Source organism: Gordonia sp. CPCC 205515 (genome assembly GCF_048537925.1).
Classification (GTDB): domain Bacteria; phylum Actinomycetota; class Actinomycetes; order Mycobacteriales; family Mycobacteriaceae; genus Gordonia.
In genome coordinates this window covers 173,015-285,467 of record NZ_JBCLVJ010000002.1, presented here as the reverse complement: position 1 = coordinate 285,467, position 112,453 = coordinate 173,015, and the positions used below count along the sequence as shown (strand labels likewise).

114 protein-coding genes, 1 tRNA gene, 1 other RNA gene and 1 riboswitch (2 of these 117 cut by a window edge) are annotated in these 112,453 nt (G+C 67.0%); of the genes, 39 read left to right on the top strand and 77 right to left on the bottom strand.

The window, feature by feature from the left end; genetic code table 11:
* Positions 1-441: the final stretch of a DUF6542 domain-containing protein gene (locus tag AAFP30_RS01590; RefSeq protein WP_419228073.1), read on the top strand. The gene continues 501 nt to the left of window position 1, outside the view; the window shows 441 of its 942 coding nt (coding positions 502-942); its start codon lies off the left edge, out of view; its stop codon occupies positions 439-441.
* Between the two features lie 24 nt (positions 442-465).
* Here AAFP30_RS01590 and AAFP30_RS01585 read toward each other — a convergent pair whose 3' ends face one another.
* From AAFP30_RS01585 to AAFP30_RS01560, 6 genes are all read right to left on the bottom strand, one after another.
* The gene (locus AAFP30_RS01585) at positions 466-1,026 is read right to left on the bottom strand and encodes a nucleosidase (RefSeq protein WP_419228072.1); all 561 of its coding nucleotides are present in this window, start codon (positions 1,024-1,026) and stop codon (positions 466-468) included.
* An 11-nt stretch (positions 1,027-1,037) separates the two neighbouring features.
* Positions 1,038-1,799, bottom strand: coding sequence for a fructosamine kinase family protein (locus tag AAFP30_RS01580; protein WP_419228071.1), 762 nt, complete (start codon positions 1,797-1,799; stop codon positions 1,038-1,040).
* A 9-nt stretch (positions 1,800-1,808) separates the two neighbouring features.
* Entirely contained in the window at positions 1,809-2,741 is a 933-nt protein-coding gene (locus AAFP30_RS01575; protein WP_419228070.1) for an SDR family oxidoreductase, read from the bottom strand.
* Between the two features lie 89 nt (positions 2,742-2,830).
* Entirely contained in the window at positions 2,831-3,955 is a 1,125-nt protein-coding gene (locus tag AAFP30_RS01570) for an N-acetylmuramoyl-L-alanine amidase (protein WP_419228069.1), read from the bottom strand.
* Between the two features lie 161 nt (positions 3,956-4,116).
* Positions 4,117-5,172 (bottom strand): CobW family GTP-binding protein, encoded by a 1,056-nt coding sequence (locus tag AAFP30_RS01565; RefSeq protein ID WP_419228068.1) that lies wholly within the window; start codon positions 5,170-5,172, stop codon positions 4,117-4,119.
* Positions 5,169-6,029, bottom strand: a complete 861-nt coding sequence (locus tag AAFP30_RS01560) for a rhodanese-related sulfurtransferase (protein ID WP_419228067.1) — start codon at positions 6,027-6,029, stop codon at positions 5,169-5,171. Before AAFP30_RS01560 ends, AAFP30_RS01565 begins: the two co-directional genes overlap by 4 nt.
* Positions 6,030-6,084: 55 nt before the next feature.
* On the opposite strand from AAFP30_RS01560, the gene AAFP30_RS01555 reads away from it, so the two are divergent.
* Entirely contained in the window at positions 6,085-6,831 is a 747-nt protein-coding gene (locus tag AAFP30_RS01555; protein WP_419228066.1) for a hypothetical protein, read from the top strand.
* A 188-nt stretch (positions 6,832-7,019) separates the two neighbouring features.
* Entirely contained in the window at positions 7,020-7,358 is a 339-nt protein-coding gene (locus tag AAFP30_RS01550) for a histone-like nucleoid-structuring protein Lsr2 (RefSeq protein ID WP_419228065.1), read from the top strand.
* A gap of 49 nt (positions 7,359-7,407) precedes the next feature.
* On the opposite strand, the gene AAFP30_RS01545 is transcribed toward AAFP30_RS01550, so the two are convergent.
* On the bottom strand, positions 7,408-8,778 hold the full coding sequence (locus AAFP30_RS01545) for an LLM class flavin-dependent oxidoreductase (protein ID WP_419228064.1): 1,371 nt from the start codon (positions 8,776-8,778) through the stop codon (positions 7,408-7,410).
* A 218-nt stretch (positions 8,779-8,996) separates the two neighbouring features.
* Between AAFP30_RS01545 and AAFP30_RS01540 the strand changes: the two genes are divergently transcribed.
* A complete protein-coding gene (locus AAFP30_RS01540; RefSeq protein WP_419228063.1) occupies positions 8,997-9,689 on the top strand; it encodes an alpha/beta fold hydrolase in 693 nt (230 codons plus the stop codon).
* Between the two features lie 46 nt (positions 9,690-9,735).
* Positions 9,736-10,605, top strand: coding sequence for an FAD:protein FMN transferase (locus AAFP30_RS01535; protein WP_419228062.1), 870 nt, complete (start codon positions 9,736-9,738; stop codon positions 10,603-10,605).
* Positions 10,606-10,673: 68 nt separating this feature from the next.
* Here the strand turns inward: AAFP30_RS01535 and ykgO are convergent, their stop codons facing one another.
* Genes ykgO through mrf form a run of 3 tightly spaced genes read right to left on the bottom strand, consistent with a single transcriptional unit; the run spans position 10,674 to position 12,387 of the window.
* The gene (gene ykgO, locus AAFP30_RS01530; protein ID WP_419228061.1) at positions 10,674-10,796 is read right to left on the bottom strand and encodes a type B 50S ribosomal protein L36; all 123 of its coding nucleotides are present in this window, start codon (positions 10,794-10,796) and stop codon (positions 10,674-10,676) included.
* An 18-nt stretch (positions 10,797-10,814) separates the two neighbouring features.
* On the bottom strand, positions 10,815-11,060 hold the full coding sequence (locus AAFP30_RS01525; RefSeq protein WP_419228060.1) for a type B 50S ribosomal protein L31: 246 nt from the start codon (positions 11,058-11,060) through the stop codon (positions 10,815-10,817).
* Between the two features lies 1 nt (position 11,061).
* Positions 11,062-12,387, bottom strand: coding sequence for a ribosome hibernation factor-recruiting GTPase MRF (gene mrf, locus AAFP30_RS01520; protein WP_419228059.1), 1,326 nt, complete (start codon positions 12,385-12,387; stop codon positions 11,062-11,064).
* 90 nt (positions 12,388-12,477) lie between these two features.
* Between mrf and rpmB the strand changes: the two genes are divergently transcribed.
* The 4 genes from rpmB to rpsR are packed head-to-tail and all read left to right on the top strand — an operon-like array spanning position 12,478 to position 13,441.
* On the top strand, positions 12,478-12,714 hold the full coding sequence (gene rpmB / locus AAFP30_RS01515; RefSeq protein ID WP_419228058.1) for a 50S ribosomal protein L28: 237 nt from the start codon (positions 12,478-12,480) through the stop codon (positions 12,712-12,714).
* On the top strand, positions 12,714-12,878 hold the full coding sequence (rpmG, locus tag AAFP30_RS01510) for a 50S ribosomal protein L33 (RefSeq protein WP_419228057.1): 165 nt from the start codon (positions 12,714-12,716) through the stop codon (positions 12,876-12,878). The genes rpmB and rpmG overlap by 1 nt, the downstream gene beginning before the upstream one ends.
* The gene (gene rpsN, locus AAFP30_RS01505; RefSeq protein WP_419228056.1) at positions 12,878-13,180 is read left to right on the top strand and encodes a 30S ribosomal protein S14; all 303 of its coding nucleotides are present in this window, start codon (positions 12,878-12,880) and stop codon (positions 13,178-13,180) included. Before rpmG ends, rpsN begins: the two co-directional genes overlap by 1 nt.
* Positions 13,181-13,189: 9 nt before the next feature.
* Positions 13,190-13,441, top strand: coding sequence for a 30S ribosomal protein S18 (gene rpsR, locus AAFP30_RS01500; protein WP_419228055.1), 252 nt, complete (start codon positions 13,190-13,192; stop codon positions 13,439-13,441).
* A 220-nt stretch (positions 13,442-13,661) separates the two neighbouring features.
* Here rpsR and AAFP30_RS01495 read toward each other — a convergent pair whose 3' ends face one another.
* The 4 genes from AAFP30_RS01495 to AAFP30_RS01480 all read right to left on the bottom strand — a co-directional run bounded on the left by AAFP30_RS01495 (position 13,662) and on the right by AAFP30_RS01480 (position 17,619).
* Entirely contained in the window at positions 13,662-14,408 is a 747-nt protein-coding gene (locus tag AAFP30_RS01495) for an SAM-dependent methyltransferase (RefSeq protein WP_419228054.1), read from the bottom strand.
* Positions 14,409-14,425: 17 nt separating this feature from the next.
* Positions 14,426-15,541 (bottom strand): ribosome small subunit-dependent GTPase A, encoded by a 1,116-nt coding sequence (gene rsgA / locus AAFP30_RS01490; protein ID WP_419228053.1) that lies wholly within the window; start codon positions 15,539-15,541, stop codon positions 14,426-14,428.
* Between the two features lie 258 nt (positions 15,542-15,799).
* Entirely contained in the window at positions 15,800-16,459 is a 660-nt protein-coding gene (locus tag AAFP30_RS01485; protein ID WP_419228052.1) for a response regulator, read from the bottom strand.
* Positions 16,456-17,619: a sensor histidine kinase gene (locus tag AAFP30_RS01480; RefSeq protein ID WP_419228051.1), complete on the bottom strand. Its 1,164-nt coding sequence runs from the start codon at positions 17,617-17,619 to the stop codon at positions 16,456-16,458. The genes AAFP30_RS01485 and AAFP30_RS01480 overlap by 4 nt, the downstream gene beginning before the upstream one ends.
* Positions 17,620-17,751: 132 nt before the next feature.
* On the opposite strand from AAFP30_RS01480, the gene AAFP30_RS01475 reads away from it, so the two are divergent.
* Entirely contained in the window at positions 17,752-18,687 is a 936-nt protein-coding gene (locus AAFP30_RS01475; RefSeq protein ID WP_419228050.1) for an ABC transporter ATP-binding protein, read from the top strand.
* Positions 18,684-19,481, top strand: a complete 798-nt coding sequence (locus tag AAFP30_RS01470; RefSeq protein WP_419228049.1) for an ABC transporter permease — start codon at positions 18,684-18,686, stop codon at positions 19,479-19,481. Before AAFP30_RS01475 ends, AAFP30_RS01470 begins: the two co-directional genes overlap by 4 nt.
* A gap of 174 nt (positions 19,482-19,655) precedes the next feature.
* On the opposite strand, the gene AAFP30_RS01465 is transcribed toward AAFP30_RS01470, so the two are convergent.
* The 3 genes from AAFP30_RS01465 to pgm are packed head-to-tail and all read right to left on the bottom strand — an operon-like array spanning position 19,656 to position 23,399.
* Positions 19,656-21,011, bottom strand: a complete 1,356-nt coding sequence (locus tag AAFP30_RS01465; RefSeq protein ID WP_419228048.1) for a PQQ-dependent sugar dehydrogenase — start codon at positions 21,009-21,011, stop codon at positions 19,656-19,658.
* 4 nt (positions 21,012-21,015) lie between these two features.
* Positions 21,016-21,738 carry a DsbA family protein gene (locus AAFP30_RS01460; protein ID WP_419228047.1) on the bottom strand — a complete coding sequence of 241 codons (723 nt, stop codon included), beginning with the start codon at positions 21,736-21,738 and terminating at the stop codon, positions 21,016-21,018.
* Between the two features lie 20 nt (positions 21,739-21,758).
* Entirely contained in the window at positions 21,759-23,399 is a 1,641-nt protein-coding gene (gene pgm / locus AAFP30_RS01455; protein ID WP_419228046.1) for a phosphoglucomutase (alpha-D-glucose-1,6-bisphosphate-dependent), read from the bottom strand.
* Between the two features lie 68 nt (positions 23,400-23,467).
* Between pgm and AAFP30_RS01450 the strand changes: the two genes are divergently transcribed.
* A complete protein-coding gene (locus AAFP30_RS01450; RefSeq protein ID WP_419228045.1) occupies positions 23,468-24,079 on the top strand; it encodes an alpha/beta fold hydrolase in 612 nt (203 codons plus the stop codon).
* Here AAFP30_RS01450 and AAFP30_RS01445 read toward each other — a convergent pair.
* The 7 genes from AAFP30_RS01445 to AAFP30_RS01415 all read right to left on the bottom strand — a co-directional run bounded on the left by AAFP30_RS01445 (position 24,066) and on the right by AAFP30_RS01415 (position 33,084).
* A complete protein-coding gene (locus AAFP30_RS01445) occupies positions 24,066-24,902 on the bottom strand; it encodes a sugar phosphate isomerase/epimerase family protein (RefSeq protein ID WP_419228044.1) in 837 nt (278 codons plus the stop codon). The two genes, AAFP30_RS01450 and AAFP30_RS01445, sit on opposite strands and share 14 nt — an antisense overlap.
* The gene (locus AAFP30_RS01440) at positions 24,899-26,614 is read right to left on the bottom strand and encodes an FAD-dependent oxidoreductase (protein ID WP_419228043.1); all 1,716 of its coding nucleotides are present in this window, start codon (positions 26,612-26,614) and stop codon (positions 24,899-24,901) included. The genes AAFP30_RS01445 and AAFP30_RS01440 overlap by 4 nt, the downstream gene beginning before the upstream one ends.
* Positions 26,611-27,717, bottom strand: coding sequence for a Gfo/Idh/MocA family protein (locus AAFP30_RS01435; RefSeq protein ID WP_419228042.1), 1,107 nt, complete (start codon positions 27,715-27,717; stop codon positions 26,611-26,613). The genes AAFP30_RS01440 and AAFP30_RS01435 overlap by 4 nt, the downstream gene beginning before the upstream one ends.
* Positions 27,718-27,751: 34 nt before the next feature.
* Positions 27,752-29,704, bottom strand: a complete 1,953-nt coding sequence (locus AAFP30_RS01430) for an FAD-dependent oxidoreductase (protein ID WP_419228041.1) — start codon at positions 29,702-29,704, stop codon at positions 27,752-27,754.
* Positions 29,705-29,751: 47 nt separating this feature from the next.
* Positions 29,752-30,621, bottom strand: a complete 870-nt coding sequence (locus AAFP30_RS01425; protein ID WP_419228040.1) for a shikimate dehydrogenase — start codon at positions 30,619-30,621, stop codon at positions 29,752-29,754.
* Positions 30,622-30,667: 46 nt separating this feature from the next.
* Positions 30,668-32,029, bottom strand: coding sequence for an MFS transporter (locus AAFP30_RS01420; protein ID WP_419228039.1), 1,362 nt, complete (start codon positions 32,027-32,029; stop codon positions 30,668-30,670).
* A gap of 161 nt (positions 32,030-32,190) precedes the next feature.
* A complete protein-coding gene (locus AAFP30_RS01415) occupies positions 32,191-33,084 on the bottom strand; it encodes a LysR family transcriptional regulator (RefSeq protein ID WP_419228038.1) in 894 nt (297 codons plus the stop codon).
* A gap of 129 nt (positions 33,085-33,213) precedes the next feature.
* Here AAFP30_RS01415 and AAFP30_RS01410 point away from each other — a divergent pair, with 129 nt between their 5' ends.
* Positions 33,214-33,906: an SDR family NAD(P)-dependent oxidoreductase gene (locus tag AAFP30_RS01410; RefSeq protein WP_419228037.1), complete on the top strand. Its 693-nt coding sequence runs from the start codon at positions 33,214-33,216 to the stop codon at positions 33,904-33,906.
* Positions 33,907-34,099: 193 nt separating this feature from the next.
* Here the strand turns inward: AAFP30_RS01410 and AAFP30_RS01405 are convergent, their stop codons facing one another.
* The 11 genes from AAFP30_RS01405 to AAFP30_RS01355 form a co-directional block, all read right to left on the bottom strand.
* A complete protein-coding gene (locus AAFP30_RS01405; protein WP_419228036.1) occupies positions 34,100-34,378 on the bottom strand; it encodes a ribbon-helix-helix domain-containing protein in 279 nt (92 codons plus the stop codon).
* A complete protein-coding gene (locus AAFP30_RS01400) occupies positions 34,350-34,697 on the bottom strand; it encodes a hypothetical protein (protein WP_419228035.1) in 348 nt (115 codons plus the stop codon). The genes AAFP30_RS01405 and AAFP30_RS01400 overlap by 29 nt, the downstream gene beginning before the upstream one ends.
* Positions 34,698-34,772: 75 nt before the next feature.
* Positions 34,773-35,146, bottom strand: a transfer-messenger RNA (tmRNA) gene (ssrA, locus tag AAFP30_RS01395).
* A 105-nt stretch (positions 35,147-35,251) separates the two neighbouring features.
* Positions 35,252-36,484 (bottom strand): glycoside hydrolase family 27 protein, encoded by a 1,233-nt coding sequence (locus AAFP30_RS01390; protein ID WP_419228633.1) that lies wholly within the window; start codon positions 36,482-36,484, stop codon positions 35,252-35,254.
* Between the two features lie 14 nt (positions 36,485-36,498).
* Positions 36,499-36,972 (bottom strand): SsrA-binding protein SmpB, encoded by a 474-nt coding sequence (gene smpB, locus AAFP30_RS01385; protein ID WP_419228034.1) that lies wholly within the window; start codon positions 36,970-36,972, stop codon positions 36,499-36,501.
* 27 nt (positions 36,973-36,999) lie between these two features.
* Entirely contained in the window at positions 37,000-37,908 is a 909-nt protein-coding gene (gene ftsX / locus AAFP30_RS01380) for a permease-like cell division protein FtsX (RefSeq protein ID WP_419228033.1), read from the bottom strand.
* A 56-nt stretch (positions 37,909-37,964) separates the two neighbouring features.
* Positions 37,965-38,651, bottom strand: coding sequence for a cell division ATP-binding protein FtsE (gene ftsE / locus AAFP30_RS01375; protein ID WP_419228032.1), 687 nt, complete (start codon positions 38,649-38,651; stop codon positions 37,965-37,967).
* A 37-nt stretch (positions 38,652-38,688) separates the two neighbouring features.
* Positions 38,689-39,213, bottom strand: a complete 525-nt coding sequence (locus AAFP30_RS01370) for a hypothetical protein (protein WP_419228031.1) — start codon at positions 39,211-39,213, stop codon at positions 38,689-38,691.
* On the bottom strand, positions 39,206-40,171 hold the full coding sequence (locus AAFP30_RS01365) for a mechanosensitive ion channel family protein (protein WP_419228030.1): 966 nt from the start codon (positions 40,169-40,171) through the stop codon (positions 39,206-39,208). Before AAFP30_RS01365 ends, AAFP30_RS01370 begins: the two co-directional genes overlap by 8 nt.
* Positions 40,164-41,279 carry a peptide chain release factor 2 gene (gene prfB, locus AAFP30_RS01360; RefSeq protein WP_419228029.1) on the bottom strand — a complete coding sequence of 372 codons (1,116 nt, stop codon included), beginning with the start codon at positions 41,277-41,279 and terminating at the stop codon, positions 40,164-40,166. Before prfB ends, AAFP30_RS01365 begins: the two co-directional genes overlap by 8 nt.
* A gap of 21 nt (positions 41,280-41,300) precedes the next feature.
* Complete coding sequence (locus AAFP30_RS01355; RefSeq protein ID WP_419228632.1) at positions 41,301-41,699, bottom strand: hypothetical protein; 399 nt, start codon at positions 41,697-41,699, stop codon at positions 41,301-41,303.
* 19 nt (positions 41,700-41,718) lie between these two features.
* On the opposite strand from AAFP30_RS01355, the gene hisN reads away from it, so the two are divergent.
* Together hisN and AAFP30_RS01345 are read left to right on the top strand one after the other, a co-directional pair.
* A complete protein-coding gene (gene hisN / locus AAFP30_RS01350; protein ID WP_419228028.1) occupies positions 41,719-42,522 on the top strand; it encodes a histidinol-phosphatase in 804 nt (267 codons plus the stop codon).
* A gap of 65 nt (positions 42,523-42,587) precedes the next feature.
* On the top strand, positions 42,588-42,983 hold the full coding sequence (locus AAFP30_RS01345; protein WP_419228027.1) for a VOC family protein: 396 nt from the start codon (positions 42,588-42,590) through the stop codon (positions 42,981-42,983).
* Positions 42,984-42,998: 15 nt separating this feature from the next.
* Here AAFP30_RS01345 and AAFP30_RS01340 read toward each other — a convergent pair whose 3' ends face one another.
* Both AAFP30_RS01340 and AAFP30_RS01335 read right to left on the bottom strand, forming a co-directional pair.
* Entirely contained in the window at positions 42,999-43,658 is a 660-nt protein-coding gene (locus AAFP30_RS01340) for an MBL fold metallo-hydrolase (RefSeq protein ID WP_419228026.1), read from the bottom strand.
* Positions 43,659-43,690: 32 nt separating this feature from the next.
* The gene (locus AAFP30_RS01335) at positions 43,691-44,116 is read right to left on the bottom strand and encodes a DUF2752 domain-containing protein (protein ID WP_419228025.1); all 426 of its coding nucleotides are present in this window, start codon (positions 44,114-44,116) and stop codon (positions 43,691-43,693) included.
* Between the two features lie 161 nt (positions 44,117-44,277).
* Here AAFP30_RS01335 and AAFP30_RS01330 point away from each other — a divergent pair, with 161 nt between their 5' ends.
* Together AAFP30_RS01330 and AAFP30_RS01325 are read left to right on the top strand one after the other, a co-directional pair.
* Positions 44,278-45,663, top strand: coding sequence for an acyl-CoA dehydrogenase family protein (locus tag AAFP30_RS01330; RefSeq protein WP_419228024.1), 1,386 nt, complete (start codon positions 44,278-44,280; stop codon positions 45,661-45,663).
* Between the two features lie 33 nt (positions 45,664-45,696).
* A complete protein-coding gene (locus AAFP30_RS01325; protein ID WP_419228023.1) occupies positions 45,697-46,920 on the top strand; it encodes an acyl-CoA dehydrogenase family protein in 1,224 nt (407 codons plus the stop codon).
* On the opposite strand, the gene AAFP30_RS01320 is transcribed toward AAFP30_RS01325, so the two are convergent.
* From AAFP30_RS01320 to AAFP30_RS01275, 10 genes are all read right to left on the bottom strand, one after another.
* Positions 46,913-47,437 carry a universal stress protein gene (locus AAFP30_RS01320; RefSeq protein WP_419228022.1) on the bottom strand — a complete coding sequence of 175 codons (525 nt, stop codon included), beginning with the start codon at positions 47,435-47,437 and terminating at the stop codon, positions 46,913-46,915. The genes AAFP30_RS01325 and AAFP30_RS01320 overlap by 8 nt on opposite strands.
* Before the next feature lie 21 nt (positions 47,438-47,458).
* The gene (crcB, locus tag AAFP30_RS01315; RefSeq protein ID WP_419228021.1) at positions 47,459-47,827 is read right to left on the bottom strand and encodes a fluoride efflux transporter CrcB; all 369 of its coding nucleotides are present in this window, start codon (positions 47,825-47,827) and stop codon (positions 47,459-47,461) included.
* On the bottom strand, positions 47,824-48,327 hold the full coding sequence (crcB, locus tag AAFP30_RS01310) for a fluoride efflux transporter CrcB (protein WP_419228020.1): 504 nt from the start codon (positions 48,325-48,327) through the stop codon (positions 47,824-47,826). The genes crcB (AAFP30_RS01315) and crcB (AAFP30_RS01310) overlap by 4 nt, the downstream gene beginning before the upstream one ends.
* A 22-nt stretch (positions 48,328-48,349) precedes the next feature.
* Positions 48,350-48,439: riboswitch (Fluoride riboswitch) on the bottom strand.
* A 22-nt stretch (positions 48,440-48,461) separates the two neighbouring features.
* Entirely contained in the window at positions 48,462-49,526 is a 1,065-nt protein-coding gene (locus AAFP30_RS01305) for an ABC transporter ATP-binding protein (protein ID WP_419228019.1), read from the bottom strand.
* Between the two features lie 23 nt (positions 49,527-49,549).
* Positions 49,550-50,575 carry a LacI family DNA-binding transcriptional regulator gene (locus tag AAFP30_RS01300; RefSeq protein ID WP_419228018.1) on the bottom strand — a complete coding sequence of 342 codons (1,026 nt, stop codon included), beginning with the start codon at positions 50,573-50,575 and terminating at the stop codon, positions 49,550-49,552.
* A complete protein-coding gene (locus tag AAFP30_RS01295; protein WP_419228017.1) occupies positions 50,572-52,023 on the bottom strand; it encodes a GH1 family beta-glucosidase in 1,452 nt (483 codons plus the stop codon). Before AAFP30_RS01295 ends, AAFP30_RS01300 begins: the two co-directional genes overlap by 4 nt.
* Positions 52,020-52,850, bottom strand: a complete 831-nt coding sequence (locus AAFP30_RS01290) for a carbohydrate ABC transporter permease (protein ID WP_419228016.1) — start codon at positions 52,848-52,850, stop codon at positions 52,020-52,022. The genes AAFP30_RS01295 and AAFP30_RS01290 overlap by 4 nt, the downstream gene beginning before the upstream one ends.
* Positions 52,847-53,869, bottom strand: coding sequence for a carbohydrate ABC transporter permease (locus tag AAFP30_RS01285; protein ID WP_419228015.1), 1,023 nt, complete (start codon positions 53,867-53,869; stop codon positions 52,847-52,849). Before AAFP30_RS01285 ends, AAFP30_RS01290 begins: the two co-directional genes overlap by 4 nt.
* 4 nt (positions 53,870-53,873) lie before the next feature.
* Positions 53,874-55,163 (bottom strand): extracellular solute-binding protein, encoded by a 1,290-nt coding sequence (locus AAFP30_RS01280; protein ID WP_419228014.1) that lies wholly within the window; start codon positions 55,161-55,163, stop codon positions 53,874-53,876.
* A 206-nt stretch (positions 55,164-55,369) separates the two neighbouring features.
* Positions 55,370-57,250 (bottom strand): propionyl-CoA synthetase, encoded by a 1,881-nt coding sequence (locus AAFP30_RS01275; RefSeq protein ID WP_419228013.1) that lies wholly within the window; start codon positions 57,248-57,250, stop codon positions 55,370-55,372.
* A gap of 221 nt (positions 57,251-57,471) precedes the next feature.
* Here AAFP30_RS01275 and AAFP30_RS01270 point away from each other — a divergent pair, with 221 nt between their 5' ends.
* The 3 genes from AAFP30_RS01270 to AAFP30_RS01260 are packed head-to-tail and all read left to right on the top strand — an operon-like array spanning position 57,472 to position 60,031.
* Entirely contained in the window at positions 57,472-57,849 is a 378-nt protein-coding gene (locus AAFP30_RS01270; RefSeq protein WP_419228012.1) for a cupin domain-containing protein, read from the top strand.
* Complete coding sequence (locus tag AAFP30_RS01265) at positions 57,846-58,271, top strand: hypothetical protein (RefSeq protein ID WP_419228011.1); 426 nt, start codon at positions 57,846-57,848, stop codon at positions 58,269-58,271. Before AAFP30_RS01270 ends, AAFP30_RS01265 begins: the two co-directional genes overlap by 4 nt.
* Positions 58,232-60,031 carry a hypothetical protein gene (locus tag AAFP30_RS01260; protein WP_419228010.1) on the top strand — a complete coding sequence of 600 codons (1,800 nt, stop codon included), beginning with the start codon at positions 58,232-58,234 and terminating at the stop codon, positions 60,029-60,031. The genes AAFP30_RS01265 and AAFP30_RS01260 overlap by 40 nt, the downstream gene beginning before the upstream one ends.
* Positions 60,032-60,056: 25 nt before the next feature.
* Here AAFP30_RS01260 and AAFP30_RS01255 read toward each other — a convergent pair whose 3' ends face one another.
* The 4 genes from AAFP30_RS01255 to AAFP30_RS01240 form a co-directional block, all read right to left on the bottom strand.
* The gene (locus AAFP30_RS01255; protein ID WP_419228009.1) at positions 60,057-60,305 is read right to left on the bottom strand and encodes a DUF2630 family protein; all 249 of its coding nucleotides are present in this window, start codon (positions 60,303-60,305) and stop codon (positions 60,057-60,059) included.
* 39 nt (positions 60,306-60,344) lie between these two features.
* A complete protein-coding gene (locus tag AAFP30_RS01250) occupies positions 60,345-60,956 on the bottom strand; it encodes an MSMEG_1061 family FMN-dependent PPOX-type flavoprotein (protein WP_419228008.1) in 612 nt (203 codons plus the stop codon).
* A 470-nt stretch (positions 60,957-61,426) separates the two neighbouring features.
* Positions 61,427-63,022 (bottom strand): DUF222 domain-containing protein, encoded by a 1,596-nt coding sequence (locus AAFP30_RS01245; protein ID WP_419228007.1) that lies wholly within the window; start codon positions 63,020-63,022, stop codon positions 61,427-61,429.
* Positions 63,023-63,327: 305 nt separating this feature from the next.
* Positions 63,328-63,401, bottom strand: a tRNA-Met gene (locus AAFP30_RS01240).
* A 173-nt stretch (positions 63,402-63,574) separates the two neighbouring features.
* Here AAFP30_RS01240 and AAFP30_RS01235 point away from each other — a divergent pair.
* On the top strand, positions 63,575-63,865 hold the full coding sequence (locus tag AAFP30_RS01235) for a hypothetical protein (RefSeq protein ID WP_419228006.1): 291 nt from the start codon (positions 63,575-63,577) through the stop codon (positions 63,863-63,865).
* 84 nt (positions 63,866-63,949) lie between these two features.
* Positions 63,950-64,237 (top strand): hypothetical protein, encoded by a 288-nt coding sequence (locus AAFP30_RS01230; RefSeq protein WP_419228005.1) that lies wholly within the window; start codon positions 63,950-63,952, stop codon positions 64,235-64,237.
* A gap of 100 nt (positions 64,238-64,337) precedes the next feature.
* Here the strand turns inward: AAFP30_RS01230 and AAFP30_RS01225 are convergent, their stop codons facing one another.
* Positions 64,338-67,298, bottom strand: a complete 2,961-nt coding sequence (locus AAFP30_RS01225; RefSeq protein WP_419228631.1) for a UPF0182 family protein — start codon at positions 67,296-67,298, stop codon at positions 64,338-64,340.
* A gap of 213 nt (positions 67,299-67,511) precedes the next feature.
* Here AAFP30_RS01225 and AAFP30_RS01220 point away from each other — a divergent pair, with 213 nt between their 5' ends.
* Positions 67,512-68,063 (top strand): PPA1309 family protein, encoded by a 552-nt coding sequence (locus AAFP30_RS01220; protein WP_419228004.1) that lies wholly within the window; start codon positions 67,512-67,514, stop codon positions 68,061-68,063.
* Between the two features lie 8 nt (positions 68,064-68,071).
* Here AAFP30_RS01220 and AAFP30_RS01215 read toward each other — a convergent pair whose 3' ends face one another.
* Complete coding sequence (locus AAFP30_RS01215; RefSeq protein ID WP_419228003.1) at positions 68,072-69,136, bottom strand: PDZ domain-containing protein; 1,065 nt, start codon at positions 69,134-69,136, stop codon at positions 68,072-68,074.
* A 158-nt stretch (positions 69,137-69,294) separates the two neighbouring features.
* Between AAFP30_RS01215 and AAFP30_RS01210 the strand changes: the two genes are divergently transcribed.
* The 3 genes from AAFP30_RS01210 (at position 69,295) to AAFP30_RS01200 (ending at position 73,167) form a co-directional block, all read left to right on the top strand.
* A complete protein-coding gene (locus tag AAFP30_RS01210; RefSeq protein WP_419228002.1) occupies positions 69,295-70,776 on the top strand; it encodes a zinc-dependent metalloprotease in 1,482 nt (493 codons plus the stop codon).
* A gap of 106 nt (positions 70,777-70,882) precedes the next feature.
* Positions 70,883-71,788 carry a hypothetical protein gene (locus AAFP30_RS01205; protein ID WP_419228001.1) on the top strand — a complete coding sequence of 302 codons (906 nt, stop codon included), beginning with the start codon at positions 70,883-70,885 and terminating at the stop codon, positions 71,786-71,788.
* Positions 71,789-71,853: 65 nt separating this feature from the next.
* Entirely contained in the window at positions 71,854-73,167 is a 1,314-nt protein-coding gene (locus tag AAFP30_RS01200) for an ABC1 kinase family protein (protein WP_419228000.1), read from the top strand.
* Positions 73,168-73,189: 22 nt separating this feature from the next.
* Here AAFP30_RS01200 and AAFP30_RS01195 read toward each other — a convergent pair whose 3' ends face one another.
* From AAFP30_RS01195 to AAFP30_RS01160, 8 genes are all read right to left on the bottom strand, one after another.
* Positions 73,190-73,480 carry a WhiB family transcriptional regulator gene (locus AAFP30_RS01195; protein WP_419227999.1) on the bottom strand — a complete coding sequence of 97 codons (291 nt, stop codon included), beginning with the start codon at positions 73,478-73,480 and terminating at the stop codon, positions 73,190-73,192.
* Between the two features lie 167 nt (positions 73,481-73,647).
* Positions 73,648-73,896, bottom strand: coding sequence for a hypothetical protein (locus AAFP30_RS01190; RefSeq protein WP_419227998.1), 249 nt, complete (start codon positions 73,894-73,896; stop codon positions 73,648-73,650).
* Positions 73,897-74,015: 119 nt separating this feature from the next.
* Complete coding sequence (locus AAFP30_RS01185; protein ID WP_419227997.1) at positions 74,016-76,064, bottom strand: ATP-dependent DNA helicase UvrD2; 2,049 nt, start codon at positions 76,062-76,064, stop codon at positions 74,016-74,018.
* A gap of 90 nt (positions 76,065-76,154) precedes the next feature.
* Positions 76,155-76,442 carry a mycoredoxin gene (locus AAFP30_RS01180; protein ID WP_419227996.1) on the bottom strand — a complete coding sequence of 96 codons (288 nt, stop codon included), beginning with the start codon at positions 76,440-76,442 and terminating at the stop codon, positions 76,155-76,157.
* A gap of 128 nt (positions 76,443-76,570) precedes the next feature.
* Positions 76,571-77,515: an NAD(+) diphosphatase gene (gene nudC, locus AAFP30_RS01175; protein WP_419227995.1), complete on the bottom strand. Its 945-nt coding sequence runs from the start codon at positions 77,513-77,515 to the stop codon at positions 76,571-76,573.
* Positions 77,512-78,582 (bottom strand): potassium channel family protein, encoded by a 1,071-nt coding sequence (locus AAFP30_RS01170; RefSeq protein WP_419227994.1) that lies wholly within the window; start codon positions 78,580-78,582, stop codon positions 77,512-77,514. The genes nudC and AAFP30_RS01170 overlap by 4 nt, the downstream gene beginning before the upstream one ends.
* A gap of 73 nt (positions 78,583-78,655) precedes the next feature.
* Positions 78,656-82,033, bottom strand: a complete 3,378-nt coding sequence (locus AAFP30_RS01165) for an ATP-dependent helicase (protein ID WP_419227993.1) — start codon at positions 82,031-82,033, stop codon at positions 78,656-78,658.
* Positions 82,026-85,511 (bottom strand): ATP-dependent helicase, encoded by a 3,486-nt coding sequence (locus tag AAFP30_RS01160; protein WP_419227992.1) that lies wholly within the window; start codon positions 85,509-85,511, stop codon positions 82,026-82,028. Before AAFP30_RS01160 ends, AAFP30_RS01165 begins: the two co-directional genes overlap by 8 nt.
* 162 nt (positions 85,512-85,673) lie before the next feature.
* Between AAFP30_RS01160 and AAFP30_RS01155 the strand changes: the two genes are divergently transcribed.
* Genes AAFP30_RS01155 through AAFP30_RS01145 form a run of 3 tightly spaced genes read left to right on the top strand, consistent with a single transcriptional unit; the run spans position 85,674 to position 88,122 of the window.
* Positions 85,674-87,011 carry an MFS transporter gene (locus tag AAFP30_RS01155; protein ID WP_419227991.1) on the top strand — a complete coding sequence of 446 codons (1,338 nt, stop codon included), beginning with the start codon at positions 85,674-85,676 and terminating at the stop codon, positions 87,009-87,011.
* 24 nt (positions 87,012-87,035) lie between these two features.
* Positions 87,036-87,824 carry an alpha/beta fold hydrolase gene (locus tag AAFP30_RS01150; protein ID WP_419227990.1) on the top strand — a complete coding sequence of 263 codons (789 nt, stop codon included), beginning with the start codon at positions 87,036-87,038 and terminating at the stop codon, positions 87,822-87,824.
* A gap of 1 nt (position 87,825) precedes the next feature.
* The gene (locus tag AAFP30_RS01145) at positions 87,826-88,122 is read left to right on the top strand and encodes an MGMT family protein (protein ID WP_419227989.1); all 297 of its coding nucleotides are present in this window, start codon (positions 87,826-87,828) and stop codon (positions 88,120-88,122) included.
* 1 nt (position 88,123) lies between these two features.
* Here the strand turns inward: AAFP30_RS01145 and AAFP30_RS01140 are convergent, their stop codons facing one another.
* From AAFP30_RS01140 to AAFP30_RS01130, 3 genes are all read right to left on the bottom strand, one after another.
* Positions 88,124-88,978: a TIGR02569 family protein gene (locus AAFP30_RS01140; protein WP_419227988.1), complete on the bottom strand. Its 855-nt coding sequence runs from the start codon at positions 88,976-88,978 to the stop codon at positions 88,124-88,126.
* A gap of 75 nt (positions 88,979-89,053) precedes the next feature.
* The gene (gene moeZ, locus AAFP30_RS01135; RefSeq protein ID WP_419227987.1) at positions 89,054-90,229 is read right to left on the bottom strand and encodes an adenylyltransferase/sulfurtransferase MoeZ; all 1,176 of its coding nucleotides are present in this window, start codon (positions 90,227-90,229) and stop codon (positions 89,054-89,056) included.
* 92 nt (positions 90,230-90,321) lie between these two features.
* Positions 90,322-91,395, bottom strand: coding sequence for a DUF3152 domain-containing protein (locus AAFP30_RS01130; protein ID WP_419227986.1), 1,074 nt, complete (start codon positions 91,393-91,395; stop codon positions 90,322-90,324).
* Positions 91,396-91,497: 102 nt separating this feature from the next.
* Here AAFP30_RS01130 and AAFP30_RS01125 point away from each other — a divergent pair, with 102 nt between their 5' ends.
* On the top strand, positions 91,498-92,154 hold the full coding sequence (locus AAFP30_RS01125) for a TetR/AcrR family transcriptional regulator (RefSeq protein WP_419227985.1): 657 nt from the start codon (positions 91,498-91,500) through the stop codon (positions 92,152-92,154).
* Positions 92,155-92,270: 116 nt separating this feature from the next.
* Here the strand turns inward: AAFP30_RS01125 and AAFP30_RS01120 are convergent, their stop codons facing one another.
* Together AAFP30_RS01120 and AAFP30_RS01115 are read right to left on the bottom strand one after the other, a co-directional pair.
* Positions 92,271-92,504 carry a DUF3107 domain-containing protein gene (locus AAFP30_RS01120; RefSeq protein ID WP_419227984.1) on the bottom strand — a complete coding sequence of 78 codons (234 nt, stop codon included), beginning with the start codon at positions 92,502-92,504 and terminating at the stop codon, positions 92,271-92,273.
* A 134-nt stretch (positions 92,505-92,638) separates the two neighbouring features.
* Positions 92,639-93,316 carry a ferritin-like fold-containing protein gene (locus AAFP30_RS01115; protein WP_419227983.1) on the bottom strand — a complete coding sequence of 226 codons (678 nt, stop codon included), beginning with the start codon at positions 93,314-93,316 and terminating at the stop codon, positions 92,639-92,641.
* Positions 93,317-93,628: 312 nt separating this feature from the next.
* Between AAFP30_RS01115 and AAFP30_RS01110 the strand changes: the two genes are divergently transcribed.
* Together AAFP30_RS01110 and AAFP30_RS01105 are read left to right on the top strand one after the other, a co-directional pair.
* Positions 93,629-95,224 (top strand): DEAD/DEAH box helicase, encoded by a 1,596-nt coding sequence (locus AAFP30_RS01110; protein WP_419227982.1) that lies wholly within the window; start codon positions 93,629-93,631, stop codon positions 95,222-95,224.
* 15 nt (positions 95,225-95,239) lie between these two features.
* Positions 95,240-96,514 (top strand): hypothetical protein, encoded by a 1,275-nt coding sequence (locus AAFP30_RS01105; RefSeq protein WP_419227981.1) that lies wholly within the window; start codon positions 95,240-95,242, stop codon positions 96,512-96,514.
* A gap of 4 nt (positions 96,515-96,518) precedes the next feature.
* Here AAFP30_RS01105 and AAFP30_RS01100 read toward each other — a convergent pair whose 3' ends face one another.
* Together AAFP30_RS01100 and AAFP30_RS01095 are read right to left on the bottom strand one after the other, a co-directional pair.
* Entirely contained in the window at positions 96,519-97,310 is a 792-nt protein-coding gene (locus AAFP30_RS01100) for a ParA family protein (protein WP_419227980.1), read from the bottom strand.
* 69 nt (positions 97,311-97,379) lie between these two features.
* On the bottom strand, positions 97,380-97,775 hold the full coding sequence (locus tag AAFP30_RS01095; protein WP_419228630.1) for a hypothetical protein: 396 nt from the start codon (positions 97,773-97,775) through the stop codon (positions 97,380-97,382).
* A 170-nt stretch (positions 97,776-97,945) separates the two neighbouring features.
* On the opposite strand from AAFP30_RS01095, the gene AAFP30_RS01090 reads away from it, so the two are divergent.
* Positions 97,946-98,917 carry a diacylglycerol/lipid kinase family protein gene (locus AAFP30_RS01090; RefSeq protein ID WP_419227979.1) on the top strand — a complete coding sequence of 324 codons (972 nt, stop codon included), beginning with the start codon at positions 97,946-97,948 and terminating at the stop codon, positions 98,915-98,917.
* Here AAFP30_RS01090 and AAFP30_RS01085 read toward each other — a convergent pair.
* The gene (locus tag AAFP30_RS01085) at positions 98,854-99,990 is read right to left on the bottom strand and encodes an MFS transporter (RefSeq protein WP_419228629.1); all 1,137 of its coding nucleotides are present in this window, start codon (positions 99,988-99,990) and stop codon (positions 98,854-98,856) included. The genes AAFP30_RS01090 and AAFP30_RS01085 overlap by 64 nt on opposite strands.
* Before the next feature lie 457 nt (positions 99,991-100,447).
* Here AAFP30_RS01085 and AAFP30_RS01080 point away from each other — a divergent pair, with 457 nt between their 5' ends.
* Positions 100,448-100,702: a WhiB family transcriptional regulator gene (locus AAFP30_RS01080; RefSeq protein WP_419227978.1), complete on the top strand. Its 255-nt coding sequence runs from the start codon at positions 100,448-100,450 to the stop codon at positions 100,700-100,702.
* A gap of 81 nt (positions 100,703-100,783) precedes the next feature.
* On the opposite strand, the gene AAFP30_RS01075 is transcribed toward AAFP30_RS01080, so the two are convergent.
* From AAFP30_RS01075 to AAFP30_RS01055, 5 genes are all read right to left on the bottom strand, one after another.
* On the bottom strand, positions 100,784-102,283 hold the full coding sequence (locus tag AAFP30_RS01075) for a sensor histidine kinase (RefSeq protein WP_419228627.1): 1,500 nt from the start codon (positions 102,281-102,283) through the stop codon (positions 100,784-100,786).
* A 48-nt stretch (positions 102,284-102,331) separates the two neighbouring features.
* Positions 102,332-102,547: a biotin/lipoyl-binding carrier protein gene (locus tag AAFP30_RS01070; RefSeq protein ID WP_419227977.1), complete on the bottom strand. Its 216-nt coding sequence runs from the start codon at positions 102,545-102,547 to the stop codon at positions 102,332-102,334.
* 122 nt (positions 102,548-102,669) lie between these two features.
* Positions 102,670-102,744 (bottom strand): 50S ribosomal protein bL37, encoded by a 75-nt coding sequence (locus AAFP30_RS01065; protein WP_373279550.1) that lies wholly within the window; start codon positions 102,742-102,744, stop codon positions 102,670-102,672.
* A 75-nt stretch (positions 102,745-102,819) separates the two neighbouring features.
* Positions 102,820-103,116 (bottom strand): mycothiol system anti-sigma-R factor, encoded by a 297-nt coding sequence (rsrA, locus tag AAFP30_RS01060; RefSeq protein WP_419227976.1) that lies wholly within the window; start codon positions 103,114-103,116, stop codon positions 102,820-102,822.
* A complete protein-coding gene (locus AAFP30_RS01055) occupies positions 103,113-104,024 on the bottom strand; it encodes a sigma-70 family RNA polymerase sigma factor (RefSeq protein ID WP_419227975.1) in 912 nt (303 codons plus the stop codon). The genes rsrA and AAFP30_RS01055 overlap by 4 nt, the downstream gene beginning before the upstream one ends.
* 121 nt (positions 104,025-104,145) lie before the next feature.
* On the opposite strand from AAFP30_RS01055, the gene AAFP30_RS01050 reads away from it, so the two are divergent.
* A complete protein-coding gene (locus tag AAFP30_RS01050) occupies positions 104,146-104,643 on the top strand; it encodes an aminoacyl-tRNA deacylase (protein WP_419227974.1) in 498 nt (165 codons plus the stop codon).
* Between the two features lie 73 nt (positions 104,644-104,716).
* The gene (locus AAFP30_RS01045; RefSeq protein ID WP_419227973.1) at positions 104,717-105,523 is read left to right on the top strand and encodes an SOS response-associated peptidase; all 807 of its coding nucleotides are present in this window, start codon (positions 104,717-104,719) and stop codon (positions 105,521-105,523) included.
* Here AAFP30_RS01045 and AAFP30_RS01040 read toward each other — a convergent pair whose 3' ends face one another.
* Both AAFP30_RS01040 and AAFP30_RS01035 read right to left on the bottom strand, forming a co-directional pair.
* Positions 105,524-106,549 (bottom strand): zinc-binding alcohol dehydrogenase family protein, encoded by a 1,026-nt coding sequence (locus tag AAFP30_RS01040; RefSeq protein WP_419227972.1) that lies wholly within the window; start codon positions 106,547-106,549, stop codon positions 105,524-105,526.
* Between the two features lie 40 nt (positions 106,550-106,589).
* Positions 106,590-108,071 carry a flavin-containing monooxygenase gene (locus AAFP30_RS01035; RefSeq protein WP_419227971.1) on the bottom strand — a complete coding sequence of 494 codons (1,482 nt, stop codon included), beginning with the start codon at positions 108,069-108,071 and terminating at the stop codon, positions 106,590-106,592.
* An 82-nt stretch (positions 108,072-108,153) separates the two neighbouring features.
* On the opposite strand from AAFP30_RS01035, the gene AAFP30_RS01030 reads away from it, so the two are divergent.
* Both AAFP30_RS01030 and AAFP30_RS01025 read left to right on the top strand, forming a co-directional pair.
* Positions 108,154-108,618 (top strand): hypothetical protein, encoded by a 465-nt coding sequence (locus AAFP30_RS01030; protein WP_419228626.1) that lies wholly within the window; start codon positions 108,154-108,156, stop codon positions 108,616-108,618.
* On the top strand, positions 108,615-109,817 hold the full coding sequence (locus AAFP30_RS01025; RefSeq protein WP_419227970.1) for an MFS transporter: 1,203 nt from the start codon (positions 108,615-108,617) through the stop codon (positions 109,815-109,817). Before AAFP30_RS01030 ends, AAFP30_RS01025 begins: the two co-directional genes overlap by 4 nt.
* A gap of 20 nt (positions 109,818-109,837) precedes the next feature.
* Here AAFP30_RS01025 and malQ read toward each other — a convergent pair whose 3' ends face one another.
* Positions 109,838-111,985: a 4-alpha-glucanotransferase gene (gene malQ / locus AAFP30_RS01020; protein ID WP_419227969.1), complete on the bottom strand. Its 2,148-nt coding sequence runs from the start codon at positions 111,983-111,985 to the stop codon at positions 109,838-109,840.
* 110 nt (positions 111,986-112,095) lie between these two features.
* On the opposite strand from malQ, the gene AAFP30_RS01015 reads away from it, so the two are divergent.
* Positions 112,096-112,453: the 5' portion of a cysteine hydrolase family protein gene (locus AAFP30_RS01015; protein WP_419227968.1), read on the top strand. The gene runs 257 nt beyond the window's last position; the window shows 358 of its 615 coding nt (coding positions 1-358); the start codon lies at positions 112,096-112,098; the stop codon falls past the right edge of the window.

The following is a 112,453-nucleotide window of genomic DNA, read 5'->3' as shown; positions in this document are numbered from 1 at the left end:
AAGAAGCCCGCACAAGCGCGGGGTACCCGACCGCAGGGCACCCCGCAGGCCACGAAGACAGCTGCCCGAACCGGTGACGCCCCGCCGGTGGGCGCCGACCGGCCGCGTAAGCGCAAGCCGACAGCGCAACGGCCCACCGAACGCCCGGCCCGGCCGGAGGGCACATCCACGGCCAAGCAGGCGACACCCACCAAGCAATCGGCACCCACCAAGCAGTCCGCACCGAAGAAGCAGGCCGCACCGAGCAGGCAGTCCGGAGCCGTCGAGGGTGCGGTCGTCGTCGATGCCCCACCGGCCCGTCCGGCCAAGAAACGCGCCACCGCCGGCGCGGTCCTGCGCGCCGAGGCCGGCGAGCAGATCGAGGCCATCGACGTCGCCGATACGCCGGCACCCGCGGTGCGACGCCGGCCGAACCCGGGCCGCCCGGAGACCTCGGCCTGACCTTCGACCTCTGGGTTCGGTGGGTCAGCGCTGATCCGCGACGAGCCACTCACCCAGATCGCGCGCGGCCGCATCGACCAGTGACGGCCATTCCATCGCACCCTCGTCGGCGCTGTCGCTGACCACCTTCACGAACCGGCACCCGATGCCGAACTCGGCGGCCACGTGGGCGACCGCGCAGCTCTCCATGTCGACGAGATCGGCGTGCTGGGCGAGTTCCGCGCGCCGCACCGGGTCGGCGACGAAGGTGTCGCCGGACGCGATGACGGTGCCGTCGCCGCCGGCAAACTCCCATCGGTCGATCAGCGGATACCCCATCGCGCGCAGTTCGGCGGCACTGATGTCGTGTTCGAGGACGACCGACGGCAGGAACAGCCCAGCGTGATGGTCGTGCAACGCTCCGGCGGTGCCGATGTTGATGATCTCGGTGATCGGCGGCTCGGTCGTGTCAGCCAGCGCGCGGGTGAGGGCGATTGACGCGCGGACCTTACCGATCCCGGTGATGAGGAGTCGGGCATCGGCCGGCACATATTTGGCCTCGGCTCGGGTGGCGGCGACGATCAGCGCGGAGCGGTCCGGAGTCACGGTGCGCAACTCTATGCGAGTGCGAGGGTGGCGGCCGCCGCACGGCCCAGCGCGGTGCCGTACGACGGTCCGTGGCCGGCGGCGTGCACGGCGAGTGGGTGCAGTTGATGCAGTGGCACCCGTTCCCGCCACCCGGCCCGCAGCGGATGCACGGTCTGATAGCCGTCGATGACCGCGTCGAGGCATGGGCAGCCGAACAGCGCGAGCATCCCCAAATCGGTCTCCCGGTGACCGCCGTGGGCGGCCGGATCGATCAGCACCACCCCGGTCGGTGTCCACACGACGTTGCCGGTCCACAGGTCGCCGTGGATGCGGGCCGGTGGTTCGTCGTCGTCGAAGACTCCGTCGGCGATCGCCACGCACGCTTCGCGGGTGATCGCGGCGTCGGCGGCGCCCAGGAATCCGGCCGCGATCGCCGGCGCCAGATACGGTTCGATCCGCTCCGCGGCATAGAACTCACCCCACCGCTGATGGGTTGTCGAGCTCAGCGGCCGCTCACCGATGAACTGCCGGCCGAGGTAGCCCGCGGGCGGGCTACCGAACAGCGGTGCGCCCGCGTCGTGCATCCGCGCGAGTGCCGCCCCGAAGTCGCGGCCCGCGGTCGGGTCGGGACGGTGCGTGGCCAGACGTGCCAGATCGATATGGTCGTCGCCGACGTCGAGGACCTCCACGACAGGGCCTCCCCCGTCACCGAGCCACCGCAGTCCGGCGGCCTCCGCGCGGAAGAAATCCGGGTCGTCGCCCCGTCGCTCCTTGCGAAAAACGTTGTTCACCAACGATTCTCAGCCGTCAATCCGGGTTCGGTCAGCCTTCTGCTCGAGGGTGCGGCCACTGATGCGGGCCAAGTGGGTGAATTGGTTGTTGGCCAGCCGCATGACGATCTCGTAGGGCAGGGCGAACTTACGAGCCCACCAGTAGCCGAAGCGGATGTCGAACGAGGTGTAGACGAGGTAGTGGTTCTTGCGGATGCCCTTGAGGATGGCGGCGGCCGCTTCGTCAGGAGTGACGGCGTGGTTGTGGAATCGGGCGACCTGCGTGGCGATCCGCGGGTCGGTGCGGTCGACACCGACGATGTCGACGGTGTTGACCAGCGGTGTGTCCACCGCTCCGGGACACACCAGCGACACCCCGATGTTGTGTTGCCGCAGATCGAAGCGGAGCACGTCGGACACGCCGCGCAGCCCATACTTGCTGGCGCTGTAGGCCGCATGCCAGGGGAAAGCCAGCAGCGCCGCCGACGACGACACATTCACCAGATGACCACCCCGACCGCGGCGGATCATCGGCGGCACGAAGCACTCGATGATGTGGATCGGCCCCATCAGATTGACGTCGACCATCGAGCGCCAATGCCGGTGTTCCAGGTTCTCCACGGTTCCCCAGACCGAGATGCCGGCGATGTTCATCACCACATCCATCACGCCGACCTCGGCGTCGACCTGGTTGGCAAACGAACGCACCCAGTCGTAGTCGGAGATGTCGCCGGCCTGGTGATAGAGGACGCGTCCCCCGGAGGCCGTGATCTCCTCGACGACGGCGTCGAGTGATTCCGGGTGGAGATCGGTGAGGACCAGTTCCGCGCCCTGCGCGGCTGCCGCAATCGCGACTGCGCGACCGATACCGCTGGCAGCTCCCGTGATCAGGACAGCACGAGCCCGCAGCGACGGCACCGGCGCATCCATCACGACGAGATCCTTGAGCCCCTTGATACGCATGCCACCACCCTAGACATCCATCGCACGACTTCCGCACCGAAGCTTCGGTGTCGGCTACCGAGTGTCGGTCAGTCAGACCACAGCGCGTCTCAGATCGGCAACTTCCCGCCGAACAACCCGTAAATGATCGACAGCATCGCCTTGAGCACCTGTGCCGACACATCCTGTCCCTCGCCGAGCATCAGCTGCGCGATGGCCGCCGGGTCCTCGCTGTTGAGCAGCTTCTGGACGAACGGGATCACCGCGGACAGCCCGCTATCGGGATCATCGGTGGTGCCCGCGGGTGGGGTCGTGGGCGCCGGGGCGTTCGGGGGTGCGGGCGTGTTCGGTGCCGCCGCGTTGGGTGCGGGCTTGGCCGCGTTGGGTGCCGGGTTGGGCGCGGGCGCCGGAGCTGCCGCGCCACCGCGGACGAAATTCAAGATGCCGTCGGTGATCGCCATCGCGTACTTGAGCTGCCCGTCCTTGGCAGACAACGACTTCGCCTCGACCGGGTTCGACAGGTTGCCCATCTCGATGAACACCGCCGGAACCGTGGTCAGGTTCACCGCGGCGATGTCCGGACGGGTCTGGATGCCGTTGTTCACGCCGGCGTAGTTGGCCGGCGGGAAGCCCGCCTTGACGAAGGCATCCCGCATCAACGACGACGCCTTACGCCCGTCGCCGCCCTGCACCCGGTTCACCGTGGCGTTGGGGATCGGCAGCGTCGGCACGATCATGTGGAATCCCTTTTTGCCGGCGTCGGAGCCGGCGGCGGTCGAGTCGGCGTGAATGCTCACCGACACCGCGGCCCCCGACTTGCTCGCTGCGGCGGCACGCTGGTCGACGCAGCCACCCCAGCCGGTGTCGTCGGGCCGGCTCAGCTGCACGCGGGCGCCCTGACTCTCCAGCCCGGCCTTGACCAGCTGCACGACCTCCCAGTTGATCGTGTGTTCGGGCACGCCGGTGACCGCGGTCGCGCCGGTGGTCTGGCAGTCCTTCTTGCCGCCGCGACCGTCGGGCACCTGCGCGTTGAGTGCGTGTCCGGCCGCGCTGCCCTGATGCCCCGGGTCCAGGAAGATCGTCTTGCCGAGCAGCGCCGTGCCTGCCGGCGCGGGGGCCGCGGCGGCGGTGGGCGCGGTCAAGGTGGCAACCGTCGCCGATCCGGTCGCGACGGTGAGCGCGGAGAGCACGGCGACGGTCATCCGTAGCCGACGTTTCACTGCAATCTGGGTCATGGTCGTCTTCGGCACCGGCCGGTCGGCGATATCTGCATCGCCGCGGCATGGCGCCGCTCCCCTTTCCGTGATGCAACACTGGTCACATTAGTCACACTTGTAACAAGTGAAACAGGCTTGCGCGGCTTTGGAAAATTCGCGACCTGGACCGACCGAAACCGTTAGGGAGCTGTGATCAGGTAGCGCGTGATGCTCAGGATGCCGTGTTCGTCGTCGACGCCCTGGTCAACGGCCGCGTCGAGCCGGTCGCGGACCTCGACGTCGTCGAGACCGACCCCGATCGCCACGATGCTGGTACTCGGCGACTGATCGCCCCACGGACCACGCTGGACCCGGATGAAACCGCCGACTGCGTGCACCATGAACTTCTGCCGGTGCCCGGGTACGTCGAAGGCGACGACACCCTTGATGCGGTAGCAGCCGGCGGGTGGTCGCTCCAGGAATCCGGCCAGGCGCCGCGGATCCATCGGACGCTCGGTGGCGTACGCGATGGTGCGGTATTGGTCGTGCAGGTGGTGGTGATCGTGCTCATGCCGATCGGCGTCCGTCGAGGTCCCGCACTCGGCGAAGAGTTCGTCGAGAGTCAGCTGACCACTGCGTGGTGCAGCGGAGCCCGGCCGTTCCGGATGATCGAACAACATCTCGGAGTCGACGACAGAGTCCGTGGTCGCCACCATCGGAGCGGTGTCGTTGCGTTCGACGATCCGCGCGCGAATGCGCTCGAGGTGCGCGGTGTCGACGAGGTCCACCTTGTTCAGCACCACCAGGTCGGCGATCTCCAAATGACGGTCGATTTCCGGATGCCGCTCGCGCGTCTGCTCGAAGCCTGCCGCGTCGACGACGTAGACGAGTCCGCCGTAGCGCAACCGGGCGTCGGCGATCCCGGTGATCATCCGGACCAGCGCACGCGGTTCGGCGATACCGCTGGCCTCGATCACGATCGCGTCGATCGCCGCCGCCGGGCGCACCAGTTGGTCGAGGGCGGCCTGTACGCCGTCGGCATCGACCGAACAGCACATGCATCCGTTGGACAGACTGACCGTGCCGTCGGCCTGTCCCGCGATCAGCATGGCATCGATGTTGATCGCACCGAAGTCGTTGACCAACACCCCTATTCGCGTGCCCGACGCGTTGCGTAGCAGGTGGTTGAGCAGGGTCGTCTTGCCGGAACCGAGAAACCCGGCGACCAGCACCACCGGGATGGGCGCCCGGCTCACGAGGATGTCACCGCGGCCTGACAATCCACGCAGAGCACCGCGAGGTCGCGGCCGAGCTCATCGGGATAGTTCGCCACCGCATTGGTGGACGCACCGCAGCGGGTGCAGGTGCCGATCACCGCAGCGTGGTCGGAGAAGTCGACCGTCATGCGGTCGTCGAAGACGTAGAGCGACCCCTCCCACAGGCCGTCGTCGCCGAACTCCTCGCCGTACCGCACGATGCCGCCGTCGAGCTGATAGACATCGCGAAAACCTCGCGCCCGCATCAGACTGCTGAGCACCTCGCAGCGCACGCCGCCCGTGCAGTAGGTGATCACCGGGCGGTCCTTGAGGTGGTCGAGGGCACCGCTGTCGAGGATCGGGACGAAGTCGCGGGTGGTTTGCGCCTCGGTGACCACCGCACCGGAGAACCGACCCAACTCGGCCTCGATGCCGTTGCGGCCGTCGAGGAATACGACCTCGTCGCCGCGTTGCTCGACGAGGTCGTGGACCTGTTGCGGGGTCAGATGCGTACCACCGCCGACCACTCCGTCGGCGTCGACGCGCACCTCGTCGGGCACCCCGAAGGTGACGATCTCCGGGCGCACCCGAACGGTCAGACGGGGAAAGTCGTGGCCGGTGCCGTCTGACCATTTGATGTCGGCATTCTTGAATGCCGGGTATGCGCGGGTGGCCTTCACGTAGCGTTTCACCCGTCCGATGTCGCCACCGACCGTCGCATTGATGCCGTGGGGTGACACGATGATTCTGCCGAGCAGTCCGTGTTGTTCACAGACGGCCTGCTGCCACAGCCGAATGGCGTCGGGATCCGGCAGGGGTGTGAACACGTAGAACAACACGATCTTGGGGGTCGACACAGTGCAAGGGTACGGACCTGCCCGGCGCCGGTCGGTAGGCGTCGTCATCGCAGCCGTGCTGGTGACCGTGCTGGGCGGCGGCATCACGGCGTGCTCATTGTCGGCCGACACCCGACCGTCGGAAATCGTCTTGCCGCCGACCGATGTGTTATCGACAGAATCGGCAACCGAAACGACGACATCGGTATCGCGGGCGCCGATATCCGCCACCGCACAGAATCTTCCGGATTGGACAATCGGGCGCGTGATCGCTTTGGCGCCGCGCGTGGACAATTCACGCTATCGACAGGGGTCGGTGACCCCGCAATCCCGGCTCCGCAAGACGTCGGGGTTTCACTTCTCCACACCCGATCGCGCGGTGAACTGTTCCACGGGTGCCAATGACCCCGGCACACTGTCGTGTCGAATCAACAGTGAATCGTCACGCGGCCCGCGACCGCGCGACACGCCGACTTCATGTTCGTGGGCACCCAATCTTGTGACACTGAACACCGATGGCCCGCAGCACGGCGCATGCGCAAATCAGCACCCTGTCCTCTTCCGGAGTTCTATCCTCGCCTACCGCTACACCATTTCCGTGTCGCGGTTTTCCTGTCTCTCCGACACCACCGGATTGTTCTGTCTGGAATCGGAATCGAATACCGGATTCGCAATCACGCCAACGGGATACCGCAAGATCTTCGCGGCGGATCGAGCGCCGGCATCACTGGTCGGAATACCGGACGCCGAAACCACCGATCCAATAACCGCAACACCCACCACCGCGGCGGAAACAACGGCACCCGCGCCGCCCACTTCCTGAGTTGTGATTATCGGCGACCCCATTCTTGACATACCCCGCAGAATGGTTCCGTTCTCAGCTATTCCTTAATCCTTCCCGCTATCATGAGTCCGATCTACTTTGTGCAACAAACGCCGCGACAAGTTCAGCCCGCGCTACGCCCAAACCGATCGCGAACTAATTCTGAATACACGTGACAGGAGTTCACCATGGCGAAGAAGGAAATCGTTCAAGTCATTGATGACATCGACGGCAAGGTTCTCGATGATTACGAAACCGTCCGGTGGTCGCTGGACGGCAAGACCTACGAATTCGACACCTCGTCCAAGCACGCTGCACAGTTCCGCGATTCTCTGACCAAATACATCGACGTCTCCCGTGTCACCTCGTCGCGAGGCATCAAGCGTGCTGCTCCTGCGTCGGGCGGTGCCCGCAGCAAAGAGCAGACCAAGGCCATTCGCGAGTGGGCGATCACCAGTGGCTACGAGGTCAGCGAACGCGGACGTATCCCGTTGAGCGTGATCGAGGCGTTCGAAGCCGCTCACTGACCTGAATCGAGCGGCCTCGACTGCTCCCGACGCTCACCCGAACCCGGACTCAGACCGCCACGAGTCCGGGTTCGTCGCGTATGTCGGCCGGCAGGTCGTCGGCCGGCGCACCGAGGCCGAGGTGCTCGCGGAGTGTCCGCCCCTCGTATTCGCGCCGGAACAGGCCGCGGCGCTGCAGTTCCGGGACGACGTAATCGACGAAGTCGTTGAACGTGCCGGGAGTCTGCGCGCTCGACACGATGAATCCGTCAGCCTCCCCACTCGTGAACGATTCCTCGATCTGGTCGGCCACATCGGTGGCCGTTCCGACGAACTGCGGCAGCAACACACCCTGGGCATACAGTTTCCCGATGTCGCGCAGCGTCAACCGGTCGCGTTGACTGAGGCGTCGCGCCACGTCGAACAACCCCTGCGTGCCACTGACCACCACGTCCTCGACCGGTGCGTCGAGGTCGTATTGGGAGAAATCATGGTCGGTGTGCACCGACAGGGTGATGAGCCCCGAGATCGGGTCGGCGAGCTCATTGTGGAATGCCTGCTTTTCCCGTGCGATCGATTCGGTCTCCCCGATGAACGGGATGAACGACGGAAAGATGTTGACGTGATCGGGATTTCGACCGAAGTTCACCGCACGGGACTTCACGTCGTCGTAGTAGGCACGGCGGCCCTCCGGTGTCGGGTCGATCTCGAAGATGGCCTCCGCCCAGCGCGCGGCGAAGTCCTTCCCGGTGTTCGACGCCCCGGCCTGGATCAGCACGGGTCGGTGCTGCGGTGATCGCGGCTGGTTGAGCGGGCCTCGGGTGCGGTAGTAGCGTCCGTCGTGATCGACGGTGCGGATCTTGTCCGGGTCTGCCCACACGCCCGATTCTTTGTCGGCGGCGACCGCATCGGCATCCCAGCTCGACCACAGTTTGACCGCGGTCTGTACGAATTCCTCTGCGCGCAGATACCTTTCCTCGTGCTCGACGTGCGCATCGAACCCGAAGTTGCGGGCCTCGGCCTCCGAGAGCGAGGTGACAATGTTCCACGCTATCCGCCCGCGGGTGAGGTGGTCGAGCGAGCCGAACACCCGCGCGACCTCATAGGGATGAAAGTAGGTGGTGGACTTGGTCACCGCGATCCCGAGCCGGGTGGTGACCGCGGCGATGCTGGCGGCCACCAGCGACGGATCGATGGTTGCGGCCGCCTGCGTGCCCCGCCGGAACGGCTCGGACTGATCGCCGCCGAAGCGCACCGGCGCGGCGAGGAGATCGGCGAAGAAGGCGAAGTCGAACTTGCCGCGCTCGAGGATCCGGCCGACCCGGTGATAGTGCTCGGGGCCGAAGTAGTCGGTCTCCGATCCCGGATGCCGCCACGCGGCATGCGAATGGGTGACCGGTGAGGCGATCAGAAAACCGCCGAGGTGGAGCTGTCGGGTCATCGAGAATCCTCGTATCGTCGGGAAGCTTTGCGCCACAGAGTCAATCGCGCACTGCCCGCGGCCGCCACGGTTGAAGTCAGTGTGGGCGCAAACTCCGGTGACCGGCATATTCGGGTCCGCCCAGACGATGCGCGCGGTCCGCCGAAGACGCACGCTGTGCACATTTCAGCGTGAGTAGGTGACTGACTTCTCGTTACCGGCGCCACTACGCTGACCTCATGACGAACTTCGCGCTCGTGCCGGGCGCCGGCGGCAGTGGGTGGTACTGGCACCGGGTGGTGCCCGAACTCGTCGCCCGCGGCCATCGCGCCGTCGGGCTCTCGCTGCCGTCCGGCGACGACACGGCCGACTTCCCGGCCTACGTCGATGCGTGCGTGGAGCAGTTGACGGTGGCCGGTATCGGCGACGACACCCTCGTCGTCGTGGGTCAATCGCTGGGCGGATTCACCGCGCCGGTGCTCGCCGAGCGCCTCGACGCCGACCGAATCGTGCTGCTCAATGCCATGATCCCGCTCCCCCGCGAAACGCCGGGCCACTGGTTTACCACCAGCGGAGCGGGCGCGGCACGCGCGGAACTGGCTGCCGCACAGGGACGCACGCTGGGCGACGACATCGACGTGATCGCGGATTTCTTCCACGACGTACCCGAAGATGTTGTGTCCGAGGCCCTCTCACAAGGTGAGCCGGAGCAGTCAGAGTTCATCATGGGTTGCCAAACCCCATTCGACGCGTGGCCGGCGCCGGTCCGGGTGGTGTCCGGCCGCGACGACCGATTCTTCCCGTTCGACTTCCAGCGGCGCATCGCCGCCGAACGCCTCGGCGTCGACGTCCACCCGGTTCCCGGCGGACACCTCGCCGCCCTGGCGTGCCCGGTCGAGGTCGCCGAAGCCCTGATCGTCGATAACCGATGATCCGACCGGGTACTGACCTGACACCGTGTGGTGTGCGGACGAGAAGATGAACGACTGGGTGTTCACCGCCCTCGGCACACAGTGGACGATCACCACACCGGAGCCGTTGCGCGACAAGGTAACCGAGGCCATCAGGACGGAACTCGAGCGGATCGACGTCACCTGGTCACGGTTTCGCGACGACTCAATGGTGGCCGAGATGGCTCGGCGGCCAGGGAGGTATCCGATATCGGCGGCCGATCAGCCGCTGATCGATTGGTACCGGCGACTCTATGAGGTGACCGAGGGTGCGGTGTCCCCCTTCGTCGGTCAGACCCTGGCCGACGCGGGGTACGACGCGGCGTATTCGCTGCGGCCGGCGGCGACGATCAGCGTCGTCCCATCCTGGGAGTCGGTCCTCGCGGGACACGCCAGCGCGCTGGATGTCCGGTCGCCGGTACTGATCGACGTCGGGGCCGCGGGCAAGGGCTTCGCGGTAGACCGGGTGGCCGGCATCGTCGCCGACCATGCCTCGGAGTTCATTGTCGACGGCAGCGGCGACATGGTGTTTTCCGGGTGCTCCGATCCGGTTCGGGTGGCGCTCGAACATCCGCAGGATCCGACGATGGCGATCGGCGTCGTGGAGATGCGTGAGGGTGCTATCTGCGCGTCGGCGAGCAATCGGCGGGCATGGGCGGACTGGCACCACATCGTCGATCCGCGGTCGTCGTCGCCGACGTGGAATGTGTTGGCGACCTGGGTGCTCGCGCCGACCACCATGGTCGCCGACGGCCTGGCCACAGCGTTGTTCTTTACCTCGGATTCGGTACTGCGGGAGCGTCTCGGTCCCCCCACCGATCGCTTCGGGCATCTCACCGTCACCCGCGACGGTCACATCGAGCAGACCGAGATTCCGGGATTGGAGGCCTTCTGGTGACCCGGCGGCGACCATGGCTCGTGCACACCGACGCCTTCACCGGGTACTGAGTCGGCTCATTCTGGGCATCACCCCTGTCGAGCCTTGAACCGCGGGTCCTTCTTGTTGATGACGAACACGCGGCCGCGTCGTCGGACGACCTGGGCGCCAGGCTTCTGTTTCAGCGACCGGACGGAGTTGCGTACCTTCATGTTTCCTCCTGGGAATTGTCAGCGCATGCCGTAGCGACGGCGGAACTTCTCGACTCGACCCTCGGTATCGAAAGTCCTTGCGGTGCCCGTCCAGAACGGGTGCGACCGATTGCTGACCTCGACGATGATCAACGGATAGGTGTTGCCGTCGGTCCAGACGGTCGTCTCGGATGTCGTCACGGTCGACCGGGTGAGCAACTCGTCGCCGGTGGACGCGTCGCGGAAGACAACGGGGTGGTAGTCGGGGTGAATGCCGGATTTCATATCAGTCCTCCAGGTTGGACGATGGGGAGTCGGCCGGCGACAACGCCACAGCCGACTCGGTTGGTTCACACGGATCGGCATGGAAATCACCGAATGGGTCCGGGTACGCCGCCCACAACTCAGGTCCGGCCGCGAGCTCGTCATCGGTCAGACATGCTGCACGCAAGGCGGATTGGATGTCCTCCGGGTCGGCACGGTGGCTGAGGACCACGATCGAGGTGTGCCGGTCACCGAAGTCGTCATTCCACCGCAGCGCCGCCATCGCCCGCCGATCAGCCGACTCCTGTGCCAGTTCGTCTTCCGACATCGCGGCGAGCCACGGTCCGCCGAGAGCCACCCGGAGTCCGCCGCCGGCAGATTCGATCCAGAACGCTTCGTCGTGCTGCGAAGCCAGCCAGAGGCGACCCCGTGCGGTGACCACACCGTCGAGGAGGATGTCGACGGCCTCGTGGAGGCGCTCCGGATGAAACGGACGATCTGCATGGAACTCGACGATCGCCACGCCGCAGTCCTCGGCCAGTGGAGGCTCGCCGAAGAGCAGCGGATCATGAGGATCGTCGACGCGTCCGCGTCGCGCAAGGGGGCCGATCGCGGCGAGCAGCTGCGACGCGAGCGGCGAGGTGATCGGCCGCTGCGGGAGCTCCATCATGATCGGTGCCGAGGGCGCGAGCCGTCGTAGCACCGCCATCAATCGGGCAGATTGCCAGGCGTCGCGGTGGGCCGGGTCGCATCCCGCGATCACCAGCGCATCGGCAAACCGCACCTGCCCAACTGCCAGCTGCGCGATCGTCCGCTCGTCGTCGACCGGCCCGGAATCCTCCGCCACGTTCACATCTCCGATGGCAGCATCGAGCCATTCCGACTCGTCGACGCAGGTCACCGTGGCCTGCAAGCGCACATCGTCGCCTGCGGGCGCGTCCAGGAAGCCTGGCATGTCGGCGACGATGACCTCGTTGATCGCGAACGCCACCGCTTCGGGTTCCATACAGCGATCGAGTGCCACGACGATGGTCTCGACCTGCGATCGCCGATGAAGACGACGCAGCATCGGGAGTAGGTCTTCGCGCAGCGTGCAGTTCGCGCACCCATGCGCGAGCCGAAGTTCGGTTGTCGAGTATCGCTGGCCACCGTCAAGATCGACCGAGCACACCGTCCGGGTGATGATCCCGTCCCCGACACATGACAGATCGTGGTGCACCAACGCGGTGCCCGCGACCACCAGCGCCTGTGCGGTGCGTCCGATCGCATGATTGTCGAGGCCCGACACCAGGATCACCGGGGTTCGAGTGTCTTTCACCAGACTCCTCCAATTGGCAATGATTTTCATTTAGCTGACGAGGACGATACAGTCGATAACGCGTTATTGCGAATCGTTGTCATTAAGCTCGCCGATCGGCGAGACAGAAAGGGAGAGGACATGTCGGCACACTGCCAAGTCACCGGACGCACACCCGGTTTCGGCAAGCAGGTATCGCACTCACACAAACGCACCTCACGTCGCTGGAACCCCAACATCCAGCGTCGGCGTTACTTCCTGCCCAGCGAGGGTCGCTACGTGACGCTGCGTGTCAGCGCTAAGGGGATCAAGACGATCGACCGCCGCGGCATCGAGGCGGTCGTCACCGAGATCCGTTGTCGTGGGGAGAAAATCTGATGGCCCGCAACGAAATTCGACCCATCGTCAAGCTCCGGTCGACGGCCGGTACCGCCTACACCTACGTGACCCGCAAGAATCGCCGCAACGACCCCGACCGCCTGGTGTTGCGCAAGTACGACCCGGTTGTCCGCCGGCACGTCGATTTCCGAGAGGACCGCTGATGGCCAAGAAGTCGAAGATCATCCGCAACGAACATCGCCGCGCGATGGTCGCCAAGTACGCGGCCCGCCGCGCCGAGCTCAAGCGAACCGCGCTCACCGCGGCCACCGAAATCGAACGAGCAGAGGCGCGTCGCGCTCTGCAGGCGCTGCCTCGAGACGCGAGCCCCACCCGTCTCCGCAATCGCGACGCCGTCGACGGCCGACCCCGCGGCTACATCGGGAAAGCCGGACTCTCCCGCGTCCGCTTCCGGGAACTCGCCCACCGAGGCGAACTACCCGGTATCTCCAAATCGAGCTGGTGAGAGGACCCGATGTCACCGAAACCCACCCGGCGCCGCTTCCCCGAGGCTCCGAAAGCACGCCCACGGAACAAACTGCACACGATGGGCGTGAGGGGTCCCATCGACTACAAAGACGTCGCCCTGCTCCGGCAGTTCCTATCCGACAAGGGTCGGATCCGATCCCGCCGGGTGACCGGACTGACCCCTCAGCAACAGCGACAGGTGGCGACGGCCATCCGCAATGCCCGCGAGATGGCACTGCTCCCGGTGTCGTCGCACTGAACGGCTGGTTACATCCACCGGATTTGGTTGCCCATGTGGCCATGGTGTAGTTTTCCCTTTGCGCTCGTAACGAGCGCAAACCGAATACGGGGCTATGCCCCAGCTGGTAGCCCCCCACACTGGCAGTGTGGGGGCCGGGGGTTCGACTCCCCTTAGCTCCACCGAAAAGGCCAGGTCAGACTTTGTCTGACCTTGCCTTTTTCAATATTTGGTATCGGTGTCAGCGCTTCACAAGCGTGAACACTCCCCAGCCGAGATACTCGCGTGTGTATCGCGTGTACTGCACGGGCTCGGCGGCGAGTTCGGCCCGCACCTCGCTCGCCATCTCGTCATCCGGCGCCGAGTCCAACCAACGCCGCATGTTGAGCCACTGGGCTGCGACGTACCGATCCCAGCTGTCTTGGTCGGCCAGCAGCATCTCCACGACGTCGTACCCGAGGTTCTGCACTTGTGTGATCAGATCCGGCAGGAGCAGGAAGTCGTCGACCGACGTTGCATGACACCCCTGGGCGGTGGCGTCGTCGGGTGGGGTGTGACGCCAGTATGGTTCACCGATCAACATCATCCCGCCGGGGGGGATGCTCTGGCTAAGCAGTTCGGCCGTGCCTGCGACACCGTCCCCGATCCAGGTGGCGCCGACGCACGCGGCCACATCGACCGGCGCGTCGGCGATGTGGCCGGCGGCGTCCCCGTGGACGAAGTCGACCCGATCGGCCACCCCGAGTTCGACTGCGCGGGCACGGGCTTGTTCGGTGAACGCCGTGCTGATGTCGACACCCGTGCCCGTGAATCCGAGATCCCGCGCCCAGGTGCAGAGCATTTCCCCGGAGCCGCTGGCAAGGTCGAGAACCCGACTCCCTGGGGGAAGCCGAAGCGATTCCCCCAGAGCGGAGAGTTTCTCGGCGGTCAAGGGATTGTGAATCCGGTGGCTGCTTTCGCGGATGGTGAAGATACGAGGGAGATCCATGAATGGGGTCCTTTCAGTCATGATTTGAAGTTCGGGGAACGCTTGAGGGCGCGGATGTGGCGGGAAATCTCTTTCCTCGACCGTTCGAGCTCGGCACGCAGCCGCGCATCGGTGCGCGCCTGCGCATGTGCGTTCTCCCGTTGCAGACGGTGGAAGTTGTCCACGCGCCGCCGGGTGATGTCCCCGGCTTCGACGGCGGCCAGGACGGCACAGCCTGGCTCTGCGACATGAGCGCAATCGGCGAATCGGCAGGCCTGCGCCAGCTCGGTGAACTCGGCGAAGGTCCGATCCAGGCCGTCGTCGGCGCCGGGTATGCCGATGCCGCGCAGACCTGGCGTGTCGAGGAGAACCCCACCGTGAGGCAGTGGCAGCAACTCCCGCCACGCGGTGGTGTGGCGGCCTTTGCCGTCGCTGTCGCGAACCGCGCCGGTGGCCAGTAGATCCTCACCCAGCAGGCGGTTGCCGAGGGTGGACTTCCCGACGCCGGAGGGACCGAGCAGGACGATTGTGCCCGTCAGGGCTTCGACGAGTTCGTCCAGTCCATTCCCGTGGCTGGCGCTGGTGAGGATCACCTGCACACCGGGAGTCACCTCGGTGACCTCGGCAAGCGCAAGCGCGGTGTCCGCGCACAGATCGCCCTTGGTGAGCACCACGACCGGGGTCGCGCCGCTCTCCCAGGCGAGTGTGAGCAGTCGCTCGATCCGTCCGGGTCTGACCCGGTCGGAGAGGGAAACGACCACCGCCACGGTGTCGACGTTCGCGGCCAAGACCTGGCCGTGGGAGGTGCGCGATGCGGTCGCGCGAACCACGACCGTACGACGATCGAGTACCTCCTCGACGACGGCGGGAGCGTCCGCGGTCGCCGGCGACAACGCCACCCAGTCGCCGGTGGACGACGTGCGGCCGTCGTCGGCGTTCGACGGTGGACGAACGGAGGCTCGGACCGGCCCGGCATCGGTGACGATGTCGCATCGGCCGCGGTCCGTGCGAACGACACGTCCGGGAATGAGGCCGTCCGCACGGAGTCCGACAAATGACCGTTCTCGTTCGTCGTCCCAGCCGTAGTCGGCGGTGCTCAGCGTTCGGTCAGGCGAGATGGATTGAGTACGTGAAGAATTCGGATGATGAAACATGGATTGACACCCTTGAGAGGGGGTCTCGCCGGCGAGCAGACACGCCAGAGCCGCTCCAGTGACGGAGTGGTGAGCAGTAAGAAGCTAGGACGAGACCCGGAGATTGCGAATGAGCCGGACACCGCACAGGGCGGTTGTCACCATGACAGTCATCTTGCATCTACTCCGAGTTCCATGTGGGCATGAGTGCCCTATATCGGCAACCTAGCACATCTGTCGCGTGCACGCAGACCGATCACCGATCACCGCTCACTCACGTCAGGCGAGCCCCGCATCGTGCATGAGAATCGCGACCTGCACGCGGTTGGTGGCATCGAGTTTGGTGAAGATGTGCGAGATGTGCGCCTTCACCGTTGCGACACTCATATACAACTCGGCGGCGATCTCCGCGTTCGACGACCCGCGCGCCAGACTCTGCGCCACATCGCGTTCGCGTTCGGTGAGCACCGCAACCCGGTACGACGCAGGCGTGGGGTGCAAGTCGCCGGCACCGGACCCGTCGACGACACGCTTGATCAGCGTGGCGGTGACCGATGGGCTCAGCGCAGGCTGACCCGACGCGACGTTGCCGATGGCGGTCACGATCTCCGCGGGCGGGGTGTCCTTGAGGAGGAAGCCGTCGGCACCGACCGACAGCGCCCGCACGACGTAGTCGTCGGCGTCGAAGGTGGTCAGCACGATGACCGCAGGCGCCGGCGACATGGTCTTCAGTTCGCGGGTGGCCTCGATCCCGTCGAGCACCGGCATCCGCAGGTCCATCAGGATCAGGTCGACGGGGTCTTGACGATGACGGTCGATCGCGGCGCGGCCGTCGGGCGCGTCGGCGACGATCTCGAGGTTCGGTTCGCCGCCGAGCAGCAGTCGTAGTCCCGACCGCACGAGTGGGTCGTCGTCGACGATCATGATGCGGACAGTCACGACTGCCAGGGTAACCAGACATGCAGGACGAAACAGCGCTCGTCGGTGCGCGCGGCGGATTGCCGCCCCCCGCTCAGCTCCACCCGCTCCGCGAGTCCGACGAGTCCGAACCCGGACTTGGGCGGACCAATGCCGTTGGTCTGCAACGAGAGCGGGTTCTCCACCCGAAGGTCCACACCCGCGACCGGACCGCCTGTCACGCTCACCGTCACTGCGGTGTCGGGCGCGTGCTTGCGCGCGTTGGTCAGCGCCTCCTGCAGGCAGCGGTACAACGTTCGGGTCCGGGCCGGCGCGAGTTCCGTCAGATCGACGTCGCGCCGGTAGGTGATGCGGGTGCCCGCGTCCTGGAACTCGCGCACGAGCTGATCGAGGTCGGTGGGCGCGGCCTGCGGCTGTTCGGGTTGCGCGTCGCCGGGGCCTTCGCGGAGCACACCGAGCACTTCACGGAGTTCGGTGAGCGCCAGCCGCGAGGTCTCCTCGATGATGCGAGCGGTCTGCTTCACCTCGTCCGGCGAGAGATCGTCGCGGTAAGCGAGCGCTCCGGAGTACATGCTGACCGTCGAGATCCGATGCGCCAGAACATCATGCATCTCCCGCGCGATCCGGGCGCGTTCGACCGATCGGGCACGTTCCACCTCGGCGGCCCTCTCGGCCTCGGCGAGGATCGCGCGGGATCGCCAGCTGGCGAACAACTCCCGGCGGGAGCCGATGTACATGCCCCAGGCAATGACCGCAGCGGTGAGTGCCACCGAGAAGCCGTAGCGCACCAGCATCGGCTCGTTCTCTCCCGGCGGACGAAAGAACACGTCACCCAGGACGAAGCTCACGATGCTCACCACCGCGACCGGGATGATCTCGCGCCAGCGTCGTCGGGTAGACAGTGACGCCAATGCCAGGGCCGCCGGTCCGCCCGCGCCACTGGAGATGATGCTGGCGAGACTCGTACCCACCGCAACCGCCACGGGATGACGCCGACGCCACCAGATCACCACGAACGACGCGACACCCACGATGAGGTCGGTCCAGAACCACCACTGGGCGTGCTGCCATTGGTATCCCAGTCGAGTACCCCACGCCGCTCCCGAGATCGTCAGCATCAGGATCAGCCGCCAGGTGTGACCCCACCAGGTCAGCGGCGGTTGATAGTCCTCGGGGCGCACCCCCCTACCGTACTGGGGGCGAACCCTGAGTTCCGTCATCCCTTCGGCCACTGCGTCTCCGACTTAAGTCGGGGTCAGAATCAGTCCGACGCCGGATGTGGCCGACGGGGTCGGACGACGAGGATCGTAGACATGATCACTGTGGAGAACCTCAGCAAGAGATACGGCGACTATGTCGCCGTCGACGACGTCTCGTTCGCGTGCAAGCCCGGCCTGGTGACGGGCTTCCTCGGGCCGAACGGTGCGGGTAAGTCAACCACCATGCGCATCATCGCCGGATTGACGCCTGCAACCTCGGGGACCGCACACATCGGCGGCCTGAGCTACCGCGAGATCCCCAATCCGGCAACACAAGTCGGCATTCTCCTGGACGCCTCGGCGCAGCACGCCGGCCGTACCGGCGACGAGATCCTGCGACTGTCGGCGATGACCCTGGGGATCGGCGGCAAGCGAGTGGACGAGATGCTCGAACTCGTCGGCCTCACCCCAGAAGAGGCCGGCCGCCGGGTCCGCAATTACTCGCTGGGTATGCGGCAACGGCTGGGTCTCGCCAACGCACTGCTCGGCGACCCGCAGATCCTCATCCTCGACGAGCCGGCCAACGGCCTCGACCCGGCCGGAATCCATTGGATGCGAACACTGTTACGCGACTACGCCGATCGCGGCGGCACGGTGCTGCTCTCGTCGCATCTCCTGCACGAGATCGAGATCATCGCCGACGAGATCCTCGTGATCGGACATGGACGCATCGTGGCGCAGGGCACCAAGGCGGAACTGCTCGCCGGAACCGGGACACGCGTCCGCTCCCTCGACGACGTCGCGCTCGCCCAAGCCATGCAGCGCGCAGGTATACAGCCGAACCCGCTGCCCGACGGCGGTTTCACCACCGACGCCGCACCCGAGGACATCGGCCGCATCGCCGCGGCCACCGCCATCCCACTCGTCGAGTTGCGCGCCGGCGATGGGGCGCAACTCGAAGAAATGTTCCTCGAGTTGACCCAGAACACCCAGCGCGAGGTCCCTCCGGTTCGCAACTCCACCAACACACTTCAGGGAGCACACTCATGACCACGCTGGCGCAGCCACCCGTCACCATCGACCGCGGTGCCGCACCCATCCCGCTCGGCCGTCTGATCAAGGTCGAACTGCGCAAGCTCGTCGACACCCGTGCCGGATTCTGGCTGATCGCGTCGATCGCCGTGATCTCCGTGGCGGTCGTGGCCGTCATGCTGATCGTCAACCGGAACAATCCTGACTCGCTGAACTTCGGTCAGTTCTTCGGGATGATGAACATCCCGTCGTCGATCATTCTCCCGGTACTCGCAATCCTGCTCGTGACCAGCGAGTGGAGTCAGCGCAATGCGTTGACCACCTTCACGATGGAACCACGTCGCGAGCGCATCGTGATCGCGAAGCTCACCGCCGCCCTGATCGCGGCCGCCGGCGCGGTGGTGTTCTCGCTGATCCTCGGCGCAGTGGCCAATGTGATTGCGGGACTGGTGTACAGCTCACCCGCAGGCTCGTGGGACCTCACCGCGGCGGGACTGGTCAACTCGGTCACCATGCAATTGTTCGGACTGTTGCTCGGATTCGGCTTTGCCGCACTGCTGCTCAGTACGCCAGGGGCGATCGTCGCCTACTTCGCGCTGCCCACCGCGATGTCGCTGCTGACCCAGCTCGTGCCGTGGTTCAAGGACAACCTGGGACAGTGGATCGACATGGCGTCGACCCAGACCCCGTTCCAGAGCGGCGAGTGGGCCACCGGTGGCGAATGGGCCCGCCTGATCGTCACGGCTCTCATCTGGATTGCCATCCCGTTGACGTTGGGCGTGATCCGGGTGCTGCGGACAGAGGTCAAATAGCCGACGCACGTCCTCCGACGACGACCGCGACCGAGCCGCTCCGACGGCACGGATCGCGGTGTCGTCGTCAGTGGAGCAGGTCACCGTCTCGTCCGAGATCATTATTTCGCGACGTCGTTTTGGAACCGCGACATCAGCTGACGTCGCCGTTTCGAGACGAGTCCGCATGCGACCTCAGTTCGGCGGCGTGATCCGGTAGACCAGCCCGGCCGCGTCGTCGGTGACGTAAATGGACCCATCCGGCCCGGGGATCGCGGTGACCGCACGCCCCCAGCGGGTGCCGTCGTCGCGCTGGAATCCGGTGACCAGTTCGGTGGCGGGGCCGAGGGTCGCGGTGGTCGGGCCCCACCGGCTGAAGGCGACGTACGGCGGTCGCGGTGGCTGACGGTTCCACGAGCCGTGGGCGGTGATCAGTGCACCGCTACCGAGGGCCGATTGCACCGGGGTGTCCGTGGTGAAGGCGAGGCCGAGCGGAGCGCTGTGGGCGGGCAGGCCGAGCATCGTGTTCGGTAGTGCGCCGCAATCCAACTCGCGCCCGTCGGGGTTGTTGACCGGATCGGGCACGGACGGCAGATCACGGTTGTCCCGACTGCTGCGGGTGTGGGGAACGCAGTAGGGCCAGCCCAGGTCGGTGCCGTCGGTGAGGCGCGTGACCTGCTCCACCGGATTCTCGTTGATGTACTCGCGCACGGTCTGTCCGTACTGATCGGTGTCGTCGCGGTACGGGTAGGGCTGGTTGTCGGCGTGATTCACGGCGACGAACAGGGTTCCGTCGGGCGCGGTGGCGAGTCCGAAGCCGTTGCGGACTCCGCGCGCGAACACCGCGTTGCCGGCACCGTCGAGTCCGACGCGGGCGACGACGGCCCGCTGCGGATTCGCAGTGCGGTCCCCGGGATCGCGGTTGCTGCTCGAACCCAGGCTGTAGTAGACGACACCGTCTCGCACGGCGACCGCTTTGGCACCGTGCCCCGACGATGGCAATCCGTCCACGAGCACCTGACGATTCGTCACCGCGCCGTCGGCGTAATCCCAGACGACGATCCGGGTGTCCTCGCCGACGACGAGTACGTCCCGTCCGCCGCGTCGGGCGAACGCGATGCCTTGCGGATCGGAGAGGTCGTCGACAAGCGACGTGATCGTCGGCGCTCGCCCATCGGACGTCGGGGTCAGAGCGGCCAGCACTCCCCGATTGCCGGTCGAGACGATCAGTCGTCCGTCGGGTGCCCATGCCGCGAGGCGGGCTTTCGGGATCTCGGCCCACACCTCGGCACGCCAATCCGCCGGCACGGTGAGTGAACGTCCCTGCGCCAGAGCGGGATCGACCCCGCCGGCCACCCCCAGTTCGGTCGGCGCCAACGATCCGGCAGCCCCGGACGGCAGCGTCGACGCACCGACCGAGGCGGACGGACGAGCCGCGCTGGACAGCCCTGCCCCGCCGCTGCCGGAGTCCTCGGCGCAGCCACTGGCACCGAGGGTGATCACACCCGCGAAAACCAGCGGGCCGATCTGCCATGGTCTCCGCGTCCGCATGAGGTCAGCTCTTGTCCGACAGCAACTTATCCAGCCAGGCGGTGCCATTCATGATGTCGGGCACCGGTTCCCCGGCCGACAGCACGGTCGGTGTCGCCGCCTGACCGCCGAGCGCCTTGCTCAACTGATTCAGCGACTGGGCCGCGGCGACGTTGGCCTGCTCCACCATCGACCCGTCGGACACGCACTTCTGGGTCTCCGGCGACGCGCCCTGCTCCGCTGCGATCTTCGCCAGATCCGCGTTGCTCAGGTCGGTGTCGCCGTTCTCCGCCGGCTGCTTCGCGAACAGTGCCGAGTGGAACTTGAGGAAGACGTCCTTGCTCTCACCCTCCCCCACGCACTGTGCCGCGCCGGCGGACCGCGACGAGTAGTCCCCGGACGCCGACACCTTGTTGAGGAACGTCAGCATGTGATAGCGCACCCGCAGCTTGCCGTCGTCGACGGCCTTGGCGATCGCCGCGCCCGACTGCTGCTCGAACTCCTTGCAGTATGGGCACATGAAGTCCTCGAACACGTCGATCGTCTGCGGCGCCGAGGCGGCGCCGACGATCAGCGCGGCGTTGGAATTCAACACCGACTCGTCGGGACCGTCCTTGTCGCGCTGACTGTTCCAGACCAGGCCACCGATGACCAACACCGCAATGACCAGGATGGCGACACCCCCGAGGATGTAGGTGGCGCGGCTCGAGGTCTTGCGAGGCTGGTACTTCGACGTGTTGTTCGGCACGACACCAGCCTAGCGAGACCTCAGACCAGCACCGAGTCGACCAACTCCTGCGCCGCCGACTGCACCTGCGCCAGGTGCTCGGCACCCTTGAACGACTCCGCGTAGATCTTGTAGACGTCCTCGGTGCCCGACGGCCGCGCTGCGAACCATGCGTTCTCGGTGGTGACCTTGAGCCCGCCGATCGGTGCGCCGTTGCCGGGTGCCTCGGTGAGGATCGCGGTGATCGGTTCGCCGGCGAGTTCGGTCGCCTTGACCTGGTCAGCGGACAGCTTGCCCAGCAACGCTTTCTGGGCTCTGCTGGCCGGTGCGTCGACGCGGGCATAGGCACTCTCGCCGTACCTGTCGGCCAGCTTCCGGTAGCGCTGCGAGGGCGATTCGCCGGTCTTGGCGAGGATCTCCGACGCCAGCAGGGCCAGGATGATGCCATCCTTGTCGGTGGTCCACGGCTTGGCGTCGAAGGTGAGGAACGACGCGCCGGCGCTCTCCTCACCGCCGAACGCGATGCTGCCGTCGAGCAGTCCGTCGACGAACCACTTGAACCCGACGGGCACCTCGTACAACCGTCGCCCGATGCCGGCGACGACCCGGTCGATGAGCGACGACGACACGAGAGTCTTGCCGACCGCGGCGTTCGGACTCCACCCGTCGCGGTGGGTGAAGAGGTATTCGATGGCGGTGGCCAGGTAGTGGTTCGGATTCATCAGGCCGCCGTCGGGAGTGACGATGCCGTGGCGGTCGGAGTCGGCGTCGTTGCCGGTGGCGATGTCGTACTTGTCGCGCGCGGAGATCAGCGACGCCATCGCGTTCGGTGACGAGCAGTCCATGCGGATCTTGCCGTCGGTGTCCAGCGTCATGAACCGAAAGGTGGGGTCGACGGTCGGGTTGACGACGGTCAGGTTCGGCAGGTTGTACCGGTCACCGATCTCGGCCCAATAGCCGACCGATGCGCCGCCGAGTGGGTCGGCTCCGATGTGCACCCCGGCCTCGCGGATGGCGGTCATGTCGACGACGTCCTTGAGGTGGTCGACATAGATTGCCGTGTACGGGTAGTCGTGGATGAGGTCGCTGCGTCGTGCCTTCTCGAACGGCACACGTTTGACGCCGTCGAGCTTGTTGGCGAGCAGTTCGTTGGCGCGGCGCTGGATCGATCCGGTGATCGAGGTGTCGGCGGGTCCGCCGTTGGGCGGGTTGTATTTGAAGCCGCCGTCACGCGGTGGGTTGTGCGACGGGGTGACCACGATGCCGTCAGCGAGCACCCCGGGATTGTCCCGGTTGAACTTCAGGATGGCATGGCTGACTGCCGGTGTGGGCGTGAACTTCTCGTTCTCCGCGATGTAGGTCGTCACGTCGTTGGCGACGAGCACCTCGAGCGCGCTGCGCCACGCGGGGATGGACAGCAGGTGGGTATCGAACCCGATGAACAGCGGTCCGGAGATGCCGACACTCATCCGGTACTCGGCGATCGCCTGGGTGGTCGCCAGGATGTGTGCCTCGTTGAAGGCGGCGTCCAGGCTGGACCCACGATGTCCCGAGGTGCCGAACAGCACCTGCTGCATGGGGTCCTCGGGGTCGGGCACCTTGTCGTAGTAGGCCTGCTCCACGGCAGCGACGTCGATCAGATCCTCAGGAAGCGCGGGTGTGCCGGCGCGTGGGTGTGCCATGGGCGCAATTCTGCCACCGCTGGACAGATCCGATGGGGTACTACGAACGAACAGTTACCGTGAACATCGTGCTGAAACGTGCGCCGGGCAATCCGCAGCTCCTCGTCCTGGTGTTGCCGGGCGGAACCGACCACAGCTATCAGCCGTTCAGCCCGCGGCAACCCGCGGCACTGCGGATGTACCCGTTCACCTGGTCGATCGCGGCACGATTCGGTCGGCGGGTGCGGGTTCGGCAGGCGCGGTATCGGGTGTACGGCTGGAACGGTGGGCAGGCGTCGCCGATGCCGTACGCGCGCGCCGCGCTCGATGCCCTGGAGCAGGACCATCCGGGCGTGCCGGTGGTGCTCGTCGGGCATTCGATGGGCGGTCGGATCGCGGCGCACCTCGCCGACGATCCCCGCGTCGTCGGTCTGCTCGCGTTGGCGCCGTGGTGGCAGTTCGCCGATTGGCGGTTCATCCGCGACGGGGTGCGGGTCGTCGCGATCCACGGGACCGCCGACGAACGCACCCTGCCGCGTCGTACCGAGAAGGGTGTCGCCGAACTCGCCGAGCGCGGCGTCGACGCGACATTCGTTCCGGTGCCGAACGGCAACCACGCGATGCTCGATCACCTCGGGTTCTGGCAGCGGTCCGCGCTCGACTTCGTGGCGCGGTCGCTGGCCGACGTCAGTGCGCGCTGAGCTGTTCGGCTCCGACTGAGTCGACGGTGTCACGCGCGGTGGAGACGAGATGCTCGAGCCAGGCATCGGTTCCGACGGCACGACGACGCGGCTCGTTGGGCAGTTCGATGCTCACCGGCAGATCGGCCGGCAGCGTGGCCCAGATCCCCGCGAGATCGATCCCGCCCTCCCTCGCCGGTAGCCGCTCCTCCCGGGCCTGGCGGATCAGCTCCGCGTCGTCGGTCGGACGGGGCATCCGGCCATCGCACAGCTGGGCGTAGTGCAACCAATCCCGGGGGATCGCGGCGAGGTCGTCGAGGGTGGTCGCCGACCGATCGACATGTAGCGCGTCGATCAGCACGCTGCGGGCGGGACCGTCGGCGTGGCTGACGATGTCGATCGCAGCACGCGCATCCGGCACCGCCGTCCACGGCATGAACTCCAGGCTCGCGACCAGTCCGTGCGCAGCGCACGCCTGCGCCAGCCGTGCGTAGGAGTCGGTGAGTCGGGCACGGTCGGGATCGTCGCCGCCGACGAGGACCGCTTTCGCGCCGAGTTCGGCGCCTGCCGCGAGCATCGGCTCGAACGCATTCACGTCGAAATCGGCTGCGAGACGGATGATCTCGATGTCGAACAGCGTGACCGACGAGTCGTCGAGGCGACGACGGAGGTCGGCGAGCGCGCGCCGGTCCTGATGCACCGGGTAGGCGGTGGTGCCGGGGGCGGCGGGCAGCAGCCGGATGCCGATGGTGTCGAAGCCGTGTCGTTCGGCGAGGTCGATCTGCGGGATCGGCGCAGTGTCCAGGACGGTGAGTGCGGCCAGTCCCAATCGCGGTGTGGTCATGCTGTTTTCGCCTCCTGCGCGAGTCGTCGGCCGGCGCGGTATCCGAAGGTCATCGCAGGGCCGAGGTTGATGCCGCCGGACGGGTAGTGACCGCCCATGACGCTGGACTGGTCGACGCCGACGGCGCTCAGGCCGGCGATCGGTTGGTCGTGCGCGTCGAGCACCCGGGATTCGGCGTCGGTGACGAGGCCGGCGAAGGTGCCGAAGCTGCCGGGGACCACCTTGACCGCGTAGAACGGTCCGTGTTCGATCGGCGCGAGCGACGGGTTGGGCCATGGGTTGTCGGGGTCGCCCGAGCCCTTGGCGAACGGGGTTGTGCCGCGACCGTATTCGGTATCGATGCCGTCACGAGCGCCCTCGTTGAACGCGGTCACGGTCTTCTCCAGGCCGTCGGGGTCGACGCCGAGTTTCGTTGCCAGTTCCCGCACCGTGGCCCCCTTGGTGAGGTAGCCGGAACGCAGATATGGCAATGTCGGGATCGGGAACGGTTTGCTCATGCCGAGTGGCAGGTAGCGCAGGTAGCGGGCGTCGGCGATCAACCACGAGCACACCTCGTGACCGTCGGGCACCTTCTCCACCATGGCGAGGGTGTAGTCGTGATAACCCAACGCCTCGTTGACAAATCGTCGGCCGTCGGCGAGTACACCGATGACGCCGGGCTTGCCGCGGTCGAGGATGTGCGGGAACACCCCGGTCTTGCCGTTGCGGTAGTGCACCAGCGACACCGGGCAGTACGCCACCGGTGAGGCCACGGTGGTGTCGAGTCGCCCACCCACCGATTCGCCGAGGGTGATGCCGTCGCCGGTGGTGGTCGACGGGGTCAGCGTCCAGTGCTCATTCTCACCGGGGTTGCGGGGGAACAGTTCTCGACGCCGGTCTAGGTCATGGGTGAAGCCGCCGGTGGCGAGGACGACCCCGGCCCGGGCGTGCACCGTGTAGGCGTTGCGGGGTCCTTGGAGCCGGACGCCGGTCACCCGCCCAGCATCGTCGGTGACGAGTGCCGTTGCGGACGTGCCTGTTTGGATCTTGACACCCTCGTCGAGTGCGGACCGCAGGAGTCGACCGACCAGCGCGGTGCCGTTGACCAGTTGTTGGCCGCGACGCTTGGTGGCGAGGTCGACCATGTGCTTGGACACGCGAACCGCGCAGTGGCCGAATGCCTTCACCGACCGGGTGCTGTGCAGGAAGGCCTGCAGGTCGGGTCCGGCCATGATGCCCATGCCGAGGAACGAGGTTTCGTAGAGTTGGCGGCGCAGCAGGCGGGCGACGTCGGGTCCGAGGGTGCGCAGGCTCACCGGCTTCGGGCCGACCGACCGGTGACCGGTCCCGGCACCCGGTGTGTCACCGTGGATGTCGGCGATCTTGGTGCCGGGCACGAACTGCAGGGCCGTCTGCTTCTCGAAGAACTCGACCATCTCGGGTGCGGTGTCGAGCAGTGCGTCGACCTTGGCGGCGTCGAAGTTGTCGCCGAGCCGGTTCTCCAGGTAGCGGCGCGGTTCGCTGCGATCCTCGTAAACGCCGTCGGCGTGGGCGAACAGGTTGCGAGGCGTCCACATCCAGCCGCCGGACCACGCGGTCGCGCCGCCGCACACGTCGGCCTTCTCGACGACGAGCACTGACGCGCCGCCGCGGGCGGCGGTGATGGCGGTGGAGAGCCCACCGGCACCGGAACCGATGACGACGATGTCATAGGTGACAGATTGGTCGCTCATGCCGGGACTCCTTTCGACACGCTCGAAAGCTCGCTGCTCAAGGGGCAGGAAGCGTCGAGCTCCACCGGCCGACCGGTGGCCGACGATTCGTAGATGGCGGTGACGATGGCCAGCGAGGTGCGGGCGTCGCGTCCGGTGACGGCGGGTTCGCGGCCGGTGACGATGGCGTCGGCGAAATCCTGCACCGCCTCGGTGTGGAAGTCGACGAGCCCAGCGTTGATGTCGGCGATGTCGGGCCGCGCCGGGATGTCGAGTGAGTACGGGGTGCCGAGCGTCACCTGGCCGGGGACCGTCCAGAGTTCGTTGACTCCCTCTGCGCCCTCGGGGAATTCGAGGACGCTGGCGATCGCGCCGGTCTCACCGATGACAGTCACCCGGTTGCCGAGGTTGTGGTTGGCGCCGGTGGTCGCGGTGATGGTGGCGGTGGCACCGGACTCGAACGCGATGACTGCAGAGGCAGAGTCCTCGGTTTCGATGTGGTCGCCGTGGAAGTGGGTGCGGATGTGGCCGGTCACCGAGACCGGTCGCCCGAGATACCACTGCAGCAGGTCGATCTGGTGGATCGCCTGAGTCATCAACACGCCGCCGCCGTCGGTGTCCCAACTGCCACGCCACGCATCCTGGGCGTAGTAGCTCGACGGCCGATGTAGCAGGACGGAGACCTCACCGAGCACGGGCCGGCCGAGGGTGCCGTCGTCGATGGCCGCGCGGACCCGTTGGGCGGCCGGCCAGAAGCGTCGCTGGAACATGACACCGAAGGTGACCCCGGCTCGTTCGGTGGCCTCGATCATCCGGTCCGCCGAGATCGGGTCGACGGCGATCGGCTTCTCGCACAATACGTGCAGCCCGTGCTCGGCGGCCTCGACGACCACCGCCTCGTGGGTGGGGTGCGGGGTGCAGACGGTCACCGCGTCGAGTCCGAGAGCGAACATCTCGGTGGTCGAGGCGCAGGCCTGCGCAATACCGTTGGCGTCGGCAAATTCTCGGGACCGCGAGCGGTCGGTGTCACAGCAGGCGACCACCTCGACGTCGTCGAGGGCGCCAAGTGCCTGGACGTGATTGCGGGCGATCTTGCCGCAGCCGACAATGCCGATGCGCAGCATAGGGAGTGCTCTCCTTCGAGTGGTTGATTGTCGGTCAGGCGCTGACCGCGACGGCATTCGCCGCGGCGGCCTCGGTGATCGTGCGCGCGACGTGCGTGGCGGTCAGCGCGGCGGCCTGGATGGAGCCGCCGTCGCCGCTGGCGTCACCGACGGTGTGCACGCCGAGTCGCGGTGCGAGGGTCCGGAGTTCGGTGAGGAGCCGGGTGTCGGGTTCGATGCCGTGGGAGATCAACAGTTCCCCGGGTGCGTCGATCCAGCGGGTGCCGGTGGTGTCGCGGATCTCCACGCGGTGGGCATCGACGCGGGTGACCGTGGCTGACAGATGCGCGGTGAGGTGTGCACTGGCGGCGAGTCGGGGCAGCAGCACGATCTTGGCGCGTCGTCCGACGTCCTGGGCGATCTGTGCCTGCGGGGCGATCAGCACCACGCGGGTGCCCTGGGTCAATAGCTCGTCGGCCACGGCCGCGGCCTCTCGGTCGGCGCCGAAGATGGTGATTGCTTCCGGCGCAGAGTCTTTGTCGCGCAGGAACTCCCGGATATCGCGCACGCTCCGGGTCTCGGCATCGACCAGATCGATGGCCGGCCCCTGACCACCGGTGGCGAGTACCACGGCGTCGACGCCACGGCCGTGCAAGGTCTCTGCGGTCACCGGGGTGCCCAGGTGGATCGCGACGTTCAGGTCGTCGAGTTCGGCGATGTACCAGTCGAGGATGCGTCGGTATTCCGGGTATTCGTGGAGGTCGGCGGCCAGGGCGAAGTCGCCGCCGAGGTAGTCACGTTGATCGTAGAGGTCGACGACGTGGCCCTCGATGGCGAGTTCGCGAGAGGCGGCGAGACCGCCGGGTCCTGCGCCCACCACAGCCACGCGAATCGTGGTGTCGGCGAGACCTGTTGGCTGCTCCGCCTCGCGACCCACCCACGGGTTGACCGAGCACGGCACGGGTCCGGCGGCGAGGCTGTCGATGCAGTAGTTGCAGGCGATGCACGGACGGTACCGTTCGCCGGCGATGGCGCGCCGAGGGAAGTCGGGGTCGGCGTGCAGGGTGCGGGCCAGGCTGACGAAATCGGCTTGGCCCGAGGCGATGATCTGCTCGGCGATCTCCGGGGTGGAGATGCGGCCGGCGACACCGATCGGCAGATCGAGGTCGCGACTGTACTGTTCGGCGTACGGCGCGAGCAGTCCGCGGTCCCACTCCCCCGGCTGGATGATCCATTGTCCCGCTTCGTAGTTGCCGGCGGAGACGTCGAGGAAGTCGAGGCGGTCGGTGTCGATGGCGTCGATGCGAGCCCGGGTGGCTGCTGCGTCGAGTCCGTCGTCAACGCCTTCGAAGGCCGAGAACCGGAGGCCGAGAACGATCTCGGGAGCCTTGGTGCGGACGTCGTCGATGACCGTGTTGACGAAGCGAACCGGGTCGGCCCACTGGTCGGTGCGCTTGTTGTAGGCGGGTGAGAGGAATTGGTGGATCAGGTAGCCGTGGCCGCCGTGCAGGGAGAGGACGTCGACCCCGGCCTGGGCGCACCGGGCGGCGGCGTCGCCGAAGCAGGAGATGATGTGCTCGATGTCGTCGTCGTCGAGTTCGGTGGGCATCTCGCCGCCGACCACCTCGCACGGGATGGGACTCGGCGCGACGGGAGTAAATCCGCTGACGACGCCCTGCGCGGTCCGGCCGCCGTGGTTGAGTTCGACCCCGAGCAGCGCGCCGTGTCGGTGAATCACGCCGGCCAGCTTGGCAAGTTGCGGGATCTGGGTGTCGTCGTCGACGCCCATCTGCCGGATGCGACCCTTGCCGTCGGCGCGTACGTAGCTGGCCTCGGTGAAGACGAGGGCGGCCCCGCCGGCGGCGCGGCGTTCGAGGTAGTCGATGTAGTGGTCGGTGAGGACTCCGTCGGCGTCGCAGTAGTTGCGTTCCATGGGTGCCGAGACGAATCGGTTACGCAACTGCACGTTTCCCAGTGTCAGGGGTTGGGCGAACGCGGGCGTGGACATGAGAACCTTTCGGGCTGAAGGACGGTGAGAGGTGACGGTGACGGTGATCAGGCGGCGACGCGCTGGGCCAGCAGGTCGGCGAGGTGGGCGCGCATGCGGCCGAGGTCGGCCTCTCGGCCGGTGAACAGGTCGAAGGATGCGGCGGCCTGCGCGACGAGCATCTGCCCACCGTCGAGCACACGGCAGCCGGATCGTTCTGCGGCGCAGATCAGTTCGGTCCGGATCGGACGGTAGATGATGTCGGCGACCCACTGATCGGACCGCAGCGAGGCGGTGGGGATCGGGGTTCCGGGGTGACCGACCATACCGATCGGCGTCGCGTTGACGACGCCGTCGGCCGCGGCGATCACCGTCGACAGGTCGTCGACACCCGTGGCGGCGGTGGCGGTCGCCGGTACCGACTCGGCAACGCGGGCCGCCAGTTCTGCGGCCCGGCCGGGGTCGACGTCACCGATGGTCAGGTGGCCGACACCGGAGTGGGCTAAGGCGAAGGCCACCGCAGAGCCGGCACCGCCGGCGCCGACGAGCAGCACGCGGCCCGTGTCCACACCGGGGAGCCCGGTGGCCAGTGCCGTGCCGAATCCGGTGTGATCGGTGTTGTGGCCGAACAGTTTTCCGTCCTGGACCAGCACGGTGTTGACCGCCCCGAGGACGCGTGCCTCGTTGCTGAGTCCGTCGAGCGCCCCCATGATCACCTGTTTGAACGGGTGCGTCACGTTGAATCCCGAGAAGCCTTCGTCGACCTTGGCGCGCAGTGCGATTCGTGGATCGGCGTCGGCAGGGAGGTCGATGAGTTCGTAGCGGTATCCGGGCAGGGTGTGCGCCGCGGCCTCGGCGGTGTGCAGGGCCGGCGACATCGAGGTGGCGATGCCGCTGCCGATGAGGCCGATGCGAAGCTGCCGGGTGGACGTGCTCACGATGACTCCTCGAGAAGATGGGATGGGGTGCTCGACGGACGGACGCTCAGGCGACGGGTTCGACAGCGGCGGCCGGCTTCGCGGCCACGGTGTTGGAGCGGGTGCGCTTGCCGAGGTCTTCGGTACGGGTGAGGTAGGTCTCCGGTCCGGTCAGGGCCGCAGCAGCGGAGATGACGGCGAACACGAGGCACATCACCGCGACCGGCATCCAGTTGGCATGGTCACCGCCGGTGAGCATCTGGGCGATGGCCGGGGTGAAGCCGGCGGCCAGCAGACCCAGCATGAGGCTGACGGCCATGCCGGTGTAACGCACCTTGGCCGGGAACTGCTCGGGGAAGTAGGCGGGGTAGACGCCGTTGGGCATCGCGTAGAAGATGCCGATGAGCACGATGCCGGCGAAGAAGATCAGCGGCACGTTGCCGGTCCCGATGGCGTGGAAGAAGGCGAATACCATGGCGCCGGCACCGATGGCGCCGGTGACGAAGACCGGCTTGCGGCCGACGCGGTCGGCGAGCATCCCGTAGAGCGGCTGGGTGATGACGGCGACGAAGTTGGCGGCGGCGATGGCAAAGAGCATGGTGGCCTTGTGCATTCCGGCCACCTCGACGGCGTAGGCGAGAGCGAACACATTGACGATGGTGTTGATCATGGCAAAGGTGGCGCTCAGGCTGACGCGAAGCACGGTGCGCCAGTGCGACTTCAGCACGGCAGCAAGAGGAATGCCTGCGGTCTCGTCATGTTCCATGATCTCTTCGAACACCTCGGGCTCTTCGAGCCGGCGGCGCAGCCACAGCGCGACGCCCATGACGACGATCGACGACAGGAACGGGATGCGCCAGCCCCAGCTGTAGAGCGCCTCATCCGGCAGTGCGGCAACGGGAATGAACACCAGGCTGGAGATCACGATGCCGAACATGATGCCGCTCATGGTGAATGAGGTGAAGAAGGCCCGGCGCCGGTTGGGTGCGTGTTCGAGGGTCAGCGCCGACGAACCGGGCGATTCGCCGCCGGCGGACAGGCCCTGGAACAGTCGCAGGACGACGAGCAGAATCGGGGCTGCGGCGCCGATCATCGCGTAGGTCGGCAGGCAGCCGACGAGGACGGTCGACAGGCCCATGGTCATCAGGCAGGCGATCAGGGTGTTCTTGCGGCCGTAGCGGTCACCGAGGTGTCCCCACAGCACGGCCCCGAGCGGGCGGGCGACGTAGGCGACACCGAGGGTGGCGATGGACAGCAGGGTGGCGGTGCTGCTGCCGGCGAAGAACACCTTCGGGAAGACCAGCGCGGCGGCCGAACCGTAGATGAAGAAGTCGTAGTACTCGAGCGTGCTGCCCAAGAACCCGGAGACCGCGGCTCGGCGTGCGTTGACGTTCGAGCCTTCCCGGGTGGTGGTGTCTGCAACGGTCATGTCGGTCCTTTCGCCTTGCGGCTTGCCGTGTCGTGTGATGCCCCCGGGCTGCGGGAATGCCTGGTGATCGGCTTCACATCTGGTCTGACGCAATTCAGCGTGACACGACCGACTATGCAACGTCCAACACGTAATAAGTCTTAGATAATGACGAAATGCATCTAGATTGGTGTGGGTAGCACATCGTCGGCCACGTCCAGCGCGACCACGAGCGCCGGACTCGGGTCACCCTTGGGCCAGGCGATGGCGTGGTTCATCAGCACCGGGTCGCCACTGAGCTGCACGAGGACGGCACCGGGCGGGGTGAGCCCGGCCATTGTTTCCGGCATCAGCGCCACCCCGACGCCGGCCGCGACCAGCATCAGCATCATGTACGGATCGGTGATCTCCTGGACCACCCGCGGGCGGAAACCGGCATCGACACACGCCTGGAACGCGATCTCCTGCAGCGACGACCCGGCATTGGACGGCGTGGAGATGAAGTCGTCGTCGGCGAGCTCCCGCAGGTCGATCCGGGCGCGCCCGGCCAGCGGGTGGTCCGCGGGCAGCACCGCACCATACGGCTCGCGCCGGATCAGCCGAGCATTGGCCAGCGAGGTGTCGACGGGCAGTCCGACGAAGGCGAGGTCCATCGCGCCGCTGTCGATCTGTACGACCGCGTCGCGGGTCATGGTGCGCCCGACCAGGGACAGTTCGATGTCCGGGTAGCGCTGACGTAGCGCGCGGGTCAGCGGCGGCAGCGCCTGGTGGTTGAGGACACCGGTGAACCCGATCCGTAGGTGACCGTAGACGCCGCCCTCTGACGCGCGGATCGCGTGGCGTGCGGTGTCCACACCGTCGAGGACACGGTAGGCGTGCGGCAGCAGCGCATGCCCGGCCGCGGTCAGCGCGACGCTGCGGGTGTTCCGCTCGAACAGCGGGACACCGACGTCCTTCTCGAGTTTGCGGATCGTCTGACTCAACGGCGACTGCGCCATGTGCAGCCGGTCGGCCGCCCGGCCGAAGTGCAGTTCCTCGGCGACGGCGACAAACGCCTGTAGCCATCGGATCTCCATGCTGCACCCCTGGCCTTTCCACACCATCCGACATACAGTCGCGAATACACACAAACTACCAGCAATTACGCCGCTAGCGCACTTAATGAATGCGTGAATTGCTCTCAATCGTCCCGAGGAGCCCCTGCCATGCCGACCACCTATCCCCCGGACACCACCGCTTTGATCACCGGCGGCGCGAGCGGGATCGGCGCCGCCTGCGCCGCGGCGCTGGACAAGGCGGGCGTGCGGGTGATCACCGCGGACATCGCCGGCGGCGACGAGTACGTCGACGTCACCGATCCGACGACGGTCACCGCACTGCACGAGCGGATCGGCGCGGTGGACATCCTGGTCAACAGCGCGGGGGTGGTCGGGCCGTCGGCGCCGCTGACCGACGTGTCGCTCGACGAGTGGCAGCGCACCTTCCGCATCAACGTCGACGGCACGTTCTTGATGTGCCGCGAGTTCGCACCCGGCATGGTCGCGCGCGGCTGGGGACGCATCGTGAATCTCGCGTCGATCGCGGCCAAGGACGGCAACCCGAACCAGAGTGCGTACTCGGCGTCGAAGGCTGCGGTGATCGCGCTGACCAAGTCACTGGGTAAGGAACTCGCGACGACCGGCGTTCTGGCCAATGTCGTTGCCCCGGCCGCGGTCTCGACCCCGATGAACGCCACCACCGATCCCGCGATCCTCGCGCGCTCACAGCAGCTGACGCCAATGGGCCGAATGGGACGCGCCGACGAGGTCGCCGAACTCATCGCGTGGCTCTGCTCGGAGTCGGTGAGCTTCTCCACCGGCGCGGTCTACGACATCTCCGGTGGGCGGGCCAGTTACTGAGCGAATCAGATACCGACCGCGAAGCCGCGGGTAGACGCTCGGGTTCCCACCGAATGCTCGGCCTGCAAACTGAGCATCTGATTGCAGCCTGAGCATCGACCATCCGCTTCGCCAGGAATCGATCGAGGACGACTTTCGTGGAGCTGCCGGGAATTGAACCCGGCAATCACACCACCGCCAGAGGCAGTGAAAGTCAGGCAGACTCCTGATGTCGAGCCAAATACTCGATCGCGGCTCGGCGCACGACCTCACTCGTCGTCGTGTGGGTTTCCGCAGCATATCGCTCGAGGTCATCAAGTAACTGCTGAGGAAAACGCACAGCTCTGACAGGACTGACACCCTCTTCGGCACCTTTGCGAGGACGACCCATCACCAGTGTCGAACCGTCCTCCGGCGGTCCCGACGGAGTGAACTCCCCGTCCATCGCGGCCCGGGCCATTTCTTCATATTCTTCGACGCTGCGCTCCATCATCTTCACCTTTCGCCTGGGCCGACGTACGGGCGAGGGCCGGGCAGGTCATCGAACACATAGACACCTGCGGAATGCCGAAAACCTCAGCCGCGACCGACGATGTCAGCACCATCGCATGGAAAACCACCAGGTCATCTCCAGTTTCCTCGGCTAGTACTTCGATCAGTACACCAGGATCACCGATGAATCGATACACCTCCGCCTCCGGGAAACGTCTCGATTCAACCCGATACCGAACCAACGGATATTCGACCACTCCGCGCACTTCCTCCGCCGTGATGCCGTGCCACAAGGCAGAGCCGATCACAGTGATGGCCACGCAATTAACTGTAATACACATCTGTTGCCAGGCACGAGAAAACCCCCGATCCAACCGGATCGGGGGCTCTCGTTTCCGTGGAGCTGCCGGGAATTGAACCCGGGTCCTCCGTCGTGTCAGTAGGGCTTCTCCGTGTGCAGTCCGCTATGTCTCTTCTCGGATCTCCCGGTCACACGAACAAGCCGAGATGACGATCCCAGTCGCTGTTTAATGTCCCACCGATCTCCGCGACCGAGACCGGCAGTAAAGCTCCCTTAGATGATGCCGGTGACCGGGGCGGAAGCCCACCCGGACCGACAGACTAGCCGGCGCTGCTCAGGCAGCGAGGGCGTAGTCGCGCTGATTCTTATCGGCGCTTAATTGGTTGCTGCGACGCTTAACGGTGGTCTCTAGCCTGCACCGACACGCTTCCCCTACCTCGGCGCACGTAGTCGAATCCGATCAGCCCCGTGGTACACCTGCTGACTTTCAGCAAGCACTCAATCCTAACAACGACCGCCGACAAAGTCATCCTGATATCGCCCGAGGCGACCACAACGCGCCGAAGCCACTGATCAGACGATCTGCAGCAGCACCGTGTCGTCGGTGGCGACCTCCACCGTGAGTTCGCCGCCTGCGGCTTGGTATCGACGCCCGGTCCACGCGTCGACACCGGCGACCGAGTCCCCGGTCAGTCCCAGGCTTGCCAACGACACCGACATCGTGCGTGGGTGACCCGACCGGTTTGTCAGCGACACGGCCAACCCCTTGTCGCCGATCGGTCGGGACCAGATCTCGGAGTCATCGTCGACGGGCGCACCGGCACTGACCCGCTGGTCCTGATCGATCGCGAGCACCGCCGGGTTGGTCAACAGCGACCGGGTATCCGCGGACATCGCTCCGAGGTCGTTCCCGGCGATCAGCGGAGCGGCCATCATCGCCCACAGCGACATCTGGGTGCGCTGCTGCGCGGGTGTCAACGGCGGTGTCCCCGCGACGCCGACGACCAACATGTCCGGGTCGTTGAACGTACCCGGCGATACCCGAGAGGCCAGGGGTCCGACCGCGTCGATGATCTCGGTGATCCCCTGCGATCCGGACGGCCCCGCACCCGTCGACCACGCGGCCACCCCGTCGTTGGTCACCCGCGTCATGGTCGCGACGCCGCCCCAGTCGTCGACCGATCCCGGCACCGAACCGCTCACGCCGCTGTTGGGGTTGATGCTGTACACCATGGGCCGCCCGGTCGTGCGCAAGGCATCGCGCATCGTCGTGAACGCCTCGACCTGGTGATCGTGATCGGAATCGCTTGAGCACCAATCGTATTTGAGGTAGTCGACCCCCCAGCCGGCGAACGTCGACGCATCGGTGGACTCGTGTCCCCGGCTGCCGGTGGTGCCCGGGTAGGCGCCTTGGAACTGGGTGCACGTCTTGTCACTCGCACCCGAGTAGACGCCGAACTTCAGTCCGCGGTCATGCAGGTAGGTGCCCAATGCGGCCATGCCGGAAGGGAATCGGATTGGGTCGGCCTGCAGCCGACCATCGTCAGCACGGGTCGGGGCGGCCCAGCAATCGTCGACGACGACGTACCGATAGCCCGCATCACGCATGCCCGACGACACCAGCGCGTCGGCCTGCGCCCGCACCTGTTGTTCGGTGATGTTGCAGCCGAAGGTGTTCCAACTGTTCCACCCCATCGGCGGAGTCGACGGCAAGCCCGGGATCGCGGGTCCGTCACCGCCGATTCTGGCCGACTTCTCCGGTGCGCAACCGATCACCAGGGCCAGGGCAGTAACCAGTACGACGATCAGCCGCACCTTCGTCACATGCCCTTGACGCGACGCCCGACCTCTCGCTCGACTTCGCGGCGTGCCGTGCGGAGGGCCAGGTCGTGTCGTTTGTCGTGGGCTTGTTTACCGCGAGCGAGAGCGAGCTCGACCTTGACGCGGCCGTCGTTGAAGTACATCGACAACGGCACCAGTGTGAGGTTGCCGTCGCGGATCTTGCCGATCAGGTTGTCGATCTCGCGTCGGTGCAGCAACAGTTTCCGGTTGCGTCGCGGCGCATGGTTGGTCCACGACCCGTTGCCGTACTCGGCGATGTGTACCGCCCGCAGCCAGATCTCGCCGTCGTCGACGGTGGCGAATGCGTCGACGAGCGACGCCTTGCCTTCGCGCAGGCTCTTCACCTCGGTACCGAGCAACGCGACACCTGCCTCGTAGGTGTCGAGAATGGTGTAGTTGTGCCGCGCTTTGCGGTTCGTCGCAATCACCGTGCGGCCCTTCTCTTTCGCCACCTCACACCTCCTTGATCAGATTGTCGGTCACTCGCGTACATACACCCGCAGCGTCACATACGCGGTGATTCCTGACAACAGGATTCCGGCGATGATCAGCCACGGCGATACGAACAACACATCGGAAACACCGATGCGCGCGAGAATATTCACACCGTACAGATCGCGCAGAGCGTTGTCGAAGAAGAAAACCTTCGCGAGGAACAGACCACCGATCGCGAGGAACGAGCCGACCAAGGCGGCAATCACCGCCTCGAGGAGGAACGGTAACTGGGTGTACCACCGGGTGGCGCCGACCAGTCTCATGATCGACACCTCTGTGCGTCTCGTATAGGCGGCGATCTGCACGGTGTTGACGATCAGCAGGATCGCCGCGATCGCCAACACCAACGAGATCACGAAGGCCGCGTTGCGCGCCCCGTCGAGCACGCTGAATATTCGCGAGACCAACTCCCGCTGATCGAGCGCGCCGTCGACGCCCATGTCCTTGCGGTCCTTGAATTCGTCGAGCACCGCGCCGAACTGATCGGGATCGGACATGCGCACCTTCAGCGACGCGGGAATGGTGTTCTCCCGGATGTTGTCAGCGATGTCGGGGTTGTCCTTGAAGATCTCCTTGGCCTGTTCGAACGCCTCTTGCCGGGTGATGAAGGTGACCGACCCGACGCCCGGCGCGTTCTCGAGTTCGGTGCGCAACGTCGAACACGGCGCCTGCTTGCAGTTCGGGTCCGCGTCGGCGACCGCGTCGTTCATATAGAACTGCATCTCGACTCGGTCGAGGAAGATCTTCTGACTCTTGTCGGCCATCTGGATCACCAACAGTCCGCCGCCGAACATGCCCAGCGTGATCGCGGTGGTGAGGATCATCGCGATGGTCATGGTCACGTTGCGACGGAAACCGTTGAGGACCTCACGGAGAATGAAGTTCGCTCGCATGGAGTGGGTGCAGTCCTAACCGAAATGGGGGAAATCGAGTCGTCGTCGGCGGCGGCTCAGCCGATGCCGTAGACGCCCTGCGGGTCGTTGCGGACGAGGCGGCCGTTGTCGAACTCGAGGACACGCCGGCGCATCGCGTCCACGATGTGACGGTCGTGGGTGGCCATCACCACGGTGGTACCGCGGCGGTTGACGCGGTCGAGGACGTCGACGATCTCCTCGCTGGTCTCCGGGTCCAGGTTGCCGGTCGGTTCGTCGGCGAGCAGCACCAGCGGCCGGTTGGCGATCGCCCGGGCGATCGCCACGCGCTGCATCTCACCGCCGGACAACTCGTAGGGCATGCGGTCGGACTTGCCGGACAGTCCGACGTAGTCGAGCACCTCGGGGACGACCTTGCGCGTCACCGAGGGCGGCTTGCCGATCACCTCGAGCGCGAACGCGACGTTGTCGGCCACCGACTTCTGCTGCAGCAGCCGGAAGTCCTGGAACACGCAGCCGATCGACTGGCGCAGCTTGGGCACCATCCGTCCCTTCAGCGTGTTGACGTGGTACTCACCGACATACACCTGGCCCGACGTCGGCTTGTCCTCCTTGAGCAGCAACCGGAAGAAGGTCGACTTGCCGGATCCGGAGGGGCCGATGAGGAACGCGAACTCGCCCTTGTCGATGTCCAGACTCAGGTCCGACAACGCGGGTCGGCTGGATGCCTTGTACTGCATCGTGACGTTCTCCAGCTTGATCACGAGATGCCAGTGTAGCGACGACGGCTGAGAGACCCGCTCAGCGTGTTGGCGTGGTCTCGGTCGGGGTGGGTGTCGCGGGTTGACCGAATCGCGGAATCGTGACCCCGGGCAGCCCGGGCACCGTGTAGCCCGGATTCGACGTCTCGGGCGCCGGAGCCGGATTCACTCCGGTCCCATCGGTACCGGACTCTCCAGGGCTGTTTGCCTCCGAGCTCCGCGGTCGACTCACCGAGGGCAGGCTCGACGTCGGCTCCGAGGAATAGGTGTACGGCGGGGTCGTCGTGGTTGTCGTCCGGGTCGGCGCGGGTTGCTGTACCGGTGCGACGACCCCGTAATGCTGAGAGGTCCAGCCGTAGAGCGTCAGCAGTCCGAAGAACACCACCACCATGACTGCGGTGCTGGTGCGGATCCGGGTTCGGGGGATGTGGTGCCACTGGCGTTTCCGGAAGATCCCGCGATCCCGGTCACCCTTCGCGTGTTTTCCGCCCGTCGGGGGTGGATCTGCGGGGCGATCGTCATCGCCGTCGGCCGGCCGGATGTTCGGGGCGTCGTCGTCAGTCATCGTGATGCCTCCGGTCGACGGCGCGGTCGGAGCCGGATTCCTCCAGGGTCGCGGGCGGGGCCGACGCTGTCTGCACCTCGCGCCCGGCCGGAACCGTGATGCCTTCGGCAGCGAGCCGGCCGACGATGCGGATGCGCAGCGCACGGCTGATCTCGAACTGCATGCCGGGCAGGGTTCGCGCGACCATCCGCACGGTGATCGCGTCGAGCTCGAGATCGATGACGCCCAGCGGGGCGGGCGGATCGAGCAGCCGGTCGTGGAACCGCTTGTCGGCGAAGAAGTCCTTGCCGACGTCCTCGAGAACGTCGTTGACGTGGGCGATGTCGGCCTCGGACGGAATCGGGATGTCGACGACGGCCCGGGCCCAGTCCTTGGAGAGGTTGGTCGCCTTGATGATCTGTCCGTTCGGAACCGATTCCACCTCGCCGTCGCTCGTGCGGACCTTGGTGATGCGCAACGTCACGTCCTCCACGGTGCCCTCGGCGACGACCGCGCTGGTCAAGGTCAGCCGCACCACGTCGCCGTAGCCGTACTGCTTCTCGGTGACGATGAAGAAGCCGGCGAGAATGTCCTGCACCACCCGTTGCGCGCCGAAACCGAGGGCGGCACCGAGCACCGCGCCGGGGCCGACGAGGCCGCTGATCGGCACCCCGAACGCTCCGAAGATCATCAGGACGACGACGAAGATGACTGCGCAGACCAGTGCCCACCGCAACACATCGACCACGGCCCGCTGATGTTTGGCGCGCTCGGTGCGCACCAGCATGTCGCTGTCGTCGAACTCGGCGTCGATCCGCCGCGCATACCGGTGGGCGGCCCAGCCGATGAACCGAATGGTGATGGCGCCACCGAGCACCCAGAGCACTGCCTCGAGGACGTCGGTCGCGAGCCACTGGATCAGTCGATCCAAGCCGATCGTTCCGACGGGGCCGGCGGCCAGCAAGAATGGATCAGGCATCGGCTCCGGCCATGCGCCAACGGATGCCGGCCTCGATGAACTTGTCGATGTCGCCGTCGAGTACCGCGGTCGGATTGTTGCTCTCGACCTCGGTCCGCAGGTCCTTCACCATCTGGTACGGGTGCAGGACATACGACCGCATCTGGTTGCCCCAGCTGGAACCGCCGTCGCCCTTGAGGGCGTCGAGCTCGGCGCGCTCCTCCTGCTGCTTGCGCGCGAGCAGCTTGGCCTGCAGCACCCGCATCGCCGATGCCTTGTTCTGCAGCTGACTCTTCTCGTTCTGGCAGGTCACGACGATGCCGGTGGGGATGTGGGTCAGTCGCACCGCGGAGTCGGTGGTGTTCACCGACTGCCCGCCGGGCCCCGACGACCGGTAGACGTCGACCTTCAGTTCGTTCTCGTCGACGTCGATGTGGTCGGTGGTTTCCACCACCGGCAGTACCTCGACCTCGGCGAACGACGTCTGTCGTCGACCCTGGTTGTCGAAGGGGCTGATCCGCACGAGCCGGTGGGTGCCCTGTTCGACCGAGAGGGTGCCGTACATATACGGCGACTTGACCGCGAAGGTTGCGCTCTTGAGGCCCGCCTCTTCGGCGTAGGAGGTGTCGTAGACCTCGACGCCGTAGCCGTGCTGTTCGGCCCAGCGGACGTACATGCGCATCAGCATCTGCGCCCAGTCGGCGGCATCCACGCCGCCGGCGCCGGACCGGATGTTGACCAGCGCGTCGCGCTGATCGTATTCGCCGGCGAGCATCGTCTTGACCTCCATGGCCTCGACGTCGGCGCGCAGGGTGGTGCGATCGTTGTCGGCGTCGGCGAGTGCGGCCGTCTGGTCGTCACCCTCTTCGGCTTCGGCGAGTTCGTAGAGGACCGGCAGATCGTCGAGCCGCTGACGCAACTCGGTCACGCGGCGGTACTCCGACTGCGCGTGGGAGAGTTCGCTGGTGACCCGTTGCGCGTGCTCCTGGTCGTTCCACAGGTCCGGGTCGGAGGCCTGCATCTCCAGTTCCTCGATCCGGCGACGCAACTCGTCGAGGTCGAGCACCTTCTCGACCGTGGTCAGGGTGGTGTCGATGGATTCGAGATCTGCGATTACGTCGGGATGCACGGTAGTCAAGACTACCGCTGCTCAGCCGGGTGGGACCGGACCGGGCGGAATCGTGGGATCGATGGGCGGCAACTCGCCGAACCGCCACGACGAGGTGGCCTTGCCCGGCTTGTAGACGACCGGCAGATCCGCACCGATCTGCGGCCACGGATCGTTGTCGCCGAGCACGAGGGTGCCGTAGACCTCCGACGGATTGGTCTGCGGACCGTTGATGGTGCCGGAGATGGTGCAGAACCGCTCCCCCTTGGCGTCGCCCTGGTCTTGCCGATCGCTGACGCCGGTCACGGTCAGCGTCCCCTGTACGAATTGACCCGCCGACGACGCACCGAGCGGAAGCGGGCTCCGAGCACGCTGCCGCGAGATGAGCATGGCCACCAGAATCGCCGCCAGGATCGCCGCGAACGCCACTGTCATCCACATGCCCGCTACCCTACCGGTCATGTCCGTTTCCCCCGGGATGATCGACGACGACCTCGAACTCGCCCTGTCCCTCGCGGACTCGGCGGATGCGCTGACGATGGATCGGTTCGGTGCCGTCGACCTCCGCGTCGACGCCAAACCCGACCTGACACCGGTCTCCGACGCCGATCTCGCGTGCGAAACCCTCATGCGGCAACGGCTTTCGGCCCGCCGCGCCGACGACGCGGTCCTCGGTGAGGAGTTCGGCGGCGACGCCGTGCTCACCGGTCGGCAGTGGGTGATCGACCCGATCGACGGCACCAAGAACTTCGTCCGCGGCGTGCCGGTCTGGGCGACCCTCATCGCCCTGCTCGTCGACGGCGTCCCGCAGGTCGGTGTGGTGTCGGCGCCTGCGCTGCGCCGACGCTGGTGGGCCGCCGCCGGCCGCGGCGCGCACACGGTGTTCGACGGGCAGGAGATGCCGCGACGGCTGTCGGTGTCCGGGGTGGACGAGTTGTCGTCGTCGAGCCTGGCCTTCTCCAGCCTCTCCGGCTGGGCCGACCGCGGCATCCGCGACGAGTTCATCGCGCTCACCGACGAGGTGTGGCGCGTCCGCGGCTACGGCGACTTCTACAACTACTGCCTGGTCGCCGAGGGTGCGGTGGACATCGCCGCCGAACCCGAGGTGTCGCTGTGGGACCTGGCCGCCCTCGACATCCTGGTCCGCGAGGCCGGCGGCCGCTTCACTTCCCTCGAGGGCACCCCCGGCCCCGCCGGCGGCAGTGCCATCGCCACCAACGGCCTCCTCCACGACCAGGTGCTGGCCCACCTGTCCATTCGGTGAGTTCACCTCATGCACCGAACTCAGTAGCGTCGACAACGGACACCGTCGTCGACCAAGGAGCACCCATGCCCTTCCCCGCACTGACCCACGTGGCCATCACCGTGACCGATCTCGAGGCGAGTACCCGTTGGTACACAAACCTTTTCGGTGAGGCGCCGGTGCTCGACGAGGACGAGGAGTCGGGCACCTTCCATCACGCGGTCTTCGCACTCGACGGCGGCACCCTGTTCGGCCTGCACACGCACACCGGCAGTACCGCGAGCGGCGGCTTCGACGAGCACGCGACCGGCCTCGACCACGTCGCCTTCTCGATCGGCCGCGACGAACTCGAGTCCTGGACCGCCAAGCTCGACGAACTCGGCATCGCGCACTCGGGTATCAAGCACGCGCACTACGGATCGGGCATCTCCTTCCGCGACCCGGACAACATCGCGCTGGAACTCTTCGCACCGCCGGCCTGACGCCGGGCCCACACCTCACACCTGCGTCGCCGACTCCTTGTCCAGCACGACGAACTCGGTCTGGGCGTCCTTCATGTCCGAGAGCCGCCCGTAGTGGATGCCGGTGCCGGCGTCGGCGAGGATCGCCTGATGGATCGGCACCGCGACCCGCGGCGCCATGGCCCGCAGATAGTCCACCGACTCCGACAACTTCATCCACGGCGCGGCCGACGGGAGGGCGAGGACGTCGATCTTCTCGAACGGGATGTAGAACGAGTCACCGGGATGCATGAACCGGCCGGTGGTGTCCTCGGCGTCGACGACGTAGGCGACGTTGTCGATGACCGGGATCTCCGGATGGATCACCGCGTGGCGGCCGCCGGTGACCCGCGCGGTCACCGAGCCGATGTCCACTCGGCTGCCGGCGTGTGCGGCCGTCCACGGACCGGCCACGTCGTCGGCGTTGAGCTGCGCGGTGGTCTGCGGATCGGCATAGCGGACGGCGTCGGGGTTGGCGGCGACGAGGTCCGGCAGCCGCGCGACATCGCAGTGATCGGGATGCTGGTGGGTGATCAGGATCGCGTCGAGTCCGGTGAGCCCCTCGAATCCGTGCGAGAAGTTGCCGGGATCGAAGAGGATCTTGGTGCCGTCGACCTCAACCAGGACGCAGGAGTGACCGAAGTGAGTGATCTGCATGAGGTCCACTCTGCTCCCCGGCCCGACCCGAGTCACGTAACCGACGGGAAGAGTCCCCAGTCGTTGGCCGCGAACAGCAGCCGCACCAGCCCGTAACCGAACCAGACGAGGAGAACTCCGGCGGCGATCCGCCCGGTCAGTCGCGCGCCCAGCCGGTCGAGTGCCGGTCGTCCGGTGACCAGCACCCAGACCGCCACCACGGTGGCCACGAGTGCGACGGCCATGAACACCGGGCCGAACAGGTTGTAGCCGAACGCTGCCGACACATCACCGTGGGCGAAGGACACCCAACTCCGGGTCAGCCCGCACGCCGGGCACGGCAACCCGGTCATCCGGCGGAACGGGCACAGGTCGGGGCCGCCGGACATCGCCGACGGCGACAGCACCGCAGCTGCCGCCAGCACGGCGACACCTCCGATGGCGACCGACGCGGCGGTCGCGACCTCTTGTCTGGCCACGCGACCAGCGTAATCGTCTAGCCGACCACACCGGATCGGGTGTTTGCGTGACAAGGTCCTTACCGAGTAGTAAGGTCTGTTCTTACTACCGAGTAAGTTAGGTCGCTGCCTCCTGGGCACGACCCTCGCCCGACAACGAGCCCGAGAAACAAGTGGTGATCATGACATCGCAGACCGAATCACGACGCACCGAACCGCGCGACACCTCCGCCGTCGGTAAGAACAAGCATCCACGCAGCTTCATCGGCACTGCCATGCGGGTGCTGACCACCGTGACCGGCTCCGAGTTCGCCGAAAAGTATCAGATCCGCGAACCGATCAACCGGATCGCGTACCAGGCCACCAAGACCGGTTTCCAGACCCTCGGCGCCGCGAATCGCGCGTTCAAGGCAGCGCAGGGTGGTACCGGTCAGGCCAAGCGCCTGACCACCACGCCCAAGGACTACTTCAACCTCACGCCCGACGACGAACAGCAGATGATCGCCGAGACGGTCAAGGAGTTCGCCGTCGAGATCCTGCGTCCGGCCGCCCACGACGCCGACGACGCCGCAACCGCGCCGGTGGAGATCCTCAAGCGCTCCGCCGAACTCGGCATCACGATGATCAACGTCCCCGAGGATTTCGAGGGCGCGGCCTCCGAGCGTGGCGTGGTCACCAACGCGCTCGTGGCCGAGGCCATGGCCTACGGCGACATGGGCCTGGCCCTGCCGCTGCTGGCGCCGAGTGGTGTGGCGACGACGATCACCAACTTCGGCAGCGAGCGACAGCAGCGGACGTATCTGCCCGACTTCGCCGGCGAGGATGTTCCGCAGTCCGCAGTCGTCATCGCCGAGCCCAAGCCGTTGTTCGACGCCTTCAACCTCTCCACCAAGGCCACCCGGGTGCCCAGCGGCTACCGCCTCAACGGCGTGAAGTCCTTTGTGCCCGCAGCGGGTTCGGCCGAGCTGTTCATCGTCGGCGCGCAGCTCGACGGCCGGCCGGCACTGTTCATCGTCGAGTCCGACTCCAAGGGCCTGATCGTCGAGGCGGACCCGGGCATGGGCGTACGCGCCGCCGGCATGGGTCGAATCCTGTTGCAGGACGTGGCCGTTCCGCCGTCCGCCCTGCTCGGCGAGGAAGAGGGCGACGCCGCGTTGAGCACCTACCGCGACGTGGTACGCCTTTCGCGGCTCGGCTGGTCCGCGCTCGCGGCCGGTACCGCCCGCGCCGTACTCGATTATGTGATCCCCTACGTCAACGAGCGCGAAGCGTTCGGCGAGCCGATCTCCAACCGGCAGGCCGTCGCGTTCATGGTCGCCACCATTGCGACCGAGGCGGATTCGATCCGCCTGGTCACCCTCCGCGGTGCCGCCCGCGCCGAACAGGGACTCTCCTTCGCCCGCGAGGCGGCTCTGGCCCGCAAGCTCACCATCGACAAGGGCCTTCAGATCGGTTTGGACGGTGTGCAATTGCTCGGTGGACACGGCTTCACCAAGGAGCACCCGGTGGAGCGTTGGTATCGCGACCTGCGCGGCGCCGGTATCGGCGAGGGCATCGTCGTTCTCTGAGTCACTGACGAGAATCGTTGAAGGACAACTGATATGAGCATCAACCTCGAGCTCCCCAAGAAGCTGCACGTCACGATCGACCAGGCGCACCAGGCGGCCGCCGAGATCTTCCGACCGATCTCCCGCAAGTACGATCTGCGCGAGCACGACTACCCGGTCGAACTCGACACCCTGGCGAGCCTGTACGACGGCCTCTCCGAAACCGGCCAGGCCGGCGCGGGCGCCGACGCCGGCCGCTCCCGCGAGAAGACCGCCAAGCCCAAGCCGGAGGGCGCACTCATCAACGGCGGCAACATGCAGTCCGTGGTCAACGTGATGGAAACCTCCTGGGGCGATGTCGGTCTCATGCTGAGCATCCCGTTCCAGGGGCTGGGCAACTCGGCCATCGCGGCGGTGGCCACCGACGAACAGCTGGAACGATTCGGCAAGGTGTGGGCCGCCATGGCGATCACCGAACCGAGCTTCGGCTCCGACTCGGCCGCGGTCACCACCACCGCCCGCCTCGACGGCGACGAGTACGTGATCAACGGCGAGAAGATCTTCGTCACCGCCGGGTCCCGCGCCAGCCACATCGTGGTGTGGGCCACCGTCGACAAGAGCCTGGGCCGCGCGGCGATCAAGAGTTTCGTTGTGCCACGCGAACATCCGGGTGTCGAGATCGCTCGCCTCGAGCACAAGCTCGGTATCCGCGTCTCCGACACCGCGGTGATCCGCTTCGAGAACTGCCGCATCCCCAAGGACAACCTCCTCGGCTCCCCCGAGGTCGATGTCTCCAAGGGTTTCGGCGGGGTCATGCAGACCTTCGACAACACCCGGCCGCTCGTCGCGGGTATGGCCGTGGGTGTCGCCCGCGCCGCGCTGGAGGAGCTGCGTCGCATCCTTTCCGACGCCGGCATCGAGATCGACTACGATCGGCCCGCCGCCGACCAGCACGCCGCGGCCGCCGAGTTCATCCGGATGGAAGCCGATTTCGAGGCGGCCTACCTGCTGACGATGCGCGCCTGCTGGATGGCCGACAACAAGAAGCCCAACTCGCTGGAAGCCTCCATGGCCAAGGCGAAGGCCGGCCGCACGGTCACCGACGTCACCAACAAGGTGGTCGAATTGACCGGCACGCTGGGTTATTCGGAGCGACTGCTGGTGGAGAAGTGGGCCCGCGACTCGAAGATCCTGGACATCTTCGAAGGGACGCAACAGATCCAGCAGCTCATCATCGCGCGCCGCGTTCTCGACAAGAGCAGCGCCGAACTCAAGTGACCTGCGTGTCGGCGGGCACCAGCAGCAGCGGCGTCTTGCGCTTGCCGATCATCTGCTGGGCCACCGACTGCCGCAGCATCGAGTCGAGGTAGGAGAGCAATCCTCCTCGGGGACTGCCGATCACCACCATCAGCGCGGAATACCGGTCGGCGACGGTGGCCAGCAATTGCGCCGGATCACCGTGGCCGCTGTGATAGGTCCACGATGCCGCCAGACCGTCGAGGAGTTCCTTCGCCTCGGCGGTCTCACCGGTGATCGTCGCCGTCATCGCGTCACCCCAGTCAGGGGCATCCGGGTCGATCGGTGTGTCGTCGAGATCGACGACGTGCACCACGTGTACGTGTGCGGTCAACCGGTGCGCCAGGTCGACGCAGAACCGCACGGCGACCGTACTTTCCGCCGTCCGATCCCACCCGACGACGAGACTGGTCGACGGTTCCCGGCGGGACTCGGGACCGCGGACCCGTCGTCGCAGCGGGGGCGCGTCACCGTCACTGTCAACGAAATTTCCGGACATGCCAACTCCTTTCGGCCGACATCAGAGCGCCCACGCCAGTACCAGGCCCAGCGCGCAGGCTGCGACGCTGCCGAGGACCGACGCCATCGCATAGGTCAGCGCCAACCACGATCGCCGTTGCTGAGCGAGGCGCACGGTCTCGAAACTCGCGGTGCTGAAAGTTGTGTAACCGCCACAGAATCCGGTGCCGACGACGGCTTTGACGTCGGCGGGCACCGCGTGGAACATCACCAGCCCGGCAATCACGCCGAGCAGCAGCGACCCACCGATGTTGATCACCAGCGTGGCGGCGGGGAAGGTCGAGGCGCGGCGACTCTTCACCAGGCCGTCGACGATGAAACGGCCAAGCGCTCCAAGCGCTCCCGCGACCATTACCGCGATGACGATCACGACACCTCCCCCCGCCGACGGCGCAGCATTGCGCCCGAGGCCGCGATCCCCAGCCACGCACACATCACGCCGATGACCACGCTCGCCACGCCGTAGCCGATGGCCAGCGGCACGGCACCGTCACGGCCGAGCAAAGATATCTCCAGGGCGAAGCTGCTGTAGGTGGTGAACGAACCGCAGAAGCCGGTGCCGAGCAGCAGACGTGCACGCCGGCGCCACCCGGCGTCGTCGCCGAGGAGGGCGAGTCCTTCCAGCAAGAAACCGAGGATGAACGCACCCAGCAGGTTCACCAGGAAAGTGCCCCACGGCCACTCGGCGCCGACGGCGGGCAACAACTCCTCGACCCAGTAGCGCAGACCGGTGCCTGCGGCGCCACCGACCAGTACGCACGCCATGGCGGACGGCTGCCAGTGCAGCGGGCGGACGATATCGGGATCGACGGGCAGTTCGGCGTGCGCGTCCAGCGGCGCACCCTCGCCCGGTGTCGGTTCCACTCCCATGCGTCAGCTCCGTCCGTCACATTCAGGACCAGGAACTATCAGCCTGTGTCGGCGGTTCGGGCGACCGCGTTGTCAGACGCGCACCCCGGCGAGATCCATCACCGTGTGTTCATGCTGTGGCCAAGCATAGCCGCTCAGTTGATACGCACACCTGTCACCGCGTCGAACAGGTGGACCCGCTCCGGATCGGGCACCAGCCGCAGACCGTCTCCCTTGAGAGTGGTGGTCCGCGCCGGCGCCCGCACCACCACCGTGCGCGTGGTGCCGTCGAGCTCGGACATGCCGTACAGGTAGCTGTCGGAGCCGAGTTTCTCCACGAGAGTGACAGCGAGGTCGAGACCGTCGGCGTCGGTGGTGATCTGCCAGTCCTCGGGACGCACGCCGACGGTCACCGGGCCGCGCGCGGTGGTGCGCAGCGGGATCAGCGCACCTCCGACGCGGATGCCGTTCTCGCCTGCGACCCCGGAGAGCAGGTTCATCTGCGGCGACCCGATGAATCCGGCGACGAACTCGTTGGCGGGACGGTCATAGAGCGCCAACGGCGTGTCGACCTGCTGCAGCTCTCCGTCGCGCATCACCGCGACCCGCGCGCCGAGGGTCATCGCCTCCACCTGGTCGTGGGTCACGTACACCGTGGTCACCCCCAGTTCGGCTTGCAGAGCGGCGATGTCGGTGCGCGTGCGGACCCGCATCTTCGCGTCGAGGTTGGACAGCGGTTCGTCCATGCAGAACACCTGTGGCGAGCGCACGATGGCACGGCCCATCGCGACACGCTGCCGCTGACCGCCGGAGAGCGCCTTGGGTTTCCGATTGAGGTATGGCGTCAGGTCGAGCATGTCCGCGACCTTGGCCACCCGGCTGTCCCGCTCGGCCTTGCTGACCTTGGCCAGCCGCAGCGCGAACGCCATGTTGTCGGCGACGCTCATGTGCGGATACAACGCATAGTTCTGGAAGACCATGGCGATGTCGCGGTCCTTCGGCGGGATGTTGGTGACGTCGCGATCCCCGATCAGGATGCGTCCGTCGTCGTTCTGGTCGAGGCCGGCGAGCATCCGCAGGGTGGTGGATTTGCCACAGCCGGACGGCCCGACGAGGACGAGGAGTTCCCCGTCGGCGATGTGCAGGTCGAGACCGGCCACGGCGGGCCGATCGGCGCCGGGGTAGGTGCGACGGACGCTGTCGAAGGTGACGGTGGTCATGGTCAGTACTCCAAATCGGTTGGTCAGGCGGATTCGCGACGAACGAGGGTGGGGGCGAAGACAACTCGACGCGGCGCTACCGAACCGCCGTCGAGCTGCCCGAGAAGCAGCGTGACGGCCTCGGCGGCCATCTCGGACAACGGGTTCCGCAGTGTGGTCAACGGTGGTTCGGTGCGTTCGGCGACACCGAGGTCGTCGGCCCCGGTGACCGCTACGTCGTCGGGCACCCGACGGCCGCCAGCGGTCAGCACGCGGAGGGCACCGACCGCCATCAGATCCGATGCGACGACGAGGCCGTCGAGATCCGGGTGTGTGCCGAGCAATTCGCGGCACGCGCGGGCACCGCCCTCCTCGGTGAACTCGCCGTAGGCAACCGCATCGGTGTCCCGGCCCTGCGCCTGCATCGCCTCCGTCCACCCCAACAACCGGTCGACGCCGGCGGTCATGTCGGTGCGACCGGCGATGGTGGCGATCCGTTGACACCCGCGGTCGAGCAGCAACCGGGTGGCCTCCAGACCGCCGGCCACGTTGTCGGTGTCCACCCACGACAGCCGGTCGGTGTCGCTCCACGGACGGCCGATGAACGCACTCGGCAGGCCGAGGGTGGCGAGATGATCGGGCAGGCTGTCGCCGCGGTGATGGGACACGACGATGGCGCCGTCGACCTGCCGGTTGCGCAGGAACCGCAGCATCCGCGATTCCTGGTCCCCGCTCCCGGCCAGCAGCAGGACGACCGTGAAGTCGTGCTCGGCGAGTTCACGGGTGACGATATGCACGGTGCGCGCGAAGAACGGGTCGGAGAAGACCAGCTCATCGGGTTCGGGCACCACCAGCGCGATCGACTGGGTGCGGCGCGTCACCAGGGACCGCGCCGCCTGATTGGGTGTGTAACCCAGTCGGTGGACCGCCTCGTCGACCGCCTTCTGCGCACGGGGACTGACCCGGCTGCCGCCGTTGACCGCCCGCGACGCCGTCGCCCGGCTGACCCCCGCCAGTTTGGCGACCGCGTCGAGGGTCGGCGAGCCGTCGTGGGTGTCGGCGCCCGTCACGTGGACTCACCCACCCTGTCCGGCAGAGCATTTGCCGCGGCCACCTGCGCGAACCACCGGGCACTGTCCTTCGGGGTACGGGCCTGCGTCTCGAAGTCGACGTGCACGATGCCGAACCGCTGGGTGTACCCCCACGCCCATTCGAAGTTGTCCAGCAGCGTCCACACGAAATAGCCGCGCACGTCGACACCCTGGGCGATCGCCGTCTGCAGCGCCCGCACGTGCAGTTCGATGAACTCCCGACGCCCCTCGTCGTGTACCACACCGTCCGCACCGACCGAATCGTCGTAGGCCGCACCATTTTCGGTGATGTAGATCGGTGGCACCCCGTACTCGTCACGCAGCCGGACGAGGAGTGTGGTCAACGCATCGGGCTGGATCTCCCAGCCCATGTCGGTGACGGGGAATCCACGCGGCGGGAAGGTGATCCGCCGGCCGTCGGGATGCGGCGGGACCGCCACCCGATCCGGTGTCAGCACGCCCTCCCCCAGCACCTCGGCATCCTGGTCGGCCGAGGCACCGTCACCGTGATAGAAGTTCACGCCGAGCGCGTCGATCGGCGCCGAGATGAGATCGAGGTCGCCGTCGCGCACCCAGTCCGGCCAGCCGACACCGTCAAAGGTGAGCCCGGCGACGTCGGCGACCACGTCGTCGGGATAGCGACCGCGGAACAACGGATCGAGGAAGAGTCGGTCGTTGTAGGCGTCGAGGCGGCGCGCCGCGTCCACGTCGTCGGCATTGTCGGGGTCGAAGGGGTCGGCCACCGTGAGGTTCAGCGTGATGCCGACCTGTTTGCCGTTTTCCGGTGTCGCACCGCGCTTTCGGAGTTCGTCGACGACGAGACCGTGGCCGAGGAGCAGATGGTGGGTGGCGGCCAGTCCGGCGATCCCGTCTTGGCGGCCCGGCGCGTGCTGCCCGCTGGTGTAGCCGAGGAATGCCGAGCACCACGGCTCGTTGAGTGTCGTCCACTGGTTCACCCGGTCGGACAGCGAATCATAAACGGTGACAGCGTAATCGACGAAACGATAGGCAGTGTCCCGGTTGGTCCACCCACCGGTGTCCTCGAGTGCCTGCGGCAGATCCCAGTGATACAGGGTCAGCCAGGGCGTGATGCCGGCGTCGAGCAACTCGTCGGTGAGCCGGGCGTAGAAGTCGATGCCCTTCTGGTTGGCGGGACCGCCGTCGGGGCACACCCGCGGCCACGCCACCGAGAAGCGGTAGGCATTGAGGTTCAGTTCCTTGCACAGGGCGACGTCCGCGGGCATCCGATGATAGTGATCGCAGGCCACATCGCCATTGTCGCCGTTGAGGATTGCGCCGGGTAGCCGGGTGTAGGTGTCCCAGATCGACGGCGACCGGCCGTCGAGATCGTGTGCGCCCTCGATCTGATACGACGCAGTGGCCGCGCCCCAGAGGAACCCGTCGGGGAAATGTGCTGTCGGAGTCATCCTTTTACAGCTCCTTGCATGATGCCGGTCACCAGGTGGCGTCCGGTCGCGATGAACAGGAGCAGGAGCGGCACGGTCGCGAGGATGGTGCCGGCCTGCAGCAGCGCCATGTCGGACAGGCCATGTCCGGGCGCGATCTTGAGTTGGTCGAGCGCGGTCTGCAACGTCTGCACATCGGAGCCCTGGAGGATGAGTAGTGGCCACATGAAGTCGGTCCACGCCTGCATGAAGGTGAACAGTCCGAGGATCGCCATCGCGGGTCGAGCCGCGGGGAGCGCCACCGTCCAGAAGGTCCGGATCATCGAGCAGCCGTCGACGCGGGCGGCGTCGATGAGCTCGTCGGGGATTGCGGTGGACAGGTATTGGCGCATGAAGAATACACCGAACGCGGTGACCAGCCACGGCAGGACGACGGCGAACCGGGTCCCGGTCAGGCCGAGGTTGCTGAACTCCTTGAGCAGCGGGATCAGCGCGAGCTGCGGCGGGATGGCCATGGTCAGCACCACGAACACCATCAAGGCGTTGCTACCGCGAAAGCTCAACTTGGCGAACGCATATCCGGCGAGGGTGGCGAACAGCACCACCGAGATCGCCGCGACCGACGAGACGATGATCGAGTTGCCCAGCGCCGACCAGAAGTCGATGCGATTGAAGACGCGCTGCGCGTTTTCGAGGAAGTGTCCACCGGGCAGCAGCGGCGGCGGGGTTTCGATGGCGCGCCGTGAGGTCACCGAGCCGATGACGAACGACCAGTAGAGCGGGAACACCGAGCCGAGCACGAATGCACCGAGCAGTCCGTAGACGAGGAATCCGGGACGACGTGTCATGAGGCCGACCTCCTTTGCACGGCACGGGTGACGAAGAAGTTCACCAGCGCGAACGCGACGATGAGCAAGAACAGCAGCCAGGCCGCCGATGCCGCCCGCGGATACGGGTTGGTGGCGCTGTTGGCGGTGTTGAACACATACATCGCCAGCGTCAGGTACTCGTGGTTGGCGCCGCCCTGATGCTGCAGGTTGGTGTCGAAAAGCCTTGGTTCGGTGAAGATCTGCAACCCACCGATGGTCGAGGTGACGACGACGAAGATCAGTGTCGCGCGGATCGACGGAAGGGTGATGTGGACGAACTTCCGCAGCGCGCCGGCCCCGTCGATCGCGGCGGCCTCGTACAGATCGCGTGGGATCGCTTGCATGGCGGCCAACAGGATCAGCGTGTTGTAACCGGTCCAGCGCCAGTTGACCATCGTGGCGATCGCGGTCCAGCTGGCGAACCGATCGCCGTGCCACGACACCGCAGGCAACCCCACCCCGGTGAGGATGTCGTTGACCAGGCCGGTCTTGTCGGCGAACAGCGATCCGAAGATCAGCGCGACGGCGGCCGGCGCGACGACGAACGGGATGAGCACACTCATCCGCCACCAGGAGCGCCCGCGCAGACCGGTGTCCAGCAGCGCCGCAACGACTGTCGCGATGATGATCTGCGGGATCGAGGACAGCAGGAAGATGCCGATCGTGTTGACCAGCGCCTTGTGGAACACCGGGTCGGTCAACACATATTCGTAGTTCGCCCAGCCCACCGCGCGTCCGTGCTCGGCGGCGAACCGCGGCCAGGCGAAGAACGAGAGGTAGCCGGTATAGAGCATCGGGTAGAGACCGATCACGGCGAACACCAGGAAGAACGGGAGCACGTAGAGGTACGGCGACACCGTGCGATCGAGGAGCGATAGTCGTTGTCGCCGGGTGGGTTTCGGCGACGAACCGGGTTCGCCGGCGGCGGCCGGAACCACGGGTTCCGGCCGCTCCGGGTCCCCGGGCCGACGTCGAATCTCGTTGGGGATCAAGGTCATGTCATCAATCCAGGTTGCCGACAGCCTGGGTGAAGGTGTCCCAGGATGCCGCGGGGGCCTGTCCCTCGTCGACGCGCTGGATCGCGGTCTGGAAGAGCCCGAGGATGTCGGAGTACTTGTCACCCTTGTACGGCACACCGACGGGCACGGCCTTGGCCCGGTCGGCGAGGATCTGCGCGGTCGGCGCATCGGCGAAGTACGGGTCAGGCGTGTTGGTCTTGCTCAGTTCTTCCTCCGCGGCGATGTTGGCCGGGTAGGCGCCGGCGTTCTCGAATGCACCGATTTCCTGCTTGGCGTCGGTCAACCAGTTCGCGAACTGCTTGGCCTGCTCCTGGTGCTGCGACTGGGTGGGCACCGCGAGGAACGAGCCACCCCAGTTGCCACCGCCGCCGGGGAAGGCGTTGGCGATGTCCCAGCCCTTCACCTCGGGCGCAGATTCCTTGATGTTGGCGAACATCCAGCCCGGGCACGGCATCGTCGCGAAGCCGTTATTGGTGAAGTTGGCCTTCCAGTCATCGCTCCACTGCACCGCGCGGGTCGAGAGCGTCGGCGAGAACTTGGCGACGGTCGCGTAGACGTCCTTGAGTCCCTGGTTGTCGACGTTGACCGTGTTGTCCTTGGTCTGGAACGGGTACTCGACCTGGTTGAGCATCGCCTGGGCGATCGAGCCGCTGGAGTCGTACCACTTGGTGGCGGGGACCTTCGCGACGAACTTCTGGCCGGCGTCGAAGTAGCCGTCCCACGTGCCGAACATCTTGGCGACCTCGGCGCGGTCGGTCGGGAAACCGGCCTTGCCGAACAGGTCCGCGCGATAGCAGATCGCCTCCGGTCCGGCGTCGGTCGGATAGCCGATCTGCTTACCGTCGGCGGTTTGCCCGTCCTTGTATTTGTAGGAGACCCAACGGTTGTCGAGAGCCGGATCGGTCAGATCGGCGAACTGTTCGGAGGCACCCTCGGTGAGGAACTGCGGCATCGCATCGCCCTCGATCGCGACGACGTCGGTCAGCCCGGTGCCGGCCTGCAGATTCGAGGTGAGCGTCTGCTTCCAGGTGTCCCACTGGGCGATCTTGGTCTCTTTGACCTTGAAGGGGCTCTCCGGGTTGGCATTCCAGTCGGCGATCAGATCGGTGTAGCCGAAGTCGCCGAAGGTGGTGATGCTCAGGGTGTCATTCTTGCCGAGTGTCGTCTGCTCGTCCGAACTGCCGCCGCCACATCCGACGACCAGGGCGCCGACGACACCGGCGGCGATGGTGGCCGCCGCGACCTTGCGCCACGGGTTGGTTTTCCTCTGCACGTCTCTGCCTCTCTCCGGGCGGACTTGTGTGTGACCGAACCCCTCGATTCCGCTACTCTCGCGGGGTGTGAGAGCGCTTCCACTCTCGTTCCACAAGAACTATGAATCAGGTCACAGACAAAAGTCAACCCCCCAGCTCACCTGCGCGTACTCATCTTGAGAGCGCTTCCATTTCTGGGGAGCCGAGGGGTCGGGAGGAGACGACGTCAGCCGCGCAACTGCTTGGCCAGCGCGCTCAGCACGTCGGGGTCCTCGATGGTCGACGGCACTGTGTAGTCCTCGTCGTCGGCGATCTGGCGCATGGTCTTGCGCAGAATCTTGCCGGACCGGGTCTTGGGTAACGCGGGCACCACGGTCACGTCGCGGAAGGTCGCCACCGCGCCGATCTCATTGCGCACCATGGCCACCAGCTCGTCACGCAAGGTGTCCGGCTCGATCTCGACCCCCGATTTGAGCACGACATAGCCGCTGGGACGCTGACCCTTGAGGTCGTCGTGGATGCCGATCACCGCGCATTCGGCGACCGCCGGGTGCGCGGCGACGACGGCCTCGATACTGCCGGTCGAAAGTCGGTGTCCGGCAACGTTGATGACGTCATCGGAACGGCCGAGGACGAAGACGTAGCCGTCGGCGTCGAGGTAGCCCGAATCACCGGTGAGGTAATAGCCGTCGAACGCGGACAGATACGACTTGCGGTAGCGGTCCTCGTCGCGCCAGAGACCCGCGAGCGTACCGGGCGGCATCGGGAGTTTGATGACGATGTTGCCCTCCTCCCCCGGCCCGAGGACCTTGCCCTCGGCGTCGAGCACGCCGACGTCGTACCCGGGAACGGGCACCGTCGGTGAGCCGGCCTTGAGTGGCATCGGTTCCAGCCCACGCAGATTCGCTGCGATGGCCCACCCGGTTTCGGTCTGCCACCAATGGTCGATCACCGGTACGCCGAGCACGCTGCCCGCCCACTCGAAGGTGTCCGGATCCAGCCGCTCGCCGGCCGCGAACAGTGCCCGCAGCGACGAGATATCGTATTTGGCAAGCTCTTTCGCGTCCGGATCGGACTTGCGGATGGCCCGGATCGCGGTCGGCGCGGTAAACAGGGCGTTGGCCTTATGGTCGGCGATCACCCGCCAGAACGCACCCGCGTCGGGCGTACCGACCGGCTTGCCCTCGTACATCACCGACGTGGCGCCGACCAGGAGCGGACCGTAGACGATGTAGGAGTGGCCGACGACCCACCCGACGTCCGACGCCGTCCACCAGACGTCGCCCGCCTCGATGCCGTAGATGTTGCTCATCGACCACGTCAGGGCCACCGCGTGTCCGCCGTTGTCCCGCACGACGCCCTTGGGTTTCCCGGTGGTGCCCGAGGTGTAGAGAATGTAGAGCGGGTCGGTCGCGGCCACCGGCACCGGATCGGCGGGCGACGCCGTCGACATCTGCTCATCCCAGTCCAGCCAGCCGTCGTAATCGGCTGCCGCACCTTTGATCTCGGGCCGGTTCGAGACGATCACGGTCGACGGCTTCGAAGTCGCGAGTTCGACGGCCTTGGCCACCATCGGGAGATACTCGACGGTGCGGCCCGGCTCCAGCCCGCCCGAGGCGGTCACAATCGCGACCGGCTCGGCGTCGTCGATGCGGGTCGCGAGTTCGGGGGCGGCGAATCCGCCGAAGACGACCGAGTGCACCGCCCCGATCCGCGCGCAGGCCAGCATCGCGATGGCGGCTTCCGGGATCATCGGCATGTAGATGACGACCCGGTCCCCGGCGGACACCCCATGCCCGGCGAGCACGCCGGCGAAGCGCGAGACCTGGTCGAGCAGCTCCGCGTAGCTGTAGGTCCGTGTGGTCCCGACCATCGCCGAATCCCAGATCAGCGCCGCACGGTCACCGTTGCCGGCGGCGACGTGCCGGTCCAGTGCGTTATAGGCCGTGTTCAGGGACGCATCGGGAAACCAGCGGTAGATCGGGGCGGCCGAGTCGTCGAGGGCGCGGGTCGGTGGCGTAACCCAATCGACTCCGTCGGCGGCGTGCAGCCAGAACGTCTCCCGATCGTCGGCTGCCTGCGTGAACGCCTCGCTGTACCGGCCCATTGCTCGTCCCTCTCGCCCACCCGTCACCCGTTGACGGCGTCACGTCGAGGGTATCGGCGTGACCGTTGCCACGGCGTTGGTTCGGGCCCACCTGCGACCAGAGGTCGGTGGGATGCGCCGAACGTGACGCGCCGCGTCACATCCGTGATCGCGGAAGTCACGCCTTCCCGGGTGCAGGCACCAGATCGGTGCCTGCCAGAAATGAACCGAAGGAGACGATCATGCCCAGCGCCAACAAGGTCACCACACCCGTGGCCATCAGTGAACCCATCATCGAAGGCCGCTACGCCGAACTCGACGCGTACACCGTCGCGTTCGAGACATTCCCCGCCGACGTCGATCCGGCGTCGTATTTCGTCGGCCTGCCCGACGACCGCTGTTCCTGTCCGCACTGGGGTGTGGTGGTCAGCGGTCAGATCACCTTCCGGTGGCCCGACCACGAGGAGACCTACGTCGCCGGCGACGCATACGTGGCGGGACCCGGCCATCTGCCGTTGATCAGCGGCGGCACCGAGATCGTCGAGTTCAGTCCGACCGCCGACCTCGCCGCGGTGCAACAGGTCATCGGCGCCAACCTGGAACGGATGGCGGCGCAATGACGACGACACCCATCGAGGCGGACCGCCGCGCCGTCGATCGTTGCGCCGAGGGATTTCTGGAGTTCCTCCGGACCAACCACGCGCCCGACGGATTGTTCGCGCCGGACATGTTCAGCGACTTGACCTTTCCCTGTTGGCGACTTCAGACGGCCACCGCCGCCGACGCCGTCGCGGTGCGTCGCTCCGGGCATCCGGTGACCGGAACGGTCCGGCTCGAACGCCTCGACCCGACGCCGACCGGCGCGGTGATGGCGGTCGAAGAACGCTGGACCGCCGACTGCCAGGACTGGTACTGCCGGGAATTGTTTCGGCTGACCGTCGAACACGGGCATATCGTGGAACTGGTCCTGTACTGCACCGGGGACTGGGACGAGGTGACACAATGTCGGCACGCCGAGGAGGTGACACTGATCCGGACGTAAGCGACGTCGCGGACCTGCTGGCCCGTGCCACGGCGCTGACCGCCGAGGGACGTGGTGAGGAGGCCATCGAGGTCTATGACCTCGCCGCCGCGCGAGCCCGGGAGTCCGACGATGTCGACTCCTGGTCCACGGCGCTGCTCGGTCTCGCATCCGGTCAACGCTTCGAGACCGAGGTCAGCACCCTGCCGGCGCGCTTGTACGAGCTCTACACCCGCGTCCACGATCAGCCGCGGCGTCGTGCGGCGGTCGCCGCCGCGCTCGCCCGATGCTGGGCCTACGCCAACGTCGCCGAGCGCGGCCTCCCCTATGCCACCCTGGCCGTCGACCTGGCCCGGGAACTCGGCGACGCCGCGTTGCTGGTCGACGCGCTCGATGCCGCACTGGCCGTGCACTGGGGTCCAGATGACCTCACGCGCAGGACCGAACTCGCCCGGGACATCGATGCGCAGGTCGCGTACCTCACCGACACGGACGCGCACCTCACCGCCCACCTGTGGGCGCTGACCGTGGCCTGCGAACGCCTGGATATCCCGCAGATGCATCGACAGATCCGGGCACTCGAGATGCTCGCCGAGACCTCGGACCGGGCGCGGTTCTTCGCTGCGTCGCGGCGGTTGATGCTCGATCTGCTCCGCGGTCGGACAGATACCGCGGCAACCCTCCGCAGCCAGTTCGTGGCCGCGGCGCAGCGAACGTTCATCCCGGATGCGTTTGCGGTGACCCACGCTCTGACTGCGTATCCGGCGATGATCTCCGGTGATCGCGCGACGTGCCGTACCGAGCTCGACGCCTACGAGGAGTTCGGCCTGTCCGAGGGAGTGATCACCGTGCTGGCCGAGGGCGCCTTCCTCGCCGCCGCGTCCGGCGACCGTGAACGCACGCGCAGAATGCTCGGCCACGTTTCCGGCGACCTCAGCACGCTGCCCCGCGACCACGACTGGCTGCTCACCCTGCAGTGCGTCCTCGAGGCCGCCCTGACCATCGACGATCGCGACACCATCGAGGCGGTGACCGAACTGCTGTCCCCGTACGAGGGTCGGGCGGTCATCAACGCCGGAGCCGTGATGTTCCACGGGGTCACCGACGATCCCCTGTCCCGCGCCCATCGGCGACTCGGCAACGCCGAAGCGGCCCACGCGCTACGGGAGTCCGCTATCGCCACCTACCGCCGGATCGGTGCCCAGTGGTGGTCGAGGCGACTTGCCAATACCGATGAAACTCCTTCGGCAACAACCGAATTTGTTCTTCGCCCAGATGGGTCCCAGGTCTGGGAAGTCGGCCCGGCCGATGCACCGAGCCCCATCCGGGCCATGCGCGGACTCGAGCACCTGCGGCGCCTGGTCGCGCAACCAGGCGTCGAGTTCACGGCGACGGATCTGATCGGCGCAGCTGTCGGTGGTGCCGTGACGCAGTCCGGACTCGACATGCTCGACGACGAGGCACGCACCGCCTATCGTCGCCGGCTCACCGAGATCGATGAACTCCTCGACGACGCCGCACCCGGCGACGCATCCCGCCTGAACCTGGAACGGGATGCTTTGATCCGTGAGTTACGTTCGGCTACGGGACTTTCCGGGCGAGAACGGACCACTGGCGCGACCGCCGAGCGGGCGCGGGTCACCGTCCGTAAATCGATTGTCGGCGCGCTGAGTCGCATCGCAGAGGTCCATCCCGACCTGGCGCGGCATCTGCTGGAGTGTGTGCACACGGGCTCGACCTGCGTGTACACCCCGGACATCGCGGTGCGGTGGCTGACGTAGCGCGAGTGTCGGCAGATGCCGACCGTCAGTTCTTGTAGTCCTCCACCACGTCCGCGGGGCGTACCTGCGCGTCGTCGGGGTTGAATCCGGCATCGCGCCGGGCCTGCCGTTGGCGTAGCAGGTCCCAACACTGGTCGAGCGAGACCTCCACCTCCTTGAGCCGGGAATTCTCCTCGTCGCGCGAGATCTCGCCGCTGCTCAGCTGCTGGCGGAGTTCGTGCTCCTCGGCGACGAGATCGGTGATGTGCTGATGGATCGACTTGTCGGTGGCCATGGCTTCACCGTAGTCGCGGTCGCGCCCCGAGGGTGCGGCTCAGTAGAGCCACTCGCGCACATTCTCCTCCTTGAACTCCTCCTCGAGCGCCGCCTCGTCAAGGGAGGGCATCACCGTCTTGAAGATCTTCGCCGGGGTCGGCAGTGCGTCCGGCTGCCACTTCTCCGGCCGCCACATGTCCGAGCGCAGGAACGCTTTGGAGCAGTGGAAGAAGACCTCCTCGACGTCGATTTCCACCGCGAGAATGGGCCGCCGCCCGCGGACGGCGAGGTCGTCGAAGTAATCACCGTCGTCGACGATGCGCGCCGACCCGTTGACCCGGAGGGTGTCGGCGCGGCCGGGGATGACCATGATGGTGCCGACGTGGGGGTTGGCCAGGATGTTGACGTAGCCGTCGACCCGCCGGTTGCCCGGCCGCTCCGGGATGGCGATCGTCGTCTCGTCGATCACGTGGACGACCTTGCCCGCCGGATCACCCTTCGGCGACACGTCCACGCGTCCGTCGGCGTCGGAGGTGGCCAGGAACAGCATGGGTGTCGCGGTCAGCCAGTCGATGTGTACCTGAGCCAGCGAGGACGCGACCTTCTTGGCAACCATCTCGCTCGGATGCCCGACGATCTGGCGCAACTGCTCTTCGCTGGTGATCTCCACCCCTCCATGGTGACACCGCGCGCAAATTCAGTAGCTCGCGCCCACTGTCGGCAGCCCCGACGCTCCCGAGGCCTGCCTTGTCCACAGTTGTGCTCGCCGTGTGTCGGTGACAGTGCACTGCCGCCTGGCCCGGCAAGCCATCGCCGCGTACTTCGACGGCTGCTCACTCATCCACTGCGATCTCCTTCCCTGCTCGATTCCCGACTGCCGCCGACCGAGTAGGAGATCTCACCCGCGAAGAGTCTCACCTTTATCGCTGGTCAAATCTGACCCTTTCCGCTGGCCGGATTTCGCCCTTCCGCTGGTCGAGTAAGCCCGCGAGCTCCAGCGAGCGAGCGCATCGAGGCCAATGATCCTGCGCGGGAGGTGGTCTCGATGCGGTCGTCGCAAGCTCCTCCCTTACTCGACCAGCTAAGAAGGATCTCGATCAGCGGGTGGGGAGATCCGAAGGGCCAACGCAAACCACCACCTCAGAACGGCGCTTCGGGTCCTTCGTTGTGCCGCTTCCTGTTCCGATTCCTCTCCGCCCGGCGTCGGGCATGTTTGTTCGCCGTCCGACTGCGAGTGCGTGTCGGGCGTTCCTGATCCGGGGCGTCGGAGGCCGGTGGGGCCTGGGCTGGGGCGGTGTAGCGGATGCGGCGCAGGCCGGGGAAGAGTTCCTCCATGGTCTCGGCCTCACCCGGGATGATCAGGCCCTCGGGAGTGACTGTCTCCGTGCGTAATTGGCCATCGTCATCACGCCACTGATCGTCCAACCAGCCCGAGAACGTCTTCAACAAATGCCACGGCCGACACTTCGGATTCATGTTCTCCGACGTCGTTTGTCCGCCGGCGCTGGGGTTGTCGTGGTCGAACTCCGTGACGTGGTCGCAGTCAGAATCCCAGGCGCTCGTGGTGCACCCGGGTTCACTGCATACGCCGTGGCGGATGCGGATGAACGCATCCAGTGAGGTGGTCGGCCGGTACGGATCCGACGCCAGTGACCCGGGCAGCGTGACAGTGCCGTCCGGGTTCATCGGGGTGCCAGCCGGGATCAATGGTGCGATCCGCGCGTCCGGGCGGGTGGCGAGCTCGCGGACGTGTTCGTCGTCGATCACTCCATGCCCATCCATGTAGCCGGGATTGTTGGCCCGGCCCTCAAGGGTGGCCTCATCGCAGACCACATGGATCACGAACGTCGGCGCCACCGGCACCAGAGCCTTTGACGGCCCAGCCTCACCCTCCGCGTCGGCGCCCTCAGCGTCGTCGAGAGTCAAGGCAGTGATCGGGCAGTCGGCGTGCCCGCATTCACAGGCGAAGTCGCTGCCGGTCAGTAGCGCGAACTCGGCGTCCGAGCGGCGCTGGTTCTTGGTGCGACCATCATGGGCACACACCCGATCGGCGAGGCCATCGATATGGGCGTAGGCGATGCGCGCGTTCTCCGCCGACATCACCGCCGTCAGCTCGGCGGTCCCGTCGGCGCGCTTGTCCACCCACACGCCGCGCTTGTCGATCGCATCCTTGCGACGTTCCCGCACCGCATCCGGGTCATGTCGGAAGATGAGGCGATCGACCATGTCGCGCAACCGCTTCAACGAATACGTACCGGCCCGCAACCGCTGCGCGATCTCGGCATCGACGTAGCAGGCATAGGATTCGCCGTCGATCAGACCGGTGTCAACAATGATCTGCTGGGCCTGACGCTGGCTGATGACCCCGTCGCCGAGGCACTCGAACACCTCGGGCAGCCGGTCCCGCAGCACCACAGCTTCGTTGAGCAGCACTTCGGCCTGGTGGCGAGTCATCGCCCGCGTCTGCGCGATCCGCGTCGCCGCGTCGGCGAACCCGTCGACCACGAATCCGTCGGAGTCCTCACGCGGCGCGACGTAACGGTCACAGACCACCTGCGCCGTCCGGTAGTCGCAGTAAGCCAGGTAGGAGTGGCCGCGATCCAGGTCGGTCATCCCGAGCAGCAGGTCGTTGATCGGGGCCTCATCGGCATCGGCCGGGTCGATCCCGCCGAGGAAGGCAGCCGGCAACCCACGCCACAGCGGCGCCTGGGGTGTTGAACCGGCTGTCGAGGACACGCGAGCGACCTTTCACCAGATACGGACATGGCTGCAGGACACCCACATTCATCTCTGATGCGACCACTCAAGACTGGGGTCGCGGCGCTTCGTTCGTTGTCTTCTTCCTGCTACCGAGAACATACCTCGGGGGTACGACAAGTTTGTTTTCTCGCGATGACCCTTCGATACGCTCGCGGGTCCTGAGCAAGCGAGCTTGCGAGCGCGACGAAGGGCGGCTGGCGCCTCGCGGGCTGCTCAGGGAGCGGAAGGAGACATAACGAAAGAGGCTCCGGAAGCAGTGCTTCCGGAGCCTCTTTCTCTCGTAGCGGGGACAGGATTTGAACCTGCGACCTCTGGGTTATGAGCCCAGCGAGCTACCGAGCTGCTCCACCCCGCGTTGGTGAACACCACGTTACACACACGGTCGCCGGTTCTCCAAATCGGCCGGACCCGAGCGCGGAAATCGACCGAGGACCCCACCCCAGCAGGCCGAAAGTCCCTGGTAGCAGCGAGATCTCCGGAGGATGTTGAAGATGTCACACCACCGAGATGACAACCAAGGAGAAGACGATGGCCACCATCGCAGCCCATGCCACCCCACGCCACGACAACCGGCACCCGATGAGCTTTGTCGCGTACGTCCTCGTCGTTCTCGTCATTCCAGCGCTGGGCCTGCTCGTCAACGGGCTCGCCACCGGTGACACCACCTGGGCGGTTGTCGGCGGCATCAGTCTGATCGCCTGCCTGGTCGGGGCGGGGGTCATCTACAGCGCGATGGCGCGGCGCCTCCAGCACAGCCCACTCATCCCGGACGCCAGCAGCGAGGAGAAGGCGCGATACCTCGCGAACCATCCGCACTGAGGTTTTCGTAACCCATTCGTGATTTTGTGATGCAATTCACATAACGAGGCGTATCCTGGGGCCACGTCAACCCAAGGAGGAACGATGGCGTCTCATCATCTGCCCCATCACGAAAGCCACGGCACGCACCCGATGAGCGTCATCGGGTTCCTGCTGGGACTGGTCGGATTCGCGTTGGCTGCGCTCTGGCTGGTGAACATGGCCGGTGGTCACGTGGTGCCCGCAATCTTGTTCGGCCTGCTGATGGTGGCCGCGTTTGCCGGCGCCGTGGCGATCTTCATGAACCTGATCCACCACAACCATCACAGCCCGCTGACCCCGGACAACACCGACAACGAGTTGCGTCGCTACATGAAGCGCTACCGGAGCTGATCTCACCGCACCGACAAACGCCGCCGTCCCACCTCAGTCGAGGTGGGGCGGCGGCGTTGTGCGTCTCCGATCAGTACTGTGCCGATCAGTTCTGCGCCGATCAGTTCTGGGCGGGCAGCGTCTCGTACTGCGCGACAGCCTTGTTCAGCTGATCGAGGGCCTGGCCGTAGGCGGTGAAGTCACCCTTGGTCTGGGCGTCCTTCAGTGCGGTCAGCGCGTCGCCGATGGCCTGCACGGCGGCATCCCGATCGGCCGACTGACCCTGCTGCGCCGGCGGGGTGATCGCACCTGCCTGCTGCGGCGTGCCCGCGGTGTCACCTTCCACCGGTTGACCCGCCTCCGGCGCGGTCACCTCCGATGGGTTGATCCCCACCTGCCGTAGCGCCTCGGCGACCGTCGCCGCATACCCGACCCGAGCTCCATCGGTGGCCGCGTTGTAGTAGACCAGCACGCGGTAGAGCTTCGGGATGGCCGAGTCATCGGTCTTGGACTGCGTGTACATCGGTTCGACGTACAGAATCCCGTTGCGGCCCACCGGAAGTGTCAACAGGTTGCCGTAAGTGACCCGAGTGGTGTCCTCCACCTGTTTTCGGTCCGACGCCACCGGCCCGGCGCTCTTCATGTTCTCCTGCGCCTGCTGCGGACCCACGGTCTGTTTGGCCGTCGGCAACATCTTCACCGTGATCCGGCCGTAGTTCTCCGGGTCCGACGACGCGGTCATATAGGCCGTCAGGTTTCGGGTGTTCAGACCGGTCATCACCGTCGTCAGCTGGAACTGCGGGTTCGACGCGTCCGGGGCGGCCGCGGTGAAGTAGTACGGCGGCTGACTCAACCCCTGCTGCACCGCCTGATCCTTACTGGGATCGGCCGGGATCGACCAGAAGTTATTGCTGCGGAAGAACGTCTCCGGGTCGGACACGTGGTACCTCGAGAGCAGCGCGCGCTGCATCTTGAAAAGGTCCTCCGGGTAACGGAAGTGCGAGAGCAGATCCTGGTCCTTGTCGAGTTCGGCGCGGGACTTCACGGTCCCCGGGAACACCTTCATCCAGGTCTTGAGCACCGGGTCCTCGGTGTCGAACTGGTACAGCGTGACCTTGCCGGTGTACGCGTCGACGGTCGCCTTCACCGCGTTGCGCACGTACGACACCTGCTGATTGACCTGACGACGCGCGGTCTGGCCCGGATTGAGTTCCTGGGCGTCGGCCGTCGCCTCCTGCAGCGACATCCGCTGCGCATACGGATAGGTGTTCAACGTGGTGTAGCCGTCGACGATCCACTTGATCGACCCGTCGGCCATGACCGCCGGGTAGGTCTTGGAATCGACGGTCAACCAGGGTGCGGCCTTCTTGACGCGGTCCCGGGGATCACGGTTGTAGATGATCTTCGAGTTCTCGTTGATCGCGTCGGACAGCAGGATGTTGCGTTCGGTGTACTTGATCGAATACAGCACCCGGTTGAACCAGTTACCCAGGGACACACCCGAATCCGCGGTGTAGGTGTAGTTCTTGCCGTCCTCGTCGTACTCCCGGTCGCCACCGACCGAGCCGACGATGGCGTAGTCGGGGTTGACCTTGGCGATCAGCTCACCGAAGTAGATACGCGGCTGCTTCACCTTGATCGGTGCCGTCGCCTGATACTCCGGCGTCCGGATGCTCTCCAGGTCGGAGACCTTGAACACGGGCAGGCCGCCACGGTCGCTGTCACTGTCCGACGACGCCTCGTCGACGGTGTTCGCGGGCGCCGCGATGAATCCATTGCCGTGAGTGAACACGGTGTGCTTGTTGATCCAGTTCTGCTGGTTCGCGCCGTACTTCGCCGGATCGAGCTCACGCACCGAGACGATGAAGTCGCGCTGCTGCCCGTCGACGGTGTACCGGTCGACGGCGAGCTGGGCCGGGAAGCCGTAGAAGTTCTTCAGGAACTGCCGCTGATTGAACGCCGGCGCGATCACGTTCGGGTCCAGGATGCGGATGTTGGACAGGGTCGCGGAGTCACTGTTGACCGCCACCGGGTCGGCGGGCGTCGCCGTCCAGTTCGGGTCGTAGGTGACGTCGTCCTTGTCCCTGATCTTGTACGCCGTCGTCGTCGCATCCAGGTTCCGGGATATGTACTCGGCTTCCTTCTGGGCGGCGTTCGGCTTGACCGAGAACTGCTCCATCACCATCGGCCACCCGACGCCGATGACCAACGCCGACAACACCATCAGCGCAGTGGCCAGGGCCGGCACCCGCAGGTCGCGCAGCACGACACCGGCGAAGAAGGCCACCGCACAGATCACCGCGATCGCCATCAGGATCAGTTTCGACGGCAACACCGCGTTGATGTCGGTATAGCTCGCGCCGGTGAATATCTCCTGTTTGCGTTGACTCGACAGCAGCGAATACCGGTCGAACCAGTACGCGACCGCCTTGAGCAGCAGGAAGGTACCCGCCAGGGCGGCCAACTGAATACGGGCCGCCGTGGTCATCGACGGGCCACCATTGGCATTGCCGAGTCGGATACCGCCGAACACGTAGTGCGTGAGCAGGTTCGCGAAGAACGCGACCACCACGACGACGAACAGCAGATTGAGGATCAACCGATAGAACGGCAGATCGAACGCGTAGAAGCTGACGTCGAGACCGAACTGTGGGTCGCGCTGGCCGAAGGTCTCGCCGTGGAGGAAGGTCTGCACGGTCGCCCAGGACCCCTGTGCGACCAGTCCGGACAACAGACCGATGATCACCGCAGGCAGGACCGCGAACCACCGGGTGCGTGTCATCACGGTCGTGCGATACCGCGCCAGCGGATCGTTGGGTCCCGATGCCGGCACGAACACCGGACGCGATCGGTACGCCATCGCGATGGCGCCGAAGACGATCAGTCCCACCGCAATCGACACGACCAGGAACAACACGAGTCGCGTCCACACGATCGTGGAGAACACTCGTGTGTATCCGAGGTCGGAGAACCACAACCAGTCGGTACCGAGCCCGACCAGTCGAGGACCGACCAGTAGTAACACGAGGACGGCGACGCCGACCCCGATGGCGATCTTGCTCTTGCGCGACAGTGTCGGCATGCCCGCCGGCCCGCGTACGCCCACCTAGCCCACTCTCCAAAGTTCCCAAACCGGACATCGGTCCGGCACGAACGGCGACCCCCGCTGGGGTGCGATGTGCACCCAACTGTACTGGTCGAGTTATGTGTGCCACGTCGGCGCGTGACTGACCGGCCAACGATCCACCTTCTCGCTTGGTTCCCGGCCCCCGACGAGGGTTGGCAAGATGGGTGTGTGACCGAGCCGCACCGACCCGACGCCCAGGCCGCCGACGCCGTCGTTCTCTCCCCGGACGCGCTGGGCAGCGCGTTGCGCGACATCGTGGAGTTCGTCGACGACACGGGCTGGGAGCAGCCGCCGATCCTGTTCGCGTTGGTGCCGACGTCGGTGCTGGCCGAGCGACAGCCGGAACTCGTCTCCCCCGACGACGACTCCGAACTGAGCCCGATCGCCCAGGAACCGCTGCACCACGCGACGACCGACGCCGACCTCGAACGCGTCCTCGCAACCACGAGCTGGCCGGACGGCGTCGCGGGTGCCGCGTTGATCCAGGAGATCGTGATCGTGCCACCCGGCAGTGACACCGAAGACAGCGACACTGCGGTCAACCGTCGGAACGGCCGCACCGCGCGGCTGGCCGTGGGCGCCCTGCGCGACGGGCGCACGCTGGCATTGCTGCACCTGCGACCCGAGCCGGGCGAGACGGTCGACAAGCTCGAGCTGCGCACCGCCTCCGACCTCGCACCGGAGCTGCGCGCCGCGTTACGTCAGACCCTCGCCGACTAGGCGTCCGATCAGCAGTGCGGGGCGGCGCGGCCGGCGCCGACGTCGCCGAGCGCGTCGACCGCCGACTGCAGAGTCGTCACCTTCACCAGCTCCAGTCCGTCGGGCGCATCCGAAGCGGCCTCGGCACAGTTCTTGTCCGGCACCAGGAACACCGTGGCCCCCGCATCACGCGCGGCACGGGTCTTGTGGGTGATACCGCCGATCGGGCCGACGTCACCCTCGTCGTCGATCGTGCCGGTGCCGGCGATGAACTTGCCGTGGGTGAGTTCGCCGGGGCTGAGGCGGTCGATCACCGCCAAGGTCAGCATCATGCCGGCCGACGGACCGCCGATGTCGCCGACGTTGTAGTCGATCTTCAGCGCCGGATCGGCGTTGACGACGTCCGGGGTCACCCCCAGGTAGCCGACCTTCGGGTCGTCGGGCCGCGCCGCGAGCGTGACGGTGACCGTCTGCCGCACGCCGTTGCGTTCGATCTCGATCGGCACCGCCGTGCCGGGCGCGTTGCTCTTGACCGCCGCCTGCATCTCCTCGGTGGTCGCGACCGGCTTGCCCGCCACACTGATCACCCGGTCGCCCTTCTGCAGCACCTTTGCCGCCGGACCGTCGGGCGCGACGACGACCACCTCGAGGGCCGTCGGGCGGTTCAGGTAGCGCAGCGCCGCGGCGGTCGCGTTGTTCTCCGAGCCGCTCATGTCCTGCTGGTTCTGCTCACGCACCTGGTCGGGAGTCTGATCCGGCGGGAACACCCGGTCCCGTGGCTCGAGGGTGTAGCGGCCCGAGGCCCACATGCCCAGCGCCTGGAACAGTGACATCCCGTCGGTCACCGAGACCGTGGTCAGGTTCAGGTTGCCGGTCGTCGGGTCGGTGGGGACCCCGGTGATGTCCACAACCGGCTTGGTCGTCGTGTCCTTACCGTCCTGCAGGTCGATGGTGCCCAGTGTGTTGACCGTTGGGCCGGGTCCGAGCGCGACGTAGGGAACCTGCACGGTCGTACCGACGAACAGCAGGGCCAGGAATACCAGCACGGTCACGGCGACGGTCGCGATACGACGATGGCCGGGCTGCAATCTCATTCCGCACAGAGTAGTGGAGCCCGCTGACAGCGAACCGTCGGCGGCGCGGGCACCAGGCTTCGGCGAGGACCGACCCGCGCAGGCCCGTTGAGCCGAGTACGCGCAAGGCGAACACCGGACCGTCACCGACGGCGCACTGCTGGCGGTACCGTGGACCCATGACTGATCTGCCCTTCGGCTTCTCCTCGTCCAACGATGATGACGATGACAAACGTGGTGCGGGCAACAGCGGCAAGGACACTCCGGGCGCCGGCGGCCAGGGCGCGGCAGGCAACCCGTTCGGCTTCGGGCCGGGCGGCGAGGGCATCGACCCGGCGAACTTCGACCCGAACATGCTCGGCCAGATGTTCTCCCAGCTGGGCAGCATGTTCAGCGGCATGGGCTCGGGAATGTCCGCCGGCTCGGGTGCCGGCCCGGTGAACTATCAGGTGGCCGCCAACCTCGCCCGCCAACAAATCGGCAAGTTCACCCCGGTGCTCGACAAAGAGAACCAGGCCGTCGCCGACGCCGTCCGCCTCGCCGAGGTGTGGCTCGACGACGTCACGACCTTCCCGAGCGGTGTGCAGAAATCGCTGGCCTGGACTCCGGTGCAGTGGCTCGAAGAGTCCATGCCCACCTGGAAACGGCTGTGCGATCCGGTCGCGACCCAACTGTCGACCACGTGGGAGCAGAATCTGCCGCCCGAGGCCGCACAGTTCGCCGGCCCGATGATGGGCATGCTCACCCAGATGAGCGGCATGGCGTTTGGCACCCAACTCGGCCAGGGCCTCGGTCAGCTCGCCAAGGAGGTGCTGACCTCCACCGACATCGGGCTGCCGCTGGCACCGGAGGGCACCGCGGTGCTGCTCCCGGAGGCGATCGCCACCTTCGCCGACGGCCTCAACCTGCCGGCACAAGAGATCATCGTGTTCCTCGCCGCCCGCGAGGCCGCTCACGTCCGGCTGTTCACGCACGTCAGCTGGCTGCGGCAGCGGCTGCTGTCCACGGTCGAGGAGTACGCCCGCGGCATCAGCATCGACTTCTCCGGCATCGCCGACCTCACCAACAACATCGATCCGCAGGAACTGCTGTCGAATCCGGGCAAACTCGAGGAACTCATGGGTTCGACGGCGTCGTTCGAACCCACCACCACCCCGGAGCAGAAGGCCGCACTGAGCCGTCTGGAGACCCTGCTCGCGCTGGTCGAGGGCTGGGTCGAGCAGGTGGTGTCGCAGGCGCTGTCCGACCGGATTCCGAGCGCGGTCGCCCTCACCGAGACGATGCGCCGACGACGCGCTTCCGGCGGACCCGCCGAGCAGACGTTCGCGACGCTCGTCGGCATGGAACTGCGGCCCCGCAAGGTGCGCGAGGCGTCGGCGCTGTGGCAGCAGCTGCTCGACGCCAGCGACCTCACCCGCCGCGACGGCGTGTGGGCGCATCCCGATCTGATGCCCGACGCCGAGGATCTCGACAACCCGGCCGGCTTCATCGACGGCGTGATCGGTGGCGGCACCAGCACCTTCGACGACCCGATCGCCCAGCTCGAGCAGACGCTCGCCAACGAGCGGGCCGCCGAGCAGCAGTCGCGGGAGTCCGGTGACGGCCCGGCGTCGGACCCCGATTCCGGGACCGGACCCGACGGCCCGACCCAGCAGCCGTAACCCCGAATCCCCGTCGGAGGCAAGTCCTCTGATCACAGGCCGCGCAGCCTGTGGACAACCCGCCGACACCCCGGGATCCGGGCTCCGGCAGTGGCAGAGTGACGTCATGTCCGATGATCGCCTGACGCTCGCCGATCTGCCCCTCACCCTGCCGCTGCTGCGGCCCGGGACACCGGTGTTGGTGCGGCCCGGCAATCGGGTGCACATCGGCAGCGACCCGCGCCGCAGCCTGCTGATCGACCTGCCGCAGGCGGTGCGGGCCTCCGATGTCGCCGAACTCATCCGCGCGCTGATCGAACCCCACTCCCGCGGCCAGATGGTGCGCCGGGCGCGGGCGATCGGATTGTCCGGCAGCGAGTTCGCCGGCATCGTCGGACAACTCCTGGCGGCCGGGCGCGCGGCATCGACGACGGGCCTGGCCCGAGCGGCCCGGCTGCGCATCCGGATCCACGGCCGCGGACCGCTGTCCGATCTGCTCGCCGCGTCCCTCACCGAGGTTGGCCTGACGCCGCAGCGGTCGTCGCGGCGGCCGGCGGATCTGGATGCGGTGGGTCGCTGGGACGCCAATCTCGTGGTGCTGTCGGACTTCCTGGTGCATGAGCCGGCCATCGTCACCGCGCTCAACGCCGCACGCATCCCGCATCTGCCGGTGCTGGTGCGAGATGGCGTCGGCATCGTCGGACCCCTGGTGTTGCCGGGCATGTCGAGTTGCATGCGCTGCGCCGACCACCATCGGACGATGCTGGATCCCGACTGGCCGCTGCTGGCCGCACAGCTGCTCCGTCAACCCGGCTACGCCACCACCGGCATCATCCGCAGCACCGCGGCCTTGGCCCACGAACAGATCGAGCAGATCGCGAGTGCCCTGATCACCGGGACGACGTCGTCGGCTTTGCCCCAATTGTTCAATCGCGCACTGGAATTCCGGGGTGATCCGGCGCGGCTCGAGATCACCGAATGGCCACCGCACCCCTGCTGCGACTGTCGTCCGCCAATTGCCGCGGCGGGCTGACCCCGGCCGGTCGCACGACGGTGCGCGGTAGCCGGTCCTCTATCCTGTAATGGGGAAAGGACACTATGGCTGACATCACTCGGGGGCAGGGCCGACGCAACGCAAAACTCGCGTCGTTGCCCATCGGTATGGCCGGACGTGCCGCGGCAGGTCTCGGCAAACGCATGGTCGGCAAGGACAAGGACGAAGTCCAGCAGGAGATGCTGGAGAAGGCCGCCGAACAACTGTTCTCCGTTCTCGGGGAACTCAAGGGCGGCGCCATGAAGGTCGGGCAGGCGCTGTCGATCATGGAGGCGGCGATTCCCGACGAGTTCGGCGAGCCGTTCCGCGAAGCACTCACCAAACTTCAGGCCGAGGCACCGCCGCTGCCCGCATCCAAGGTGCACAAGGTGCTCGACCAGCAACTCGGCACCAAATGGCGCGAGCGTTTCCGCGAGTTCTCCGACGAACCGGCCGCATCCGCCAGCATCGGTCAAGTCCACAAGGCAATCTGGTCGGACGGGCGCGAGGTCGCGGTCAAGGTGCAGTATCCCGGCGCCGACCATGCACTGAAGGCCGACCTCAAGACACTGTCCCGGATGTCGGGCCTGCTGCAGAAGATGTCGCCGGGCACCGACGTCAAGGCGATGATGGACGAACTCATCGACCGCACCGAGGCCGAACTCGACTATCTCGGTGAAGCCGACAATCAACGCGCATTCGCCAAGGCCTTCCACGACGACCCCGACTTCGTCATCCCGAAGGTGGTCGCCAGCGCACCCAAAGTGGTTGTCTCCGAATGGCTCTACGGCACCCCGCTGTCGCGGATCATCACCGGCGGCGACCAGGCGACCCGCGACAACGCCGCCGCGAAGATGGCGACGTTCGAGGTGAGTTCGCCGTTCCGGGTCGGGCTGCTGCACGGCGACCCGCATCCGGGCAACTTCTTCCTCACCGACGACGGCCGCTTCGGCGTGCTGGATTTCGGTGCGGTCGGCCACTATCCGAACGGTCTGCCGCCGGAGACGGGTCCGATCCTGCGGCTCGCGCGCGACAAGAAGTACGACGAGCTCAAGGAGCTCATGGTGCAGACGGACTTCATCCGACGCTCGCACGCCGATCGGGTCAATGCCGCTGACATCGAGGCGTACCTGAAGCCGTATGTCGATCCGCTGTACACCGAGTCGTTCCACTTCACCCGCAAGTGGATGCAGCGTGCTGCGGGCAAGGCGACCGATGTCCGTGGCGACGTCTACAAGACCTCACGAAATCTCAACCTGCCCAAGAACTATGTGATGGTGTTCCGAGTGCTGGCGGGGTGTGTCGGCATCGCGTCACAGCTCGAGGCCAACGCCCCCTATCGGGCGATCATGGAGGAATGGGTGCCCGGTCTGGCCTGACAGACCGGACCGGACACCCATCTCACGCGACGTTCTTGCGCGGGCGACCGCGCGGACGCTTACGCGCCACGACGGCACCGCGGTCGAAGATCTCGCCGCCCCAGACGCCCCACGGCTCGGCGCGCTCGAGCGCCGCCTGCAGGCACGCCTGCTGCAAGGGGCAGTCGGCGCACATCGCCTTGGCCTGCTCGAGATCTCGGGGGTCCTCGGCGAACCACAGATCGGCGTCGGCCACCTGGCAGGGCAGGTCCAACCGACCGACCGGCATGAGGTCCGTCGAAAGAGGGGAATCGAGAACGCATTCGACAGTCATTGCTCTCTCCACATCTGCTCGTGTTGGGTGTTGAATGACCCGGAACCTCGAGATGTGGAGCCGATCGGGTTCTCATCGTGATGATGAGAACCCTTGCGGGAGTTCACAAAACAAAGGCCACGGGTTTCGCCTTCTGCGATCCGCCCGTGGCCCTGATGTCGGGGGTCTTATCGACCCCTGCGATGAGGGTCTGGCACGGGGAACCGCTGCGGCGCTCGCGCTGCTGCGGCGACGGCGGCGGGGGCGAATCCGGCGGGTGCTACGTGCACCGCATCCAGATGGGTTGCCATCGAACGCCGGCGCGCTTCGGCGAGCATGGAGCGGTCGCTGTCGAAACGCCAGCCGATGGCCGGTGCCGCGCACGGCTTGGCCGCAGGCAACGCGATGCCTGCTTGATAAATGTTGATGCCGTTCACTTGTCCGCTCCTTTCCTCCATCGATAGCTCCCACATGTGAGGCAGACCCCTACGGACAAAGGCGTCTCACCCCGTGCTGACGGATTCCAGGGTAGAGGGTCCGCCAAAGATCGCACAACCTATTTTTGACCTGCGGTTTTGACGAGATCGACGAGTCCCGGTCCGTACCGGTCGAGCTTGGTGGCTCCCATCCCGCGAATCGCCTGCAGCGAGCCGACATCGGTGGGCCGCTGCTCGGCGATCGCCTCGAGCATCGCGTCGGTGAGGATGGCGTGCTCGGCAACCTGCGCCTGCTCGGCCTGCGCGGTACGCCAGGATCGGAGGGCGTCGGCGAGCGCCTCGTCGCGAGCCTCCATCCGGCAACTGCCGCAGCGTCGTCGCACCCGTGACTCCGGTGTGGTCAGCTGCGTGCCGCACGCACTGCAGCGTCCCTGCCGTCGCGGATCGAGATCGATGCCGTCGAGGAAGCGGGTCCGGCGGCGGGTGGCACGACCACCGTTGCGCGACAGACTCCAGGAGAGGTAGAGATGCTCCCGGGCCCGGGTGATCCCGACGTAAAAGAGCCGACGTTCCTCCTCCACCGCGTCGTCGCCGTGCTCGACGGCCTGGGTGATCGGCACCGATCCCTCGGTCAGTCCGACGATGAACAACGCATCCCATTCGAGGCCCTTCGCCGCGTGCAGTGACGCCAGCGTGACGCCCTGCGTGCTCGGCGTGTGTCGTTCCTGGGCGCGTAGCGCCAACTCGGCAACCACCCGGTCGAGTGTGGGTCGCGGCAGTTCGTCGACGATCTGGTCGATGAGAGAGGTCAACGCGCGCAACGATTCCCATCGGGCGCGCGCCTGGGTGCCGGCGGGCTCCCGCTCGGTCAGCCCGAGGGGTGCGAGGACTGCGGCGACAACTTTTCGCACATCGACACCTGCCGGCAGGTCGGGGCGGTCCGCGGCGGCGCGCAGGCCACGCAGCGCCTGCACGATCTCGGTGCGGGTGAAGAATGCCTCGGCCCCACGCACCTGATACGGGATGCCGGCCTCGGTGAGCGCCTCTTCGAAGCGGTCGGACTGCGCGTTGACGCGGTAGAGCACCGCGATCTCCGCGGTCGGGGTGCCCGCGTTGATCAGGTGTTTGATCTGCGCGGCCACGCCAACGGCCTCGCGCCGGTCGTCGGCGAACTCGGCCGGCCGTGGTTCCGGTCCGGGTGGTCGTTGACCGATCAGGTCGAGGCGGGTGCCGGGCGCGCGTTCGGTGGTCGCACCGATCACCTGATTGGCCAGTTCGACAACCTGCGGCGTCGACCGGTAGTCGCGGACCAGCCGATGCAGTTCGGCGTGGGGGTAGCGGCGGGTGAACTCGAGCAGGTGATGCGCCGAGGCGCCGGTGAACGAGTAGATCGTCTGATTGGCGTCGCCGACCACGGTCAGGTTGTCGCGGTCGCCGAGCCACACGTCGAGCAGTCGCTGCTGCAGCGGAGTGATGTCCTGATATTCGTCGACGACGAAAAACCGGTAGGCGGAACGGAATTCGTCGGTGGTCACCCGATCGGCCGACAGGATGCGGACGGTTTCGCCGAGGAGGTCGTCGAAGTCCAGCAGTCGGTCGCCCTCGGGTGAGATCTTCGCCGCCTCGTACCAGGCGTAGACCTCGGCCACCTTCTCCGGCGGTTGCGGGGTCTCCCGACTCAGTGCGGCGACGCGCGCCGCGTACTGTTCCGGTCCGATGACCGATGCCTTGGCCCACTCGATCTCGGCGGCGAGGTCGCGCACCGTCTCCACCGACTCGTCGAGACCGGCGCGCCGCGCGGCACGACCGACGACCGGCAGTTTGTGGTCGAGCAGCTGCCACTGCCCGCCCTGGGGGGCACGGCGCCAAAAGTACTTCAGCTGACGGAAGGCGGCGGCGTGAAACGTTTGCGCCGCAACGGTTCCGGGGATATCGAGGGCACGTAACCGGTCTCGCATCTCCCCCGCAGCCCGCGAGGTGAAGGTGACCGCGAGAACCTGGTCGGCGCGCACCTCACCACGATCGATGAGATGCGCGATCCGACGAGTGATCGTGCGCGTCTTCCCGGTTCCGGCGCCCGCGAGTACACAGACCGGCCCGCGGGGCGCCGCGACGGCCGCGCGCTGCTCGGGGTCGAGACCGACCAGTATGGGGTTGCGTTCGGGCACCGGTTCATCTTGCCACCGGGCACCGACAGACTGACTCAACCGCGACGCTTACCCGCTGGCTGAGGAGCAACAAGCGAGCGTAGCGAGGACTCAGAGACCCAGCTTCGCCTTGACCTCGGCAACCGAGGGGTTGGTGGCAGTACTGCCATCGGCGTAGAGAACGGTGGGCACAGTCTTGTTGCCACCGTTGACGCTGCTGACGAATTCCGCGGCATCCGGATTCAGCTCGATGTCGACCTCTTGCCAGGTCAGTCCGAGGCTCTTGAGGCCGGTCTTCAGCCGTGCGCAGTAACCGCACCAGCTGGTGGTGTACATCGTCAGCTCGCCGGTATCGGAGACCCGGGCGGCCATGGCTTCGTCGTCGATCACATTGCTCATACTTCCCATAACAGCACGAAACCCCGCCCGGATTCCAATGCCTCGACGATTTGTCATCAAAATGCCGAATTTGGCCCCTGAACTGCGACGGAGCCTCATATTTCAGGACGCTGAAGTGCTAAACACCCTCACGTTTTCGGTGCATATGCCCAGGCGCTGATGATCGCCCGGGCGATCGAAATCGATCCCGGCAGCCGCAGTCGGCGGCCGTCCATGGCGGTACCTACCGACCCGTCCCCGCGCACCCATTCGCCGCCCTCCTCGAGCGCCTCGATGACCTCATCACGGCCGAACCAGACGGCGTCGCCGATCTCGCCGTCGAGGAACTGCAGTGGTTCGGCGGGGTCGGCGATCGCCTCGAAGCCGAGCATCAGCGACCGCGGGAACGGCCACGGCTGACTGCCGAGGTAGTGCGGATCGCGAGCGGTGACCCCGACTTCCTCGTGCACCTCGCGGATCACGCACTGCTCGAGGGATTCGCCGGGCTCGACAAAACCGGCGAGCGTCGAATACCAACCGTCGGGCCACACCGCCTGCCTGCCGAGCAGGATCGCATCGGCGCCGTCGTGCACGACGGTGATGATGGCCGGGTCGGTGCGCGGGAACTCGTCGGCGCCGGTCTCGGCGTGGCGCCGCACCCAACCGCCGCGGGCGGGCACCAGCGCCGAGCCGTCCACTGGCGAAAAGCGGGCGCTCGCATGCCAATTCAGGATGCCGAGCGCGGTGGCAAGCTGCCCGGCGGAGTCCGCGTCGAGCCCGTGTGCGCCGCGTCGCGGATCGTCGGTGGGGCCGTCGATGTGGTCCACCCGCCGCGTCCACAGGTCGTGGCCCGCCGCCGAGATCCCCAGGAACACCGCGTCGGGCAGGGGTTCGTCGGCGAGGTCGGCCGCCGCCAACCAGCCCAGGTCGCCGTCGTCGGTCACCGAATAGCGACCGGTGGAGTCGATGAGCAGAATCCGCGCGTCGGCCCACCCGGAGCTCATCCGGTCGGGGTCGTCGCGGATCTCGTCGGCCCGGTCGAAGGTGCCGCGCGACAGCAGCGGCGGCTGGTTCAGCGAGAACGTGGCGCTCATTCGGCCTGTCCTTTCCGCACGTAGAGCAGTCGGTCGCCGGCTTCGATCTGTTCGACCTCGCTGTCGTCGACGCGATGCAGCACACCGTTGCGCACGACACCGAGCACGATGTCGCGGGTGTGTTCGGGTGACCCGCCGGTCTCGGTGGGATCGACCTCGCGTTCGGCGATCGCGTACCCGGCATCCGGGGTCAGCAGGTCCTCGATGACCTCCACCACCGACGGGGTCATGGTGGCGATGCCGAGCAACCTGCCTGCGGTCTCCGACGACACGACCACGGAGTTCGCCCCCGACTGCCGCATCAGGTGGGTGTTCTCCGACTCGCGGATGGACGCGACGATCTTGGCGCGCGGATTGATCTCACGGGCGGTCAGGGTGGCCAGGACCGCGGTGTCGTCGCGGTTCGTGGCGACGACGATGCTCGCGGCATGTGCGACGCCGGCGAGCCGCAGCACATCGGACTTGGTCGCGCCGCCGCGGACGGTGACGAGTCCGTGGGCGGCCGCCGCTTCGAGCACGCTCGACTCGGCGTCGACCACGACGATCTCGCTCGGCCGGATGCCGTCGCCGATCATCGCGTCCACCGCGGTCCGGCCCTTCGTGCCGTACCCGATGACGACGGTGTGATTGCGCACGCTGTTCCTCCAACGCTGGATCTTGAGTGCTTGGCGGGACCGTTCGGTGAGCACCTCGAGCGTCGTACCGATCAAGACGATCAGGAACAGCACCCGCAGGGGTGTGATGATCAGCAGGTTGATCAGCCGGGCCGACGGTGAGTACGGCGTGATGTCGCCGTAGCCGGTGGTCGACAGGGTGACGGCCGAGTAGTACATCGCGTCCAGGAACGACAGCGGGTTCGGCTGCACGTCGCGGTAGCCGTCGCGGTCGAGGTAGACGATGATCGCGGTCGCGAACAACGCGACGGTCGCGAAGACGACACGCTTGCCGATCGCGCGACCCGGACTCTGTTGCAGTTCCGGAATCCGCACCACACCGACGAGCGCGTAATCGGGACGGCCCTCGAGTTCGCTGGACGGCCGCAGTCGACGTGTCAGCCGAGATGGCATCGGCCCCCGATTCCGCGCGCGTCACAAACCCATGTGCTCACAATTTCTTGACAGTAGACCATCGGCCGCGCAGTCATTTGGCCAACAACGCGGCCAGCGCGGCCCGGTCCGGCAGATCGTCGGGCTCGAGGGTGTAACCCGACCGCACGTAGTGAAAGGCCGCACGGACCTTCTCCACCGGAACCCCGGCCAACTGTGCCCACGCGATGCGGTACGCCGCGAGCTGAACGAACAGCGATTCACGCTTGGCCGGCTCGGGCACCGACCCGGTCTTCCAGTCCACGACCAGCCACCCGCCGTCGGATTCGGCGAAGACCGCGTCGATACGGCCGCGCACCACGGTGGGTCCGATCACCGTCTCGAACGGCACCTCCACCTCACTGGGGCTGCGATTGGCCCACCCCGACGCCAGGAACGCGTCGCGCAACGCATCGAGGTCGGCATCGGGTGTGGCGGTGGCGTCGGCGGCGCCGGGCAGTTCGTCGATGTCGAGCAGCCGGGTGGCGCCGAACCACCGCTCCACCCAGGCGTGGAAGGCGGTGCCGCGCCGCGCGATCGGGTTGGGACGGAAGGGTGTCGGGCGGCGCAGGCGCTGCGCAAAGGTCGACTCGTCGGCGTCGAGTTCGACGAGTTGGCTGACCGACAGGTGGGTGGGCAGTTCGACGTCGACATAGGCGCGATTGGACCGCAGATGTTCGTCGAGCAGCGCGTCCACTTCGGCACGCCACGCCGCGATCTCCGGGTCGTCCTCGGCACTCGCCTCGGTGCCGGTGTCGGCCGGCCCGAACACGGCGGGATCGAACAGGCTGGGGGCGTCCCGGTCGGCGAGCGCGTCGAGCACCAGGTGCGCGGCGCTCGCGGTCGCGGGTCGCCGGTCGGCGAGCAGGTCCCGCGGCCACGCCTGGCTGATCACGAGTTCGGCGAGCGGGTTGGCGAGATCGTCGTCGGGGGCCGGGGTGTCGACGTCGATCGACAGTCCGGTGGCATCCACGGCCGGATCGGCGATGGCTGCGGCGGTGATGGTGCGTACCTCGTCGAAGAACTCCGAGCCGCCGCGCGGCGAGTCACCCGTCTCCGACCAGTGGTGCGCCGACACCAGGAGCGACTGTTTGGCCCGCGTCAGTGCGACATAGAGCAGGCGCCGATCCTCCTCCAGGCGGCGCGCGGCGATGGCCTCCTTGTGGTGGGTCAGCGCCGCCTCGAGTTCCTTGCGGTCTCCGACGGCGCCGAGGTTCAGCGGCGGAAAGCCTTCGGCGTTCTCATGATCGGCGAGATCGCCGCGCAGCGCGGCGGGCAATTCCTTGGCGCTGCCCAGCCAGGTGGTGTCGGCTCGACCGCCCGGAAAGATGCCCTTGCACATGTGCGGAACGGCCACCACATCCCATTCGAGTCCCTTCGCGGCGTGCACGGTGAGGATCTGCACGCGCTGTTCGGCGACCTCGATCCGCCCGGGTTCCAGACCCTTCTCGATGGATTCCGCCGCCTCGAGAAAGGCAAGCAGCCCGGGCAGATTCGCGCCCGGTCGGTCGGCGTAGGCGGTGACGTAGTCGGCGAACGCGTCCAGATGCTCACGACCGGTGATCGCACCACGCATCCGGTGGGCGCGGATCTGCGCCTCGACCGCAACCCCGATGGTGTGTTCGACGTCGGCGACCAACTCGGGCAGGGGTGCGCCGATGCGTCGTCGCAAGGACTCCAGTTGCGCACCGAATGCGCGAATCCGCGCGTACCCGGTCACGCTGTACCGTTGCGGCTCACCGGGATCCACGATGGCGTCGGCGATTCCGGCCTGGTCCACGAGTTCGGTTGGCAGCACCGCGTCGAGGGCGGCGTCGAGTTCTTCGCGGGTGGCCACGATGCCGTTGGCGATGTTCATCTCGACGACGGCGAGTTCTCGGGCGCGACGCCACAGGGCGGCGAGATCACCGGCCCCCAATTGCCAACGGGCGCCGGTCAACAGCCGCATCGCGGCGGTGCCTGCCATCGGATCGCCGATCAATCGCAGCATGGCGACGATGTCCTCGATCTCGGGGACGTGTAGCAGCCCGCCGATGCCGACGACCTCCGCCGGGATACCCCGACTCTCCAACTCGGCGGCCAGCGGCGCGGAATCCTCGTTGCGGCGCACCAGGATCGCCGTCGTCGGTGGAGCCTCGCCGACTTCCTCGGCGGCCCGATACCGCGCTTCGATGTGATCGGCGATCCACGTCCGTTCGTCGACGACGGTCTCGGTCAGCGCGATGTTGACCGTGCCCAACGGCGCATCCGGTCGGGCACGCAGCACACTCACCGGGATACCGCGCCGCCGCAGTTCCTCCGAGGTCTCATTCGCCAGACGCAACGCGTGTTCGGCATTGCGCCAACTGGTCAGGAGCTCGAGCCGGTCGGCGGGTGAACCGTCCGCACGCCGGAAATCACTGGTGAAGCGCGGCAGGTTGGCCGCCGACGCCCCCCGCCACCCATAGATCGACTGGATCGGGTCGCCGACCGCGGTGACCGCCACCGATCCGTTCTGCCGTCCCGAACCGCGGGCACCGAACAGGGTGGACAGCAGGATGCGCTGCGAGTGCCCGGTGTCTTGGTATTCATCGAGGAGCACGGCACGGAACGAGGTGCGTTCGGCGGACACGACTTCGGGATGGTGCATGACGAGTTGCGCGGCCAGCGACATCTGACTGCCAAAATCGAGTGCCACGGCGGCACGCATCGCCTCGGTCAGCGCCTCGACCATCGGGATCAGTTCCCGGCGTTCGGCAATCACATCGCGCACCTTGAGCAGCGCCTGCGTGGGGGTGTCCCGCTGCTTGGGTCCCTTCGGCAGGGTCTCGATCATCGTGACGAGATCCTCGCCGGACCGCCGCAGATCGTCGACGTCGACCAGGTGCTCGGCCATCTCCCCGTACAGCTTCAGCACGGCCTCGGTCACCGACGCCGGCACCTTGGTGGTGTGCAACTCCCCCGTCCAGTTGGCCACCACCGAGAACGCCATCTGCCACAATTCGGTCTCCGACAACAGGGTTGAGCTCGGCTCCACCGGCAGCAGCAGGCCGTAGTCGGAGATCAATCGACCGGCGTAGGCGTGGTAGGTACTGACCTCGGGGTCGCCGCCGGACAGTCGCGCGACGATGGTGCCGTCCGGGTCCCAGCGCCGCAGCGCGGGCGACCCGGACAGGGTGGACAGACGACGACGGATGCGCGCGCCGAGCTCGCTGGCGGCCTTGCGGGTGAAGGTGAGCCCGAGGATCTCGTCGGGTGCGACGAATCCGTTCGCGACGAGCCACACGACGCGTGCCGCCATCGTCTCGGTCTTGCCTGCACCGGCGCCGGCGACCACGAGGATCGGCTCCATCGGCGCCTCGATCACCGCGACTTGTTCGGGGGTGGGCGTGGGTTGGCCGAGGGCCGCCGACAGCGCGACGGCCGAGACGACAGGCCGCAGGGTCTCAGTCATCGATCACCGACTTGCCGCGCAGCTGCACCGGGCAGCTGGTGGTGAGTGGGCAGTGGCCACATCCGGGGTTGCGGGTGGCATCGAACACCGGGCCGATGCTGGCCCGAGCCGCTTTGCGTACCACCGCGATCCATTCGCCGACGAGCTCCGGCGTCAACGCGTCCTGCGCGCGTTCGGCGGCGCCGGTAGTGCGGTTGGCCGAGGAGACATACACCAGGCGCCCGCCGCCGGGCTCGACCTTTCCGAGCCCTTCCGCCCCACCGAGGGACAACGCGAGTTGATACGTGGCCAGCTGTGCGTGCTCCTGCGCGTCGGCCTTGCTGATGGCGGTCTTCGCGGTCTTGACGTCGACCACCACCGGGCGACCTGCGGCGTCGGCTTCGAGCCGGTCGATGCGGCCGCGCAGCCGGACCGGGATGTCGGCGGGGGCGCCGTCAACGAGATCCGGGGCGCTGTCGACGGGATCTGGGGCGCTGTCGGCGGGGAGGAGGGCGTCGATGGCGGTCTCCACCCCGACCTCGGAGAGGTCGTCACGCGAGATCCGCAGCCAGTCCCGGAAATTGGTGAGCATCCCTTCGGCGCGTTCGAGTTCGCGCACCGAGAACCACGCCGCGCCGGTGTCCACCCGATCCCAGATCCCGCGCAGCGCAGCGGTCACCTCGGCCGGATCGATCTGGCCGGCGACCGCCTGCACCAGCGTGTGTACCAGGGTGCCGGTGATCGCCGGGGTGCCGTCGCCATCGCGTCCGCCGTGCCGTTCGAGGACCCAGCGCAGGGAACACCGGGTCAGCGACTCGACATTCGACGGGGACAAGACCACCGGGCCGCGTTCGGGCGTCCAGAGCGGGTCGGCGACGCTGGGACCGGCGAGCCCGTACCAGTCCTTCGGCGCGGCGCCGGGGATATCCGAGTCGGCCAGCCGGGCCAGCAGTTCGGCGGCCACCCGGGTGCGTGCATCCGGCTGCTGGCCGGGTTCGATTGCCGCGCAACCGGATACCACCGCAGCCCGCAGGGTGGCGACGAGCGACGGCAGAGACAGCACCCGGTCCACGCCGGGATCGAGCGGTAATTCCTGCTCCGGATCGGGGTCGTCGATGTCGCGCACCGGACCGCCCCGCCACGTGTTGAGGGCCTCCGCGATCTCGGCGACGAACCGCGATGGCGAGGCGTCGCCACCACCGTCGTCGACGGCGGTGACCAGCAGCCGGCGCCGGGCCCGGGTACAGGCGACGAGCAGAAGTCGACGTTCGTCGGCCAGCGCGGAGGTGCTCCGCGCGACCGTGTCCAGGGCGTCGGGGTCGACGCCGTCGAGCAGGTCGACGAGTTGCCCGGTGGACAGCACACTCCCCCGACTCCGCAGCGACGGCCACAGGCCGTCGAGCACCCCGGCGACCGCCACGACGTCCCATTCGCGACCCGCGGCGGCGTGCGCGGACAGCACGGTTACCGCGTCGTTCGACGCGCCGGACAAGCGACTGTCGCGCGGGATCTGCAGCGCCGACAGATAGCGGAGGAAACCGGCAGGCCCGGCGGCGGGCAGGGTGTCGGCGAAGTTGGCGGCCGCTTCGAACATGGCCATCACCGCGTCCAGATCCCGGTCGGCCTGCTCGCCCGACGGACCGCCGCGGATCGCGCTCGATACCCACCGCCGTTCCAGCCCGGTCACCTGCCATGCCGCCCACAGGGTTTCCTCGATGCCCCGGCCGGCCTGCTCGGCGCGGTGTGCGGCTCCGACGACGTCGAGCACCCGCGTCAACGGCCGCGCCTCGGTGTCACTCAGGCCGTCCAGGTAGCGTCGAGCCGCCTCGGCGTCGAGCAGGCACCGCCGAATCGAGATCAGCGAATCAGACTGTGTTGCATCATCACCCGAGCGTTCGTCGAGCCGACGCACCCCGCGCCGCAGTCGTCGCATCGCACCCGGGTCGGCACCACCGACCGGACCGGAGAGCAGGGCGACCGCATCCTCGACGCCGAACACCTCGAGCGCATCGTCGGCCGGCAGACCTCGAGCCACCACCACACGCAGCACCTGCATCAGCGCGATCACCGCGCGTTGCCGGTGCAGCGGCAGGTCGCTGGTCGGCGTGGTGACCGGTACGCCGGCAGACCGGAACGCCCGCCGCAATGCGGGCAACGCCAGCGGGACCGACCGCACGATCACCGCCATCTGCGACCACGGCACCCCATGGAACAGGTGCGCACGGCGTAGCAGATCGGCAACGGCGGTGGCCTCTTTGGCACCGGAACTGAAGACGCGCACCGCGGCGCCGGTCAGCGGGTCGTCGACGTCCGGATCAGCTTCCACGGGCACCGGATACGGATGCGGCCGGGCACCCGGCAACCGCGCTGCGACCGCCGCACCCACCGCGGCGATCGCCGGATCATGCCGGAAAGTGGTGTCCAGCAGGACATCCCGGGCCGAACCCGACTCCGCCAGACCGTCGGCAAACCGCGGACTGGCGCCGCGGAACCCGAAAACGGACTGGTCCGTGTCGGCGGCGATGATCGTCGAGTCGGTGCCGGTACCGATCAGCCGGACCAGTTCGGCGGCCTGCGGATCGAGGTGCTGCGCGTCGTCGACCAGCAGGTGCCGGATGCGTTTGCGTTGTCCGGCAAGCAGTTCCGGGTCGGTGGCGAACGCCGACAAGGCGGAGCCGACGAGTTCGGCCGCATCGACCGCAGGGGCCGACGCCCCGGGTGCATCCGCGCCGACGGAGCCGCGCAGCAGCATGTTCTGCTCGTACTGGGCGTAGGCCGTGCCCGCGGCCACCCACTCCGGACGACGGTGCCGACGGCCCAACGCGGCAAGCTCCTCGGGGCCCACCCCGCGTTCGGCCGCCCGCATCATCAGATCCCGCAGCGCCTGCGCGAATCCATCGGTACCCAGCGCCGGACGCAGATGCGGCGGCCAGTACTGCGCACCGTCTTCGATGTCGCCGGCCAGCAGCTCCCGCAGCACCACGTCCTGCTCGGAGCCGGTGATCAGGCGCGGCGGCGGGTTGCCGTGGGCCGAGGCCTGCAGCCGCAGGATGGCGAAGGCGTACGAGTGCACGGTGCGCACCAGCGGCTCCCGCAGCGCGCGACCACCCACATCCCCGGCACCTTCCACCGACAACACCCGGCGACTGATCTCCTCCCGCAACGACGCCGCAGCCCGCCGCGAGGCCGCGAGCACCAGCAGCGACTCGGGGTCGACGTCGCCGCGCACCAGGCGGGCGACCGCCGCGTCGACGACCACCGACGTCTTCCCGCTGCCCGGGCCGCCGTGCACCCGGATGGGCGCCCACGGTGTCTCCGGGTCGGCGGTCATCGCGCCGTCGATCACCGACTGCACGGCCGTCGGCCAGGACCGCTGTCCGGCCCCACCGACCGAGGCGGTGGGAACCAGGCGCGCATGCAGCGCCATCCCGCCCCCGGCAGTCGCCGTTGACCCCTTCTGCGTTGACCCCTTCTGCGTCGAGGTGGTGCGTGCGGCCATGCAGACATGCAATCACGCGCCACCGACATCGCTGACGTGCACCGCCCGGGCTATAGATCGGATCAATATTGCCCATCGGCAGATCGGTCTTCCGGAAGGCTGCTTCGGCTACTGAGAATGCTTCAGATCACATTTTCGACCAGTCAGCCCCGGAGGTCACACATGTCGGTATCCGACAATCTGCCGCCCCTCACCACTCGAGCGCCCGACGCGATCGGTCCGCCAACGGGTCCGGCGGTCCCGCACTCGCTGAGCAAGAAGCTGCTCGCCGCGTTCCTGTTGACCTACGTGGGGTTCTGGATCGCCTATCTGACCCCGCCCATCGTGTCCATGTCGCTACGCCTGGCCGACATCCTGCCCCAGGGCCAACGGGCGACTGCCCTGTCCCTGGTGCTCGGTGCCGGCGGCATCGTGGCATTGCTGACCAACCCGATCGTCGGCGCGCTGTCCGACCGGACCCGCTCCCGATTCGGTATGCGCACCCCGTGGATCGTGGGCGGCACAATCGTGTCGGTGCTCGGCTTTACGCTGTTGGCGCTGTCGAGTTCGGTGCCCGGCATCCTGGTCGGCTATCTGATCGGTATCGCGGGCGCGTTCTCCGTGCTCGCGGCGCTGATCGCGCTCATCCCCGATCAGGTTCCGCCCGCCCAGCGGGGCTGGGTGTCCGGCCTGGCCGGGATGTGCGTGCCGGTGGGTGCGGTGGCCGGCGCGGCGCTGACCCCGATGCTGGCCACGCACGGACCGGTGGCCATGTTCGTCGGGCCGTGCGTGCTCATGGTGATCGGTACCGGATGGTTGCTGACCGTGCTCGACGACCGCCGCCTCGACCCCCAGGTCGCCGCCGCCCAGCCCGCCTTCAGTCTGTCCTGGCTGCTGCGCAGCTATTGGATCAGTCCACGTAAGCACCCCGACTTCGGCTGGACCTGGCTCAGCCGGTTCCTGCTGTTCATGGGCACCGCGATCCTGGTCGGTTATCAGCTGCTCTACCTGGTGAATCAGCTGCATTACACGATGGAGACGGTCGCCGGGATCGTCGCGATCTCCTCGGCCGTGCACTACGCGTTCACGTTCGCGTTCAGCCCGATCGCCGGCAAGTTGTCCGACCGCATCGGCCGCCGCAAGGTGTTCGTCGCCGCCGGTGCGGCCATCTACGCGGGCGGCATGATCGCCATTGCACTCGCCCACTCCCTGCCGCTGTTCCTCATCGGCATGGCGATCACCGGCATCGGTGAGGGCATCTACCTGGCCGTCGATCTCGCCCTGGTCACCGAGGTCATCCCGGATCAGAACGACACGGCCCGCGCGATGGGACTGTTCAACGTCGCCAACACGGTGCCGCCCGCACTGGCCCCGGCCATCGCACCGGCGTTCCTGGCGATCCCGGCGTTCGGCATCCTCAGCACCAGCGCCGACGGCAACTTCGTCGCCCTGTACCTGGCGTCGGCGGTCTTCGCCTTGCTCGGCGCGATCGTCATCCGCAAGGTGCGCGGGGTCCGTTAGGTTCCGCTACGGCAAGATGGCGGCATGTCGTTGCACACCGAGTTCTTCGGCCCCGACTCCCCCGGCGCCCCGACCGTCCTGGCCGTCCACGGGCTGACCGGCCACGGCCGCCGGTGGGAGGCGCTGGCCGCCGAGTTCCTGCCCGACATGCGCGTCATCGCCCCCGATCTGCTGGGGCACGGCCATTCGCCGTGGGTGCCGCCGTGGTCGTTCACCGCCCACGTCGACGCGCTGGCCGAGGTCGTCGATGAACACCTCGCAGCGCAGCCGTTGGTCCTCGTCGGACATTCGTTCGGCGGGGCGCTGGCCATCCGACTCGCGAATCGGCTTGGCTCCGAGCGGGTATCGGGACTGGTACTGCTCGATCCGGCGCAGGGTCTCGACCCGGCCTGGGCATTGGAAGTGGCAACCGACTCGCTGGCGAATTGGGATTACGCCGATGCCGCCGCCGCCCGCGCCGCCAAGCGCTCCGAAGGATGGGCGCAGGTTCCGGATCGATTGCTGGACAAGGAGATCGGCGACCACCTGATTGAGCTGCCGAACGGGCGGGTCGGGTGGCGAGTGTGCGCGCCGGCGGCTGCGGCGGCGTGGAGCGAGATTGCCGGCGCCCTCGTCCTGCCACCAGCGGGATTGCCAACAGTAGTGGTCGTCGCCGATCAGGTGGATCCACCGTTCGTCCGCGCCGAGTTCCTGGAAGCCGTTGCCGCACAACGCGAGGTGACGGTGATCCACGCCGACTGTGGCCACATGGTGCCGTTCCTCGCGCCGGAGTTGACGGCGCAACTCGTCCGATCGATGTTCGACCAGGCCTGAGATGGCCGCGATCTCCGACGACGACGTCGAGCAGGTGCGGGCGCTGGTGGCGGCGATCCCGGAGGGGATGGTCACGACCTATGGCGATCTCGCTGCGGCCGTGGGGTTGTCGAGTCCGAGGATCGTCGGGTGGATCATGCGGACCGATTCGGCCGACCTCCCGTGGCACCGGGTGATCTCGGCGAGCGGCAAACCGTCACCGCATCTGGCCACCCGCCAACTCGATCGCCTACGCGCGGAAGGCGTGCCGATGCGCGACGGCAAGGTCACGTTGCGCGAGTGCCGATGGCAGCCCTGAGCTACAGCATCAACCGAACGAGGTCGACCACCCGCTCGAGTCCAGGCAACGCCCCAGAGGTGGCACGCGGGTGCAGTGCATGCACGGCGAGCCGGAACATGGTGGCGCGCAACATCATCTGCGGCCATTCGGGTTGATCCGACCAGCGGTCGATGAGTTCGTCGTCGGCACCGCCCCAGGCCAGGGAATCCACGACGACGACCGCCGCGGCCCAGGGCGCCGGCCGCCAGTAGGGCACGATATCGGTGATGCCGGGCGCGGCGGCACCGGCGAACAGCACCGTGCCGAACAGGTCCCCGTGCACCACCTGCGACGGCAGGTCCACGTTCTTACGAAGCGTGGCAAGCGTTTTCAGCATCTTCACGCTCTCCACCCCGTCCGGCGAGGTGGGTTCACCCATCCCGGCGGCACGCGCGGAGCGGAGCGGAACGTCTTCCCACGCGGCGCGGTCGGCGGCGGTGAAGACATCGACGTCGGTGTGCGGCGGGGCGGGTGACTGCAGCAGGAAGCGCGGACGCTCCAATGACGCGGTGGCCTCATGCAGTCGGTCGGCGACCAACACCACCTCGTCGTGCCGCGGTTCCGGGGTGCCGGCGATATAAGTGTCCGCCCGCCACCCGGACACCACGTAGCGTCCATCGGTGGCACGGAACGGGCGGGCGATCCGCAAGCCTTCGACGTAGAGCGACTCGCGGACCGTCGCCGACCACGCCGCGCGGGCGTGATCGGGTACCAGGGACAGCACCACTTCGCCGACCCGCCAGCCACCGATCCACGAATCGCCCATCTGGATCGGTGGGTGGGCGGTCAACCCGAACGTGTTCAGCACATGCTCGGGCGGCTCGACGGTGTTCACGCCTGCAGAGATTACCCAGCGAACCTGCAGGAAGCCGGTAACGACGCGGACCAGGTCACGCCGAGTTCTGCGAGGTCAGTAGACGGGCAGGCTCTTGTCGACCTGGTTCGCCCACGCCGTGACCCCGCCCTGCAGGTGCGTGGCATCGGCGAACCCGGCCCGCTTGAGCGCGGCGAGTACCTCGGCGGACCGCACACCGGTCTTGCAGTAGAGCACCGTCGGCCGGTCCTGCGGCACCTTCGCGAGTCCGGCACCGGAGAGGATCTCGTCCTTGGGGATCAGCGTCGCTCCGTCGATGCGCACGATCTCCCATTCGACGGGTTCCCGCACGTCGATCAGCGCGAGCTTCTCGCCGGCGTCGATCTTCTCCTTGAGTTCGGCGGCGGTGACGGTCGAGCCGGCCGCGGCGTCGGCGGCTTCGGTGGACACCACACCGCAGAAGTCGTCGTAGTCGATGAGCCCGGCGATCCGCTCGCCCTCCGGGTCCTTGCGGATCTTGATCGTGCGGTAGGTCATGTCCAGGGCGTCGTACACCATCAGTCGACCGAGCAACGGTTCCCCGATGCCGCAGATCAGCTTGATGGCCTCGGTACCCATGATCGAGCCGATCGACGCGCACAGGATGCCGAGCACACCGCCCTCGGCGCACGAGGGCACCATGCCGGGCGGCGGGGCCTGCGGATACAGGTCGCGATAGTTGAGGCCGCGGCCGTCGGGGGCATCTTCCCAGAACACCGACGCCTGACCCTCGAACCGGTAGATCGAGCCCCAGACGTACGGCTTGTGCGCGAGCACCGCCGCGTCGTTGACCAGGTAGCGGGTGGCGAAGTTGTCGGTGCCGTCGAGTATGAGGTCGTACTGGCTGAACAGCTCGATCGCGCCCTCGGGTTCCAGACGCTGATCGTGGAGGTTGACCGTGACGTAGGGGTTGATCTCGGTGATCGAGTCCCGGGCGCTCTCGGCCTTCGGGCGGCCGATGTCGGACTGCCCGTGGATGACCTGACGCTGCAGGTTGGATTCGTCGACGACGTCGAACTCGACGATGCCGATGGTGCCCACGCCGGCCGCAGCCAGGTAGAGCAGGGTGGGCGACCCGAGGCCACCGGCACCGATCACGAGCACCTTGGCATTCTTCAGGCGCTTCTGACCGTCCATTCCGACGTCCGGAATGATCAGGTGGCGGCTATAGCGGGCCACCTCTTCGTTGGACAGTTCCGCTGCAGGTTCCACCAGCGGGGGTAACGACGACACGGGCGCCTCCAATAGACATGACTGTTGTGCGACTGTCGTTAGTCAACCCTCGCACGGGCCAGGTCATTCCGTGACGCGGTCGGCGAAGCCTCTCACTTGGTCGGAAACGGCCAGGGATTCGGTGTGCAGACGTAGGCCGGGTTGGCTTTCATGTCGGGGTCGAGTGCCATGATCTGGCTGTTGGCGACGCCGAACGACTGCTGCATCATGATCGGCGCGAGCGCGCCGTTCTCCTTGCACGGTTCGTGACTCTCGTAACCGATGCCATGGCCGGTCTCGTGATTGATGAGGTACTGCCGGTAGAGCAGGTCGTCGCCCTGGTAGGACTGGGCGCCCCGCACCCACCGCGCCTCGTTCAGGGTGACCCGCTTCTCCGGCGGATAGAAGCAGGACGTCTCGAGCTGGATCTGGTAGCCGCAGAGTTCCCGCGCGGTGTGCGACGACGCCAGGGTGATCCGCAGGTCGGGCTCACCACGGTCGATGCGCCGGAACGAGACCTGGCCGCCACCGATCCAGCTGCGCGGATTGGCCAGCGTCGAGTCGACCATCTTCCCGAATGCCCGGTCGCTGCCGAAGTCGGTCGGTGACAGGCCGTCTTCGACCTCCACGGTGTAGGTGTAGACCTGTCCGCCGGTGCCGACCTGCTTGGTGGTGCCCGGGACCACGTGGTAGACCTCTTTGCCCTCTTTGGTGTAGGTCCCACCGGCGGGCAGGGTGGCCGCCGGTAGTGACGCCACCTTGACCGTTCCCGACGGCGCACCGACCGGCTTGGTCTCCTTGCTCACGTCGGTGTTGCGGGCCGCGGCGTCGGGTTTGACGTCGGCCGCCGGGACGACGGCGGAGCTCGAACCGTTGCGGATGGTCACCACGATGAGCACGATGGTCAACACCAGGAGCACCGGGATCGCGTATGCCCGCCAGCCGTAGGTGGCAACGAACCGTCCGAGTGCACTCTGCTTCTTGCGCTCGGGCTGCGCCGACCTGTCCACACGCGGACGTCCGTGATCATCGGTCGGATCCCAGCGGGCGCGCAACGGCTGGTCAGGACGTGGGCGTGACTGGACCCGATCCGCAGCCAAAGTGTCCGATGCCGCGTCCTGGGTGCGCGCACGCGCACCGCCGACCCCATTGTCACCGGGGGTCGACCCGTGTCCTGGGTGACTCACAGGGTCCACCTTCTCACAGGTCAGATCGATCATCGGGTAACCCATTCGCCAGATCGCGGCATGTGTAACCGACGACGCTCACGCCGCGAGTACGCTCGACGCATGTCGACCGCCACGAACCCCTCGCCGGGCGCGGGCCGCAGCACTCGTCTGCCCCGCAGCGCCCGCCGGATGCAGTTACTCGAGGCGGCCAGCGAGATCTTTGTGGAGCGCGGCTATCACTCCGCCGGCATGGACGAGATCGCGGTGCACGCCGGAGTCAGCAAACCTGTCCTCTACCAACACTTTCCATCAAAACTAGACCTGTACATCGCGGTCGTCGACTCCCATGCGGAAAAGCTGGTGAGCGATGTCAACGCGGCGTTGCTGACGACCACCGACAACCGGCAGCGGGTCCGCGCGGCGGTCCAGGCGTTCTTCGATTTCATCGATCAGGACAACTCCGGGTACCGACTGATCTTCTCCTCGGACGCGATGGACCCGGCGGTGATCCGCCGCGTCGACGGCGCCACCGAAGCGTGTGTCGACGCCGTCTACGGCCTCGTCATGCACGACTCCGGACTCGATCCCTACCGATCGCGGATGCTGGCGGCCGGCCTGGTCGGCGCGAGTCAGGTCAACGCCCGTTACTGGCTGGAGGCGAAACGCCCGGTCGACAAGCAGACCGCGGTGGACACCACCGTCGCGCTGCTGTGGGGCGGACTCTCGCACGTGCCGATCCTCGAGAACGAAGCGTCGGCGGCGCCGGCGGGCGAGTAATAGCGACGCACAGACGGTTCTTCCCCCTGCTTTCCGTTCTTCCGCCCATACGGGGGAAGAACGCAAAGCAGGGGGAAGAACTTCTTGGTCAGCGAGCTGACTGCGCTGAGTCAGCCTCAGACGGCTCCGAAACCGACGCGACGGTTCTCAGTGCTGCCGACCTCGACATAGGCGATCTTGGTGACCGGGATCAGGTACCGCGCACCCTTGTCGTCGGTCAGCGAGAGCAGCGACTGCTTGCCGTTCAGTGCGGCCTCGACCGCGGCGTAGGCCTCGTCGCTGGTGAGTGCCGACTGGATGGACAGCTCTCGCGGGCTGTCGGTGATGCCGATCTTCACTTCAACGGTCATGGCCGCCCTTCTCCCATTCGACGATCTTCTCCGTGCGGACCCAGGCTAGTTGAGCCGCCCGCGCCGGCGACACCGGCTCCGCTCACAGCGGAACCGCGGACTTCGCGCCGCCCGATTGATGCGCGTGCCCGCGCTCAGCCCAGGCCGAGGTCGCTCATGCGTTTGGCGTGTTCGGCGGCGATGGCGTCGAAGAAGCTCGCCACCCCCTGCAACGACGCGGCCTCGGCGAAGAGCAGGTCGGTGACCTCCTCCTCGGCAGCGAGCACCCACTGCGCGTGGGTGATGGCCTCGCCGAGCAGTCGACGACCCCACAGGGTGAGCGGCGATTTCAGCGACGGGTCGCGCGTGACCGCGGCGGTTACCTGCTCGCGCGCGAAGTGCGAACTGCTGGTCTGCGACATCACCTGCGCGATGACGGTCTGCGCGTCTCCGGGCAGCACCCCGGCCAGCTCGGTGTAGAAGTCGGCGGCCAGGCCGTCGCCGACATAGGCCTTGACAAGCGACTCGTACCAGGTCTTGGGGGTCGTCGCCGAGTGGTACTGATCGAACACCGACCGATAGCGTTCCACCGATGCCGTCGGGTCCAGTCCACGTGCGCTGACCTGGGCGGCGAGCACATCGAAGTGGTGGATCTCGGACGCCGCCATCCGCGCGATGGCGATCTGACTCGCCACATCCGGTGCCATCTTCGACTCCTCGATGAGCCGATAGAACGCCGAGTATTCGCCCGCCAACAAGACTGCGAAGAGCTTGGTCACCGCGCCGTTGGTGGCGTCGGACGAGGAATCGGGCTGCAGTGACGCTGATGACATGCAGGAGATGGTAGGCGGGCAGGGTGCGTACACCAAGTACACTGATCAACGGTGTACTGACGCGAACGTGTCGAAACCATGTCGGCGGTAGCGCTGACCGACCTCGACCACGCACGCGGACACCAGACAATGTGCGCGCACTCGGCGCGGATTGCCCGCCACATCTCGACGCGGGCGGTCCGCCTGGCCACCACAGCGGCGGAACGGTTCATTTCTCTCGACCGACTTCCCCTTTCACGCGAGCCGACTCGCGAGATTCCCGTGGTGCCTTTCGTGCGTGCGGGACATGCGAGAAAGGCATAACCGAACATCATGAGCGATTCCATCGCAACGACCGGAACAACATCCGACGACGACGTGCAGACAACGATCGTCGACGAGGAGCACACCTCCCCCACCTTCGCCGAACTCGGCGTCGACGACCGCATCGTGTCGGCACTGACCGCCGACGGCAAGACCCACACCTTCGCCATCCAGGAACTCACCCTGCCGCTGGCCCTGGCCGGCGACGATCTCATCGGGCAGGCCCGCACCGGCATGGGCAAGACCTTCGGGTTCGGCGTGCCGTTGCTGCACCGCCTGGCCAACGCCGAGGCCAGCGGCCTGCGCGCGCTGGACAACACCCCCCGCGCACTGATCATCGTGCCGACCCGCGAGCTCTGCCTGCAGGTCACCGGCGACCTCGAGGTGGCCGCCAAGAACCTGACGGACGTGACCCTGGCCGACGGCACCGTGCGCCCGCTGAAGATCACCTCCATCTACGGCGGCCGCCCCTACGATTCGCAGATCGCCGACCTCCGGGGCGGCATCGACGTCGTCGTCGGCACCCCGGGCCGACTGCTCGATCTGGCGCAGCAGGGTCATCTGATCCTGGGCAAGGTCGCGGTCCTGGTCCTCGACGAGGCCGATGAGATGCTCGACCTGGGCTTCCTGCCCGACATCGAACGCATCATGTCGGCGCTGCCCACCCCGCGCCAGACCATGCTGTTCTCGGCGACGATGCCCGGACCGATCGTCACCTTGGCCCGGACCTTCCTGAACCGCCCGACGCACATCCGCGCCGAGCACGCCAACGACTCGGCGATCCACGAACGCACCACCCAGTACATCTACCGGGCGCATGCCCTGGACAAGGCCGAACTCGTCGCCCGCATCCTGCAGGCCGAGGGCCGCGGCGCGACGATGATCTTCACCCGCACCAAGCGGACCGCGCAGAAGGTCGCCGACGATCTCGCCGAACGCGGATTCTCCGTCGGTGCCGTGCACGGTGACCTCGGGCAGATCGCCCGGGAGAAGGCGCTGAAGAAGTTCCGTACGGGCGCCATCGACGTCCTCGTCGCCACCGACGTCGCCGCCCGCGGTATCGACATCGACGATGTCACCCACGTCATCAACTACCAGTGCCCCGAGGACGACAAGACCTACGTGCACCGCATCGGCCGCACCGGCCGCGCGGGCCGCACCGGCATCGCGATCACCCTCGTCGACTGGGACGAGCTGCACCGCTGGGAGCTGATCAACTCGGCCCTCAAGCTCGGCGTGCCCGAGCCCGAGGAAACGTATTCGACGTCGGAAACCCTGCAGACCGAACTGAACGTGCCTGCCTCGGCCACCGGCCGCATCGCCGCACCGCGCCGCGAGTCCGACCCCGACGAGAAGCGCGTCGAACGTCGGCCGCGCAGCGAACGACCCAAGTCGACGCGCCAGCGTCGCCGCACCCGCGGCGGACAGGCGTCCGAGGGCACCGGTGAGACCACCGGTACCGATACCGCCTCGACCGAATCGGCCTCGGAGCAGTCCGGCGAGACGTCGGACAAGCCGCGGCGCCGTCGCCGTCGTCGGGGTGGCGCCAAGCACAACACCGACGCGGCCGCACCGGCCACCGCCACCACCTCGGCCGCCGAGTAGCTCCACCGCACTCGCGTGGCACGTCTCACACCCGAACGGCGCACGCCGATCGACCTGGCCGTCAGTGCTGCCATCGTGGCGGTCGTGCTCATCGTGGGTGTCGTCGTCTGGCTCAACAGCCCGGTACGGCACACCGACAGCGTGCAGGCCGCCGGCGCGGTACCGAGTGTGTCGGCCGCGACCACCGTGCCCGATCGGGTGACCCCGCTCTGGCATGCGCGGTCGTCGGCCACCCGCATGCCGGCGCTGAGCCGGTCGCTGGTGGTCACCGCCGACGCCGGCACCGTGGAAGGGCGCGACCCGACGACCGGGCGCCAGGTGTGGCGCTATCAGCGGGATCTGCCGGTCTGCGCGATCATCGCCGCCTGGCCGTCGAGCACCAACGAGGTGCTCGCGGCCTACCGCAACTCCCGCGGCTGCGGCGAGATCACTGCACTCGACGGGTCCAGCGGTCACCGAGAGGGCAGCCGCAGCAGCGAGGCAGACGGCCGGGTCACTCTGACCTCGGACTCGGGTTACGTTGTCTCCCAAGGGAGTACCCGCCTCGAGACGTGGGGTTCGAATCTGGTGCGGGGCATTGAATACGGTCGCATCGAGGCGCCGGTGAAGCCCGATGTGCAACCGGATCGGCACGGCTGCCGTCTGTTTTCGTCGATCGTCGGCGGTGATCGGATCGCGGTCATCGAACGCTGCGACGGCGACCGCGGCTATCGGCTGACGGTGCTCGGCGCGGTCCTGAACAAGGACGAGCAGGTCCAGCAGTACGGGTCGTCGGTGATCACCGATGGGACCGACGGCCCGCCACCGGTGGTGGTCTCGATGAGCACCTCGGCGATCGCCGTCTACGACGGCGGCGCCAACCCACCCGCCCCATCGACGACGCCGGGCCCGGTGCCGGCCGCGATCCGGCAGTTCACCACCGACGGAGCACCCTCGGCCAACAACAGCGTCGACGGCGACACCGCCCCGCCCGCGAACTCGGTACCCATCGCCACCACCGGATTGACCACCTACTTCACCGGCAAGGCGACGGTGGTGGTGAACACCTCGACGGGGCGCCCGATCTATCAGGTGCCCGGCGCGATCGGGGCCGGCGACCTGATGGGTGGTTTCCTGCTCCTGCCGACCGCGACCGGTATCAGCGTGCGGGACGCGGCCAACGGACGCGAGGTCCGCGCGATACCCGTGACCCGCGAGGGGCGCGACGATCAACCGGTGAACCTGCGGGTTCTCGGCGACACCATCGTCGAGCAGCGAGGCGATCAGGTCACCGCTTACGGTCGCGCGTAAGAACTCAGCTCTCGTCGAAGGTCCGCACCGGACTGCCGGCCTCCCAATGCTTCCAGAGGTTCTCGGCCAGATCGCGATATGCGGTGGCGCCCTTGTTCTTTCGGCCACGCATCACCGAGGTACCCGATGCCGACGCCTCCGCGAACCGAACGGTACGCGGGATCGGCGGGTCGAGCACGGGAAGTTCGTAGCGGTCGGCGACGTCGGAGAGCACGTCGCGACTGTGGGTGGTCCGCGCGTCGAACAGGGTGGCCACCGCGCCGAGCATGGTCAGGTCCGAGTTGGTGATCTGCTGTACCTCTTTGACCGTGCGCAGCAGTTGCCCGACACCGCGATGGGCCAGGGTCTCACACTGCAGTGGCACCATCACCTCGTCGGCGGCCGTCAAGCCGTTGAGGGTGAGCACACCGAGCGACGGCGGGCAGTCGATGAGGATGACGTCGTAATCCTCGGCGATTTCGGCCAGCGCCCGCTTGAGCGCGTACTCCCGTCCCGGCCGCATCAGCAGCAACGCTTCGGCGCCGGCGAGGTCGATGGTGGCCGGCAACAGGGTGACGTTGTCCTCGGTGTCGAGCAGGACGTCGGCGATCTCCTCCTCCCCGAGGAGCACGTCGTGCACCGACGCCTCGAGTTGGTCCGGATCATGTCCGAGCGAAAAGGTAAGGCAGCCTTGCGGATCCAGATCGACGACGAGCACCGAGACGTCGAGATCGGCCAGTGCGGCACCCAACGACGCGACGGTCGTGGTCTTGGCCACGCCGCCCTTTTGATTGGCAACGGCCAGCATGCGGGTCATGGCCAATACTGTACGACCCATCACCGGATTATTCGGTGTTGAAATGCGTCACAAGAACGACGGAGAGTTTTATTCCGGCCCGTATTCGCCTGCCAGCCACCGCACCGAGGCGGGACTGAAGATCAACACGAGAACCGCGAGCGCGACGATGCCCAACGGCACCCCGATGAACGGCTGGTGACTGTCGGTCAGCAGGGCGTAGGCGACCGGCAGTAGCAGGATCTGCGCCACCACCGCGATCGCCCGCCCCCACCGACGTCCGGTCAGCAACGCCAGCCCGCCCACCAGGACGCCGGCGCCGATGATGCCGAACCAGGCGGCGGTGCCGTACCCGCTGATCGCCGCCTCTTTGTGTCCGGCGGCCTCCCGGATCGCCAGGATCACCGCGACGACGATCGCAATGACACCCTCGAGCGCGGTCACCGCACCCGCGATCCGCACCGGCGACGGCGGTCGTCCGGTCACGTCGTCGCCACCTCGGTTCTGCGTACCGGCGGTCTCCGCGTCGCGGCCCCTCTGATCACTCACGGGTCCAGCCTAGGGCGTGTCTCGCCACGCCACTGCGAGGGATTGGCGGGCGTCCGGTGCGCAGGCGGGTGCACGTCACAACGCCGGACCCAATACTCTGGGTTGTCGTGCGCGTCATGCTCATCGTCAATCCATTCGCCACGGCGACCACACCGGCCGGCCGGGACGCACTGGTCCATACGCTGAGCTCGCATTTCTCGCTCGACGTCGAGCACACCACCCACCGCGGTCACGCCGGCGAGCTCGCCGAACGCGCGGTGGCCGACGGTGTCGACGCGGTCATCGTGCACGGCGGCGACGGCTCGGTGAACGAGGTGGTCAACGGTTTGCTGGGTGCCCCGGATCCCACCGTGGACGTGTTCGGCGACGATCGCCGACTGCCGACCCTCGGGGTGATCCCGGGCGGTAGCGCCAACGTGTTCGCCCGCACCCTGGGCATCGCCGCCGATCCGCTGGCCGCGACCAGCCAGATCATCGAACTGCTCGACTCCGGGCAGCAACGTCGGATCGGGCTGGGCCACACCCAGCACCGCTGGTTCCTGTTCAACACCGGGATGGGCATGGATGCCGTCGTCGTGCACGCGATGGAGACCAAGCGCCATGCGGGCAAGGCCGCCACCCCCGGCCGCTATCTGTGGACGACGATCAGCTCGTTTTTCTCCCACGCCGGCAGCCAGGACACATTCACCGTCGAGGTGCCCGACCACGAGCCGGTCCCAGGGGTCCGCTTCGGGTTCGTCTCCAATACCAGCCCGTGGACCTACCTGGGCAAATACGAGATCCGCACCAACCCGAAGACCGGGTTCGACACCCGGCTGGGATTATTCGCCGCGACATCGACCGGCGTGTGGGCCAACCTGCCGCTCGCCGCGCGACTGCTCACGCATCGTCCACCCAAGGCGCGCCACCTCTACCGCGACGATGACGTGGCCTGGGTCCGCTTCCGCGCGGCCGAGCCGATCGACGTGCAGATGGACGGTGACTACGTCGGCGCGCACACCCTGCTGGAGTTCGGTTATCGCACGTCGGCCCTGTCGGTGGTGGCGCCCAACCAGATCACCAGGGCCAGCAGCAGGTAGGGCACCGCGGCGATCACGAACAGCCCGGTCGGCGGCAGCCACTGTGCGCCGAGGGCCCATCCCGCGAACGCGGCGATCGCCACCGTCTCCTCCCCCACGCCGGCGATCGAGGTGATCGTCGCCCGCGACGCCGAGGACACCCGGTGCGCCAGCATCGCGTCGGCCTGCACCAGCGACCAGCCGAACACCCCGAAAGCAAAGGCCACCAACACCATTCCCGCCGGGTGCGCCCACCCGGCGCCGACCACCAGTGCCAACGCCGCCACACCCAGCCAGATCGCGAATCTTTTTGGTCGCCAATCAATTCCGGAGGTGCGCGCGGCCGCGAGACCACCGGCGACATCACCGATCGCGATCAACACCATCAACAGCGCGACACCCGGTGCCGACCCGGGCCAGATCTCGTCGGCCAACAACGGCAGGTACTCGTCGAGCGCCGCCACCCAGGTGAGCACGATCAGCAGAAACAGACACCGGCGTACCGCAGGCTGCATGGACAATTGCCGCAGCGCGTCACGCAGGATCGCCGACGCCGAGAGTCGCTCCGCGATCGGTTGCCCGTCCTCATCGTCGACACCGGCGGACGGTGCGGGTCGGCGCTCGGGCAGCATCGCCGAGGTGGCCGCGCACAGCACGCACGCGAGAACGCTCGCCGCGCCGACCGCGTGGTAGCCGCCCCAGGCGGCCAGCGGCACCGCCAGTGCGGTGCCGGTGACGACGCCGATCGCCTGCATCGCCCGCATCCGACCGGTCAGCGTCGCATACCGTTCGGCCCGCCCGACCGCCGCCAGGGTGTCGAATACCAGCGCCTGCAACGTCCCGGAACGCAGCGAGCCACCCGCCGCCCACAAGACGAACCCGAGGGCGAACATCGAAAACGACGGCCACCACGTCCACAGCGCGAACCCGACCCCGGTGAGGAGCGGACCGAGCACCAGCAGCGGTCGGCGTGGCACGCGATCGGCGAGTATCCCGGTGGGGATCTCGAAGACGAACGACGACACCGACCACAGAATGAAAAGGACAGAAATCGACGCCGGTGAGAGGCCGGCCACAGCGGGGTCGGCGAACATCACCGCGTAGAGCGGATAGAGCGGGATGGCGTCCTCGACAATGGCTGTTGTCGCAGACCACAGCGTTAGTCGAGTGTGATCGGATCAACATCGTCGTCGTGTCATGACTCACAGATTACGACGAGTGACTCCAAGACCACCAGAGATTTGTTGCGACTACCTGCGGAAATTCATTAACAACAGGAAACAAAGCGGGTAGAGTAATACATCGGTGCGCAACCGTGTGCAACCACCCCCTCTCACCAGGGGTGCTCCCGAAGTGGTAGGGCGCGACAGTGATATTGCACACGTGTTAAACACAACCCATTGACTTCGCCTGGATTCGTGAAAGTATTCACAAGCAACAGCGCGGAAACATTCGGTGGGTCCGCGTGAACCAGCGGTTACAGCCACAACACACAAGACATAAATAGTAGTTGTCGAGGGGTGCTCAAACGAGCACGTGAAGGAGTTAGGAATGGACTGGCGTCACAAGGCAATTTGTCGCGACGAGGATCCGGAACTGTTCTTCCCGGTGGGGACGAGCGGTCCGGCGATTGCGCAGATCGCTGATGCGAAGCTCGTCTGCGCGCGCTGCCCGGTCACGGCCGAATGCCTGTCGTGGGCACTCGAGTCCGGTCAGGATGCCGGCGTCTGGGGCGGCATGAGCGAAGACGAACGACGGGCCCTCAAGCGGCGTACGGCACGTACGCGCTCGCGGAGCAGCGTCTAAACGGGGAAGACACCGCCGCAACGGCGACCACGAAAGAGACCCGGCCTGGCCGGGTCTCTTCGTCTGTGCGGGGAAACATCTTCATCGCAGGGGGATGGTCATGTTCACCACGGTTCCCGGCCCGTCGGGATTGGGACCCATGGTGAGTTCACCGCCGAGTTCGATCGACACGAGGGTTTGCACGATCTGCAGTCCGAGTCGATCCGAGTTGGCGATGTCGAAGTCGTCGGGTAGTCCGGAACCGTTGTCGCGCACCGTTATGCGGAGTGCGCGGACGTCGCGGTCGGCCTCGATCACGATGGCCGCGTCGGTTCCGCCTTCGGCGAACCCGTGCTCGATCGCGTTCTGGATGATCTCGGTGAGCACCATCACCAACGGCATCGCGAATTCGGCCGGCAGCACGCCGAGCCGATCGACGTGCCGGACGGTGACCGGCGTATCCCCGGAAGCGACATCGACGAGGATCGGGACCAGTCGGTCGACGACCTCGTCGAGATCGACCTCTTCGTCGACACTGCCCGAAAGCAGTTCGTGGACAAGGGCAATCGACGCGACCCGGCGCACGGCCTCGGTGAGCGCGCCCCGCGCCTCGGGGTTGGAGGTACGTCGGGCCTGCAACCGCAGCAGCGCCGACACCGACTGCAGGTTGTTCTTCACCCGATGGTGGATTTCCCGGATCGTCGCATCTTTGCTGATCAGCGCCCGATCCCGGCGCTTGACCTCGGTGACGTCGCGAATCAGGACGACGGCGCCGCGGCTCACCCCGCGCGGACGCAACGGCACCGACCGGATCAATGTGGTGGCCCGACGCGCATCGGCCTCCATCCGCATCCCCACATCCCGGTACGGTCCCGCCGGTACCGCCTGTACCCCGGCCGCGGCATCGATCATCACCGCCACGTCACCGGATTCGAAGGGATCGGTGAGCAGCGAGGCGGTCACCTCCGACAGCCTGGTGTGCGTCAGTTCCGCCGTCCACCCCATACGGTGAAACGCCGAGAGCGCGTTGGGACTCGCGTAGACCACCATGCCGTGATCGTCGACACGCACGAATCCGTCTCCCGCACGCGGTGTCGACAGGCCGTGAGTGTTGCTCTCCTGCAACGGGAAGGTGCCGTCGGCGACCATCTGACACAGGTCGTTCGCCGAGTCCTGGTAGGCCAGTTCCAGCGGTGATGGCAGTCGTGGATGGGTCAGATCCACGGCTCGGGTGAGGACTGCGATGACCGCGCCGTGGAAGCCGACGGGCACCGCCTCCCGGCGAATGGCGACCGCACCCAACCATTCCGGGTCCTCGTCACGCAGGACCCGATCGGCGACGAACGCCCGCCCGAGGTGGTCGCGCACCGAACCGGTGACGATGGCGCCGACCTCGTCGCGCGGAAACACCGTCGACGCCGTGTTGGGGCGGCACTGTGCGACGGTCACGACATCGTCGTCGTCGGTGCGCACCGCGAGTAGGAAGTCGGCGAAGGACAGGTCGGCGAGCAGCTGCCATTCGGCGACCAGCCGCTGCAGATGACCGGCGGCCGCGTCGGAGAGTCGGGTGTGCTCGGCGAGGAGATCGGCCAGGGTGGACAGCTCACGCCTCCCACGGATATGCGGCCGGACAAACCACGGCGAGTCGTCCTACTGGTAGACCGCGATGATGTCGCCGGCCTGGATGACGTCGCCGACCTTCACCTTGATGTCGCCGATGGTGCCGGGTTCCTCTGCGAGAACCGGGATTTCCATTTTCATCGACTCGAGCAGGAACAGGGTGTCGCCGACGTCGACCTGCTGGCCGGGGGTCGCGCGAACCTCGAGAACACTAGCAACGATTTCTGCCACGACGTCTTCAGCCATGCATCAAAAATAACCCACCAGGTGCCGAAAACGCGTGAGCGCCCGCCGTCGTTCCTCATGCTGGATGAGTGCACGACAGCGGGCGCTGACGATGTTTCGCTCGTACTCGGCTGAACCTGGGTTCAGGAGTTCGGACGCCGACCGTGGTTGGCGGCATTCTTCTTGCGAGCGCGCTTCTTACGTCCGCGCTTACCCATGACGGATCTCCTTTTGTGCTGGTTGCGGGAGCCATTCTCCCACGTCGGGAAACTCGGGTCGACGGTGCCCGGTGCTCAGTCGGCGGTTCCGCGCGTCGTTTCGCGCACGACGACGGTCTTGCGGATCTCGATGCGTAGCCGTTCGCGCAGCCCGTCGGGTGCCTGATCACCACCGCATTTGCGGTTGATCAGGGCCTTGAGCTGCTGCTCGATGCCGTAATGGGCGAAGCAGGACGGGCAGCTGTCGAGATGACCCTGCAGTCGGGTCCGGGCTCCCGGATCGCATTCGTTGTCCAGGAGCAGCCAGACGTCGGCGATGACCGCCGAGCAGTCGAGGTTGCTGAATTCCGGATCGGCGTCGTCGGTGCTCATCGGGCCACCTCGCTCTCCGACGCAGCACGTGCGGCGCGGTTGAAGCCACGCTCGCGGGCGACGTCACCGAGCAGTTCACGCAGTTGGCGACGGCCACGATGCAGTCGCGACATGACGGTGCCGATGGGGGTGTCCATGATCTCGGCGATCTCCTTGTAGGGCAGCCCTTCCACGTCGGCGTAGTAGACGGCCATCCGGAAATCCTCGGGGAGTTCCTGCAGGGCCGCCTTGATGTCATCGTCGGGCAGCGCGTCGAGGGCCTCGATCTCCGCCGACCGAAGACCGGTCGACGTGTGCTCGGCCGTCGCCGCGAGCTGCCAGTCGGTGATCTCGTCGGTCGGGTACTGGGCGGGCTGCCGCTGCTTCTTGCGGTAACCGTTGATGTAGGTGTTGGTCAGAATCCGATACAGCCAGGCCTTGAGGTTGGTGCCCTCGCGGAACGACGAGAACGCGGAGAACGCCTTGATGTAGGTGTCCTGCACGAGATCTTCGGCATCGGCGGGGTTGCGCGTCATACGCAGTGCAGCGCCATACATCTGATCCAGCAGCGGGAGCGCGTCGCGCTCGAACCGCTCGGTCAGCTGTGCGGGGGTCTCACTCGGGTCGGTGCGATCGGGCGCCTGCGAACCGGCCCCACCGCGCGCGGGCGTCGCGTCGGTCGGCTGATCCCCAGGTGATTCGGGTTCGGCGGGTGATTCGGGTTCGGCCACTACGATCCCTTCGGTGACGGCATCCGCGGACAGCCCGTTCGGGGCCGCGATGACCCAGCGTGGATCAGGTGTCGCGTGTCCGCTGTCGGTCCAGCTTACCGATGCGCCATCGGCCCCGGAGTGGGGTCGGGTCACGTCGGGTCGGGCCGGCGCATCATGTACCGATGGTGTGGGTACGAGCAGTCCGGTGGTGCTCATCTGGCTGATCGACCGTCCTTCCGCGTCGGGAGAAGTGGGCTGGTTGGCGCTGTGGCCACCCGACACAACAGCCCGACCGCGGCAAATGTTCCACCGACTGACGGAAAGGGGTGTGAGCCTCATGGCTGCGACACCGGCGATCGCCGCGCTCGAGCGGGCGGGCATCACGCACACGGTCCACCGATATGCGCACGATCCGCGCAGCCGCGACTACGGCGACGAGGCCGTTGCGGCGATGACGGCCGAACTCGGGGTCGAGGCTGCCCAGGTCTTCAAGACGCTGGTGATCGACGTGTCGGGCAGCCTGGCCGTCGCGGTGCTGCCGGTTCCGCGCAAGCTGTCGCTGAAGGCTGCGGCCGCTGCGCTGGCCGAGGTTTTCGGCGGCGTGGGCAAGGCGACGATGGCACAGGAGAAGGCGGTCACCCGCTCGACCGGCTATGTGTTCGGCGGTGTGTCGCCGCTGGGTCAGCGCACGGCGCTGCCGACGGTGATCGACGCGTCGGCGATGAGTTGGGCGCAGGTGCATTGCAGTGCCGGGCGGCGTGGCCTGGAGGTGGCGCTCGCCCCGGCCGATCTGGTGGCCGCGACGGGTGCGGTGGTCGCCGAGATCGCCGTCTGATCAGATGACAGTCTGAGCAGCTCAACGCCCTGGTCGCGGGCCGCTGTCGGCATGCCGTGGAACGATGGTCGGTATGTGTGGACGATTTGCGGTGACGACGGACCCGGCCAAACTGGCCGCGGAGATCGATGCGGTCAATGAGGTGCCGGTGCCGCTCGATCCGGCGGCGAACTCTCCCGACAAGGAGAGCGGCGACGCCGGCGCCGCCGACAAGGAGCAGGCGAAGAGCACACGAAGCGTCGGCGAGAACTACAACGTGGCGCCGACGACGACCATCATGACCGTCGTCAATCGGCACTCCCCCGAGGAACCCGACGACGATCCGGCGCTGCGGGTCCGCGCGATGCGCTGGGGTCTGGTGCCGCCGTGGGCCAAGGAGATCGGCAAGGGACCGCTGCTGTTCAACGCACGCGCGGAGACCGCCGGGGAGAAGAGTTCGTTTCGGGCCGCGGTGAAATCCAAACGCTGCCTGATCCCGATGGACGGCTGGTACGAGTGGCGCAAGGGACCCGAGGACGCCAAGGGCAAGCCGACGAAGATCCCGTTCTTCATGTCCCCGCACGACGGCACCCGGCTGTTCATGGCCGGGCTGTGGTCGGTGTGGCGGCCCAAGGACGCGGACAAGGACGAGGCACCGCTGTTGAGCTGCTCGATTCTCACCACCGACGCCGTCGGCCATCTGCGCGAGGTGCATGACCGGATGCCGTTGATCATGCCGTTCGACAACTGGGACGCCTGGCTCGATCCCGACCAGGTGGCGCCCGAGTCGCTGTACGCGCCGCCGAGCGACACCATCGCCGAACAGATCGACATCCGCGAGGTGGCACCGCTGGTCAATCGGGTCGCCAACAACGGGCCGGAGTTGCTCGAGCCGGTGTGATCACCCCGGCACCAGCACTGCGGCACCGTCGAACCGCCCCGCCTTCAAGTGGATGAGCGCGTCCTGGGCCGCCGACAGCGGATAGGTGTGGGTGGTGGGCTGCACCCCGTGCTGGGCGGCAAGCGCCAGGAACTCGCGGCCGTCGGCCCGGGTGTTGGCGGTCACCGACCGAATCTCCTTCTCGTAGAACAGTTCCCGCTCGTAGTTCAGCGCCGGGATGTCCGAGAGGTGGATGCCCGCGATGGACAGCACCCCACCGCGGTCCAGTGCGCGCAGGGCGACCGGCACCAACTCCCCCACCGGCGCGAAGGTGATGGCCGCGTCGAGCGGTTCAGGCGGCTCGTCGTAGGCGTCGCCCGCCGACGCCGCTCCCAGGGAGAGGGCGAGTTCACGCGCCTGCTCACCGCGGGTCAGGACGTGTACGCGGGCGCCGAGGGCGATGGCCACCTGCGCGCACAGGTGGGCACTGCCACCGAATCCGTAGAGCCCCAACCGTTCCGGGATTACGAAGCCGAGTGCTGAATCGTCGGGTCGGCTCGCGCGTTTGAGTGCTCGGTAGCCGATGATGCCGGCGCACAGCAGTGGCGCGGCGGCGACGGTGTCGAGGTCGTCGGGCAGCGGATAGGCGAAGGCGGCCGGCACGGTGGTGTATTCGGCGTACCCGCCGTCGGCGTCCCAGCCGGTGTAGTGCGATGCGGGACAGAGGTTTTCGTCGCCGCGCCGACAGTAGACGCAGGTCCCGTCGGTGCGTCGCAGCCACGCCACGCCGACTCGGGCGCCGATCTCGATGTCACGCACGTCGGCGCCGCGATCGACGACCTCACCGACCACCTCGTGACCCGGCGTGACGTGCTCACGATGCACCGGGAGGTCGCCCTCGCTGACGTGCAGGTCCGTGCGGCACACGCCGCACGCGAGGACGCGCACGAGGAGTTCGTCGGCGGCCGGTGTCGGGGTGGGTTTGTCGATGAACTCGAGTGGTCGCTCGTCGATCGGACCGGGACTGGTTACCGCCCATGCGCGCATGACCGAACTTTACGGTCGAGCGGCGGCCATGCGCCGGTCCTCAGCGATACGTGTAGGCGTCGAGCGGGAATCGGTCCATCTCCCGTAGCGTCGTCAGGGTGGAGTTCGGGCGCAGCAGCGCCGCCTCCCCGTGCTGGTTGAAGTAGTAGCTGCGCGCCGACGCACAGTTGCCGGTGTAGAAGACCGACGACTGCAGGTCGTCGGTGACCTGCGCGAGGAAGGCGTCGTTGGCGGCGTCGGTGACCTCGAAGGTCGACGTGTCGCGGCGGCGGAGTTCACCGAAGAGTCGGCGGATGTGTTTCATCTGGGACTCGATGGTGGTGAAGTACGAGAGTCCGCTGTAGGAGTACGGACTGTTGAGCGACAACAGGTTCGGGAAGCGCGGCACGGTGATGCCCTCGTAGGCCTGGAATCGGTTGTCCCGCCACCAGCGGCCCAGATCACGGCCCTGGAGACCGATGATGCGGATGGCCGGGAAATTGGTGTCCCACAGATCGAATCCGGTGGCGAGGACCAGCGTGTCCACCACGGTCTCGGTGCCGTCGGCAGTGACGATCCGGTCGGCCTCGACACGGGCGATCGGACTGGTCTGCAGGGTCACGTGCGGTTGGTTGAACGCGGCGAAGTAGGTGTTGGAGAACGTGGGACGCTTGCACCCGAAGTCATAGGACGGCGTGAGTTTGCGGCGGGTGTCGGGGTCGCGGACCTGTCGGCGCAGATGCGCCTTGGCCAGCAACGCGGCGGCCTTGTTGCCGGGTTTGGCCTGCTTGTAGTGCAGCACCCCGACCACCATCAGCAGTTCCAGCAGCGAGGTGCTGACCAGGCGCGCAGCGCGTTGGGTGAGCGGCACGGTGGCGAACAGCCGCTGCACCGTGGCGGGAATCGGGAAGTCGAGCTTGGGCACCACCCAGATCGGGGTGCGCTGGAAGACGGTCAATTCGTCTGCCCGCTCGGCGATCTCCGGGATCAGCTGCACCGCGGTGGCGCCGGTGCCGATGATCGCCACCCGCTCGCCGGTGAGGTCGTGGCCGTCGTCCCACGCCGCGGTGTGCAGCACGCTGCCGGCGAACGAGTCCATGCCGGGCAGATCCGGGGTGTGCGGCTGGGAGAGGAATCCGGTCGCGGTCACCAGATATCGGGTGGTGCGTACCGCGCCGTCGCTGGTGATGACCTGCCAGAGTTGTTCGGCGTCATCCCATTCCGCGCTCTCGACGATGGTGCCGAACTCCATGTGCCGCTTGAGATCGTAGGTATCGGCGATGTGCTCGGCGTACCGTTTGAGTTCGGTGCCGGGCGCGAACATCCGCGACCAGTACGGGTTGGGCGCGAAGGAGTACGAGTAGGTGACCGACGCGATGTCCACGGCCAACCCCGGATAGTGGTTGACGTGCCAGGTACCGCCGAGGTCGTCTTCGCGTTCGAGGATCGCGATGTTGTCGATGCCCAGACGCCGGAACTCGATGGCCGCACCCATCCCGCCGAAGCCGGCACCCACGATCACCACGTCATGATCAGGCTGCATTGCGACACTCCCCTTCGCTGTGCTGACCACACAGTAACCTGTTGTGACGGAAGAGGAAACCATCGTCGACACCGGGAGCGCCATGATCACTGAACCTGTTGCCGCCGAAGATCTCTCGACGCTCGCCATCGGGACGGACACAGTGGTCGTGGTGCTGATCGCCGGGCTGCTTCTGTTGTGGGGGCTGCTGTTGGGCATCTGGAAGTACCACGGGATCGCGACCTCACCCGATCATCGGGCGCATGTCTACGTCGACATCGCCCATCGCGCGGCGCTCATGTATGCGTTCGCGACCCTCGTGCTGGCCGCCCTGGTCGCGGTGAGCGCGTGGCCATCATGGGTGAATCTCACTGCGGCGATCGTGCCCGTGGTCTTCTTCGTCGGTGCGATCGCCAGTTACGTCATGCACGGCGCGATGCGCGATACCGACAACCAATTCGCGCGCCCGGCACCGGGTTTGGGTGCGTCGATGATCGCGTTGATCATCGGCGAGGTAGGTGGATGTGTCGTGCTGCTGGCCGGAGTCGTCGCCACACTGGTCCGATGAGCGCAACGACTCCGATGCCACCACGCGCCGCGAGCGGCCGCGCATTGTTCGCCGCGGTCTTCGCGTTCGCGGTGGTCATGCTCGGCACCACCCTGCCGACCCCGCTCTACGCGATCTACTCGGGCGAACTCGGCTTCGGGGTGACCACGACGACGGTCATCTTCGCGGTGTATGCGGCCGGGGTGATCGCTGCGCTGATCCTGTTCGGCCGCTGGTCGGACATCATCGGTCGCCGTCCCCTGCTGTTCGCCGGCGCTCTGCTCTCGGTGGCGAGCGCGGTGGTCTTTCTGACCGCGGGCCCGGTGTGGCAGCTCATGATCGGCCGGGTGCTGTCCGGGTTGTCGGCGGGTATCTATGCCGGCGCGGCGACCCCTGCGGTGATCGAGCTGGCTCCGCGCGGATGGCGCCATCGGGCGCCGTCCCTGGCGACCGCGGCCAACATCGGCGGCCTCGGGTTGGGGCCGTTGATCGCGGGGCTGCTCGCCCAGTTCGCGCCCGCACCGCTGCGGATGCCGTTCGCGCTCGACCTCGTGCTGCTGCTGGTCGCGATGATCGGCATCTGGTTCATCACCGAACCGGTGGCAGTGCGCCGCGGTGCCCGCGTGTCTGTGCAGCGCCTGTCGGTGCCACCCGAGGTGCGGTCGGTGTTCGTGCGGGCGTCGATCGCGGCGTTCGCCGGGTTCGCGGTGATGGGGACCTTCACCGCGGTGACGCCGTCGTTCCTGACGCACATCCTGGGCATCGACAATCATGCGGTGACCGGCATCCTGGTGTCGCTGCTGTTCGGAGCGTCGGTGGTGGCGCAGATCGCCGGTCGATCGCAGCCGACCGAGCGGGCGCTCATCGCAGGCTGCGCGATCCTTGCCGTCGGCATGGCGATCCTCACCGCCGGGTTGATCGCGGCGTCGTTCACCCTGCTGGCACTCGGTGCGCTGGTGTGCGGTGCGGGCCAGGGGCTCTCGTTCTCAAAGGGACTCGCGGCCGTGGTCTCGGCGAGCCCGGCCGATCGGCGCGCGGAGATCACCTCGACCTACTTCGTCGTCGCCTACGTCGCGATCTCCCTCCCGATCGTCGGCGAAGGTATCGCCGCGGCCCAGTGGGGGCTGCGCACCTCGGGGATCGTGTTCAACGTGGCGGTCGGAGTGCTCGCCCTCATCGCACTCGGGTTGACGGTGCTCGAGGTGCGGCGGCACCGCTGACGCCGCTGCACGGTGCCGGGTCAGCGCCGCCCGACGCCCGACGCGGCGAGGGCCGCCACCAGTTCGGCGAATCGGGCGTTGCTCGCGAGATCCTCCACCAGGACCGGTGTACCGTCCGAATCCGCCAGCGGGATACACCAATTCGGGTACTGGGCGGCGTCGGTGCCGGGCTGGTTCTGAATTCGTCGCTCTCCCACCGCATCCACCAGGGCGACGCCGAGAAGCACCGAAGGACTGGCGGCGATGAGTTGGTACAGCGCATCCACCGTGCGCGGATCGGTCAGCGGTATGTCGTCGGCCAGAAGGCCACGGTCTTTCACCAGAGCCAGCACCGCATCCCGATCGCGGGCGTCGCGGGCCCGTTCGGCGTCCTCGCCGGTTTCCAACAGACCCAGCCGTGAACGCAGATCGATGTGGTCGCCGTGCAGGTATCCGAGGGTCGGCGGGAGGTCGTGGGTGGTGACCGAGGTCAGGCACAGCGCGCGGTACTCCTCCGGCGGGATCGGCGCGTGCGGACCGTGCTCGAACCACAGGATCGAGGTGCCCAGAATTCCTCTGTGCAGCAACGCCTCTTGCACGTGACGCTCGAACACGCCGAGGTCCTCGCCGATCACCACGGCACCCGCCCGTTCGGCCTCGAGTGCGAGGATGCCGATGAGGGCGTCGTGATCGTAGTGGACGTAGGTGCCGGCGGCGGGCCCCTTGCCGTCGGGAATCCACCAGAGCCGGAACAGGCCGAGAATGTGATCCACGCGCAGTCCGCCGGCGTGCCGCAGCACGGTGCGCAGCATGTCGCGGTAGGGGACGTAGGCGGCGTCGGCGAGTTTGCGCGGATGCCATGGCGGCTGATCCCAGCCCTGGCCCTGCTGGTTGAATCCGTCCGGCGGCGCACCGACGGTCGCGCCGGAGGCCAGGACGTCGCCGAGGGTCCACACGTCGGCGCTGTGCCGTGCGACCCCGACGGCGAGGTCGGCGACGATGCCGATGTCCATGCCAGCGGCCAGGGCGGCCTCCTGGGCGACGGCGAGTTGCTGATCGCAGATCCACTGCAGCCAGGTGAAGAACTCGACGCGGTCGGCCAGCTCACGGCGCTTACGTTTGATGAACTTCTTGTCCTGCAACTGTTTCGACCACTTCGGTGACGTCTCGCCATACCGTTCGGCGAACGCGCACCAGGTGGCAAAACCACGCAGTCCCTTGCCTTCCCGCTTCCGGAACGCGCGGTACTCCGCGGCGCGGTCGTCGGTCAGCGGCACCCGGTGGATCTGCTCGAGGATCTCCATCTTGGCGCGGAACGACTTGTTGCGCTTGATGTTCGACGTCGACGCGTTCTCCCGGGCGAAGGACCGCTGCCGCTTGGTCATGGCCTTGTGGTCGCGGCGCCGCAAGGCCGCGGCCTCCGGGATGTCCTCGACCCGGATGTAGAGCGGGTTGGTGAACCGTCGCGTCACCGGTAGGTACGGCGACTCCTCGATCGGCGGTTGCGGCTGGGCGGCATGCAACGGGTTGACCTGGACGAAATCCGCGCCGTAGGTCCGTGCGGCCACCTCGCAGATCTGTTTGAGGTCGGCGAAATCCCCGACTCCCCACGATCCCGACGACCGCACCGAATAGAGCTGGACCGCCAGTCCCCACCGTTGCGAGTCGGTCAGTTTCTCCGCCGTCGACAATCGGCGCGGGGTGACGATCAGCGAACCCTCGACGCTGTGGTCGCGGCTCGGGTTGTGCGCGGTCACGATGTGGTAGCCGGGTTCCAGATCGGCGGGTACCGCAAACGTGGCGCGCCCGACCAGCACGCCGTCGATCTCGCGTGGCTCCACCCAGACGTCGAGCTGACTCGGCTCGATTACTCGTCCGGTCTCGGTGGTGATCCGCACGTAGACCGGGTCCCAGTGCGGCACGTGGACCGCGAAGTGGGCATCGGTCCCGGCGGTCGCCAGGGTGACCGCCGGAAGCATCGCCTGCCAGGGTTCGTCGTCGAGGGCGGCGTGCGCGGCGGCGATCTCGGTTGCCGTCGACGCCGCGATTCCGAGCGAACCCAATACGGCGACAATGGTTTCCGCACTGACCTCGTGGTCGAGTTGATCCCAGCCCACGTAGCTGGTGGCCACCCCGCACCGGTGTGCCAGTCCGGCCAGTTCGTCGCGCGGCACCGCATCGGTTGTCACGAGAGCATCGTCTCACCGATTCGTCGAGCGGGCCCGACGACCGCGAGAAAGTGATTGAATCGGCGGTGGCGTGGCTCACACACGCGATGCCCCGAACGTAAAGGAACCCCATGTCGCAGACCCTCACCCTCGACCCGGCCACCACCGCACTGGTACTCATCGAGTTCCAGAACGAGTTCACCAGCGACGGCGGCGTGCTGCACGACGCGGTGTCGGAGGTGATGGAGAAAAACGGCGTACTCGCCAACACGGTTGCGCTGGTGGACAAGGCACGGGCCGCGGGCGTCACCATCATGCACGCGCCGATCACCTTCGCACCCGGCTACGGTGAACTCACCCGCCACCCCTACGGCATCCTCAAGGGCGTCGTCGACGGCAATGCGTTCGTGAAGGGGTCGTGGGGCGCGGCGATCGTCGACGACCTCAGCCCCGCCGACGGCGACATCCTCATCGAGGGCAAACGCGGTC

Bases quoted from the DNA above. Each gene is read 5' to 3' on its own strand.
- ftsX (WP_419228033.1), bottom strand. From the start codon at position 37,908: ATGCGAGCGAACTTCATTCTCCGTGAGGTCCTCAACGGTTTCCGTCGC.
- AAFP30_RS01535 (WP_419228062.1), top strand. From the start codon at position 9,736: ATGAACGACTGGGTGTTCACCGCCCTCGGCACACAGTGGACGATCACC.
- AAFP30_RS01495 (WP_419228054.1), bottom strand. From the start codon at position 14,408: ATGGATCTCCCTCGTATCTTCACCATCCGCGAAAGCAGCCACCGGATT.
- AAFP30_RS01225 (WP_419228631.1), bottom strand. From the start codon at position 67,298: ATGCCGACACTGTCGCGCAAGAGCAAGATCGCCATCGGGGTCGGCGTC.
- AAFP30_RS01575 (WP_419228070.1), bottom strand. From the start codon at position 2,741: ATGCGTATCAAGGGGCTCAAGGATCTCGTCGTGATGGATGCGCCGGTG.
- AAFP30_RS01255 (WP_419228009.1), bottom strand. From the start codon at position 60,305: ATGGCCACCGACAAGTCGATCCATCAGCACATCACCGATCTCGTCGCC.
- AAFP30_RS01120 (WP_419227984.1), bottom strand. From the start codon at position 92,504: ATGACCGTTGAAGTGAAGATCGGCATCACCGACAGCCCGCGAGAGCTG.
- rsgA (WP_419228053.1), bottom strand. From the start codon at position 15,541: ATGTTTCATCATCCGAATTCTTCACGTACTCAATCCATCTCGCCTGAC.
- AAFP30_RS01050 (WP_419227974.1), top strand. From the start codon at position 104,146: ATGGCTGCGACACCGGCGATCGCCGCGCTCGAGCGGGCGGGCATCACG.
- AAFP30_RS01265 (WP_419228011.1), top strand. From the start codon at position 57,846: ATGACGACGACACCCATCGAGGCGGACCGCCGCGCCGTCGATCGTTGC.
- AAFP30_RS01115 (WP_419227983.1), bottom strand. From the start codon at position 93,316: ATGTCATCAGCGTCACTGCAGCCCGATTCCTCGTCCGACGCCACCAAC.
- AAFP30_RS01420 (WP_419228039.1), bottom strand. From the start codon at position 32,029: ATGACCGTTGCAGACACCACCACCCGGGAAGGCTCGAACGTCAACGCA.
- AAFP30_RS01465 (WP_419228048.1), bottom strand. From the start codon at position 21,011: ATGCGGACGCGGAGACCATGGCAGATCGGCCCGCTGGTTTTCGCGGGT.
- AAFP30_RS01155 (WP_419227991.1), top strand. From the start codon at position 85,674: ATGTCGGTATCCGACAATCTGCCGCCCCTCACCACTCGAGCGCCCGAC.
- AAFP30_RS01270 (WP_419228012.1), top strand. From the start codon at position 57,472: ATGCCCAGCGCCAACAAGGTCACCACACCCGTGGCCATCAGTGAACCC.
- hisN (WP_419228028.1), top strand. From the start codon at position 41,719: ATGTCCGTTTCCCCCGGGATGATCGACGACGACCTCGAACTCGCCCTG.
- rpmG (WP_419228057.1), top strand. From the start codon at position 12,714: ATGGCCCGCAACGAAATTCGACCCATCGTCAAGCTCCGGTCGACGGCC.
- AAFP30_RS01440 (WP_419228043.1), bottom strand. From the start codon at position 26,614: ATGAGCGACCAATCTGTCACCTATGACATCGTCGTCATCGGTTCCGGT.
- AAFP30_RS01110 (WP_419227982.1), top strand. From the start codon at position 93,629: ATGAGCGATTCCATCGCAACGACCGGAACAACATCCGACGACGACGTG.
- AAFP30_RS01055 (WP_419227975.1), bottom strand. From the start codon at position 104,024: ATGAGCACCACCGGACTGCTCGTACCCACACCATCGGTACATGATGCG.
- AAFP30_RS01200 (WP_419228000.1), top strand. From the start codon at position 71,854: ATGGCTGACATCACTCGGGGGCAGGGCCGACGCAACGCAAAACTCGCG.
- AAFP30_RS01355 (WP_419228632.1), bottom strand. From the start codon at position 41,699: ATGTGGATGACAGTGGCGTTCGCGGCGATCCTGGCGGCGATTCTGGTG.
- AAFP30_RS01085 (WP_419228629.1), bottom strand. From the start codon at position 99,990: ATGTTCGCCGACCCCGCTGTGGCCGGCCTCTCACCGGCGTCGATTTCT.
- AAFP30_RS01100 (WP_419227980.1), bottom strand. From the start codon at position 97,310: ATGACCCGCATGCTGGCCGTTGCCAATCAAAAGGGCGGCGTGGCCAAG.
- AAFP30_RS01570 (WP_419228069.1), bottom strand. From the start codon at position 3,955: ATGACCCAGATTGCAGTGAAACGTCGGCTACGGATGACCGTCGCCGTG.
- rsrA (WP_419227976.1), bottom strand. From the start codon at position 103,116: ATGAGCACCGACGACGCCGATCCGGAATTCAGCAACCTCGACTGCTCG.
- AAFP30_RS01040 (WP_419227972.1), bottom strand. From the start codon at position 106,549: ATGCGCGCATGGGCGGTAACCAGTCCCGGTCCGATCGACGAGCGACCA.
- AAFP30_RS01325 (WP_419228023.1), top strand. From the start codon at position 45,697: ATGAGCATCAACCTCGAGCTCCCCAAGAAGCTGCACGTCACGATCGAC.
- AAFP30_RS01150 (WP_419227990.1), top strand. From the start codon at position 87,036: ATGTCGTTGCACACCGAGTTCTTCGGCCCCGACTCCCCCGGCGCCCCG.
- AAFP30_RS01145 (WP_419227989.1), top strand. From the start codon at position 87,826: ATGGCCGCGATCTCCGACGACGACGTCGAGCAGGTGCGGGCGCTGGTG.
- AAFP30_RS01045 (WP_419227973.1), top strand. From the start codon at position 104,717: ATGTGTGGACGATTTGCGGTGACGACGGACCCGGCCAAACTGGCCGCG.
- AAFP30_RS01285 (WP_419228015.1), bottom strand. From the start codon at position 53,869: ATGACCTTGATCCCCAACGAGATTCGACGTCGGCCCGGGGACCCGGAG.
- AAFP30_RS01195 (WP_419227999.1), bottom strand. From the start codon at position 73,480: ATGACTGTCGAATGCGTTCTCGATTCCCCTCTTTCGACGGACCTCATG.
- AAFP30_RS01170 (WP_419227994.1), bottom strand. From the start codon at position 78,582: ATGCCATCTCGGCTGACACGTCGACTGCGGCCGTCCAGCGAACTCGAG.
- AAFP30_RS01345 (WP_419228027.1), top strand. From the start codon at position 42,588: ATGCCCTTCCCCGCACTGACCCACGTGGCCATCACCGTGACCGATCTC.
- AAFP30_RS01410 (WP_419228037.1), top strand. From the start codon at position 33,214: ATGCCGACCACCTATCCCCCGGACACCACCGCTTTGATCACCGGCGGC.
- crcB (WP_419228020.1), bottom strand. From the start codon at position 48,327: ATGGGAGTGGAACCGACACCGGGCGAGGGTGCGCCGCTGGACGCGCAC.
- AAFP30_RS01475 (WP_419228050.1), top strand. From the start codon at position 17,752: ATGATCACTGTGGAGAACCTCAGCAAGAGATACGGCGACTATGTCGCC.
- AAFP30_RS01525 (WP_419228060.1), bottom strand. From the start codon at position 11,060: ATGAAATCCGGCATTCACCCCGACTACCACCCCGTTGTCTTCCGCGAC.
- AAFP30_RS01470 (WP_419228049.1), top strand. From the start codon at position 18,684: ATGACCACGCTGGCGCAGCCACCCGTCACCATCGACCGCGGTGCCGCA.
- AAFP30_RS01205 (WP_419228001.1), top strand. From the start codon at position 70,883: ATGTCCGATGATCGCCTGACGCTCGCCGATCTGCCCCTCACCCTGCCG.
- rpmB (WP_419228058.1), top strand. From the start codon at position 12,478: ATGTCGGCACACTGCCAAGTCACCGGACGCACACCCGGTTTCGGCAAG.
- AAFP30_RS01540 (WP_419228063.1), top strand. From the start codon at position 8,997: ATGACGAACTTCGCGCTCGTGCCGGGCGCCGGCGGCAGTGGGTGGTAC.
- rpsR (WP_419228055.1), top strand. From the start codon at position 13,190: ATGTCACCGAAACCCACCCGGCGCCGCTTCCCCGAGGCTCCGAAAGCA.
- pgm (WP_419228046.1), bottom strand. From the start codon at position 23,399: ATGGCACACCCACGCGCCGGCACACCCGCGCTTCCTGAGGATCTGATC.
- AAFP30_RS01305 (WP_419228019.1), bottom strand. From the start codon at position 49,526: ATGACCACCGTCACCTTCGACAGCGTCCGTCGCACCTACCCCGGCGCC.
- AAFP30_RS01340 (WP_419228026.1), bottom strand. From the start codon at position 43,658: ATGCAGATCACTCACTTCGGTCACTCCTGCGTCCTGGTTGAGGTCGAC.
- AAFP30_RS01550 (WP_419228065.1), top strand. From the start codon at position 7,020: ATGGCGAAGAAGGAAATCGTTCAAGTCATTGATGACATCGACGGCAAG.
- ykgO (WP_419228061.1), bottom strand. From the start codon at position 10,796: ATGAAGGTACGCAACTCCGTCCGGTCGCTGAAACAGAAGCCTGGCGCC.
- AAFP30_RS01080 (WP_419227978.1), top strand. From the start codon at position 100,448: ATGGACTGGCGTCACAAGGCAATTTGTCGCGACGAGGATCCGGAACTG.
- AAFP30_RS01290 (WP_419228016.1), bottom strand. From the start codon at position 52,850: ATGACACGTCGTCCCGGATTCCTCGTCTACGGACTGCTCGGTGCATTC.
- AAFP30_RS01160 (WP_419227992.1), bottom strand. From the start codon at position 85,511: ATGGCCGCACGCACCACCTCGACGCAGAAGGGGTCAACGCAGAAGGGG.
- AAFP30_RS01180 (WP_419227996.1), bottom strand. From the start codon at position 76,442: ATGAGCAATGTGATCGACGACGAAGCCATGGCCGCCCGGGTCTCCGAT.
- AAFP30_RS01295 (WP_419228017.1), bottom strand. From the start codon at position 52,023: ATGACTCCGACAGCACATTTCCCCGACGGGTTCCTCTGGGGCGCGGCC.
- AAFP30_RS01035 (WP_419227971.1), bottom strand. From the start codon at position 108,071: ATGCAGCCTGATCATGACGTGGTGATCGTGGGTGCCGGCTTCGGCGGG.
- AAFP30_RS01165 (WP_419227993.1), bottom strand. From the start codon at position 82,033: ATGACTGAGACCCTGCGGCCTGTCGTCTCGGCCGTCGCGCTGTCGGCG.
- AAFP30_RS01260 (WP_419228010.1), top strand. From the start codon at position 58,232: ATGTCGGCACGCCGAGGAGGTGACACTGATCCGGACGTAAGCGACGTC.
- AAFP30_RS01365 (WP_419228030.1), bottom strand. From the start codon at position 40,171: ATGCCTGATCCATTCTTGCTGGCCGCCGGCCCCGTCGGAACGATCGGC.
- mrf (WP_419228059.1), bottom strand. From the start codon at position 12,387: ATGAAAATCATTGCCAATTGGAGGAGTCTGGTGAAAGACACTCGAACC.
- AAFP30_RS01230 (WP_419228005.1), top strand. From the start codon at position 63,950: ATGGCGTCTCATCATCTGCCCCATCACGAAAGCCACGGCACGCACCCG.
- AAFP30_RS01415 (WP_419228038.1), bottom strand. From the start codon at position 33,084: ATGGAGATCCGATGGCTACAGGCGTTTGTCGCCGTCGCCGAGGAACTG.
- AAFP30_RS01430 (WP_419228041.1), bottom strand. From the start codon at position 29,704: ATGTCCACGCCCGCGTTCGCCCAACCCCTGACACTGGGAAACGTGCAG.
- AAFP30_RS01275 (WP_419228013.1), bottom strand. From the start codon at position 57,250: ATGGGCCGGTACAGCGAGGCGTTCACGCAGGCAGCCGACGATCGGGAG.
- AAFP30_RS01215 (WP_419228003.1), bottom strand. From the start codon at position 69,136: ATGAGATTGCAGCCCGGCCATCGTCGTATCGCGACCGTCGCCGTGACC.
- AAFP30_RS01210 (WP_419228002.1), top strand. From the start codon at position 69,295: ATGACTGATCTGCCCTTCGGCTTCTCCTCGTCCAACGATGATGACGAT.
- AAFP30_RS01545 (WP_419228064.1), bottom strand. From the start codon at position 8,778: ATGACCCGACAGCTCCACCTCGGCGGTTTTCTGATCGCCTCACCGGTC.
- AAFP30_RS01235 (WP_419228006.1), top strand. From the start codon at position 63,575: ATGGCCACCATCGCAGCCCATGCCACCCCACGCCACGACAACCGGCAC.
- AAFP30_RS01070 (WP_419227977.1), bottom strand. From the start codon at position 102,547: ATGGCTGAAGACGTCGTGGCAGAAATCGTTGCTAGTGTTCTCGAGGTT.
- rpsN (WP_419228056.1), top strand. From the start codon at position 12,878: ATGGCCAAGAAGTCGAAGATCATCCGCAACGAACATCGCCGCGCGATG.
- AAFP30_RS01445 (WP_419228044.1), bottom strand. From the start codon at position 24,902: ATGACCACACCGCGATTGGGACTGGCCGCACTCACCGTCCTGGACACT.
- AAFP30_RS01435 (WP_419228042.1), bottom strand. From the start codon at position 27,717: ATGCTGCGCATCGGCATTGTCGGCTGCGGCAAGATCGCCCGCAATCAC.
- AAFP30_RS01370 (WP_419228031.1), bottom strand. From the start codon at position 39,213: ATGACTGACGACGACGCCCCGAACATCCGGCCGGCCGACGGCGATGAC.
- AAFP30_RS01330 (WP_419228024.1), top strand. From the start codon at position 44,278: ATGACATCGCAGACCGAATCACGACGCACCGAACCGCGCGACACCTCC.
- AAFP30_RS01320 (WP_419228022.1), bottom strand. From the start codon at position 47,437: ATGTCCGGAAATTTCGTTGACAGTGACGGTGACGCGCCCCCGCTGCGA.
- AAFP30_RS01030 (WP_419228626.1), top strand. From the start codon at position 108,154: ATGATCACTGAACCTGTTGCCGCCGAAGATCTCTCGACGCTCGCCATC.
- AAFP30_RS01025 (WP_419227970.1), top strand. From the start codon at position 108,615: ATGAGCGCAACGACTCCGATGCCACCACGCGCCGCGAGCGGCCGCGCA.
- AAFP30_RS01125 (WP_419227985.1), top strand. From the start codon at position 91,498: ATGTCGACCGCCACGAACCCCTCGCCGGGCGCGGGCCGCAGCACTCGT.
- nudC (WP_419227995.1), bottom strand. From the start codon at position 77,515: ATGAGCGCCACGTTCTCGCTGAACCAGCCGCCGCTGCTGTCGCGCGGC.
- AAFP30_RS01405 (WP_419228036.1), bottom strand. From the start codon at position 34,378: ATGATGGAGCGCAGCGTCGAAGAATATGAAGAAATGGCCCGGGCCGCG.